Source organism: Blautia sp. XA-2221, assembly GCF_028767025.1.
In the GTDB taxonomy this organism is placed as follows: Bacteria; Bacillota; Clostridia; order Lachnospirales; family Lachnospiraceae; genus Blautia_A.
In genome coordinates, this window is sequence record NZ_JAJQXX010000012.1 from 1 (window position 1) to 99,744 (window position 99,744).

90 protein-coding genes, 3 tRNA genes and 2 pseudogenes are annotated in these 99,744 nt (G+C 41.7%); 19 read left to right on the forward strand and 76 right to left on the reverse strand.

Features of this window, described 5'->3' with window-relative positions:
- Positions 1-593: 593 nt before the first annotated feature.
- Positions 594-2,447, forward strand: a complete 1,854-nt coding sequence (locus tag LU279_RS10245; protein WP_442870157.1) for an amylosucrase — start codon at positions 594-596, stop codon at positions 2,445-2,447.
- Between the two features lie 97 nt (positions 2,448-2,544).
- Here the strand turns inward: LU279_RS10245 and LU279_RS10250 are convergent, their stop codons facing one another.
- From LU279_RS10250 to LU279_RS10270, 5 genes are all read right to left on the reverse strand, one after another.
- Positions 2,545-4,329 carry a glycoside hydrolase family 2 protein gene (locus tag LU279_RS10250; protein ID WP_274422416.1) on the reverse strand — a complete coding sequence of 595 codons (1,785 nt, stop codon included), beginning with the start codon at positions 4,327-4,329 and terminating at the stop codon, positions 2,545-2,547.
- Complete coding sequence (locus LU279_RS10255; protein WP_274422417.1) at positions 4,326-5,333, reverse strand: ABC transporter permease; 1,008 nt, start codon at positions 5,331-5,333, stop codon at positions 4,326-4,328. The genes LU279_RS10250 and LU279_RS10255 overlap by 4 nt, the downstream gene beginning before the upstream one ends.
- Before the next feature lie 11 nt (positions 5,334-5,344).
- Positions 5,345-6,304: an ABC transporter permease gene (locus LU279_RS10260; RefSeq protein WP_274422418.1), complete on the reverse strand. Its 960-nt coding sequence runs from the start codon at positions 6,302-6,304 to the stop codon at positions 5,345-5,347.
- The gene (locus LU279_RS10265; RefSeq protein WP_274422419.1) at positions 6,297-7,814 is read right to left on the reverse strand and encodes a sugar ABC transporter ATP-binding protein; all 1,518 of its coding nucleotides are present in this window, start codon (positions 7,812-7,814) and stop codon (positions 6,297-6,299) included. Before LU279_RS10265 ends, LU279_RS10260 begins: the two co-directional genes overlap by 8 nt.
- Positions 7,815-7,894: 80 nt before the next feature.
- Entirely contained in the window at positions 7,895-8,860 is a 966-nt protein-coding gene (locus tag LU279_RS10270) for an ABC transporter substrate-binding protein (RefSeq protein WP_274422420.1), read from the reverse strand.
- Positions 8,861-9,115: 255 nt separating this feature from the next.
- Here LU279_RS10270 and LU279_RS10275 point away from each other — a divergent pair, with 255 nt between their 5' ends.
- Complete coding sequence (locus LU279_RS10275; protein ID WP_274422421.1) at positions 9,116-10,090, forward strand: ArsR/SmtB family transcription factor; 975 nt, start codon at positions 9,116-9,118, stop codon at positions 10,088-10,090.
- Between the two features lie 105 nt (positions 10,091-10,195).
- On the opposite strand, the gene LU279_RS10280 is transcribed toward LU279_RS10275, so the two are convergent.
- The 10 genes from LU279_RS10280 to LU279_RS10325 all read right to left on the reverse strand — a co-directional run bounded on the left by LU279_RS10280 (position 10,196) and on the right by LU279_RS10325 (position 20,290).
- Positions 10,196-11,329 carry an aminotransferase class V-fold PLP-dependent enzyme gene (locus tag LU279_RS10280; protein ID WP_274422422.1) on the reverse strand — a complete coding sequence of 378 codons (1,134 nt, stop codon included), beginning with the start codon at positions 11,327-11,329 and terminating at the stop codon, positions 10,196-10,198.
- Positions 11,330-11,346: 17 nt separating this feature from the next.
- Positions 11,347-12,111: an acyl-CoA dehydratase activase gene (locus LU279_RS10285; RefSeq protein ID WP_274422423.1), complete on the reverse strand. Its 765-nt coding sequence runs from the start codon at positions 12,109-12,111 to the stop codon at positions 11,347-11,349.
- A gap of 20 nt (positions 12,112-12,131) precedes the next feature.
- Positions 12,132-12,371 (reverse strand): DUF3343 domain-containing protein, encoded by a 240-nt coding sequence (locus LU279_RS10290; protein ID WP_274422424.1) that lies wholly within the window; start codon positions 12,369-12,371, stop codon positions 12,132-12,134.
- Positions 12,368-12,985, reverse strand: a complete 618-nt coding sequence (gene yedF, locus LU279_RS10295) for a sulfurtransferase-like selenium metabolism protein YedF (protein WP_274422425.1) — start codon at positions 12,983-12,985, stop codon at positions 12,368-12,370. Before yedF ends, LU279_RS10290 begins: the two co-directional genes overlap by 4 nt.
- A gap of 30 nt (positions 12,986-13,015) precedes the next feature.
- Positions 13,016-14,170 carry a double-cubane-cluster-containing anaerobic reductase gene (locus LU279_RS10300; protein ID WP_274422426.1) on the reverse strand — a complete coding sequence of 385 codons (1,155 nt, stop codon included), beginning with the start codon at positions 14,168-14,170 and terminating at the stop codon, positions 13,016-13,018.
- Positions 14,171-14,270: 100 nt separating this feature from the next.
- The gene (locus tag LU279_RS10305; RefSeq protein WP_274422427.1) at positions 14,271-15,164 is read right to left on the reverse strand and encodes a selenium metabolism-associated LysR family transcriptional regulator; all 894 of its coding nucleotides are present in this window, start codon (positions 15,162-15,164) and stop codon (positions 14,271-14,273) included.
- 208 nt (positions 15,165-15,372) lie between these two features.
- Positions 15,373-17,994, reverse strand: a complete 2,622-nt coding sequence (locus LU279_RS10310; protein ID WP_274422428.1) for an HAD-IC family P-type ATPase — start codon at positions 17,992-17,994, stop codon at positions 15,373-15,375.
- 113 nt (positions 17,995-18,107) lie between these two features.
- The gene (gene nifU, locus LU279_RS10315; RefSeq protein WP_022068740.1) at positions 18,108-18,554 is read right to left on the reverse strand and encodes a Fe-S cluster assembly scaffold protein NifU; all 447 of its coding nucleotides are present in this window, start codon (positions 18,552-18,554) and stop codon (positions 18,108-18,110) included.
- Positions 18,555-18,642: 88 nt separating this feature from the next.
- Positions 18,643-19,824, reverse strand: coding sequence for a cysteine desulfurase NifS (nifS, locus tag LU279_RS10320; RefSeq protein WP_274422429.1), 1,182 nt, complete (start codon positions 19,822-19,824; stop codon positions 18,643-18,645).
- A gap of 31 nt (positions 19,825-19,855) precedes the next feature.
- The gene (locus LU279_RS10325; RefSeq protein WP_274422430.1) at positions 19,856-20,290 is read right to left on the reverse strand and encodes an RrF2 family transcriptional regulator; all 435 of its coding nucleotides are present in this window, start codon (positions 20,288-20,290) and stop codon (positions 19,856-19,858) included.
- A 123-nt stretch (positions 20,291-20,413) separates the two neighbouring features.
- Here LU279_RS10325 and LU279_RS10330 point away from each other — a divergent pair, with 123 nt between their 5' ends.
- The gene (locus LU279_RS10330; RefSeq protein ID WP_274422431.1) at positions 20,414-21,724 is read left to right on the forward strand and encodes a polysaccharide biosynthesis protein; all 1,311 of its coding nucleotides are present in this window, start codon (positions 20,414-20,416) and stop codon (positions 21,722-21,724) included.
- A 60-nt stretch (positions 21,725-21,784) separates the two neighbouring features.
- Complete coding sequence (locus tag LU279_RS10335; RefSeq protein ID WP_274422432.1) at positions 21,785-22,816, forward strand: 3-deoxy-7-phosphoheptulonate synthase; 1,032 nt, start codon at positions 21,785-21,787, stop codon at positions 22,814-22,816.
- Between the two features lie 143 nt (positions 22,817-22,959).
- Here the strand turns inward: LU279_RS10335 and xerD are convergent, their stop codons facing one another.
- The 12 genes from xerD to LU279_RS10395 all read right to left on the reverse strand — a co-directional run bounded on the left by xerD (position 22,960) and on the right by LU279_RS10395 (position 37,606).
- On the reverse strand, positions 22,960-23,844 hold the full coding sequence (gene xerD / locus LU279_RS10340; protein WP_274422433.1) for a site-specific tyrosine recombinase XerD: 885 nt from the start codon (positions 23,842-23,844) through the stop codon (positions 22,960-22,962).
- A 126-nt stretch (positions 23,845-23,970) separates the two neighbouring features.
- On the reverse strand, positions 23,971-24,570 hold the full coding sequence (locus tag LU279_RS10345; RefSeq protein WP_274422434.1) for a stage II sporulation protein M: 600 nt from the start codon (positions 24,568-24,570) through the stop codon (positions 23,971-23,973).
- A 151-nt stretch (positions 24,571-24,721) separates the two neighbouring features.
- On the reverse strand, positions 24,722-26,245 hold the full coding sequence (gene rny, locus LU279_RS10350) for a ribonuclease Y (RefSeq protein ID WP_390427213.1): 1,524 nt from the start codon (positions 26,243-26,245) through the stop codon (positions 24,722-24,724).
- Positions 26,246-26,367: 122 nt separating this feature from the next.
- Positions 26,368-26,868, reverse strand: a complete 501-nt coding sequence (locus LU279_RS10355) for a regulatory protein RecX (RefSeq protein ID WP_330684647.1) — start codon at positions 26,866-26,868, stop codon at positions 26,368-26,370.
- Positions 26,869-26,877: 9 nt separating this feature from the next.
- Entirely contained in the window at positions 26,878-27,948 is a 1,071-nt protein-coding gene (gene recA / locus LU279_RS10360; RefSeq protein ID WP_274422435.1) for a recombinase RecA, read from the reverse strand.
- 155 nt (positions 27,949-28,103) lie between these two features.
- Positions 28,104-28,865 carry a prolipoprotein diacylglyceryl transferase gene (locus LU279_RS10365; RefSeq protein WP_274422436.1) on the reverse strand — a complete coding sequence of 254 codons (762 nt, stop codon included), beginning with the start codon at positions 28,863-28,865 and terminating at the stop codon, positions 28,104-28,106.
- Entirely contained in the window at positions 28,855-29,616 is a 762-nt protein-coding gene (locus LU279_RS10370; RefSeq protein ID WP_274422437.1) for an arginase family protein, read from the reverse strand. The genes LU279_RS10365 and LU279_RS10370 overlap by 11 nt, the downstream gene beginning before the upstream one ends.
- Positions 29,617-29,742: 126 nt before the next feature.
- Positions 29,743-30,606 (reverse strand): class II fructose-1,6-bisphosphate aldolase, encoded by an 864-nt coding sequence (fba, locus tag LU279_RS10375; RefSeq protein ID WP_274422438.1) that lies wholly within the window; start codon positions 30,604-30,606, stop codon positions 29,743-29,745.
- 152 nt (positions 30,607-30,758) lie between these two features.
- Positions 30,759-31,541: a hypothetical protein gene (locus tag LU279_RS10380; protein WP_274422439.1), complete on the reverse strand. Its 783-nt coding sequence runs from the start codon at positions 31,539-31,541 to the stop codon at positions 30,759-30,761.
- Between the two features lie 13 nt (positions 31,542-31,554).
- On the reverse strand, positions 31,555-32,808 hold the full coding sequence (locus LU279_RS10385; protein WP_274422440.1) for a DUF5716 family protein: 1,254 nt from the start codon (positions 32,806-32,808) through the stop codon (positions 31,555-31,557).
- Complete coding sequence (locus tag LU279_RS10390) at positions 32,805-36,350, reverse strand: DUF5717 family protein (RefSeq protein ID WP_274422441.1); 3,546 nt, start codon at positions 36,348-36,350, stop codon at positions 32,805-32,807. Before LU279_RS10390 ends, LU279_RS10385 begins: the two co-directional genes overlap by 4 nt.
- Before the next feature lie 371 nt (positions 36,351-36,721).
- Positions 36,722-37,606, reverse strand: coding sequence for a ribokinase (locus LU279_RS10395; RefSeq protein WP_274422442.1), 885 nt, complete (start codon positions 37,604-37,606; stop codon positions 36,722-36,724).
- Positions 37,607-37,901: 295 nt separating this feature from the next.
- Here LU279_RS10395 and sigK point away from each other — a divergent pair, with 295 nt between their 5' ends.
- A complete protein-coding gene (gene sigK, locus LU279_RS10400) occupies positions 37,902-38,543 on the forward strand; it encodes an RNA polymerase sporulation sigma factor SigK (protein ID WP_274422443.1) in 642 nt (213 codons plus the stop codon).
- A 196-nt stretch (positions 38,544-38,739) separates the two neighbouring features.
- Here sigK and LU279_RS10405 read toward each other — a convergent pair whose 3' ends face one another.
- The 8 genes from LU279_RS10405 to mtaB all read right to left on the reverse strand — a co-directional run bounded on the left by LU279_RS10405 (position 38,740) and on the right by mtaB (position 45,598).
- Positions 38,740-39,966: a peptidase U32 family protein gene (locus tag LU279_RS10405; RefSeq protein WP_274422444.1), complete on the reverse strand. Its 1,227-nt coding sequence runs from the start codon at positions 39,964-39,966 to the stop codon at positions 38,740-38,742.
- Positions 39,963-40,643, reverse strand: a complete 681-nt coding sequence (locus LU279_RS10410; protein WP_274422445.1) for an O-methyltransferase — start codon at positions 40,641-40,643, stop codon at positions 39,963-39,965. Before LU279_RS10410 ends, LU279_RS10405 begins: the two co-directional genes overlap by 4 nt.
- The gene (locus LU279_RS10415) at positions 40,640-41,041 is read right to left on the reverse strand and encodes an endolytic transglycosylase MltG (RefSeq protein WP_274422446.1); all 402 of its coding nucleotides are present in this window, start codon (positions 41,039-41,041) and stop codon (positions 40,640-40,642) included. The genes LU279_RS10410 and LU279_RS10415 overlap by 4 nt, the downstream gene beginning before the upstream one ends.
- Before the next feature lie 72 nt (positions 41,042-41,113).
- On the reverse strand, positions 41,114-42,820 hold the full coding sequence (locus LU279_RS10420; RefSeq protein WP_274422494.1) for a ribonuclease J: 1,707 nt from the start codon (positions 42,818-42,820) through the stop codon (positions 41,114-41,116).
- A 398-nt stretch (positions 42,821-43,218) separates the two neighbouring features.
- On the reverse strand, positions 43,219-43,476 hold the full coding sequence (locus tag LU279_RS10425) for a DUF1292 domain-containing protein (RefSeq protein ID WP_274422447.1): 258 nt from the start codon (positions 43,474-43,476) through the stop codon (positions 43,219-43,221).
- Positions 43,477-43,486: 10 nt separating this feature from the next.
- Positions 43,487-43,912, reverse strand: a complete 426-nt coding sequence (gene ruvX / locus LU279_RS10430) for a Holliday junction resolvase RuvX (RefSeq protein WP_274422448.1) — start codon at positions 43,910-43,912, stop codon at positions 43,487-43,489.
- Between the two features lies 1 nt (position 43,913).
- Entirely contained in the window at positions 43,914-44,186 is a 273-nt protein-coding gene (locus tag LU279_RS10435; RefSeq protein WP_274422449.1) for an IreB family regulatory phosphoprotein, read from the reverse strand.
- An 80-nt stretch (positions 44,187-44,266) separates the two neighbouring features.
- A complete protein-coding gene (mtaB, locus tag LU279_RS10440; protein WP_274422450.1) occupies positions 44,267-45,598 on the reverse strand; it encodes a tRNA (N(6)-L-threonylcarbamoyladenosine(37)-C(2))-methylthiotransferase MtaB in 1,332 nt (443 codons plus the stop codon).
- 287 nt (positions 45,599-45,885) lie between these two features.
- On the opposite strand from mtaB, the gene LU279_RS10445 reads away from it, so the two are divergent.
- Positions 45,886-46,122 (forward strand): HPr family phosphocarrier protein, encoded by a 237-nt coding sequence (locus LU279_RS10445; RefSeq protein WP_274422451.1) that lies wholly within the window; start codon positions 45,886-45,888, stop codon positions 46,120-46,122.
- A gap of 131 nt (positions 46,123-46,253) precedes the next feature.
- Here the strand turns inward: LU279_RS10445 and thiI are convergent, their stop codons facing one another.
- The 12 genes and pseudogenes from thiI to LU279_RS10505 form a co-directional block, all read right to left on the reverse strand.
- The gene (gene thiI, locus LU279_RS10450) at positions 46,254-47,435 is read right to left on the reverse strand and encodes a tRNA uracil 4-sulfurtransferase ThiI (protein WP_022068692.1); all 1,182 of its coding nucleotides are present in this window, start codon (positions 47,433-47,435) and stop codon (positions 46,254-46,256) included.
- A 22-nt stretch (positions 47,436-47,457) separates the two neighbouring features.
- Positions 47,458-48,612 carry a cysteine desulfurase family protein gene (locus LU279_RS10455; protein WP_274422452.1) on the reverse strand — a complete coding sequence of 385 codons (1,155 nt, stop codon included), beginning with the start codon at positions 48,610-48,612 and terminating at the stop codon, positions 47,458-47,460.
- A 51-nt stretch (positions 48,613-48,663) separates the two neighbouring features.
- Positions 48,664-49,407, reverse strand: coding sequence for a 16S rRNA (uracil(1498)-N(3))-methyltransferase (locus LU279_RS10460; protein WP_274422453.1), 744 nt, complete (start codon positions 49,405-49,407; stop codon positions 48,664-48,666).
- A 3-nt stretch (positions 49,408-49,410) separates the two neighbouring features.
- On the reverse strand, positions 49,411-50,397 hold the full coding sequence (prmA, locus tag LU279_RS10465; protein WP_274422454.1) for a 50S ribosomal protein L11 methyltransferase: 987 nt from the start codon (positions 50,395-50,397) through the stop codon (positions 49,411-49,413).
- 184 nt (positions 50,398-50,581) lie between these two features.
- Positions 50,582-51,763: a molecular chaperone DnaJ gene (gene dnaJ / locus LU279_RS10470; protein WP_274422455.1), complete on the reverse strand. Its 1,182-nt coding sequence runs from the start codon at positions 51,761-51,763 to the stop codon at positions 50,582-50,584.
- 24 nt (positions 51,764-51,787) lie between these two features.
- On the reverse strand, positions 51,788-53,668 hold the full coding sequence (gene dnaK / locus LU279_RS10475; protein ID WP_274422456.1) for a molecular chaperone DnaK: 1,881 nt from the start codon (positions 53,666-53,668) through the stop codon (positions 51,788-51,790).
- Between the two features lie 128 nt (positions 53,669-53,796).
- Complete coding sequence (gene grpE / locus LU279_RS10480) at positions 53,797-54,426, reverse strand: nucleotide exchange factor GrpE (protein WP_274422457.1); 630 nt, start codon at positions 54,424-54,426, stop codon at positions 53,797-53,799.
- Positions 54,427-54,444: 18 nt separating this feature from the next.
- Positions 54,445-55,515 carry a heat-inducible transcriptional repressor HrcA gene (hrcA, locus tag LU279_RS10485; RefSeq protein ID WP_274422458.1) on the reverse strand — a complete coding sequence of 357 codons (1,071 nt, stop codon included), beginning with the start codon at positions 55,513-55,515 and terminating at the stop codon, positions 54,445-54,447.
- A 194-nt stretch (positions 55,516-55,709) separates the two neighbouring features.
- Positions 55,710-57,701 carry an excinuclease ABC subunit UvrB gene (gene uvrB / locus LU279_RS10490; protein WP_274422459.1) on the reverse strand — a complete coding sequence of 664 codons (1,992 nt, stop codon included), beginning with the start codon at positions 57,699-57,701 and terminating at the stop codon, positions 55,710-55,712.
- 860 nt (positions 57,702-58,561) lie between these two features.
- Positions 58,562-59,430: pseudogene (locus LU279_RS10495) on the reverse strand (EamA family transporter).
- Positions 59,431-59,494: 64 nt separating this feature from the next.
- On the reverse strand, positions 59,495-59,977 hold the full coding sequence (locus tag LU279_RS10500; RefSeq protein ID WP_274422460.1) for a hypothetical protein: 483 nt from the start codon (positions 59,975-59,977) through the stop codon (positions 59,495-59,497).
- A 67-nt stretch (positions 59,978-60,044) separates the two neighbouring features.
- Positions 60,045-61,019 carry a hypothetical protein gene (locus LU279_RS10505; RefSeq protein WP_274422461.1) on the reverse strand — a complete coding sequence of 325 codons (975 nt, stop codon included), beginning with the start codon at positions 61,017-61,019 and terminating at the stop codon, positions 60,045-60,047.
- A 157-nt stretch (positions 61,020-61,176) separates the two neighbouring features.
- Here LU279_RS10505 and LU279_RS10510 point away from each other — a divergent pair, with 157 nt between their 5' ends.
- Genes LU279_RS10510 through LU279_RS10520 form a run of 3 tightly spaced genes read left to right on the forward strand, consistent with a single transcriptional unit; the run spans position 61,177 to position 62,390 of the window.
- Complete coding sequence (locus LU279_RS10510) at positions 61,177-61,500, forward strand: spore coat associated protein CotJA (protein ID WP_274422462.1); 324 nt, start codon at positions 61,177-61,179, stop codon at positions 61,498-61,500.
- Positions 61,497-61,781, forward strand: coding sequence for a spore coat protein CotJB (locus tag LU279_RS10515; protein WP_274422463.1), 285 nt, complete (start codon positions 61,497-61,499; stop codon positions 61,779-61,781). Before LU279_RS10510 ends, LU279_RS10515 begins: the two co-directional genes overlap by 4 nt.
- Before the next feature lie 3 nt (positions 61,782-61,784).
- Entirely contained in the window at positions 61,785-62,390 is a 606-nt protein-coding gene (locus LU279_RS10520; RefSeq protein WP_274422464.1) for a manganese catalase family protein, read from the forward strand.
- An 11-nt stretch (positions 62,391-62,401) separates the two neighbouring features.
- On the opposite strand, the gene LU279_RS10525 is transcribed toward LU279_RS10520, so the two are convergent.
- Together LU279_RS10525 and LU279_RS10530 are read right to left on the reverse strand one after the other, a co-directional pair.
- A complete protein-coding gene (locus LU279_RS10525; protein ID WP_274422465.1) occupies positions 62,402-63,919 on the reverse strand; it encodes a recombinase family protein in 1,518 nt (505 codons plus the stop codon).
- 82 nt (positions 63,920-64,001) lie between these two features.
- Positions 64,002-64,166 (reverse strand): transcriptional regulator, encoded by a 165-nt coding sequence (locus LU279_RS10530; RefSeq protein WP_177296244.1) that lies wholly within the window; start codon positions 64,164-64,166, stop codon positions 64,002-64,004.
- Between the two features lie 404 nt (positions 64,167-64,570).
- Here LU279_RS10530 and LU279_RS10535 point away from each other — a divergent pair, with 404 nt between their 5' ends.
- The 4 genes from LU279_RS10535 to LU279_RS10550 all read left to right on the forward strand — a co-directional run bounded on the left by LU279_RS10535 (position 64,571) and on the right by LU279_RS10550 (position 66,645).
- Positions 64,571-65,386: a helix-turn-helix domain-containing protein gene (locus LU279_RS10535; protein WP_274422466.1), complete on the forward strand. Its 816-nt coding sequence runs from the start codon at positions 64,571-64,573 to the stop codon at positions 65,384-65,386.
- Positions 65,387-65,391: 5 nt separating this feature from the next.
- Entirely contained in the window at positions 65,392-65,706 is a 315-nt protein-coding gene (locus LU279_RS10540; protein ID WP_274422467.1) for a DUF4258 domain-containing protein, read from the forward strand.
- Between the two features lie 2 nt (positions 65,707-65,708).
- Complete coding sequence (locus LU279_RS10545) at positions 65,709-65,936, forward strand: type II toxin-antitoxin system MqsA family antitoxin (protein ID WP_274422468.1); 228 nt, start codon at positions 65,709-65,711, stop codon at positions 65,934-65,936.
- Between the two features lie 79 nt (positions 65,937-66,015).
- A complete protein-coding gene (locus tag LU279_RS10550; RefSeq protein WP_274422469.1) occupies positions 66,016-66,645 on the forward strand; it encodes a DUF4230 domain-containing protein in 630 nt (209 codons plus the stop codon).
- 370 nt (positions 66,646-67,015) lie between these two features.
- Here LU279_RS10550 and LU279_RS10555 read toward each other — a convergent pair whose 3' ends face one another.
- The 4 genes from LU279_RS10555 to LU279_RS10570 form a co-directional block, all read right to left on the reverse strand.
- Positions 67,016-67,441 (reverse strand): hypothetical protein, encoded by a 426-nt coding sequence (locus tag LU279_RS10555; RefSeq protein WP_274422470.1) that lies wholly within the window; start codon positions 67,439-67,441, stop codon positions 67,016-67,018.
- A 128-nt stretch (positions 67,442-67,569) separates the two neighbouring features.
- Entirely contained in the window at positions 67,570-68,790 is a 1,221-nt protein-coding gene (locus LU279_RS10560) for a serine/arginine repetitive matrix protein 2 (RefSeq protein WP_274422471.1), read from the reverse strand.
- 117 nt (positions 68,791-68,907) lie between these two features.
- Entirely contained in the window at positions 68,908-69,093 is a 186-nt protein-coding gene (locus tag LU279_RS10565; protein ID WP_274422472.1) for a hypothetical protein, read from the reverse strand.
- Positions 69,083-70,936 (reverse strand): DNA primase family protein, encoded by a 1,854-nt coding sequence (locus LU279_RS10570; protein WP_330684654.1) that lies wholly within the window; start codon positions 70,934-70,936, stop codon positions 69,083-69,085. The genes LU279_RS10565 and LU279_RS10570 overlap by 11 nt, the downstream gene beginning before the upstream one ends.
- A 121-nt stretch (positions 70,937-71,057) precedes the next feature.
- On the opposite strand from LU279_RS10570, the pseudogene LU279_RS13555 reads away from it, so the two are divergent.
- A pseudogene (locus tag LU279_RS13555) lies at positions 71,058-71,165 on the forward strand (manganese catalase family protein); the annotation flags it as partial.
- Positions 71,166-71,207: 42 nt separating this feature from the next.
- Here the strand turns inward: LU279_RS13555 and LU279_RS10580 are convergent.
- The 11 genes from LU279_RS10580 to LU279_RS10630 form a co-directional block, all read right to left on the reverse strand.
- Positions 71,208-71,744: a flavin reductase family protein gene (locus LU279_RS10580; RefSeq protein WP_274422473.1), complete on the reverse strand. Its 537-nt coding sequence runs from the start codon at positions 71,742-71,744 to the stop codon at positions 71,208-71,210.
- A gap of 650 nt (positions 71,745-72,394) precedes the next feature.
- The gene (locus LU279_RS10585; RefSeq protein WP_274422474.1) at positions 72,395-73,882 is read right to left on the reverse strand and encodes a response regulator transcription factor; all 1,488 of its coding nucleotides are present in this window, start codon (positions 73,880-73,882) and stop codon (positions 72,395-72,397) included.
- Entirely contained in the window at positions 73,851-75,644 is a 1,794-nt protein-coding gene (locus LU279_RS10590; protein ID WP_274422475.1) for a sensor histidine kinase, read from the reverse strand. Before LU279_RS10590 ends, LU279_RS10585 begins: the two co-directional genes overlap by 32 nt.
- 187 nt (positions 75,645-75,831) lie before the next feature.
- A complete protein-coding gene (locus tag LU279_RS10595) occupies positions 75,832-76,662 on the reverse strand; it encodes a carbohydrate ABC transporter permease (RefSeq protein ID WP_274422476.1) in 831 nt (276 codons plus the stop codon).
- A gap of 1 nt (position 76,663) precedes the next feature.
- Entirely contained in the window at positions 76,664-77,524 is an 861-nt protein-coding gene (locus tag LU279_RS10600; protein ID WP_274422477.1) for a carbohydrate ABC transporter permease, read from the reverse strand.
- A 67-nt stretch (positions 77,525-77,591) separates the two neighbouring features.
- Complete coding sequence (locus LU279_RS10605; protein ID WP_274422478.1) at positions 77,592-78,911, reverse strand: ABC transporter substrate-binding protein; 1,320 nt, start codon at positions 78,909-78,911, stop codon at positions 77,592-77,594.
- A 131-nt stretch (positions 78,912-79,042) separates the two neighbouring features.
- The gene (locus LU279_RS10610; protein ID WP_274422479.1) at positions 79,043-81,691 is read right to left on the reverse strand and encodes an alpha-L-rhamnosidase; all 2,649 of its coding nucleotides are present in this window, start codon (positions 81,689-81,691) and stop codon (positions 79,043-79,045) included.
- 114 nt (positions 81,692-81,805) lie between these two features.
- Positions 81,806-82,816: an AraC family transcriptional regulator gene (locus LU279_RS10615; protein WP_274422480.1), complete on the reverse strand. Its 1,011-nt coding sequence runs from the start codon at positions 82,814-82,816 to the stop codon at positions 81,806-81,808.
- Complete coding sequence (locus tag LU279_RS10620) at positions 82,813-83,220, reverse strand: DUF1284 domain-containing protein (RefSeq protein ID WP_274422481.1); 408 nt, start codon at positions 83,218-83,220, stop codon at positions 82,813-82,815. The genes LU279_RS10615 and LU279_RS10620 overlap by 4 nt, the downstream gene beginning before the upstream one ends.
- 47 nt (positions 83,221-83,267) lie before the next feature.
- Positions 83,268-83,819, reverse strand: a complete 552-nt coding sequence (locus tag LU279_RS10625; protein WP_274422482.1) for a biotin transporter BioY — start codon at positions 83,817-83,819, stop codon at positions 83,268-83,270.
- 89 nt (positions 83,820-83,908) lie between these two features.
- Positions 83,909-84,832, reverse strand: a complete 924-nt coding sequence (locus LU279_RS10630) for a mechanosensitive ion channel family protein (RefSeq protein WP_330684656.1) — start codon at positions 84,830-84,832, stop codon at positions 83,909-83,911.
- 397 nt (positions 84,833-85,229) lie between these two features.
- Between LU279_RS10630 and LU279_RS10635 the strand changes: the two genes are divergently transcribed.
- Together LU279_RS10635 and LU279_RS10640 are read left to right on the forward strand one after the other, a co-directional pair.
- The gene (locus LU279_RS10635) at positions 85,230-85,601 is read left to right on the forward strand and encodes an NAD-binding protein (RefSeq protein ID WP_274422483.1); all 372 of its coding nucleotides are present in this window, start codon (positions 85,230-85,232) and stop codon (positions 85,599-85,601) included.
- Between the two features lie 11 nt (positions 85,602-85,612).
- The gene (locus LU279_RS10640; protein WP_274422484.1) at positions 85,613-87,052 is read left to right on the forward strand and encodes a TrkH family potassium uptake protein; all 1,440 of its coding nucleotides are present in this window, start codon (positions 85,613-85,615) and stop codon (positions 87,050-87,052) included.
- A gap of 321 nt (positions 87,053-87,373) precedes the next feature.
- On the opposite strand, the gene LU279_RS10645 is transcribed toward LU279_RS10640, so the two are convergent.
- Positions 87,374-89,047 carry a glycosyl hydrolase family 18 protein gene (locus tag LU279_RS10645; RefSeq protein WP_274422485.1) on the reverse strand — a complete coding sequence of 558 codons (1,674 nt, stop codon included), beginning with the start codon at positions 89,045-89,047 and terminating at the stop codon, positions 87,374-87,376.
- A gap of 771 nt (positions 89,048-89,818) precedes the next feature.
- Between LU279_RS10645 and LU279_RS10650 the strand changes: the two genes are divergently transcribed.
- Positions 89,819-90,562, forward strand: a complete 744-nt coding sequence (locus LU279_RS10650; protein ID WP_274422486.1) for an adaptor protein MecA — start codon at positions 89,819-89,821, stop codon at positions 90,560-90,562.
- 65 nt (positions 90,563-90,627) lie between these two features.
- Here LU279_RS10650 and LU279_RS10655 read toward each other — a convergent pair whose 3' ends face one another.
- Complete coding sequence (locus LU279_RS10655; protein ID WP_274422487.1) at positions 90,628-90,828, reverse strand: DUF1858 domain-containing protein; 201 nt, start codon at positions 90,826-90,828, stop codon at positions 90,628-90,630.
- A gap of 221 nt (positions 90,829-91,049) precedes the next feature.
- Here LU279_RS10655 and LU279_RS10660 point away from each other — a divergent pair, with 221 nt between their 5' ends.
- A complete protein-coding gene (locus LU279_RS10660; protein ID WP_274422488.1) occupies positions 91,050-91,223 on the forward strand; it encodes a DUF362 domain-containing protein in 174 nt (57 codons plus the stop codon).
- 61 nt (positions 91,224-91,284) lie between these two features.
- Here LU279_RS10660 and LU279_RS10665 read toward each other — a convergent pair whose 3' ends face one another.
- From LU279_RS10665 to rpsF, 7 genes are all read right to left on the reverse strand, one after another.
- Positions 91,285-91,827, reverse strand: coding sequence for a MerR family transcriptional regulator (locus LU279_RS10665; protein WP_274422489.1), 543 nt, complete (start codon positions 91,825-91,827; stop codon positions 91,285-91,287).
- A 338-nt stretch (positions 91,828-92,165) separates the two neighbouring features.
- Complete coding sequence (gene dnaB, locus LU279_RS10670; RefSeq protein ID WP_274422490.1) at positions 92,166-93,494, reverse strand: replicative DNA helicase; 1,329 nt, start codon at positions 93,492-93,494, stop codon at positions 92,166-92,168.
- Positions 93,495-93,512: 18 nt separating this feature from the next.
- Positions 93,513-93,959 carry a 50S ribosomal protein L9 gene (gene rplI / locus LU279_RS10675; protein WP_274422491.1) on the reverse strand — a complete coding sequence of 149 codons (447 nt, stop codon included), beginning with the start codon at positions 93,957-93,959 and terminating at the stop codon, positions 93,513-93,515.
- The gene (locus tag LU279_RS10680; protein WP_334305588.1) at positions 93,956-96,025 is read right to left on the reverse strand and encodes a DHH family phosphoesterase; all 2,070 of its coding nucleotides are present in this window, start codon (positions 96,023-96,025) and stop codon (positions 93,956-93,958) included. The genes rplI and LU279_RS10680 overlap by 4 nt, the downstream gene beginning before the upstream one ends.
- Positions 96,026-96,156: 131 nt before the next feature.
- Entirely contained in the window at positions 96,157-96,420 is a 264-nt protein-coding gene (gene rpsR / locus LU279_RS10685) for a 30S ribosomal protein S18 (RefSeq protein ID WP_022066584.1), read from the reverse strand.
- A gap of 110 nt (positions 96,421-96,530) precedes the next feature.
- Positions 96,531-96,992, reverse strand: a complete 462-nt coding sequence (locus LU279_RS10690) for a single-stranded DNA-binding protein (RefSeq protein WP_022066583.1) — start codon at positions 96,990-96,992, stop codon at positions 96,531-96,533.
- Positions 96,993-97,062: 70 nt separating this feature from the next.
- Entirely contained in the window at positions 97,063-97,350 is a 288-nt protein-coding gene (rpsF, locus tag LU279_RS10695) for a 30S ribosomal protein S6 (RefSeq protein ID WP_138270781.1), read from the reverse strand.
- A gap of 642 nt (positions 97,351-97,992) precedes the next feature.
- On the opposite strand from rpsF, the gene LU279_RS10700 reads away from it, so the two are divergent.
- A complete protein-coding gene (locus LU279_RS10700) occupies positions 97,993-99,255 on the forward strand; it encodes a dihydroorotase (protein ID WP_274422492.1) in 1,263 nt (420 codons plus the stop codon).
- 203 nt (positions 99,256-99,458) lie between these two features.
- Here the strand turns inward: LU279_RS10700 and LU279_RS10705 are convergent.
- The 3 genes from LU279_RS10705 to LU279_RS10715 all read right to left on the reverse strand — a co-directional run bounded on the left by LU279_RS10705 (position 99,459) and on the right by LU279_RS10715 (position 99,740).
- Positions 99,459-99,529: transfer RNA gene (locus tag LU279_RS10705), tRNA-Cys, on the reverse strand.
- 35 nt (positions 99,530-99,564) lie between these two features.
- Positions 99,565-99,636: transfer RNA gene (locus tag LU279_RS10710), tRNA-Glu, on the reverse strand.
- Between the two features lie 31 nt (positions 99,637-99,667).
- A tRNA-Asn gene (locus LU279_RS10715) sits at positions 99,668-99,740 on the reverse strand.
- Positions 99,741-99,744 lie beyond the last annotated feature (4 nt).

Consider the following 99,744-nt stretch of genomic DNA (forward strand, 5'->3'; position numbering starts at 1 on the left):
TTAGAAGAAGTATTAAATTCTTAAAAAAGATACTGAAAGCAGATTAGGAAAGGAAAATCATTCATGCGTTTGTCGTGAACCTTCTCTGAGTATACTTGACATTTCTCTTATACACTTGTAAGATTACCATAAAACCTGTCAGACAATACTCCGAAGCAGGCGACAAATTACATTTTATAACCATCAACTGCACTAAAAAATCAGCAAATCCATTTTTTCATCTATGGAACATAAGGCTGGTTCTGCATAATAAGCAAAGGAGAATGAATATGGCAAAAAAAAGACTCCAGAAAAAGAAAGCTGCTGCAAGGGCTGAGGCAGAACGTATAAAGACCGTTTCCACCGCTCCACAGGTCAGCGCCCCCCAAATTAAAATCGAAACAAAAAAGACGGAACCTATTAAAGTTTCTACCTCAAAAACCGAGCCCGTTAAGGTCGAAACCAAAAAAACAGAACCCATTAAGGTTTCTACCTCCAAAACCGAGCCTGTTAAGGTCGAAACAAAAAAGACAGAACCCATTAAAGTTTCTACCTCCAAAACTGAACCCGTTAAGGTCGAAACAAAAAAGACGGAACCTGCAAAAATCTCTGCCATGGAAAGGGATGATGCTGTGTATCAGGCCCGTCTGATGCATCATATGGATGAAGTGAAATGGCTGTACTGCGAACTTTATCAGGATGATCCTCTTGTTATGGAGCATCTTTCCCAGCTTTTGAAGGGGCTGAAAACTTTTTATGACACAAGAACTGCAGAATTAAAAGCTTCTGACCTTTCCCGCGAAAAAGATCCTCACTGGTATAAGCGTAATGATCTTACAGGAATGATGATGTATGTCAATTCTTTTGCCAAAACTCTGAAGGGCCTGGAAAGCAGACTTGATTATGTACAGGAATGTAATATCAATTATCTTCATCTGATGCCTCTTCTTGCGTCCCCTGAAGGCCGCAGTGATGGTGGATATGCCGTATCTGATTTCCGTACTGTTCAGAAAAAGCTTGGGACCATGGAAGAATTTTCTCATTTGACTTCTGAATGTCATAAGCGGGGAATCAATATATGTCTTGACTTTGTTATGAATCATACTTCAGAAGAGCATGAATGGGCAAAGCGCGCCCGTGCCGGAGAAAAAGAATACCAGGATCGTTATTTCTTCTTCGATTCCTATGATATTCCTTCCTTATATGAAAAAACCTGTCCTCAGGTATTCCCTGCCACGGCGCCTGGAAACTTTACCTGGCTGGATGATATCCGGAAACATGTTATGACTACCTTTTATCCCTATCAATGGGATCTGAATTACAGAAATCCAGTAGTTCTTAACGAAATGATCTTTAATATGCTTTATCTTGCCAACCAGGGGGTTGATATTATACGTCTTGACGCAGTTCCCTATATCTGGAAGCAGCTGGGAACAAACTGCAGAAATCTTCCTCAGGTACACACCATTGTCCGTATTATGCGTATGATCTGCGAAATCGTATGCCCGGGTGTGCTTCTTCTTGGAGAAGTTGTCATGTCTCCGGAAAAGGTGGTTCCTTATTTTGGAACTGTTGAAAAGCCAGAATGTCATCTTCTTTATAATGTAACAACCATGGCAACAACCTGGCATACCGTTGCCACACGAGATGTTTCTCTTCTGCGCCGTCAGCTTGATCTTGTTGCCGAGTTGCCACGGGATTATGTATTTCAGAATTATCTCCGCTGTCATGATGACATTGGCTGGGGGCTGGATTATGATTTTCTGAGTAACTTTGGTATCCAGGAAATCCCTCATAAAAAATACCTGAATGCTTTCCTGACAGGAAGCTATCCTGATTCTTTTGCAAGGGGAGAGCTGTACAATGATGATCCGCGCCTGGGAGATGCCCGTCTGTGTGGAACAACAGCCTCTCTGTGCGGTATTGAACGCTTTGGATTCGAGGGGAATGAAGAAGGGGTAAACAGAGGAATCCGCTATGACATCACTCTCCACGCTTTTATGCTTTCTCAATCAGGCATCCCTGTTATTTACAGCGGCGACGAAATTGGTCAGTTAAATGACTATTCCTACAAAGAAAATCCTGAAAAAGCATCTGATTCCCGCTATCTCCACAGAGGTGATTTCCGCTGGGATCTTGCTGAAAACCGTCACAGACCAGAAACCGTACAGGGAAAACTGTTTCCTGCGCTTGATCATCTGGAAAAGCTCAGAAAAGCTCACTCTGTCTTTAGCAGCAAGGCTTCTCTTCGTACAATCGACACCTGGGATTCTTCCATTCTGGCACTTGTACGTGAAAACGAAGAAGAAAAATTCATTGGACTTTATAACTTCAGTGAATACGATAAAGTTGCATGGATCAATGAAGAAGACGGAATATATACAGACCTGATCTCCGGACGAGAAATGGAAGCCAAGGGCGTTCAGATTCCTGCTTTCAGCTGTTTCTGGCTTTGCAGGAAAAAATAATCAGCTCTGCTGCCAGTTGTTTATCAACTCTGTAATCGGAAAATGGGCGGTGAAAAAACTCAAACGAGTTTTTTTCACCGCCCATTTCTGTCTGCTTTTAACTTGTCAGGTCCTCAAAAATCCGATATAGTTTCTGATTCAGTTTATAAACCTCTTCCGGAATCAGCTTATCCACCTTTCGGTCATAAGTCATCACGCCATTTATCTCTTCCTCTATATCACTGGTCTGAGTATAAATAGCACTGGACAGTCCATTTTTCAGATTAGGATAAATTTCTTCTTCCCACAGTCTCCTGTAATTATCTGTCAGTTCTTTTCTGGAATGATAATGTTGATATCCAAATTCTTTTTGGCATGCCATATGATCTTTTACAGGATAAGCATATCCCCCATATTCTGTCAATGCCACTGCGCGATTCTGAGGTTTCACCTTCAGTTTTCTCACATAATTGTGAATGCTGTACATATCCCCGCCCTTCTGGTCAAACCACCCACAAGCTTCATTCACCAGACGACCAGGATCCTTCTTTCGGATCAGAGCAGTTGCTTTATTTGCATCAAACTGTCCCCATCCCTCATTAAACGGAACCCATACTGCAATGCAGGGATAATTATAAAGAAGACGAATCATTCCTGTAAGATCCTTATAATACTGTTTTCTTCCCTCGGCATCCTTTCTTTTGAACCATGAATAATGATTGTCTTTAATCCCTCTGGCAAACCAGTCAAAGGCATTGGTAAGATATGTTACAAATATCATATTATAATCTCCGCCTCCATTGGGCATATCCTGCCATACAATCATTCCCAGTCTGTCACAATGGTAATAAAATCGTTCCGGTTCAATTTTAATATGTTTTCGTATCGTATTATATCCCATCTCTTTAAGCTTAACGATGTCATAGATAAGCGCTTCATCACATGGTGCTGTCAGAAGTCCCTCTGGCCAGTATCCCTGATCCAGAACTCCATTAAAAAAGAACGGCTTGTTATTAAGATAAAATCTGAGAATTCCTTTTTTATCTCTTCCAGTAGAAAATTTACGCATACCAAAGTAGGATTTTACAAAATCATCTCCCATTCGGATTTCCACATCATAAAGAACCGGACTGTCCGGAGACCATGGACGAAAATCTCCAAGAGGGATACTGATCGATTTTCCTTCCGTTCCTTTCGCCTCTGCGATCAGATTCTTACCATCATAAATCCGTATACTTACCGTCTCTGGATCCATGTTCTTTTTTTCTTTCGGCAGCACACGAATTTTCACTTTTCCTTCATCAAACATCGGGGTGATTTTAACTGATTCTATATAATGTTTACAAACACTTTCCATCCACACAGTTTTCCAGATTCCACTTTGAGGCGTATAAAAAAGTGAGCCATATTTTCCTTTTTTTACAAGTTTCTGCTTTCCTCTTGCATGGGGAGCTTTTTCCGTCATATCCTTTACGCAAAGAGTAAGAACATTTTCTCCATCGGTCAGAAACTCTGTAATATCAAAAGAAAATGGCAGATATCCCCCCTTATGTGTTCCAAGCGGCCTGCCATTCAGATATACATGGCACTCCTGATCCACTGCTCCAAAATGCAGCAGTACCTTTTCCTTTATAAAACTATCCGGCAATGTAAAACATTTTCTGTAATGAAGAAATTCCTCCGGTTGGACAATTTTCTGTATACCTGATAATTTAGTTTCCGGTGAAAATGGAACCAGGATCTTTTTATCATAAAAGTCCGTTGTATTTTCACGATTAATACAACAGTCCCATTCCCCGTTTAAATTCAGATAACTGTCTCTTACCATATTTGGCCGGGGATACTCTTCCCATACATGTTCTTTATTAACAGTATTACTCCATTGTGTTTCCAGCTGTATCATATTTCATCCACCTGTTTTTTTCTTAATTTAAACTTCTGAAGCTTTTCCGATTGTACCCCTACAGAAATCAGTACCAGCGCTCCCATAATAATAGACTGCCAATGTACTGTGAATATATCTGTAGGCAGATATGTAAAAATAGTATTGATGATAAAATAAATCATAATTCCAAAAAAAGCTCCTGAGAATCTTCCTTCTCCACCTGTAAGTTTTACTCCGCCAATGGCACACATGGCAATCGCATAAGTTTCATACATGTTTCCCGCACTCAGCGTAGCGCTTCCGCTGCTTGACGCAAGAAGGACTCCGGAAAAAGCAGCAATCGCTCCACAGCAGATAAAGGCTTTCATTTTTATTCTGTCTACATCGATTCCCATCATTCTGGCAGCTTCACCGTTTCCTCCTACCGCATACATCCCTATTCCGAATTTAGTATTTTTTGCCAGATACATGCAAAGAAAGGTCACCAGAAACAGAAGGGGGATCAAAATAGAAATTCCGCTTTTCGCTCCCGGAATTACCCCTTTTATAAATTTCAGGTCAGCAAATCTCATGATCCCCTTTTCTATAGGAACAGATCTTTTTGCAATGATCAGGATCACACCTCTCAGGGCAAACAGCATAGCCAATGATGCAATCCAGGAAGAAATCCTCATCTTTGTTACCATGAATCCAATCAACCAGCCTGAAACAACGCCTGTAAGAATTCCACACACAATTCCGAGAACAGGATTCACCTGTCCAACCAATCCCATTACTACTCCACTAAGAGCGAAAACCGCTCCCACAGAAAGATCAATTTCTCCGCACAGAATTACAAATGTCATTCCCAGTGCCAGAAAACCTCCGTTTTTTGCCGCTTTCATCAAAATATTAATAATATTCGCCGGAGAAAGAAATCCTCTGTCAAAAAAGATAATGCTGGAAATCACCACCAGAAGCACAAATGCCAGAATGGTGCTTTTTGAATAAAAAGAATTATAAATTTTTCTGACTGTTTTCATTTTGCACCTCCCTATTTTGTCTGTTCCCTCTGAATAAACACTGCGAATACAATAATTGCCGCCTTAAATACCTGTGCATACTGATCTGGAATGTTATTCATAACACAGGTGAGTGTAATCATCTGCATGATCAGAGCGCCTATCAGTGTTCCTATTACATGAGCTTTTCCCCCACTCATAGGCGTTCCTCCGATAACAACAGCCGCAATAGCGTCCAGTTCTGCCAGTTGACCAAGTGAACTTCCGGCCGCTACTGAAACCTTTGCCGCCTGAAATATTCCTGCAAATGCAGCACAGAAGCCACTGAATCCATATACTGCCATCATAACAGCCGATGTATTGATACCGGCAAGAGCGCTGGATTTGATATTATCTCCCACAGCCTGAATCTGTCTTCCTAAGACTGTCTTTTCGACTATGATCCATACAACTATAACAAAAATAAGAATCGGAATGATCTGTATCGGAATAATTCCGCCAATCTTATAAGTTCCCATCAGACTAAGCTGCTTTCCTACATCTCCCAGTTTATTAAAGTAGATATCTCTGCCATCGCACAATACCTGAGCTGCTCCGCGAACTCCCAGCATAAGACCCAGAGTAATTACCATTGCCTGAAGATCCAGAACTCCCACAAAAAATCCTGCAATGCATCCAACCAGAACAGATGCTGCCACTGCCAGTAAAACCGCTGGAATAATGCCAGTTTCCGGCATAAACTTTGCCGTCATAACGCCTGCAAGAGCCATTACAGAGCCCACAGAAATATCAATTCCTCCAGTGGAAATGACCAGTGTCATTCCCATACCGCACAGAACAGTAGGACATATCTGGGTAATGATGTTGTTTAAAGTACCCATTCTGAAAAAATTAGGTGTAAACACTGAATTTAATATGATAAAAAATAAAAGCATCGCAACCGCACTGTACTGTTTTATCATCTGCTGATAATCCTCTTTTGTTTTAGCCATGGCAGCTCACCTCACTTCCACTTGCAATGATTTCCATAATCCTGTCCTGTCTGATTTCTTGACCTGTCACTTCTCCGGCCACTTTGCCGTCACGCATAACAATAACCCTGTCACAGTTACGTTCCAGTTCTGCAATTTCCGAAGAAATCATTAAAACCGAAACACCCTCCGCTGACAATTCCTGAATCAGTTCTTCGATTTCTGCCTTTGCGCCTACATCAATTCCACGAGTCGGTTCGTCCAGAATCATCAGCCTTGGATTCATACACATCCATCTGGCAAGTAATACCTTTTGTTGATTTCCACCACTGAGATTGCAGATTGCCTGTTCCGGAGACGGAGTTTTTATTTTCAGACGTTCTATATATTTATGTACAATCTTATCCTGCTCTTTCTTTTTTATAAATCCTGCCGTACTCAGTTTTGGCAGCAGCGCCACTGTCATATTTTCCCTGACAGACAGATGCGGAATAATCCCTTCTACCTTACGGTCTTCCGTACAGAATCCCATTCCTTTTTTTATAGCGTCTGACGGAGAATGAATTTCTGCTTTCTCTCCCCACCAGAAGATTTCTCCGGCATCCGGAGGATTCATTCCAAACAATACCTGCGCCAGCTCTGTCCGTCCTGAACCAAGCAGCCCCGCCAGACCAACAACCTCTCCCTGTCGGATTTCAATGTCTACTCCACTTAGTCGCATTCCCTGATGTATGTTTTTCATTTGTACTGCTGTATCAGCATCCTTAAACGTATAGTCCTGTTTTTTGCGCTCCAGAACTTTTGTTTCTCTTCCCACCATCAGTGAAATCAGTCTGAACTGATCAAGTTCTTCTATATCATAATCTCCAACATATTCCCCATCTTTAAATACAGTCAGACGATCACAGATTTCAAAGATCTCATCCAGCTTATGACTGATAAAAATAACGCTGATTCCCTGTTTTTTTAATTTACGGATAATATCAAATAAAACCTGAACTTCATTTTTATCCAGAGAGGATGTCGGCTCATCCATAATAACCAATTTTGCCTGAATACTGATAGCCCTGGCAATAGCCACCATCTGCTGAACAGCAGTTGAAAACTCTTTCAGCGGTTTCGTAACATCAATCTCTATACCCAGTTCGTTCAAAATACGCGCAGCTTCTGAAATCATTTTTTTCCTGTCCACTGCTTTAAACCTGTTTCTGGGTTCTCTGCCAACAAACAGATTTTCATAAACCGTCTGGAACGGAATAAGGTTTAATTCCTGATAGATTGTAGAAATTCCTTTTTCATTGGCCTCCATTGGTGTTGCCGCATTGATTTCCTCTCCATCAAATCGAATACTTCCTCCATTTTTCTGATAAATGCCTGTAATAACCTTGATCAATGTAGATTTGCCTGCTCCATTTTCTCCCATAAGTCCATGCACTTCCCCCTTATTTACAGTGAGCTGTACACCTTTCAAAGCCCGGACACCGGGAAACGTTTTCTCCAGTCCTTTTATTTCAAGTAAAGCTTCACTCATAAAACGCTCCTTTTCTCAGAGAAAGCTGCGGCAAAGCCTGTATACTCCACCGCAGCTCCATCCGTTTTTACTGATAAACCTTAGAATCCAAGTTCTACATCCACGTTTTCTTTTGTATAAAGTGTATCTTCATTTGTAATTGCTTCCGGAATTTCTTCTCCATTGCTTATTTTGGTTATGGTATCCAGTACAATTTCTCCAAAATATGGGGTACATGTACAGGAAGCAAGCTGCTTTCCTTCTTCTACTGCCTCGAATGCTGCCCTGGTTCCGTCGATTCCCAGAGTGAGAATGTCTTCTCCCGGCTTCAGTCCTGCTGCCTCAATAGCATTCATAGCTCCCTGCACCATATCGTCTGTCACACAGAATACTGCATCAATATTTTCTTCTCCCTGAGCCTGAAGGATATTTTCCATTACAGCCTGGGCTTTGTCCATCAGCCATTCTCCATCCTGCTCCGCTACAATCTCATACTTATCCGCATCAAGGGCATTTACAAATCCTTCCTGTCGATCTGTAGAAGTAGATGAATCGTAACCTCCGTTGATAATTACAACTTTTCCTCCATCAGGAAGCGCTTCCATAAGCGCTTTTGCACACTGCTCTCCTTCCCATACAAAGTCTGACATAATCGCAGTTGTATAATGAGTGCCAGCCTCTCCTTCAATAGTACGGTCTACCAGGATCACAGGAATCTCGTTTGCCATTGCCTCTTCCAGAGCTCCCTGAAGTCCATTATCCTCTAACGGCGCCACAACCAGATAATCTACTCCTGCAGCAACCAGATCACGAATATCGGATTCCTGCGTTGCGATATCTCCTCCTGCGTCCTTAACAATCAGCTCACCGCCGGCTTTTTCAACGTACTCTTTAATGCTGTCTGTTTCTGTGGTTCGCCATGCAGACATACTGTCTGTCTGAGCAAATCCCACAGTTTTTCCATCAAGTACCTGTTCTGTTTCTTCTTTTGCATAAACTGTTGTTCCTATCCCCATTGTAGAAATTGCTGTAACCGCTGCCATAAATAAAGCCATCCGTTTTTTCATTTTAATACCTCCCAAATGTTTTTATTTTTATTACAATAATTATGTTATACTATTTTGTCATTTTTTACAATATAGTTTTTGTATATCCATTTATTTTCAGCTATTTACTCAATTTTATTCTGTTTTATTTGTAAAATCTGCATATTTACTTTATTTTTTATGTAATAAATGTTATAATAAAAATATGGAGTAATTAAGAAAAATGTAAGAAAGATACTTTATTTTAACCAAATATGTATTTATCAGGAGGAGCATATGGCAGGAAAAGAAAAAAGAACAGTCAGAATCATTGGAGAAAGAAATATCTATCTTCATCTCAGCAATCCCGAACATCAGAAACGTATCATCAAGATAGGTAAAGCGCTCTCTTCACCGGTACGACTGAAAATTCTGGATATGCTAAAAAATACTTCCAGGTCTCTTCAGGAAATTTCTACTCTTTTAAACATTCCTTTGTCCTCTGCCGCTTTACATATCAAAACATTGGAAGAAGCAAAACTTATTGTTACAGAAAGCCAACCTGGAATACACGGTTCTATGCGTGTCTGTATCTGCAGCGTACAGTCTCTTCATCTTGAAACTTTTGATGCTGACGCCGACTCTGAAAATAAAACAATTTCTGTGAATATGCCTATCGGAAATTTTACCGACTGCAATGTAAATCCCACCTGCGGACTGGCCGATGAACATGGTATGATCGACGCCTGTGACACCTCCGTAACTTTTTATTCACCAAAACGAGTCAATGCTCAGCTTATCTGGTTCTGTTCCGGGTACATTGAATACCGATTTCCAAATATTTATAATCCCCTGATCCCTTTGAAGGAGATTTCCTTCTGCATGGAATTATGCTCAGAAGCTCCTGGTTTTCTCGAAAACTGGCCCTCTGATATTACTGTTTCCGTAAATGATCTGGAAGTCGGTGTCTATCACTGTCCCGGTGACTTCGGCGCCAGACGAGGAAAACTCACTCCTCCTGCATGGCCCAATGGAAATACTCAGTATGGAATATTAAAAACTTTTTCTGTCAGAAATAACGGCGTATATCTTGACGGTAACCTTATTCGCCAGAATATTTCTCTTGAAGATCTGTCAATAGCAGAAAGACCTTATATTTCTCTGAGAATCGAAGTCAAAGAGGACGCAGTCCATATGGGCGGCGTAAACATTTTTGGAGAAAAATACGGAGATTATCCACAGGGAATTATTATGAGCCTCACTTACCAGTAAAAAATTCTGATTCATTAACAATAAAAAGTCCGGTTTTCCCAAAACGAGCTCCGGACTTTTTATTATATGCTCACAGTCTTTGTAACAGACACTACTCTCACCTTGTCACTCCGCCAGTTCCCTGACTGCTTCTATCCCTCTCTGTATCTCTTCTTCTGTGTTGAAATGGCTGAAACTAAATCGTACTGCTCCCTGCTCTGTGGTCCCAAGCGCCTGGTGCATCAGCGGGGCGCAGTGAGCCCCTGCTCTTGTGGCAATTCCATAATCCATATACAGGGCATCGCCTACTTCCCCGGAATCATAATCCCTGATATTCAAAGTTACTATGGCACAGCGATCCATATTCCGGAAATCTCCATAAACCTTCACTCCCGGAATATCCCTGACTCCCAGATAGAACTTCTTCATCAGCGCCTGTTCTTTTTCCCGGATAAAGGAAAGTCCCTGCTGGTTCAGATAATCCACGGCTGCTCCAAGTCCTGCCAGACCATGCCCGTTCAGGGTTCCTGCTTCCAGAGCAGTTGGCATTTGGGAAGGATGCTTTTTTTCAAAGGTCTTTACTCCGCTTCCGCCAGATTTCAGCGGACGGACATTCACTCCGGTTCTCACATACATACCGCCCGTTCCCTGAGGGCCCAGAAGACCTTTGTGTCCGGTGAAACAGAGAATATCAATATTCATCTTCTGAACGTCAATATCAAATACTCCGGCAGTCTGGGAAGCATCCACCACAAAAAGAATTCCTCTATCTCTGGCTGCTGCACCGATTTTTTGAATATCCGGCACATTTCCTGTCAGGTTTGATCCATGAGTACAGATAAATGCCTTTGTATTTGGACGGACTGCTCGGATAAAATCCTCCTGATAGACCATTCCGTACTCATCACAGGGAAGGATTGTCACTTCCACGCCTTTTTCCTGCATCTCGTAAAGAGGACGAAGCACAGAATTATGTTCCAGGACCGTAGTAACTACATGGTCTCCTGATTTCAGGATTCCTTTGATGGCAATATTCAGGCTCTCTGTAGAATTTGACGTAAAAGCAATCCTGGAAGGATCCTCTCCGTGAAAAAATTCTGCAATTCTTTCTCTGACTCCATAAATATTCCGGGATGCATCAAGGGACGCCTCATGGACGCCCCTTCCTGCATTTCCCAGAGAATTTAAAGCCTGCGCCACTGCATAGATCACCGTTTCCGGTTTGTGCATGGTAGTAGCTGCATTATCAAAATATATCATAACGCTTCTCCTCTGTTCTATATATTTCTGCTGCAAAGCGCAGCCCCTATGGCTCCTGCATATCGACATTCCGGTCCCGTAAGCACGGGGGAACCAAGCTTCTGTTCCAGAATTTCCCGCAGATAACTACATTCACACAGACCTCCGGTAAGAAATACTTCTCCGGTTCCTACATTCATCTTACTGCACTGAGCCGCCACTTTATCTGCAATCGAATTTACCACCGCAAAAGCAATATTTTCCTTTTTTTCTCCCTGTCCGATCAGACCGATCACCTCAGATTCTGCAAAAACCGTACACATGGAGCTGATTTTTACGTCTTTCCCCTTTCGCGCCAGTTCACAGAGATCGTCCGGTTTCAGAGCCATGGTATTTGCCATAACCTCCAGAAAACGTCCGGTTCCGGCAGAGCATTTATCATTCATGGCAAAATCTTTCACCATGCCGTTTTCCAGAATAATAATCTTGGTATCCTGTCCTCCGATGTCAATGACTGTCATATCTTTTTTCTTATGAAGCCATATTGCTCCTCTGGCATGGCAGGTAATCTCCGTTACAGTTTTGTCTGCATAAGGCACAGATACCCTTCCATAGCCGGTAGCCACAACTTTTCCGGATTCAGGACAAATCCCTTTTTCCAGAAGCATATTTTTAATGAGATCTGCCGTATCCACGCTGCTCCATCCGGTAGGTTGCACAGATTGATGAAGGATATTCTCATCTTCATCCAAAACAGCAACCTTGGCGCAGGTAGAGCCAATGTCTATTCCAATATATTCCATGACCGCCTATTTCCTTATTTTTATAATTTCAGCCTGACTTTCTGCTCCACTGTAATGTCCAGCCCTTCCACCTGTTCCTTATAGTTTTCATAATCCTCTTCCAGCATTTTCCAGGCAAGTCCGCAGCCTGCTGTGATTTCTCTCGGAACCGGGATCAGCCGTCCGGGTATCTTATGCTGACCGCACTTTTTTTCCATGGACATGGCTGCTGTAGTAGTGGAAAAAGTCAGTACCACACATGGCTTTTTTTCTCTTATCATGGCTTAATGATCAGGGATGCCTGACTCATTTTTTCTGCGATCACATACATATTTGTCACGTTTCCTACCTTAAGCTTTTCTGACAATCCATAAAAATTCAGGCAGGTTCCGCAGGCAAGGATCTCCACTCCCTGAGCCTCCAAGCTCTTCAGATCTTCCAGTGTGGGCGCTTCCTCGCAGGCCAGCTTCACCCCGCTGTTATAAAACAGTATGGTAGCCGGAAGCTGATCCTGCTGAGAAAGCGTATAAATATAGCTTTTCATCAGTGCCGTTCCAAGCTCCGGATCGCCCTCTCCCATACACTGGGAAGATATTACCACTACCGTGTTCTTGCGTCTCATATCCGGAATACAGGAATTATCCTGTTCCTGCATCTGATCTGACTCTCCTGCTGTTACCTGGATTTCAACACGGAACTTCTTTTCTTCCAGCTTTTCAGAAAGAACAGAATAACCGCAGTTCTTTCCAAGCTTTGTCAGATTCTGTACTGCAATCTCATTATCTACAAAAGTTTCTACTGTGCCTCCCTGCACTTTCAGCTCTTCTATTGCTTTTTTTGTTTTTACTACAGGGATTGGACAGGCATCTCCCATTGCATCTACTGTTTTTTTCATAATCATATCCACCTTTCTCTTATTCCTTTTTTATTTAAACTGACTGATCGTCTCCAGGAACGCCTCCAGTCGGGTATTGATCTGCCCGCTGTCTGCTTTGGAGTAATCTGTTTCAATCATCAGATAAGGCACATTTTTTGCCATTGCTGTTTTCTTTACATTATAAGCCTCAATGGAATAGGTATGACAGGCACAGAGGATCAGTTCCAGAACACCGTCTACCTGGTACTCGTCGATCATATTGCTGATATAATCCATACGGGTTTCATTTGGGCTCATAACTGAACAGTTGATATTCAGGTATTTTTTTGCAAGAGCTCTTGCAGCAGGAAGAGCTTCGTCTACCTTTTCCACTTTTTCACGGGTACCGTTACAGCAGTCAAACGCCACTACATCCGCTCCAAGTTCCTCTATCACTTTAATGGTCTTTTCACGGATTCCGCTGTTAGGACAGCCGGTGATCAGGATTCTCGGACGTTTTGATGATTTACCCCTGTAATTTTCTTCCCAGTCTTTTATCACTTCTTCTGTTCTTGCCTCAATGATCCTGCAGCGTTCCTCAATATCCGGATTAAAACCAAGACCGTCCAGTCTTGTTCCCATTTCATAGCCGGAAATCGGCGCCGGATTTAACTTGCCCAGTTCCAGAAAACGAAGCATTACCTCACGCTCCCGGTTTTTCAGACGAATGGCTTTTTTTACATCCTCCTCTGTAATGGTGATTCCGTAAAAATCCTCCAGTTTTTTCCAGAAGCGCACCACCTCTTTTTCCCATGCGTCAAGGGCAGCCTCATCTCTTCTTGCCGGAAGCTGCATCACGTAAGTTTCCTTGATATTGTTCATCAGCTCAAACATTTTTTTCTTTCCGTCGCAGGTTGTCTCTCCTACAATAAAATCCGAAAAATAAAAATAAGGACAGGTGTCTGTCAGAGCAAAACCATAGCTTGCCTTAATAAGAGGGCAGAGATTTTTAGGCAGATCCGCCTCTGCTGCCGGTATTGGTTCCTCGCTTGTAGCACACAGAGGAGCAGCTGTTCCTCCTGCAGCCTCAATCAACTCGGTAGGTACAAAGGAGCAAAAAATACCAACCACTTTTTTTCCTGACTCCTTTAATTGTTTCATACGAAGAAATCCTGCCTTTCTGGCCTCCGCATAAGTTTCAAAATTTTTCGGTAACTGGATCATTTCATATCTCCTTCCTTTTTTCGTGCCTGGATATCTCTTCTGTTTCTCCACCCCGCCACCTGTTTTAAGCTGTTTTCCCTTTATGGCGATGCCACCCAGCTCACTTCTGATATGACTTCAGAAACTTTATAAATTCCTCTGCACATTCTTTTAAAATATAGTTTTTCTGGTACACAATATAAAACTCTCTTCCTGAAAACTCCTCCGGCAGACTAAACTGAAGAAGCCGTCTGGATTCTACATAATCCTTCACAGCCTTTTCGGATACAATGGAAATCCCCAGGCCTCCTGCCACCAGATTTTTTATTGATTCCTGGTCATTGATCCTGGCTGCAACATGAAGTTTTTCTTCTTTTATCCCCATTTTTTCCAGATATCTTCCTGCACTTTTTCCGCTTCCGCTGCCCTCCTCACGAAGAATCATCGGTTCCTGAAACAGAATTTCCACAGACATTTCTGTCTGCTCCTTCATTCTGAGAAATTTCTCTTTTACAGGTGTGATCACCACAAGCCTGTCCCGGTAAAACTGCTCAAATGCCAGAAGCTCGTCCTCGGTTTTCATTCCCACCAGTCCAAGGTCATAAGTTCCTTTATGTACCTCGTCAATCACCTTCTGGCTGTCCATCTGGTCAATAGAAAAGTATACATTTTCATGTTCTTTTCCAAAAGCAGGCAGTACCTCCGGCAAAATATATGCAGAAGGTATCGTGGAAACTCCCATGCGGATGATCTCTGCCTCCCTGCCGTTCCAGCTGTTCACCAGATCATCCCGAAGCTTCAGAATATTCTGGGCGCATACAAAAAACTCCTGTCCTCTCTGGGTCACCTCAAAGTTTTTGGCAGTGCGGATGATCAGCCTGGTATGCAGTTCTTCCTCCAGATTTTTCAGATGAATGCTGATCGTTGGCTGAGAAATTCCAAGTGACTCTGCAGCTGTTGTAAGATTTTTATATTTTACAATGGCAATATATGACTCTAACTGTTTAAATTCCATAAATTTCAACCTTTCTTCTTGGATTTTATCATATATTATTAATATATTCAATGATTATATTGTGTTTTTTAATTATTTGTATAAAAATAAGCAAACGCCTAATTTACATAATAAAATCCGTAAGTATCCATACGCAAAAACTGTCCGTGCCTGTATATTTTCGCTCAAAAAAAGGATCCCCCGCAACTCTGAAGAGGATCCTGTTGATTTATGAATTTTTTCCGTTTTGAAGTTTTGTAAGAAAAGCGGCAACTGGACCTGGATTTTCTTTGTCCAGTGACCGGGCGTAAATATTCCGTATCCATCCGGTGATCACATCAATCAGAACCGGAGCAAAGGTCATAAGGATAAACACCAGAATGATCATGCCAAAGTCCAGAGAGCCAAGAGAAAGCAGCTTCTGGAAAATAACTGCTGCAGCAAAGAAAATAAACTGCATTCCATAAATAATCACTTTCCTGTAACGGTTCAGAGGCGCATACACAGTTTTCAGCGCTGCCATATAGTTCCATCCAGTTACCAGAACACAAGCTGTATTCAGCATGGCATTGGAATGGTATACATTCTGGCATACCAGCATAATGGTAAACACACAGGAGCTTATAGTGATCGCTGCCGGAAATGCATTCAGAAATACATGTCTCAGGAACGTATGATCGATCTTATCGTAATTGTTTTCCTGAGCAAGAAGGAATGTTGGAATACCTACTGCACAGGCGCTGATAAGAGACATCTGTATTGGTTCAAACGGATATGCATTTCCAAAAAAGATGGTCAGAATGGACAGCATAACAGAAAACATGGTTTTGATCAGGAACATGGATGCTGCGGTACGGATATTATTTACTACCCGGCGGCCCTGATTTACAATATGGGGCATGGATACAAAATTAGAATCCAGCAGCACCACATTTGCAATATTCTTTGCAGCATCACTTCCTTGAGCCATGGCAATACTGCAGTCAGCTTCTTTCAGCGCAAGAACATCATTCACACCGTCACCGGTCATGGCAACTGTATGCCCCTGGCTTTTGAGTGCCTGAACCATCTGTTTTTTCTGCTGAGGTGTTACACGACCAAACACACTGTACTCTGAAACTGCACGCTGTACGTCCTGTTCTGTGAGAAGTGTAGTGGCGTCCACATACTGATCTGCATTTTTCAGTCCGGCGCGTCTTGCAATAGCTGCTACAGTTACAGGATCGTCTCCTGAAATCACTTTCAGATCAACTTCCTGGCTGTCAAAAAACTTCAGCGTATCCGGTGCTTCCTCACGGATCACATCTGTCAGAAGCAGAAACGCTACCGGCTCCAGGTCTTTTGGAAGCTCCGTACCTTCGGACTTTTCCGGACTGTGAGCAAGAACAAGAACTCTCAGACCCTCTTCGGCATATTTCTGAGCCTGACGGATCATGTCCTGATTATTTTCCGGAAAAAGGAACTGCACTGCTCCCATAAGATAAGTGCCCTTTTCCGCAAACACTGCTCCGCTGTATTTACGGTCAGAAGAAAACGGTATCACATGCTCACAGGCCATAACTGGTCTTGCAGGAAAACGCTTCCTGAGAGCATTTGCCGTAGCGTTCTCATCACGAAGTACATGCATAAGACTGCACATAATCTCTTCGATTTCCTTCAGGTCAACGGCTTTCGGTTCTTCTGAAACCAGTTCTTCCCGTCTCTCATTTTCTGTATTTTCAGCATTAGGGGATTCTGTTATTTTTTCTGTATTTCCTGTTTCTGCTACAGATTCCGGCTGGTCTGTTTTTTTCGTTCCAGATGCTTCTTCCTGTCCGGTTTTTTCTGTCACAGGCGCATCCTGCTGTGATGACGCTTCCGCAGAAGTTCCTTCTTCCATCCGGTTTTTCCCGAATGACTGGCATTTCCTGCTCCGGATAAACGGCTCTATACGCTCCACGCACATACTGCCTTCTGTGATGGTTCCGGTTTTGTCCAGACAGAGCGTATCTACTCTTGCCAGAGTTTCAATACAGTACAGCTCCTGTACCAGTGTTTTTTTGTTTGCAAGTACAAGGGCTCCAAGTGTCAGGGCAACGCTTGTAAGAAGCACAAGGCCTTCAGGGATCATTCCCAGAACACCTGCGACCATACTTACAATGGAATCCCTGAAGCTGTCGCCCACCATATAATACTGTTTATAAAACAGCAAAGCGCCAATAGGTACAATAATAATACTGATGACTTTAAGGATAATATTCAGAGAGTTTCTCAATTCTGAATTATGACGTTTAAATTCCTTTGCCTCACTGGTGATCTGAGAAGCATAATTGTCTTTTCCTACATGGATGATCTGACATGAAGCCTCACCGGAGGTTACAAAGCTTCCCGAAAACAGCTCGTCTCCGGGATTCTTCGGAAGATTGTCCGCCTCTCCTGTTAAAAGAGATTCATTTACCTCCAGACTTCCTTCCAGTATCCTGGCGTCTGCCGGAACCTGATCTCCTGTTTTCAGGCACACAATATCATCCAGAACAAGTTCTTCTGTAGGAACGGTCCATTTCTTTCCCTCTCTCAGAACAATGGACTTTTTGGCTGTGAGAATCGCCAGCTTGTCAATTGTTTTTTTTGCCCGGATCTCCTGCGCGATTCCAATCAGCGTATTGATAATGATAATACATACAAAAAATGCATTTTTAAACGAGCCTACCATAAGAACCAGAACAAGCAGTACAAGGTTCAGAAAGTTAAAAAATGTCAGAGTATTTTCTTTTACAATCTGCTTGTAGGTTCTGGTATTGGGATTTTCATCAGCATTGGTCTGCCCTGCTTCAATCCTCTCTTTTACCTGTTTCTCTGTAAGTCCAGTCAAACTTCCACCTCGCAATATCACTTTATAATATAAGCAGAGCAAGGCTGCAACAGCAGCCTTCGGTCCTATTCCTTATGGAATATTTCCAAACTCTGTCTGTCACAGCCTTTTTCTTAATACTCTTCCTCTGCTTCCTCTTCACCCTCATGAATGTCAGATTTTGGTTTGGAAAGCCCCTCGATCACAATATGGTTCTTCTGAGCATAGTCCCAGAGTGCTGCATGGATTGCTTCCTCTGCAAGAAGTGAACAGTGAACCTTTACCGGCGGAAGTCCGTCAAGAGCTTCCATAACCGCCTTATTTGTCACCTTCATCGCCTCTTCAATAGTCTTTCCGATCACAAGCTCTGTTGCCATACTGCTGGTTGCCACTGCAGCGCCGCAGCCAAAGGTCTTAAACTTGCAATCTTTAATAATATGAGTTTCGTCATCAATGTCAAGAAAGATTCTCATAATATCTCCGCATTTTGCATTTCCGACTGTTCCAACTCCGCTGGCGTCCTCAATTTCTCCTACATTTCTCGGATTCTGAAAATGATCCATAACTTTTTCGCTGTACATAATTTATTTCCTCCTGTTATGTGGTAATATCCTGTTTTATCTCTGTCCCTGTGTTCTTTCAGGATCCAGATATCCTGAATACAGTTTTTTATTTCTGTTTCTTTATAAAATCCTCATAAAGAGGTGACATATTTCTCAGATTCTGAACAATTTCTTTCAGTTTTTCAACTGTGTAATCCAGATCTTCTTTTGTTGTCTCTTCGCTGAGTGTCAGGCGAAGGGAACCATGAGCGATCTCATGAGGAAGTCCGATAGCCAGAAGCACATGGGACGGATCAAGAGATCCTGACGTACAGGCAGAGCCGCTGGAACCGCAGATGCCATAGCCGTCAAGCATCAGAAGCAGGGATTCGCCTTCAATAAACTGAAAGCTTACATTCACATTGTTCGGAAGTCTCTTCACCGGATCTCCGTTCAGCTTCACGTAAGGAATCTCTGATGTCAGCCTGCTGATCAGATAATCTCTCAGCTCAATTTCCTTTGAGGTACGCTCTTCCATTGTATTAAGTGCCCGCTCTGCCGCAACGCCATATCCTACAATTCCCGGAACATTTTCTGTTCCTGCACGACGCTTGCGCTCCTGGGCTCCGCCGTGTACAAAGGAGCGGATCTTTACGCCTTTGCGGATGTACAGAAATCCGATGCCCTTAGGTCCGTTGATCTTATGAGCGCTGGAACTAAGCATATCAATATTACATTCATCTACATCAATAGGAAGCTGTCCAAAGGCCTGAACCGCGTCTGTATGGAAGAGAATTCCATGCTCTCTTGCGATCATTCCGATTTCTTTGATAGGCTGAATGGAACCAATCTCATTATTTGCAAACATAATGGAAATCAGGATTGTTTCCGGAGTAATGGCTTTTTCCAGCTCTTCCGGACAGACGATTCCGTTTTCATCTACATCAAGGTAGGTGATCTTTGCGCCTCTTTTTTCCAGATATTCACATGTATGAAGAATAGCATGATGCTCTATCTTTGTTGTAATTATGTGATTACCTTTTGCTTTGTATGCTTCAAAAGCAGCCTTTAATGCCCAGTTGTCAGATTCGGAGCCGCCGGCAGTAAAATAGATTTCTTCCGGTTTCGCCTTCAGAACACCTGCGATCTGCTCTCTGGCTTTTGTCACTGCCTCCTTGCTGTGAGCCGCAAAATCATATACACTTGATGGATTTCCATAATATTCTGTAAAATATGGCAGCATTGCCTCAACAACCTCAGGAGCCGTCTTTGTGGTAGCTGCATTGTCAAGATAAATCAATTTATTCATAATCTCTGTCCTCCTGCACTAATAAACAATGTTACATTTTTTCTTCCTGTTTTTTTCTGCTTTCTTCTATTAACTGACCAAGCATCAGAGTATCTACTGCCTGGGTAATACTGTCATTGATCCGCTTCCATACAAGCTTTGCCACACAGATATCCTTTGTCTCACAATTTTCCTCAGGGGACGTACCCGGACACTGTGCCGCTTCCAGACCGCCTTCCAGAATCCTCAGAATATCGCCAACAGAAATCTCATCTGCCGGTCTTCCCAGGCGGTAACCTCCACATGCGCCTCTGGTACTTTCCACCAGCCCTGCACGTTTAAGCTTTGCCATTAACTGTTCCAGATAGCTGACTGAAATATTCTGTCTTCCGGCAATACTCTGAATGGAAACAGCTTCCTGTTCACTGTATACTCCCAGGTCAATCATAGCTCGAAGCCCGTATATTGCCCTTGTTGACAGCTTCATCTGCTCACCTCTTTTAATTCCCAGTATTTTTGTCGGATTTACTGTAATTACAGTAACAGATACTCACCGTTCTGTCAAGGTTATTTTTTGCATATATTTACAAAAAGTTATCAGGATATTGTTATGTCAAAACAGAATTTTTTTAAGGGAACTTTTATCCTGACCTGCACAGGACTTGCCAGCAGGATCATCGGCTTCTTCTATAGAATATTCCTGTCACATTCTATTGGTGCTCAGGGACTGGGACTGTATCAGCTTATGGTTCCTCTGCAGAATCTTGTACTTGCCCTTACCACCTCCGGCATACAGACTGCCCTGAATCGTCTGATTGCTTCTCAGACTGCCCTGAGACACCACAGAGAAGCAAAAAATATCTTCTGTACAGGAATTCTTACCGCATTTTCACTTTCTGTGGGAACTGCATGGATCCTGTATACAAATTCCGGCTTTTTTTCCGGTCAGATTCTGAAGCAGCCTCTTACAGAGCCGCTGTTGCGTATTATTTCTTTCAGTTTTCCTTTAAGCGCTGTTCATTCATGTATCAACAGCTATTATTTCGCCAGAAAAAAAACCGGAATTCCTTCCGGACTGCAGCTGCTGGAACAGCTTGTACGGACAGGTTCCTCCTTTCTGATCTGCCATATCCTGATTTCTCAAAACAGACCTCTTACTGCTTCCATTGCCGCAGGTGGCGCTCTTATTTCAGAGCTTTTCGCCGCATCTGCCGGTCTTCTGATGATCGCAGTGGAGTTTTCACGTGAACAGTATTCCTTTTTTCATGCAACCCGTTTCACAGCAAGACTCAGGGATATTTTCCATACTTCTTTTCCTCTTACTTTGAACCGTGTGCTTCTGACACTGCTTGGGAGTATCGAGGTAGTCCTGATCCCACAGAGGCTGCAGCTTTATGGCATGTCCCCTTCCGATTCTCTGGGCGTTTACGGAATATTTACAGGAATGGCTCTTCCTCTGATCCTTTTTCCCTCCACGATTACAAATTCCGCCTCTGTCATGCTCATGCCATCAGTGGCAGAAATGCAGGCTCTTGGCTTTCGCAGGAGAATCCGCCATATCACAGGAAAGGCCTGTACCGGCTGTATGACTCTCGGACTGATCTGTGCGGCAGGATTTTTTCTTTTTGGTCCTTTTCTTGGCAAGTTTCTCTTTCACAGCCCCACTGCAGGGGTTTATATCCGTACCATGTCCTTTATCTGCCCTTTTTTGTATATGAATACAGCCCTGGTCAGTATCCTTCACGGTCTTGGAAAAAATATCCGAAGTCTGATCCACAATGCTGCAGGGATTCTGGTAAGAATTTCTTTTGTACTTTTTGCAGTTCCTGTAATGGGAATCCGCGGCTACCTCTACGGGATCCTCATAAGCGAAATCCTTTTAAGCGGTCTTCATATCGCTGCGCTGTACCGCTTTGAATAGCTTCTGTATCGACAACAGATAAAGAATCGTATATAATATTGTCGAGGAGGAACTATTATTATGAGCTTTTCATTTATCAAAAAATTACCGACACCAGAGGATATCCGGAACGAATATCCGGTAAACTCTGCCATTCAGACATTAAAAGAAAAAAGGGATCAGGAGATACGTGACGTATTTACCGGAAAATCAGACAAATTTCTTGCCATTATCGGTCCCTGTTCCGCAGATAATGAGGATGCTGTGTGCGACTATCTTCTTCGCCTGCGTAAAGTTCAGGACAAAATTTCAGATAAAGTCCTGATCATCCCCAGAGTGTACACCAACAAGCCGCGTACTACAGGGGAAGGATATAAGGGAATGGTCCATCAGCCTGATCCGGAAAAGAAGCCCAATATGCTTGCCGGACTGGTCGCCATCCGAAAAATGCATATCCGAGCCATTCAGGAAAGCGGTTTTACCTGCGCAGATGAAATGCTTTATCCTGAAAATTACCGTTATCTTTCCGATCTGCTTTCCTACGTTGCAGTAGGCGCACGTTCTGTTGAGGATCAGCAGCACCGCCTGACAGTCAGCGGTATGGAGGTTCCTGCAGGTATGAAAAATCCTACCAGCGGTGATTTCAGCGTAATGCTTAATTCTGTTACTGCCGCTCAGGGCTCACACCGTTTCATTTACAGAGGCTGGGAAGTAGAAACCACAGGAAATCCTCTCGCACACACTATTTTGAGAGGCGCAGTAAACAAACACGGAGAGGCGATTCCCAACTATCATTATGAGGATCTTCGTCTTCTCTGGGAAAGATATCAGGAAAAGAATCTGCACAACCCGGCTGTGATCATTGATACCAATCACTCCAACTCCAATAAACAGTACGAACAGCAGATTCGTATTGCCAAAGAAGTTCTTCACAGCCGCCTTGTAGATCCTGAGTTAAAAACTCTGGTAAAAGGGCTGATGATCGAAAGCTATATTGAATCCGGAAATCAAAAAATCGGAGGAAATCATATTTACGGAAAATCCATTACAGATCCCTGTCTTGGATGGGAAGATACAGAGCAACTTCTGTATACGATTGCAGAAATGTGCTGATATTTTTAAACTACTGTCCGGATACTATAAACAACACCCACTGCCTGTCCGCTATACCCGTAGTGCAGACAGTGGCAGTCTGTATGTAAGAATTCTTTGATTTTATTAATACTTACAGTCTATAAAATAGCACACCCCGGCTTTCAGCTTCTGGGGTGTGCTTTCATATAAACATCTCTCATTTTTATGGTATCCAGTCCCAGATACATCTGGGTGGAAGAAATATCAGAATGGCCAAGCATTTCCTGTACACTTTTTATGTCTGCCCCATTCTGCAGCATATGGACTGCAAATGAATGTCGAAGTGTATGGGGCGTAATATCTCTGTGGATTCCCGCATTCTCTGCATATCCTTTCAGGATCTTCCAGAATCCCTGCCTGCTCATTGGCTTTCCGGAACAATTTGTAAAAAGAGCGTTTTCTCCTTGATTCTTTACAAAAAAATCTCTTGCCTCATCCATATATTTCTGTAGCATATCACGGCTGACATTTCCAATGGGAATCACACGTTCCTTTCCATTGTCATGGCAGATCACATATCCAAAACTTAAATTCACATCCTCTGTTTTAAGGGTCAGCAGTTCACTGACACGCATCCCGGTAGCATAAAGAAGCTCCATCATCGCTTTATCTCTGATGCCCTTGCCGGTTCGGAGATCAGGCTGGCGCAGAAGCCTGTCTACTTCCTGTACAGTCAGAATTTCCGGCATTTTCTTTTCTATTCTGGGTGCTCTTAAATTTTCAGAAGGATCCCCGGAAACCACACCTTTTTTAAACAGATAATGAAACAGGGCTCTGATGGATGCAATATTTCTGGATATGGTAGAAGCAGCAAAATCCGCTTTTCTCATTTCACCGATATACCCCTTCAGGTCCGATTCTGTTACTTCATCTGCATAGAGGATTCCCTTTTTTTCAAAATATGCAGCCATTTTTTTCAGATCACGCTGATAGGAAACCTCAGTATTTCCAGATGTATTTTTTTCATTGTGAAGATATTCAATAAAATCATTGATAAACTTTTCCATTTTTATTTCCGCCGTCCATTCCGATTTTGAATTACCGTTCATCAAGCCTCGATCATAAGTCGTGTATCATACATTATACACTGGTTTTTCTTAAAATCAAAGCACTTTTCATACTTCTCTTCCGTTTCAGAAAAGGTCCAGACTCTTCATCAGAACCTCCATCACCGGAGGATTGCACCATGTTTCCAGCAAAACACCACCCAGGAATACCACTGTGCATAAAAAAACACGAAGTGCATAGACAGATACTTCTCCGGATATCAGCCCACGACTCTTCCAGATTTCCAGCGACTGCCGGTATACCAGCCACATCAGCCAGAAAAAACAGGGAAAATATAAAAGATACTGAGGAAACATAGCTCCCAATCCTACAATCCCACCCTGAAGTCCAAACTGAAGAATTGACATGGTAAGAAGAAGCCCGGTACGGACACCCATATACAAAATCCCCATCACAGCCAAAGGCGCTCCAAATACAGACACTCCACAAAGGGCTGAAATCAGAAATACATTTCCCCTCATTTTAAGTACCTGCCAAAAATATTCGCTCTTATCAAGACTGCTATCAGCAAAAGCTGCCAGCAGATACAGAGAAGCCGCTGTTTTCTGATGCCATTCATATTTCCACATTACATTTGGAATGATCACTCCCATAAAAAAGCCAAAAAAGAAAAGCCAGTATACAGGAAGTCTTCCCCTTCTGTACAATTCCAGTCTTTTTTTCATATCCTCACCCTGTACCAGTTTACGGGACTGGTGTCCAAAATATGTCTGTTCCTTTCACGCGCCTCTCTTCCCACGCAAAAAGCCGTGTGAAATTTCTTTCACACGGCTTATATACTTCATTTAATGAACAATGGTGCATGACCTGTCAGAATTATTTCGCGTAGTCTACTGCTCTGCTCTCACGAATCACATTGACTTTAATCTGTCCCGGATATTCCAGTTCAGCTTCAATCTGTTTCGCAATATCTCTTGCCAGCAGAACCATATCTGCATCTGTTACATGCTCTGGCACTACCATTACGCGAATCTCTCTGCCCGCCTGAATAGCAAAGGACTTGTCTACTCCCTTGAATTCATTGGTGATATCCTCCAGCTGTTTCAGTCTGTTGGTATAGGTTTCCAGTGTTTCTCTTCTTGCGCCCGGCCTTGCCGCAGAAATTGCGTCAGCAGCCTGTACAATACATGCAACAAGAGATTCCGGCTCTACATCACCATGATGGGATGCAACTGTATTGATCACGACAGCAGATTCTTTATACTTCTTACAAAGATCCACTCCAATCTGAATATGAGATCCTTCCACCTCATGATCAATGGATTTTCCAATATCATGAAGAAGTCCGGCTCTCTTGGCCATACGGACATCCACGCCGATTTCACCTGCCAGGATTCCGGAAAGCTGTGCAACCTCAATGGAATGTTTCAATGCATTCTGTCCATAACTGGAACGGAATTTCATTCGTCCAAGAAGCTTCAGAAGCTCTGGATGGATTCCATGTACTCCTACGTCCATGGCTGCATTTTCGCCGTCTTCGCGAATCTGCACTTCCACTTCTTTCTGAGCCTTTTCCACCATCTCTTCGATTCTTGCCGGATGAATACGACCGTCAACAATCAGCTTTTCAAGAGCAACTCTTGCCACTTCTCTTCGGATCGGATCAAATGCAGAAAGAACAACAGCCTCAGGAGTATCATCGATAATCAGATCAACACCTGTCAGTGTTTCCAAAGTACGGATATTTCGTCCTTCACGTCCGATAATCCTGCCCTTCATTTCATCGCTTGGAAGCTGTACTACAGAGATTGTTGTCTCTGATACATGATCCACAGCACATTTCTGAATGGCATTTACCACATATTCCTTGGCTTTCTTGCCTGCTTCTTCCTTGGCGCGGTTTTCAAGCTCCTTATAGAGTCTTGCCACATCCACTTTTACATCGTCTTCTACAGTTTTCAGTAACTCGTCTTTTGCCTGTTCGGAGGTCAGACCGGAAATTCTTTCCAGTTCCTGTACTCCCTTCTGTTCAAGCTCTTCTACTTTCTTTTCTCTTTTTTGCAGTTCAGCAGCTTTTGCTGTGCATTCAGTCTCACGCTTTTCTACGATATCCGCTTTTTTATCTACGGATTCTTCCTTGGATAAAACACGTCTCTCGTATTTTTGCAGCTCATTTCTGCGTTCCTTGGTTTCTTTCTCCAGTTCATTTTTTGTACGGAGAGATTCTTCCTTCACTTCCAATAAAGCTTCTCTTTTTTTTGTTTCAGCAGTTTTTAAAGCTTCATCTATGATGCTTCTTGCTCTGTCTTCTGCTGTGCCGACAACCTCGGCGTCCTTTTTTGCCTTATTTTCGACAGCAAGCTTGCAAGTAAGAGGAACCGCAATAAGCAGTGCGACCACTACAGCGACAATTACACTTATGATGATAGTTGTCACAGGAGCACCTCCTTATTTAGTTTTCATTGTACAAATACAACAATACAAGTTTATCTGTTTTTGAGAAATCTGTCAAGTTTTTCTACCTATTTGTTGCCATAATTTTTATGAAAACTGATTTCCATTTCCTCCAAAACAGAGGAAATTTCTCCTGACCGGAACCCCCGCCTTGCCAGATACCCGTACAGACGGCGCATCTCCTTCTCGTCCAACTCTGTACCCGGACTATATCTTTTCTCTATGGTTCGCCTCAGTATCATCCTTTCGTCAGGTTCTTCAAGGTGACACGCCTGCTCCCACGCTTCGGAAGCCGTTTCTCTGTCAATTCCTTTTGCATAAAGCTCCTGAAAGATCTTCTGCCTGCTTTTTTCATGGATACGGTATGTAATATAATTTAATGCATATCTGCTGTCATTAATATATCCATAGCTTTTTACATAAGCCACTGCATCCAGGACCGCCTGCTCGGAAAACCCTGCCTGCAAAAGTCGGTCGCTGAGTCCCTTTTCTGTCCGGTCCATGCGTTCCAGAAGCTTCATGGCTTTTTTTCGCGCCTGTCTCTGCTCTTCCTGAATTTCCATCATCATTCTGTCTTATCAGATCTCATCAGATTCCGCCGGGGAAGCACTTTCTTTGTCTGCTCCTGCAGTTTCCGCCTCTCCTTCTTCTCCCGGAAGAAGATGGTAATGGATCCTTACCTTTTTTTCTATTTCTTCACATATTTCCGGATGTTCTTTAAGAAATACCTTCACATTCTCACGTCCCTGACCGATCTTTTCTCCCTGATAGGAATACCATGCGCCGCTTTTATTTACCACAGAACACTCTGCCGCCAGGTCAAGAATCTCTCCCTCTCTGGAAATTCCGGTTCCGAACATAATATCAAACTCTGCCTGTTTAAACGGCGGAGCAACCTTATTTTTAACTACTTTTACCTTAGTATGGTTTCCCACCATCTCACCGCTCTGTTTCAGAGTTTCTCCTCTTCTGACATCAAGACGCACAGATGCATAGAATTTCAGCGCCCGGCCACCTGTTGTTGTTTCAGGATTTCCAAACATTACTCCTACTTTCTCACGGAGCTGGTTGATAAAGATAACCACACAGTTGGATCTGCTGATCACAGCAGTCAGCTTACGGAGAGCCTGTGACATCAGACGTGCATGAAGACCCACATGGCTGTCCCCCATCTCTCCCTCGATCTCCGCCTTCGGAACAAGGGCTGCTACAGAGTCCACGATCACAATATCCAGAGCGCCGGAACGCACCATAGTTTCCGTGATCTCCAGAGCCTGTTCTCCATTATCCGGCTGAGAAATATAAAGATTGTCAATATCTACGCCGATATTTTTGGCATAGACAGGGTCGAGAGCATGCTCCGCATCAATAAATCCTGCAATTCCGCCACGCTTCTGAACCTCTGCTACCATGTGCAGGGCAACAGTTGTTTTACCACTGGATTCCGGTCCGTAGATCTCCACAATACGTCCCTTGGGCACACCGCCCACTCCAAGAGCAATATCAAGCCCCAGAGAGCCGGTAGGAATCGTCTCCACCTGCATATGGGCACCGGATTCTCCCAGTTTCATAACAGAGCCTTTTCCGTACTGTTTTTCAATATGTGTAAGCGCTGATTCCAGCGCCTTCTGCTTCTCTTCATTTACCATGATCCCACTTCTCCTTATCATTGTTCTTCATTAATTCAGCAAACTTATGTTCGTTTTTATATGTATATGCTATTATAATTTCTTCTTATTGTCAAGTAAAAGTTTTCGACAAAAAAAGCACAGATCCTTCTGTTTAAAGAACCTGTACTCCTTTTTTATTTTCTTCCGGCTCTTACAGTTGTCATCCCAAGCATGACAAGCCCTGCCGCCATCACAAAGAGACTGATAAACTGGGATGTGGACAGAACTCCCACACTTCCTCTGATCAGATCTCCTCTGAAAAATTCCAGCACAAACCGCCCTGCACTGTAAAAAATCATATAGCAGGCAGCTACCTGTCCGTCTGCTTTTTTGTTCCGGGCAATCCATAACAGAATCCCAAAATGTACAAAGTCAAGTACGCTGGAATAAATCTGGGTGGGAACCAAAGCCACTCCGTTAGGGGCAAAATCAGAATCATGAAAAGTAATGGACGGCCATCCGGAAGTCTCTTTTCCGTAACAGCAGCCTGCCAGAAGGCAGCCGATCCTTCCAAATCCCTGAGCCAGAGCCACAGAGGGGATCAGAAGATCAAAATATTTCAGGAAATTCAGTTTTGTTATCCTGCTGTACAGCCAGCCTGCGATAATTCCTCCTATAATTCCTCCATAAACAACAAATCCGTCTGTCATTGTTCTTAAAATGAATCCCGGATCCTCTGCAATTTCCTTCCATTCTGTGATCCAGAACAGAATCTTGGCCCCCAGAAGTCCTCCCAGCAGACACCATGCTACCAGAAAAAATATCTGATCTGTATCTGCACGGTATTTTTTTGCCCGGTACTCTGCCGTCAACCATGCCGCCAGCACGCCCACTGCAATCATAAAACCATAGCCATATACCGTTAAAGGTCCAATGGTAAAAAGTTCATTTTTCATGGGAATCCCTCCAGTCTCTCCATACGTTCAGCAGCATCCCGTTTACCCTGTCATTACAGGTTCCGTTTTCTCCGGCATCACATTCTCCGCATACATCCATTCCTGCCGGCTCCTGTCGGCTGCACACAGCCCTGAGAATATTTTCCAGCTCCTCTGCCGTCATATCTCCCTGACTCCATGCAGTCACAGCATCTCCGGGACGAAGCACATCCTTATCCACAGAAATATAAAGGGGAAACTCACCGGAAATCTCTTCAAAAAAATTTTTCTTTTCCGGTTCCGTCATCTCTCGCAGATCTTCCCTGGAAAGAAAACGGACCTTTTTTCTGCTCTCTTTCTCCGTCTGTTCATAGGCCTCTCTGTCCGGCCCTACAAGGATCAATTCCTGCAGAAACGGAAGAAGCTTTAAAGCCTCTGCCGCCCATCCTCCACAGGACAGAAGCCCTCCAAACGCAGGTGGCTGCATATCCGTATGATTGTCAAATACCAGCAGACGAAACGGCGCCTGTACTTTTTTCAGCCAGAGCAGGCTCATATAATGATAGTTCCCGGAATCCACAAAATGAATGCCTTTTACCGACAGATCTTCAATTTTCTTTTCCAGTATTTCCTGAGCTTCCCCGTCACAGTAGCAGCTGCATCCGGAAAGTCCCTGCACATCCACCCAGGAAATGTTTTCTCCCCTGTAAAATTCCTGCTCTTTGTAAACTCCGGTAAAATCCATTAAAACTATTTCATTCTTTTCTGTCATAGAATCTTTCCTGTTGTACAACATATCTGAAACAATGAAAAAAGCTGCCGTACCTGACAGGAACAGCACTTCTCTGAACCAGTTCAATACCGCAGCTCTTTTATAATTATTTTATTGCGTTTTTATTCAGGCTTTGTCAATAGAACCAAAAAGTTCCATTTTTTCTTTTACAGTTGCCTTGATTGCTTCGAATCCCGGAGCAAGAAGTTTACGCGGGTCAAATCCTTTGCCCTGCTGATCTTTGCCCTCTTCGATGTATTTACGTGTAGCCTCTGCGAAAGCAATCTGACACTCTGTATTTACGTTAATCTTGGATACGCCAAGGTCAATAGCTTTTTTGATCATGTCAGCCGGGATTCCTGTGCCGCCGTGAAGTACCAGTGGCATATCTCCTGTAAGCTGCTGAATTGCATCCAGAGTTTCAAAGCTTAATCCAGCCCAGTTTTCCGGATATTTTCCGTGAATGTTTCCGATACCTGCTGCCAGGAAATCGATTCCCAGGTCTGCAACCATCTTACATTCCTTCGGATCTGCGCACTCGCCCATACCTACAACGCCGTCTTCCTCACCGCCGATGGAACCAACTTCTGCCTCAAGAGACATTCCGTGTTCAGCAACGATCTTAACAAGTTCTTTTGTTTTTTCAACGTTCTCTTCGATCGGATAGTGGGAACCATCAAACATAATGGAAGTAAATCCTGCCTCTACACATTTCAGGCATCCTTCGTAGCTACCATGATCCAGGTGAAGAGCAACCGGAACAGTAATGTTCAGTTCTTCGATCATTCCTTTTACCATACCAACAACAGTTTTATAGCCTGCCATATATTTTCCGGCACCTTCGGAAACACCAAGAATAACCGGAGAGTTATTCTCCTGAGCTGTTAAAAGGATTGCCTTTGTCCACTCAAGGTTATTGATATTGAACTGTCCTACTGCATAATGGCCTTCTTTAGCTTTTTTCAGCATTTCTGACGCGTTTACTAACATGATAATTCCTCCTAATCTTTTGCGGGAACAGACATACATCTCTCCCGAAATATAATCTTAGTTTACCAGATTCATTTCATTTCGTCTACTGTTTTGTTCAAAATTCACGGCCCGGCGTTACTGCCCGCTCCGTTCCCGGTGCATAGAAGCAATTAGGATCCGGTACATCTGTGGTATTCACCTGTGAACTTTTCCAGAAGAGCATCCGTTTTTTCTTTTTCAACGGTAATTCCCGGTTTTGCCGCAAAAATCCTAAGGGTTTCTGCCACCTCACTCATAAGCTCATCATCCGCCCCCAGTTCTCTGGCCTGATTTTTATACTCTTCCTCTGTCCGCACACTGTGCAGCGCCAGCAGACAGGTTTTCAGGGCTTCTCTCTCTCCGCCTGACTCCCATTCTTTTCTGAAATACTCCAGCGCTTTTTCCATCTGAAAAAGATAGCTGAAGGCACAGCCCAGATTGTGGCATACTTTTGCAGTAAGCCCCTGTCCGTATTCTTCAAGATCATTTTCCTCAAGAAGTTTCTGATAAACCTGAATAGCGTGAACATACATGCCATTCTCCATCAGAACATCGCCTTTTTGTTTTTCTCTTACCTGGCGGGATTCTCTGTCCAGCTTCTGTATCCTGGAATTCAGAACCTTCAGTTCCTCATAGGTAAGATAATTGATCTCCTTAAAAACAGGATAAAGAACATCTTCCAGACTGGAAAATTTTCCAAGACCGGCTTTCAGCCTGGCAGCAAGTCTCGGAAGGTTCAGTTCATCCTGAATCCAGACACACAGCCTTTCATTCATCACAGTTTCATCAACCAGATAAAGATTGTGAAAAAGATAATAGCACAGCTCTTCCAGCGTGTAGATATTTGTGCTGATATTCTCAATAAAATACGGAGAATCCGCAGTTTTTGTCTGACATAAAATATATCCGCTCAATGACTCTCCTCCTTTACCACTGTACGATTTCTTCCCATTCCTTTCCACTGGAAGGGAACATTTCTCCGAAGCCAAGATCCTTTACCGTAATCCTGCATTCTTTTCTGGATATATACTGAAGCTTTAATAAAAGTCTGGTCGTTTTGTTCGGACGCTTCGGAAGTCCTGTCAAAAGCATTCCCATTCTCTTTTTTTCTGTTTCTCCCATGGTTCCCACCACAAAAACAAGCTCCTCGGTATTGTCCAGGATCAGTTCACAGCATGCCCTGCTTTCATACCAGTTATTTCCAGCCTCCAGAAGAGGATAATAGGCAGGCGCCCCCATGACCCGCATCTCCATTCCCACGTCTTTGAGAACAAGGGAGCTTCCCAGATAACGGTAACCTTTCAATCTTTTATTGATCAGTTTTTCCGCTCCTGAGCCGCAGGCTCCTGCTGCAAAGAGATTATTTCCAAAAAATACCTTTCGTTTCTGATAGCAGAGCAGCTTAACAGATTTTACAGCCCACTCCTGGTCAAAGCCTTCACCATTGATCTGGATACTGGAATAAAGATCTGTACCAAGAGTTTCTTTTACGAATTTGTAAAAATCCTCATCTCTTTCCTGAGCAGGCTCTCTGAGTTTTGCTTCTACAGGATTTTCCAGCCGTACAAATACAGGTCTGGTTCCCGAACTCATAACAAGCTTACGAAAAACAACTTTGTCCTTGCTGAAGCTGTACCATCCCACACTTCTGTTCCAGGTTTCCACCTTCTGAGTCAGCACATAATAATAAAAGCTCTCCTCATAGTCCAGAAGACTGAACTGTTCCTCCGAAAGTCCCAGAAATTCTGCTGCCTTCTGAAGATTTTCCACCTGAATGGAATCCATGGTTTCCATAGTTACTGTCAGAGACTTTATATTTTTCTCCACTTCCGCAACTCCCGGAAATTTCAACATTCCACTGAGAAAAAGTCCCAGAACCTCCCAGGGCTCTCTGTCCTCACCGGCCACGTGGACTTTTTCCCGGCTCATGGATACTGCATAAAGATCATCCAGCAAAAATCCACCCTTTTCTCTGGCAAAATATTCTGCTTCCAGACCGATACAGTATTCTTCCTGATCAGTGTCCGTCCGTCTGCACAGACAGGTAGGGGTTTCATAAAGACTGCTTCCCACCTTTACAGGAAGGGAACGCGCCTCCTCCGCTTTCCGGTCGTAGTAACAGATCTGTGAGTATTTTTTCCCAAAATCAATCCCAATGATCAAATCACGTGTTTCATTCATTTTTCCTGTTCCTTTTCTATGGCAAACATTTCCTTCACATACTGTTCCTGACGCAGATAACGCTTCAGTCCTTTTTCAACTTCCCGGACTTTTCCAAGTCTTCTGGCAGAAAGAAGCTGGTTCAGAAGCTGATATTTGCTGCCCGGAATCCCCTCTATCTTTTTCATGGTAACAGTCCGCTCTACAGTTTCCTTTACCTCTCCGTTTCTTTCAATGCGAAAATAATAATGCAGTGTTTCTCCGTAAAACAGCGTAAATGTTTTTGTAAAAATACCCTCATACACTTCTTTTAGCGGCTCGCTTTTATATTCCCGTTCTCCTCCAAGTCCTGCGTCAAGCGCATACTGAAGAGTTACTTTTGCCTCCGGATGGGCATGACATTCCACAAAAGTTTTATCATCCAGCTGCCACAGACTGAGAAGTTCCGCAGGCAGCCTCCTGAAAAATCCAAATACCAGATGATCTCTGGCACATTCTTCCAGAATTTCTTCCGCCATCCTGCGATGTTTTGTTTTCATATGTTTTTCTTTTGAAAGATCCATCAGAAGCGCAAGTCTGCACACCCGGTTCACCGGCCAGTGATTTTCCCATGCATATTCCAGGCGCTGTCTGATAAATCGTGTCATGGGGTATTCTTTTACAAAGATCCCATAAGCCACCTGGGTAAGATAAGCCCCTGTGATCTGCTCCTTGCCTGACTGTTTGACATAGGATTCCAGAACACTCTCTCCCTCTTTGCGGTAGTCTGATGTGAACATAAGAAGAGAAAGAATTCTTTCTTCCAGATCATAGGTGTCCATCTCAAAGCCTTTTGCACTTTTCCAGATAGAAAGAAGCTCGTCAACCGGACCAAAACGATAAAGCATCAGATAGTGAAGGATCACTTCATCATATTTTCCCTGTCGGTATACTTCTGATGCCAGAGAAAGCAGTTCGTCATCCTCTGCCATATCCGCTTTTAATATCATCCTGCTTGTAAGTTTGAGAAGGCTGCCAAGCTCCAGACCTTCATAGCCAAACTCCTCTACAAGTCCCATGGCCTGGCGAAACATCCTTCTGGAAATCAGTATTTCCAGAAGCTTTGCACAGTCTACCTCTGCATATTCCCGGTAATCCATTTCATGCAGATACCGGTCAAGCTCCTCTCCCTGAATATGTTCTGCATAATAATCAAGAAGCTGTTTTCTGATACTTTTTCTGTACTCATCTGTACATGCAGGAGAATCTGACAATTTCTGGAAATATTCCAGATTCTCTGAGCACATTTCTTCCTTTTCACAATAGTAAAGAAGAACTCCCGGATCCGATGCCCCCAGCTTCAGGAAACTGGGAACAGCCGCACTGTCGTCTGTGAGTTTTTTCAGATTATAATGCACCGTTGACATATACCGCCTCTGGTTTTCATCCTCAAACAAGATCACAGCATCATCTGTGTAAATCCTCGGGTATGCCACGCCCTGTATACATGGGTAAACCTCTTCATTTTTCATCTGACTGTGGCAGACGATCACTCTGCGGATCTTTTTATCATCACAGTAAAGACGGTAGGTAAACAACTTTCCGGCTGTCAGTTCCGCCTCTTCTTTTGTCCGTGGATCCAGCAGAAATTCCTGATAAACAACCGCATAGTTTTCATCCATCTGCCCTTCTGCGATTTTCACCCGGGCAAACTTTTCCATGGTATCCCGGTAACTTTCATAAACCTGCGGTTCCTTCTCTTTGCAGGTGATTACGCTTGCATAAACAAAAGCCTTCCGGCTGTCGCCAAGGGTATTGTCATTATAATTAAAATACATCAGAAGAGGCTTTGGCAGCTCTCTCTGATAAGAAATATCCATAGTTTCCACATAATATTCATACAGCCTTGTAAGCCGCAGCCCCTGCTGGACTGCCAGCGAAAACCAACGGAAATATTCCTGCTTACGAGGGTTTCCCTTCATAACATATTTGCAGACTGCCTCCAGAACATCCCCGGAAGGAAATTTTTCATAGCCCGCCACAAGAGCCTGATACAGACTTCCGGAAAAATTCTTCTCATATCCGGACAAATAAGCCATTCGCATAACCAGCTCTTCTGTAAGCAATCCTCTTTTGCCTGCAAAACAGAACACCTGGATCCAGAATGGACTAAGCCTGTGAAAAAGTGTAATGTCTTCACTGATCCACTTCCAGGCCTCCATATACAGAAGAGGACTTGTACAGCCTCTTTCAAACTGCTCTTCCATCATGAAGATTCCTTCCGATGGAAGATTTTTATAGCCGCCGTCCATCTGAAGAAGAATCCATAGTAGCTGGAAACTGTCTGATTTCTGCATATGAAGATTCTGGATCCGCCACACTGCCTGAGCCTTATCTTTATAAAGCCCTGTAAGAGTACAAAGATAAAGATAAACGCCGGCAAGCTCCAGTTCATCTCCTGAAAATTCCTTATTCTGATACTTTTTAAGAATTTCTGTCGCCTCTTCATCCCGACCTTCCAGATGACAGATATATGCCTCATACATCTGATATTCCGGATAATCACAGCCGGAAGCACGAAGCTGGTTCAGAATAAAACGGGTACTTCCGATCCAGGTTTTAAAATCCATTCTGCCTTCCCGGTACTCCAAATAGTCTTTTACCATGGAAGCTCTGTGTTTTTTTTCTTCAGCCCTTACATCTGCCCGGATCCTTGGTCCTCTGGATGCCATAATCTCATAAACCAGCTTCTGATACGGACTTCTCACAATGATCCTGCCAGTCTGATTTCCGTCTTTCAGCCTGTCCGCATGGATTACATATTCAATACGGCACGTGCTTCCGATAAATTCTTCCTGAGTGATCACCCTGCGCTCCACTTCCAGAAAATCGCCATGAGGTTCTATGTCCAGACGCAGATGTCCCCAGCCGCTTTTTTGTATATCAAAGGATTCCTGAACTGATTCCTTTATCTCATAAAATTCATTTCTGACTGTTTTCATGGAAACGGATACCGGCTCCTTTTCCTTTAAGCCCACAAAAAATTCTTCCAGATTCTGATAGGTGACAGGCTGATGAGAAAGCCCTGCATACAGAGCTTTTTGTCTGTTATCTGCCTTTTCCATCATTTCCGGAAAACATTTATCATTAAAAAGGCGATATGCTTCCCGGAAATCTTTTTTTGCAATTTCCCGGAAGGCTTCCATATTTTTTATTTCTCTCTGTGTATTGCTGAGGCTGTCCTTTTCTGCATGGATTTCAAAAGGAATTTTGTATTCTCCTACACTGGAGGCTATACACAGCCATCCGCTGCACTGTTCTCCCGGCTTCATTCCGGTTCCGTCCACTCCATAGGGTATGCAGATGGTCGTACCGGAAAATCTGCTGCTTCCGGGAACAAACCTGCGGCTGGACGACGTAACATAGCCCTGGATCTTCTCATTTTCCTCTGTACCAAGATAAAGTTCTCCCCTGACAGTCTTTCCTGCCTCCAGGGAAATCTCCAACCGTTCCTGAGAAAAAAGAAGAGGCGGCTGCCCGTATCTGAATTTTCCACTCAGTAATTGTTCAATCTTTCTCTTCAATATGGTTCACCTTTTTTTCCTTTTATCTATAATGCGTTTATATATATCGCTCAAAAATGAATGCTCGCTTCGCGTTTTCAACTCGATAAAATACTTTGTATTTTCTCTCCGGAATCTATCTGCTTCGATTCACGATTCCGTCGATGACATATCGGTAAAAATGAATACTCGCTCCGCTCGTGCTCATTTTTCTTCCGATATGTCACATTATACACTACTATGGGAACAGGCGCAAGAAAGTATCAAACTCTCCTGCGCCTGGCATTTTCCTTTGTGTGTAATTATGAAACTCCTATACTATATTAAAAATGATACTTCTGAATTCAGCTGAAGTTATAGTAATCTTGATTTTCCTAATCATCGACATTGATTTACATCCCACTGTTCACTACCTCTTCTCTCAGGGGGATAGAGTCAGTTGCACCCGGTCTGGAAACAGCAATAGCGGAAGCCTTAGCCGCAAGCTGAAGTCCCTCCTGAACCGGCATTCCATTGATAATAGAAGAAATGAAATATCCTGTAAACGTATCTCCTGCCGCAGTGGTATCCACAGCTTTTACCTTATAAATACCCTGGCGATAAATCCCTGTTTCATCCTGATAAACAGATCCATCTCCCCCAAGAGTAAGCACGATTGCCGCTTTTGGGTACAGTTCTCTGATTTTTGCCAGAATCTTCTCAGTCTCTTTTTCTCCTGTAATCTGAAATCCCTCAATTTCATTTACCAGAAACAGACCTACTTTTGTAAGATCACACACTTCCAGCGCTTTATCATAGGGAGATGGATTCAAGATAATCATCATCCCTTTTTCATAAGCCTGATCAATAATATAATCCAACTCATTGATCTCATTCTGTAAAAGAAGAATATCTCCTTTTTCAAAAGCTGAAAGAACTTCATCCACAAACTCTCTGGTAATTCTGCGGTTGGATCCGCCAAAAAGAAGAATACAATTCTGCCCGTCTTTATCTACCTGAATCACAGTATGTCCGCTGGGTTCCTGGATTTTCCTGATAAAATCTGTATTTACCCCATTTTTCCTGCAGGTTTCCAAAAGAATATCCCCTTCTTCTCCAATCATTCCAGCATGGAATACAGAAATTCCGGCTTTTGCCAAAGCAATAGACTGGTTCAGGCCTTTACCGCCACAAAATATCTTCCTGTCCTTTGACGCCTGGGTTTCCCCTGGTATCAAAATAGACTCTACCTGATAAACATAATCAAGATTTAAAGAACCAAAGTTTAGAACTTTCATGATATGCCCTCCTTTTATACAGAAAATGCAGCACCCACTCTTAGTATAAGATTGAAATATAATGTCAATCTCCCCAGACTCCTTTTCTTATAGTATAACTTTGGTTTTTTGCGCAGTCAAGAACCGTATATCGTATTAATTCTTCAATTTATCACAACATTTGTAAACCTTATGCAAAGCAGTCCCACCGTATCTTCATATCCATTTCGTCTATCCCCTGTTTCTTTTCGTTGGAAAAGCACGAAAAGCCTGTCCTGCGCATAAGCTGTAAATAAATCCCCTTTGAGGTGAAGACTTGAAGACCTTTTTAAAACCTTTGACATCTGCCGAGGAAAAGTTATATCTTCAGCGTTACCGGGAGGGTGATTTGGAAGCAAAAAATATCCTGATCGAGCATAATCTCCGCCTTGTAGCCCACGTAGTAAAAAAATATCAGGGTTCCGGTGAAGATCCTGAAGACCTTATCTCCATCGGAACCATTGGTCTGATAAAGGCGATCAGCACCTTTGATGCGGAAAAATCCACGCGTCTTTCCACCTATGCGGCGCGCTGCATTGATAATGAGCTTCTGATGATGCTCCGTTCCAGAAAAAAACGTTCCCGGGAAATTTTTCTGTACGACCCCATTGGAACAGACAGAGAAGGAAATGAGATCAGTCTTCTGGATATCATTGAGAGTCCTCCTATAGACATTGTGGAGCAATATGCCACACGACAGGATATCCATCATCTTATCACTTCCCTAAAAACTGCTCTAACTCCCAGAGAATACCAGGTCATCTGCCTTCGCTACGGTTTGTTCGGAGCTTCTGAGGAAACTCAGAAAACGATTGCACAGAAGCTTTCTATCAGCCGTTCCTATGTTTCCCGCATTGAAAAAAACGCCCTCAAAAAACTCCGCTGTCTTTTTGACGAGAAACCGGAAAATCGCAGTTGAATCTCTGTACAACGCCCGACATTTCCCGGCTTTCTCCGGTGAAGGTATCAATCGTTATCCTATCGCACCATAAAAAATACAGGAACCGCCTGATTTTGGCTGTTCCTGTATTTTTTGTTGGTATTTTATCTGTCTTTTCTTATGGAATTTCAGGGCTTCTTCAACCCTGGATTTTCTTTTATTCCAGCGTAAAGTTTTATGCCTCTGCCCTTCTGAGCAGATCATATTTTTCCACTTCTGCCCCCAGATCTACTGCAAGCTTCTGCTGTGGATGAGGAGCGCTTTCTACCGCAGCTCCTGTCTCGTCATAAATAGCCTGAACTGTAACCGTCAGATTTCTTCCGTCCGGCTTCATGACCTCAATGGTTTCTCCAACACTGAACTTATTTCTCTGAGTAATGTGAACCAGACCTTTTTCGTCAACCTCCTCAGCATATCCCAGATAGGTATATTCTTTTACATAAGTGTTGTTATCATAAATCTGTGTATTCTCATCCGGTTTTCCATAGAAAAATCCCGTAGTAAACTGGCGGTATGTGCAGTTTGAAATCTGCTCTTTATACCATTCCATATTCTCCTGGTATTTTTCCGGAGATTCCATATAATCGTCAATGGCCTTTCTGTAAGTTCTGGCAACAGTTGCCACATACAAAGCAGTTTTCATACGGCCTTCAATTTTCAGGCTGTCAATTCCGCTTGTAAGAACATCATCCATATGCTCGATCATGCACAGATCTTTGGAGTTAAAAATGTATGTGCCTCTCTCATTTTCAAAAACCGGCATATACTCCCCTGGCCTTTTTTCTTCCACAATGGAATATTTCCATCTGCACGGATGAGTACATGCGCCCCGATTGGCATCTCTTCCCACCAGATAATTACTAAGAAGGCAACGGCCTGAATAGGAAATACACATAGCCCCGTGAATGAATGTTTCTATTTCCATATCCTCAGGGATATGCGCTCTGATCTCTCTGATCTCTTCCAGGGACAGCTCTCTGGCAGTTACCACACGTTTTGCCCCCAGCTGATACCAGAATCGATAGGTTTCATAATTGGTGTTATTTGCCTGGGTACTGATATGACATTCGATCTCCGGGCAGATTTCCTTTGCATAAGTAAAAATTCCCGGATCTGCAATGATCAGTGCATCCGGTTTCAGCTCCTTCAACTCCTGAAGGTACTCCCGGACACCTGAAAGATCATCATTATGAGCAAGAATATTTACTGTCACGTAAACCTTTACGCCATGCTCATGGGCAAAAGCAATTCCTTCTGCCATATCTTCTCTGGAAAAGTTTTTTGCTTTCGCGCGAAGGCCAAATGCCTCTCCGCCAATATAAACAGCATCTGCCCCAAATACTACGGCAATCTTCAGAACTTCCAGACTGCTGGCAGGTACCAGTAATTCTATTTTTCTCATATCTTCTCCTTATTATGGGATGTTTCCCGTCCAAACGGCTGTTTAATGCTGAGGGCAGCTCCGTCTCCCAGAGGAAGAATACTGGTCAGAAGCCGTTCATCATGTTTCAGAGCATAAAGATAATCCCTCATTCTTTTGTAAATGGTTCTGTTTCTCCGCTCTACCAGATAATGAGATTCAATTAGCTCGCCCTCCTGCAGTACATTATCTGAAAGAAGGATCCCATCAGGATTCAAAAGGCGTACTGCATCCTCCAGCCAGTGAATATACTGTCCCTTTGCTGCATCCATAAAAATCAGATCAAAGCCAGGTTCCAGTTCCCGGAGAATCTGTCCTGCATCTCCCTCCAGAAGAGTGATCTGCCCGCTCCGTCCTGCCTTTGCAAAATTTTCTCTGGCAATGGGAATTCTTTTTTCATAATTTTCAATTGTTGTAACCTGAAGCTTCTCAGGTCCATATTCACACATAAGAAGTGTGGAGAAGCCTACGGCTGTCCCCACTTCCAGAATGCGCTCCGGCTTTTTTACAGCCAGAAGCACCTTTATAAAACTCTGCATTTCTCTCCGGATAATGGGAACTCCGGATGACAGAGCATCCTTTTCCAGATTTTCCAGAAAATCTGTGTTTCCCATATCCAGAGAATTAATGTAGGTTCTCATTCTCTCTTCTACGATCACGAGTCCGCGCCCTCCTGCTCGGCATCTCCTGCCATGATTGCAAGAAGTCTTGAAGGTTCATAAGCAGTACTCAGAAGATAAGTTCCCGGCTTCATCTGTCCTTTATAATTGGACAGTTTTTCCTGAATCCAGAACACCTTTGCATCCTCCACAAGCCCCTTGTTCTCCAACGTCTTTGCAATGTCATACACAGAATCATCCTCTTTGACTACAACAGTAATCTCCTGTCCTTCTCCAGGGCTCATGGGCTGTTGGTCAAAAATATCATGTCCAAATTGATAAGACAGTCTTCCCAGCCAGATGATCAGAACAACAATACAGACATAAAGTGCAATTTTAAAAGCACCGCCTGCAACGATCACTCCCGCATTTCCTACCCGGTCTCTTGTGTCTCCCATGTTATCCTCCTTACTGTCCGCCCGTTTCAGAGCAGCGGAATATCATCCATTCCATTCTGTTATCCAGTCCAGTTATGCTTCCATGATGATCGGAAGGATCATCGGTCTTCTCTTTGTGCGTTTCCACAGATAGTCGCCTACCGCATCCTTGACAACAAGCTTGATCTTGCCCCAGTCTGTAATATTCCTGTCCATACAGGAATCCAGAGCCTGCTCTACTACTTCTCTGGCATGTCCCATCAAATCTTCTGATTCACGAACATACACAAAACCTCTGGAAACAATATCCGGTCCTGCAAGAACTACATTGCTGTGACGTTCCAGTGTCATGACCACGATCATAATTCCGTCCTCAGCCAGATGCTGCCGGTCTCTGAGCACAATATTTCCCACATCGCCAACTCCAAGTCCATCTACCAGGATTGCTCCTGTCTGGACATTTCCTGTTATCTGGGCGCTGTTCTCATCCACTTCCAGAACATTTCCCGATGCAAGAATAAAGATGTTTTCTTTTGGGATTCCAAGCTCTTCGGCAATGTGCTTCTGAGCAGTCAGATGACGGTATTCTCCATGAACCGGAATCGCATATTTTGGGCGGACCAGAGAATAGATCAGCTTGATTTCTTCCTGGCATGCATGTCCTGATACATGGGCATCCTGGAAAATAACCTTGGCGCCTTTCATATACAGCTCGTTAATCACCTTGGATACTGCTTTTTCATTTCCCGGGATCGGGTTTGAACTGAAGATGATAGTGTCGTTTGGCTTAATGGTTATTTTTTTGTGGATATTAGCAGCCATTCTTGACAGAGCAGCCATAGATTCTCCCTGACTTCCTGTTGTGATCAGAACTACCTTGTCATCCGGATAGTCTTTTACCTGGTCGATCTCGATCAGAGTATTTTCCGGAATCCGCAGATATCCCAGCTCTGAAGCTGTTGAAATTACATTAACCATACTGCGGCCTTCTACGGCTACCTTTCTGCCAAAGCGGTATGCAGTATTGATGATCTGCTGAACACGGTCTACATTTGAGGCAAAGGTTGCAATAATGATCCTGCTGGAATGGAATTCATTAAACAGATTGTCAAAAACTTTACCTACGGTACGTTCAGACATGGTAAAGCCCGGACGTTCTGCATTTGTACTGTCGCACATCAGAGCAAGCACGCCTTTTCTTCCAATCTCTGCAAAACGCTGAAGGTCAATTGCATCACCAAATACCGGTGTGTAATCCACCTTAAAGTCGCCTGTATGGACAACAATTCCCGCAGGTGAATAGATTGCCAGCGCGGAAGCATCCTGAATACTGTGGTTTGTCTTAATAAACTCAATCGAAAAATCTCCCAGGTTGATCACCTGTCCATGCTTCACTTCTTTCAGCTTTGTGGAACGGACAAGATTATGCTCTTTCAGCTTATTGTTGATCAGTCCCAGCGTCAGTTTTGTAGAATAGATAGGAACGTTTACGTCTTTTAAAACATAAGGAAGGGCTCCGATATGATCCTCATGTCCGTGAGTGATCACAAATCCCTTGACCTTTGTGATATTGTCTCTCAGATAGGTTACATCCGGAATCACAAGGTCAATACCAAGCATATCATCTTCCGGGAAAGACAGACCACAGTCCACTACTACTATACTGTCTCCGTACTCAAAAGCTGTAATATTCATTCCAATCTGTTCCAGACCGCCAAGAGGAATGATTTTCAGGCGTTCACTGCTTCTCCGTCCTCTGCGTCCCTGTTTCTGAAAATTTCTTCCGGTATTTTTATTCATGGAATTTCTGGAAGAGTTTTTTATTACAGGCTTCTGCTGTCTGGCCTGATTCTTTTCGGGACTTCTCTCCGCAGATTTTTCCTGATATCTGCTGTTCTGCTTTGCCTGAGGTCTGTATTTATTATTTTTTGATCTGTTTACCTGTTTTCTTGTATTGTAACCGGCATTTTTTCCATAGCTGCCGTTTCTTCTCTGTCTTTCATCTGTTTCTTTTTTTGTATTGTTATTATCACTGTTCAAATAATGCACCTCCATTTTCATGTGCAAATTTCCGCACGACAACTCAGGAATGCCGGTGGCATTCCTTCATCATCCGTCAAATTTCGCTTATTCTGATTTCATTTTCGTAATTTAAAAATACAGTGCCTGAGTTTATAGTCCGTTCCAGTCCGAAAATCCTATATTTCCAGATCCACATCATCCAGCATCTGTTCAAAAACCTTATAAACAGCCTGCAGTTCTTCTTCGTTTTCCACCATTTCGTAGCAGGCTTCCGGGCTGTCCTGAGAAGAACAGTCTTTCAGAATATACGCAGATGCCTCATCATCCAGAGAATCTGATACCAGAAGATAGGATCTGCCTCCTATCATTGTCTGTTCCTCTACATAAAACTCTTCTGTTGTCCCTTCCGGGGTCTGAAATTTTATTTTTTTCATACTGCTGTCCTTATCTGTTTGCTGAACAATCCAGATATCCCTGCAGGATCAACACTGCTGCCAGGGAATCCAGATGTTCCTTTCTGTCTTCACGGCGTACTCCGCCCTCCATGAGAACACGGTTCGCCTCCATTGTCGTCAGACGTTCGTCCCACATCTCCACAGGCAGTCCCGTTCTTTTCTCCAGCATTTCTTTAAATTCCAGAGATTTTTCTGCCCGCTCTCCAAGTGTATTGTTCATATTCTTCGGAAGTCCCACAACAATTTTTTCCACACCATACTCAGCTATCAGCTCTTCAATACGCGCAAGTGTCCTGCGAAGCTTGTTTTCCTGCTTTCTCCATATGGTTTCTACTTTCTGGGCAGTCAGCCCCAGAGGATCACTGACTGCCACTCCTACGGTCTTTGATCCGTAATCCAATCCAAGTATACGCATATCAACGTTCCCAGGAGCGATTCTTAATATACTCGTTCAGAAGCTCCTCTACCAGTTCATCTCTCTCAACCTTCATGATCATGCTTCTTGCACCTTTATGGCTGGTGATATAGGTGGGGTCACCGGACATGATATAACCAACGATCTGATTCACCGGATTATATCCTTTTTCGTCCATTGCGTTATACACCAGATCCAGAACCTCTTTTACTTCCAGTTCCTGATCCGGCTTTGTCCTGAAATACTGTGTATTTCCCAAATTGTTTTCTGTCATTTTCTCTCACGTCCTTACTATTATTTCTTTTCTATTTTAATATAATTCACTCCAAAATACAAGGAGAGTTTTGTACCGGGTTACTGTTCACTCCGTTCACCGCTCAAAATATGCCCGTCTGTAAATCCGGTAGTTTTCACTGTCAGAAGATCATTAACTTTAAGGCCTTCTGTTTTTTCCACAGCTACCTTCACATATTCCCGGCTGTGCCCCAGATAATATGCTTTCCCCTGGATTTCTACTTCCTCTTCCAGAAGAATCTCCAGATTTTTTCCTATCATAGACTCTTCGTATTCATGGGCGCGTTTCCTGTGAAGTTCCAGCATTTTTTCACTCCGCACGGATTTAACAGCCTCTGTAATCTGCCCGTCCATTGCTGCCGCTTTTGTCCCCTGACGTCTGGAATATTTAAAAATATGTGTCTCATAAAAATGAATATTTTTTACAAATTCAAAAGATTCCTCAAAATCTTCTTCGCTCTCCATGGGAAATCCCACGATCACATCTGTTGTCAGGGCAGGAGCCGGATAATACTCACGGATCAGACTGCATTTCTGCGCATATTCCTCAGCGGTATATCTGCGGTTCATATTTTTCAGAGTTTTCTGGCAGCCGCTCTGCAGAGAAAGATGGAAGTGAGGGCATACCTTGGAAAGTCCTGAAATACCCTCCATAAATTCCCGGGTAATGATCCGGGGTTCCAGAGATCCCAGACGGATTCTTTCAATACCTTCCACACTGTGCACAGCCTGAATCAATGAAAGAAGCGTCTGCTTTTCTTCCTCTTCTTTAAAATCAATACCGTAAGAACTCAGATGAATTCCTGTAAGGACCACTTCCTTATAGCCCTTTGCCGCAAGCGCCTTTACTTCTTCCAAAATTTCCTGTATCTTCCTGCTTCGCACTCTTCCTCTTGCATAGGGAATAATACAGTAGGTACAAAACTGGTTGCAGCCATCCTGGACTTTAATATAAGCCCTTACGTGCTCTGCCGTATGGTCAATGGAAAGCTCCTCATATTCTTTTGTTTTATTTATCTCAATCACGCAGGCTTTTTTTGCGTGTTCTTTTTCATATTCAGCAAGGGCCTCAACAATCCTGTTTTTCTGATTATTTCCAAGAATCAGATCTACAGATGAGTCCTCCTTTAATTTTTCTGTATCCGTCTGGGCATAACAGCCGGTAGCAACAACAATGGCTTCCGGGTTCATTTTTTTTGCCTTATGGAGCATCTGTCGTGATTTCCGGTCCGCAATATTAGTTACCGTGCAGGTATTGATCAGATACACATCCGCCCCCTCCTGGAAAGGGACAATTTCATACCCGGCCTGTTCCAGAAGCTGCTGCATTGCCTCTACCTCATAGGCATTTACCTTACATCCCAGATTATGAAGCGCAACTTTTTTACTCATATATATTCATTCCTTTTCTGATATAAATTGATTCTGTTACTGTACACAGGTTATTTTCCCGTAAGGTGCTTTGGCATATATGCAAAAATCCCGGGATATACATGGCAAAATGCCATCACCAAAGGTGCTTTGGAGTGCATTTTGACCAGGCTACTGTGAAGATTGCGAACAGTAACTCGGTTCCTGTTATTTCATGGAAATTTAATAGCTTTTCCCTTGACTTTTTATCAGGGGACGTATAAGATAAAAGTTGTAAATACAATAATTTTTAGGGAGGTTATATCGTAATGAAAACATTAAAAATCTCACTGAACTCCATTGATAAAGTGAAAGCATTTGTAAATGAAATCAGTAAATTTGACTGTGATTTTGATCTTGTATCCGGAAGATATGTTATTGACGCAAAATCTATCATGGGAATCTTCAGCCTGGATCTTTCCAAGCCGATCAACCTGAATATCCATGCTGAAGGAGCAACTCTGGATGCTATCCTTGCAGTTGTTCAGGCATATGTGATCGAGTAATATCAGCAATCCTGTGTAATAGGCTAAATTTAGTCATCTATTATATTGTATGTATTCCGGCGGTACACTTTGGAAATTTTCCATATGTCCGCCGGATATTTTTTGCCTGTTTCCTATTTCTGATAACTCTGTCAGTTGATCTCAATCACTTCTACTGTAGAAAGAGCCTCTTCCATCAGCTGGTCGATTTTTTCTTCCAGTTTTGTCTCAGATCTGTGGATCACGTTCAGATTCGGTTTCGTTACCGGATGTTTTGCCACAAAAATCGTGCAGCAGTCCTCAAAGGGCTGGATAGAAGTCTCAAAAGTATCAATCTTTCTGGAAATTTCCACAATCTCCTGCTTGTCAAAGCCGATTACCGGACGATAAACAGGAAGGGTACACACCTCATTGGTAGCCGCAAGGCTCTGTAAAGTCTGGCTTGCAACCTGTCCGATGCTCTCTCCTGTGATCAGTCCAAGGCAGCCGCATTTCTTTGCAAAATGCTCTGCAATACGCATCATATAACGGCGCATAATAATGGTCAGTTCTTCATGAGGACACTGGTCATAAATATAAAGCTGGATATCGGTAAAGTTTACCACATGAAGACGGATCGGGCCACTGTAGCGAGCCACAAGCTTTGCCAGATCTACAACCTTCTGTTTTGCTCGCTCACTGGTATAAGGCGGCGCATGGAAATAAACCGCGTCAATCTTCACACCTCTTTTGGCGATCATGTAGCCGGCAACCGGACTGTCAATTCCACCGGAAAGAAGCAGCATTGCCTTTCCGTTTGTTCCAACCGGCATTCCTCCCGGCCCCGGAATAGTCTCTGAATAAACGTAAATCTTTTCCCTGATCTCTACAGAAAGAGTAAGCTGAGGATTATGAACATCTACAGACGCTTCCGGAAAAGCATCCAGGATCAGACCGCCAAGGCTTGCACTGACTTCCATGGAATTAATAGGATAGGATTTTCTGGCTCTTCTTGTGTAAACCTTGAAGGTTCCGGAAAATTCCGGGTATCTTGCCTTCATATAGCTTACAACATCTTTTCCCATCTGTTCAAAGCCCTGATCCTCATAGATCACAACCGGGCTGATTCCTACAATACCAAAAACTCTCTGCAGGGCTTCTACTGCCTCATCAAAATCATATTCCTCCGGGCAGAGTACATAAACGCGTCCCTGCTCCTTGATCACGCGGAAATCTCCTTCTACAGGTTCCAGAGCAAGGCGCATCTGTTTTACCAGCGCATCCTCAAAAAGATACCTGTTTTTGCCCTTAATAGCAATTTCCGCATACTTAATCAGAAATGCATGAAATATCATAAATATTCTCCTTTTGTATCTTTTACCTTCTTGAATATCTTCTCAGCATGGGTACCAGTTCTCCCATAACCTGAAGAAAATAATCTGCCTCTTCTATGGTGTTTTCCTCGCAAAAGCTTAAGCGCACAGTGCTTTCAATCTGATCTCTTGACATTCCCATTGCTGACAGTGTGGCACTTGGCTTGCGTTTATGGCTGGAGCAGGCACTTCCTGCAGAAACGTAAATACCTCTTTCCTCCAGAGAATGAAGAAGCACTTCGCTTCGCACACCCATAACACTGATGCTTAAAATCTGAGGCGCACCTTCTCGCAGCTCCATTCCGTTAATACGGATATCCCCGATCTTTTCAAGTCCCTGCACAATGTGTTCCTTGAGCCGATACATGTTTTCCACATTTTCTTCCAGGTTTTGATAAATTTCCACGGCAGCAGTACCAAGTCCTGCAATTCCCGGCACATTGTCTGTTCCGGAACGCATCCCTCCCTGCTGTCCGCCTCCCAGGATCTGAGGCTGGATCTTTGCTTTTTCATTAATGTAAAGAAATCCCACGCCCTTTGGTCCGTGAATCTTATGACCACTGACAGAAAGAAGATCGATCCCCATTTTTTTCGGGTGGATCCTGTATTTTCCAAAAGCCTGTATGGCATCCACATGAAACAGAGCCTTCGGGCTTTTTTCGTGGACAAGGGCTGCAATCTCCTCCACCGGCATCACTGCGCCCACTTCATTGTTTACATACATCACAGATACCAGAATCGTATCTTCCCTGAGTACCGCTTTCAGAGCATCTACTTTTACCACGCCCCGGCTGTCCACCGGAAGGTATGTTACCTCAAAGCCCTGCTCCTGAAGAAACAGTGCAGGCTGACTTACTGCCGGATGCTCCACTGAGGTGGTGATAATATGATTTCCGCTTCGTTTATTTGCCATAGCCGCCCCGATCAGAGCCAGATTATCCGACTCTGTTCCACCTGAAGTAAACAGGATTTCCTTTTCCTGGACCTTCAGAAGCCGGGCAAGACTTTCTGCGGAATTCTTAATATATTTTTCTGCTTCCACACCCTTCAGATGCATGGCGGATGGATTTCCAAAATCCTCTGTCATTGCTTTTACCACAATATCTTTTACCGAATCATAACATCTGGTAGTTGCAGAATTATCAAAATAAACTTCCATGATAAACTCCCTTTATTTTACTGCTGTTTCCTCCCGGACGCTGTATTCTGTTTACTGTTCCAGCTGAAACATCAGAACAGACAGGATCGCAAGTCCGGCTGTCTCTGTTCTCAAAATCCTTTTTCCCAGAGTAATGGGGGAAACACCTGCGCCAATGGCAGCTTCAATTTCTTTTTCCTCAAATCCGCCCTCCGGACCGATAAAAATACCAATGGATTGTCCGGGACGGATTTCACCCAGAAGAGCTTTTGTCTCAGTCATTCCCTTCGCAAGCTCATAGGGGATCAGCCGGATATCCAGCTCCTTTGCATAGGCAAGAGCATCTGAAAAAGTCATTACCGGATGAACTGAAGGAATCAGCATACGCTTGGACTGCTTTGCCGCACTCTCTGCAATCTGCTGCCACCGTTCCACCTTTTTTGCAGCCTTTTTTCCGTCAAGGCGAACAACGCTGCGTTTGGTTTCCACCGGAATCACCTGACAGGCTCCCAGTTCCACAGCTTTCTGGATGATCAGCTCCATTTTATCTGCCTTTGGAAGTCCCTGAAACAGATAAATTTTACTGGAAAGCTCATAATCCGGTTCCTGAGAATAAAGAATGTGAAGGCAGACCTCATCTGTATCAATGGCTTCAATGGTACAGTGGTATTCTTTTTTGTCTCCGTCACTAATCCAGAGCTCTTCCCCGGTCTTCATCCGCAGCACGTTTACAATGTGCTTCACATCACTTCCTGTAATATGGATCTGATGCATTCTTTCATCAATCTGGGACGGCTCCACAAAAAATCTCTGCATGGATCAGTCCTTTCTGGCTGTCACAGACACCCACTCGCCCTGCTTTGTAACCTCCACAAGAGTCAGTCCTGCTTTTTTCACAGCTTCTGTCACAACCGTTTCCTTCACATCCAGAATACCGGAGGTGATGTAGTAAGCGCCTTTTTTCATCTGATGAACGATCACAGGAGTAAGAGGCACAAGAACGTCTGCAAGAATATTTGCAGCTACAATATCATATTTCTCATAGCCCACCTGATCCTGAACCTCTTCATCATCAATGATATTTCCGATCATCATATCAAAGGATTCATCCGGGATCTGATTTGCTTCTTTGTTTTCCTGAACTGCGGGAACTGCGCAGAGATCAAGATCTGTTCCCACCACATGACCTGCGCCAAGTTTCAGAGCTGTAATTCCAAGAATACCGCTTCCTGTTCCCACATCAAGAAGTTCACATCCCTCTTTCACGTACTTTTTCAGCTGGCGGATCACAAGCTGAGTAGTTTCATGCATACCGGTTCCAAAGGCTGTTCCCGGGTCAATATGAAGGATCATCTTGTCCTGATCCTCTGCTTTTACTTCCTCCCAGGAGGGAACGATCAGAATATCATCTACATAAAACTGTTTGAAATACTGTTTCCAGTTATTGATCCAGTCAATATCCTCTGTTTCATCTACCTCAATGCTGCCCTCTCCGATATCCAGAAAAGATCTTAAAGCTTCCAGTTCTTCTTTTACTTCTTTCAGAATGGATTCTACATCGGTTTCCTGACCGTTTTTCAGAAGCTTTCCGTCCTCGGTTTCCTCCACAAAAAAGCTCAGATATGCGGTTCCATCATCCTCCTGCATCTGAGGAAGGATATCCACAAACATCTGCTCCTTTTCCAGTGCAGTAAGAGGCACATTATCCTCAATCTGCGCTCCTTCCAGACCAATATCATATAAAGTACTGATAATGATATCCTCTGCTTCAGTTCTGGTTTTTATTTTAAACTTTTTCCACTTCATAACAAATCTCCTGTTTTATCATAAAATATATGTTTCTATGATCTGCCAGTCTTCCGGCTGATACTTTGTTATACTTATACTACCTCGCACTTTATCATACACGAAAGAACAAAAAAAGAAAAGAGGTTTCCCTCTTTTCTTTAAAAGATTTATCAATCTACTGTGCGCTTCCTTCACAGCAAGCTTAATCCTCAAAAGTCTCTTTCAGCTTATCCATAAAGCTTTTTTTCTTTTTTTCATGCTTCTCTGTACCATCGCTGTTTGTTTCTGCCGGTCTGTTTCCACAGGCCTCATCAAACTTGCGGAGAGCTTCCTTCGCCTCTTCATTAAGATTTGTCGGAACCTGAACAACCAGAGTCACATAATGATCTCCACGGACATTCTTATTTCTCAGAGAAGGAACACCCTTGCCTTTCAGACGGATACGGGTATCAGTCTGAGTTCCCGGCTTCACATCATAGACAACATCTCCGTCTACTGTGTTGATATGAACTTCTCCGCCGAGAGCTGCCTGTGCATAGGTAATAGGCGCAGAGGAGAAGATATTCATATCCTGTCTCTGGAAAATAGGATGGCGGGCAATATTTACTTCCACAAGAAGGTCGCCTCTTGGGCCGCCGTTTGTACCCGGTTCTCCTTTTTCACGGATACGAATACTCTGTCCATTATCAATACCGGCAGGAATGGATACCTGGATCTTCTTTCTGGAAGATGTATATCCGGTTCCACGGCAGGAAGTACATTTCTCTTTGATCACTTTTCCTGTACCGCCACATTCCGGACAGGTCTGGACATTACGCACCATGCCGAACATAGACTGCTGAGTATATACAATCTGTCCCTCTCCGTTACATTTCGGACAGGTTACAGGCTGAGTTCCGGGTTTTGCACCTGTTCCGTGACAGTCAGCACATTCATCCTTCAGAACGATTTCCAGTTCTTTTTCACAGCCAAACACTGCCTCCTCAAAAGTAATATTCACTCTTGCGCGAAGGTTTGCGCCTCTCATCGGCCCATTGTTTGCACGTCTTCTGCTTCCGCCGCCAAACAGATCACCGAAAATATCACCGAAAATATCGCCCATATCAGCGCCGTTAAAATCAAAGCCGCCGAATCCTCCGGCACCGCCGCCGCCATTTTCAAAAGCCGCATGACCGAACTGGTCGTACTGTTTTCTTTTATCCGGATCACTTAAAATACCGTATGCTTCTGTAGCCTCTTTAAATTTTGCCTCTGCTTCTTTATCACCCGGATTTACATCCGGGTGATACTTTTTGGCTAACTTTCGATATGCTTTTTTCAGTTCCGCGTCACTGGCATTTTTTGCAACGCCCAGGACTTCATAGTAATCTCTTTTATCAGCCATCGTTTCTCTTTCCTGTGCTTTCTATCAGACTTCTTTATAGTCTGCGTCTACTACATCATCGCCATATCCGGCTTCGTTTCCACCCTGGGAAGCTCCGCCGCCCATGTTGCCCATATCCGGTCCGGCCTGGCCGCCGCCCTGCTGTGTCTGCTCATACATTTTAGCAAACAGCTTCTGAGCGCTTTCCATCATTTTTTCCTGTGCAGCTTTGATATCAGCTACCTGTGCATCTGTCATCTCAGCATTTGCAGTCTGTGCAAGAAGATCTTTCAGTGCATTAAGGTCTGTCTCAACTGCTGCTTTGTCATTTGCATCAATTTTATCGCCTGCTTCTTTCAGAGCATTCTCAACCTGGAATACCATGGAATCCGCATTATTTCTTGTATCAATTGCCTCTTTACGTTTCTTGTCCTGAGCCTCAAATTCTGCTGCTTCTTTTACAGCTTTGTCGATTTCGGAGTCAGACATATTGGAGCCTGCAGTAATCGTAATGTGCTGCTCTTTTCCTGTTCCAAGATCTTTTGCAGATACATTTACAATACCGTTGGCATCAATATCAAAAGTAACCTCAATCTGCGGAACGCCACGACGTGCTGGCGGAATTCCATCCAGACGGAACTGGCCAAGGGATTTGTTATCTCTTGCAAACTGACGCTCACCCTGTACAACATTGATATCTACAGCTGTCTGGTTGTCTGCTGCTGTGGAGAAGATCTGGCTCTTCTTTGTAGGAATTGTTGTATTTCTCTCGATCAGACGTGTTGCAACTCCGCCCATTGTTTCAATGGAAAGGGACAGAGGAGTAACATCCAGAAGAAGGATATCTCCTGCGCCTGCATCTCCGGCAAGTTTACCACCCTGTACAGAAGCTCCAAGTGCAACGCACTCGTCCGGGTTCAGAGATTTGCTTGGCTCTTTGCCTGTGATCTGTTTTACTTTATCCTGTACTGCCGGAATACGTGTAGATCCACCTACCAGAAGTACCTGACCAAGCTCGGAAGCTGTAATGCCTGCATCAGACAGTGCGCGGCGTACCGGCTCTGCTGTTTTTTCAACAAGGTCATGTGTGAGCTCATCAAATTTTGCTCTTGTCAGGTTCATATCAAAATGCTTCGGTCCTTCTGCTGTTGCAGTGATGAACGGAAGGTTAATGTTTGTAGTTGTTGCGGAAGAAAGTTCTTTTTTAGCTTTCTCAGCAGCTTCTTTCAGTCTCTGAAGAGCCATCTTATCACTGGAAAGATCTACGCCCTCAGTTCTCTTGAACTCAGCAAGCATGTAATCTGTGATTTTCTGATCAAAGTCATCACCACCAAGACGGTTGTTTCCTGCTGTGGAAAGAACCTCAATAACTCCGTCACCGATTTCAATAACAGAAACGTCAAATGTACCGCCGCCAAGGTCGTATACCATGATCTTCTGCTCATTTTCGTTGTCAAGTCCATATGCAAGAGCTGCTGCTGTAGGCTCGTTGATGATACGTTTTACATCAAGGCCGGCAATTTTACCTGCATCCTTGGTTGCCTGACGCTGTGCGTCATTGAAATAAGCAGGAACTGTGATAACTGCTTCTGTTACAGTCTCGCCAAGATATCCCTCTGCATCTTTTTTCAGCTTCTGAAGAATCATTGCAGAAATTTCCTGTGGAGAGTATTTTTTGTCATCAATATTTACACGGTAATCAGAACCCATTTCTCTCTTAATAGAAGAAATTGTCTTTTCCGCATTTGTAACTGCCTGACGTTTTGCAGGTTCACCTACCAAACGCTCTCCTGTTTTTGTAAAAGCAACTACAGACGGTGTTGTTCTTGCGCCTTCTGTATTTGCGATAACGGTGGGCTGGCCACCTTCCATAACTGCTACACAACTGTTTGTTGTACCTAAGTCAATACCAATAATTTTTCCCATGATAATTTTCCTCCTGATTTATTTTCATGCGTTATCTATATATCCATTGTCGTCTGATGATGCCGATCCGGTGACCCTAACCGGTATCATACCAGAAAAGCAAGTGTCTGCTTTCTTTTTTAGCCTAACTAATTTGCGACTTTTACCATACTGTGGCGAACTACAAATCCTTTATAAGTGTAGCCTTTCTGAAGTTCTTCCACAACCATATTCTCTCCTGCTTCTTCGTCTTCCACATGCATTACTGCATTATGGAAATCAGGATCAAATTCTTTGCCGACAGCCTCGATCACTTCTACACCAAGTCCCTCAAGTGTTGTCATAAGCTGTTTGTAGATCATCTTCATACCGTCTGCAAAAGCATCTCCCTCAGGTGCCTGTGCAAGGCCTCTCTCAAAGTTATCCACTACCGGAAGCATATTTTCGATAATTTCTTTTGCACCGATCACATACATACCGGATTTTTCCTTTTCTGTACGTTTACGGAAATTATCAAACTCTGCCATGCTGCGTTTCAGCCGGTCAGTCAGCTCCTCGATCTGCTGATCTTTTTTATCCTTTTTCTTTTTTCCAAAGAAAGAAGTTTTTGTTTTTCCTTCTGTTTTTTCATCCGCGGAAGTTTCTTTTTCCTCTGCGGTATCTTCTCCGGCTGTGGCTTCCGGTGAATCTTCCTGAGCCTCTGTTACAGTCTCATTTTCAGAAATTTCTTTTTCTGTATCTTCCTGTACTTCAGCTGCGTTCTTCTTTTCTTCTGCCACGCGTTCTCTACCACCTTTCTATTCTTCCTGATGGCTGCCGCCATTTTCTTTTTTATTTTTTCCAAATACCTGATCTAATTCAACTTTCAGGGTCTTCAGATTATTAACAACATTTTCATAATCCATTCGTTTCGGTCCTACAATACCGATGGTTCCATGCATTCCCTTGCCCAGCTCATAAGTAGCTGTTACAACGCTGCAGTCTTTCATGGTAGGAATCGGAAGTTCATCTCCGATATATACCTGAACTCCTGTATTATCTGCATCTGCCATGCTTTCTTTTACAAGATCTGCAAGCTGCTGTTTTTCTTCAAATGCGGAAATCAGTCCCGTTGCTTTTTCCTTATCTGACAATTCCGGATACTTGAAAAAGTTCGTAGCGCCTGACGTATAGATTTCCAGATCCTCTTCATCCACATGTATCGTAGCTGCAACTGCGTCCAGTACACTGGCAACCAGTCCGCTGTGAATCCCTGCCTGTTCCTTCAGTCTTGCAATCATTCCCAGATTAATATCCTGAATCGGAAGTCCGTTGAGATTTGTATTAAGAAGAAGATTCAGTTTCAGAATCGTCTCATCATCCATTTCCTCGTCAAGATCTATGATCTGGTTCCGGATGACGTTTCCCTCACAGACAACTACAGCTACAAGCTGACGTTCATTGACTCTGGAAAGCTGAATAAATTTCAGTTTATTTCCGCTGTACTGGGGAACTGAGATCATTGTTGCATAATTGGTATTGCAGGCGAGAACCCTGGCTACCTTTTTCAGCACCTTTTCCATCTTATCTGTTTTTTCAATCATCAGATTTCGGATCTCTTCAATCTCATCTTCCTTTTCCTGCATCAGCTCATCTACATACAACCGATACCCTTTATCTGAAGGAATTCTTCCGGCAGAGGTATGAGGCTGCACAATATAGCCTAAATCTGTCAGGTCAGACATTTCATTACGGATTGTTGCTGAGCTGACATTAAGATCTGTATACTTGGAAATTGTCCGGGATCCAACCGGCTCTCCTGTTTCCATATAAGTTTTGATGATCGCTTTCAGAATCTTTTTCTTACGATCAGTCAAAATATCTTCCACGCCCTCAGCTCCTTTCCTTTTTATTAGCACTCAATATCAAAGAGTGCTAACATTTACATTGTTAAGATAGCACCGTTAAAATAGTTTGTCAAGAGATAAGAAGTATTTTTATGAAAATCTTTTATTATATAAAGAATGCAGACACTCCAGAAACTACTTACCTGAAATATCTGCATTGTTATTAATAAAAAATTTTATATCTGTTCCAACTCCTGAAGATTCCTCTTAAGTTCCAGCATCTTATCTCTCAGCTCTGCTGCCTGCTCAAAGTTCAGATCTGCTGCTGCCGCGCGCATCTGCTTTTCTACCTGAGCGATCAGCTTCGTCAGTTCCTTACGACTCATGGACTCCGGATCTTTTTTCAGCTTCACTTCTGTTTCTGCAACTGCTTTAGAAACTGTAATCAGGTCACGAACTGCCTTTTTAATAGTCGTTGGCGTAATTCCATGTTCCTTATTATAATCTTCCTGAATGCTGCGGCGGCGCTCAGTTTCCTGAATAGCTTTTTTCATGGAATCTGTCATAACATCCGCATACATGATCACATGGCCTTCGCTGTTTCGTGCCGCACGGCCTATCGTCTGGATCAAAGAAACCTCTGAACGGAGAAATCCCTCTTTGTCTGCATCCAGAATTGCCACCAATGTAATCTCCGGAATATCCAGGCCCTCCCTGAGAAGGTTGATTCCTACCAGAACGTCAAATACGTCCAGACGCATATCACGGATAATTTCTGCCCGCTGCAAGGTATCTATATCTGAATGAAGATATCGGACACGTATTCCCACATCTTTCATATAATCTGTAAGGTCCTCTGCCATACGTTTGGTCAAAGTCGTAATCAGGATTTTGTGCCCCTTTTCAACCTCTTTATTTACCTCGCTGATCAGATCATCGATCTGTCCCTCTACAGGGCGTACTTCCACCTTAGGATCGAGAAGCCCTGTAGGACGTATGATCTGTTCTGCCCGCAGCAGCTCATGATCAGCCTCGTACTGTCCCGGGGTTGCTGACACAAACATTACCTGATCCAGTTTGCCTTCAAACTCATCAAAACTTAACGGACGATTGTCTTTGGCTGACGGCAGACGGAATCCATAGTCAACCAGCGTCTGCTTGCGGCTCTGATCTCCTGCATACATTCCCCCTACCTGAGAAACCGTTTTATGTGATTCATCAATAATAAGAAGAAAATCATCCTTAAAATAATCCATCAGCGTATAGGGCGGCTGTCCCGGAGCCAGTCCTGTTAAGTGCCTGGAATAATTCTCAATTCCGGAACAGAATCCCGTTTCTTTCATCATTTCCACGTCAAAGTTGGTACGCTCCGCTATTCTCTGAGCCTCGATCAACTTGTCCTCACTTTTAAAATAATCTACCTGTTCTTTCATTTCTGCAAGGATAGCATCTGCTGCTCTTTTAATCTGCTCCTGAGGCACAACATAATGAGATGCGGGAAAAATCCCCACATGGCTCTCTTCATTTTTAATCTCGCCGGTCAGTACATCAATTTCTGTGATCCGCTCAATCTCATCTCCGAAAAACTCCACACGAACAGCCCGGTCTGTGGCATTAGCCGGAAAAATTTCCAGCACATCACCTTTCACCCGGAAAGTCCCCCGGTGAAAATCCATCTCATTCCTTGTATACTGAATGTCGATCAGCTGCCGTATGACCTCATCCCTGTCTTTTTCCATACCCGGACGCAGAGAAATCATCATGTCAAAAAATTCCTGGGGCGCACCCAGACCGTAAATGCAGGACACTGAAGACACCACAATCACATCTCTTCGCTCACAGAGAGCCGCAGTTGCAGAAAGCCGCAATTTGTCTATCTCATCGTTGGTGGATGCATCCTTGGCAATGTAGGTATCTGTGGAAGGAACATAAGCCTCAGGCTGGTAGTAATCGTAATAGGAAACAAAGTATTCCACCGCGTTATTTGGAAAAAATTCTTTAAACTCGCCGTAAAGCTGTGCAGCCAGAGTTTTATTATGTGCAAGCACAAGCGTCGGTTTATTCAGTTCCTTAATTACATTTGCCATGGTAAATGTTTTACCTGAACCGGTAACTCCTAACAGAGTTTCAAACTGATTGCCTTCCTTAAATCCTTTTACCAGTTTGGCAATGGCCTGGGGCTGATCGCCGGTGGGAGCGTATTCTGATACTAACTCAAAATGATCCATATTCTCTCCTTAAATCACAATGTATTTTTCAGATATCAAATATAAAACATTATCTAACTGTAATTTTATAAGTACAAAGTCACTACAGGTATATTTTACCCACACTGACTTCTTTCCATTATTTATTATATCAGGATACAAAAGAAAAGTACAGAATAATCCGAATGTTTGTTCTGTGATTTTCTTTTAATCTGTTCAGCATTCCAAACGTTCCATTATGTTTATCCACGCTTTGTTTTACAAAAAATTTCCGCTTCCATAAGCTCTCTGATACATCTTATTCAGAAAGAAATCGTCCGTTTTTCTCCGTATTTTCATTGATTTCACCGTTTATAGAATCAAAACTGAATTGTCCGTTTTCTATTATAATGGCATATGAACTCCAGTTGTCTTTTTGCAGCATGAATTTTTCGACAGGATTCAATGGTCTTGTCCATTACCAGTATATTGACAAAAATCGTATAACGGCTAAACTCATTGATAAACATCACTTTTTGCTTTACGAAAATCGTCGATAACAGCTCCTGTCGTCTTCTGATACTTCAAAATAATTGGAAATGGAAATTGCCCGGTATACTTGTTTATTATTCTCTGTATAAAGCGAACAAGATAATAAAACAGATTTTCTGCAATTCCGGTAACTGCACAAAGCAGGAGACAAATGCATTTCAGATAAGCTGAAAATATGCCCCTGTCTCCTCACTCATTTCCCATAACTGAACTTAATTGCTTCCATTCACTGCAGCAACTGCGTACAGCCATATTCCTTCCCAAATATCTATATCAGACATCTGATTTTTGGTATTAAATTTCCCCTCTTTAGTATTTTCCTAAATGATATTACATCACTCTGTGATCTCTCACATAACTGCCAGAAGCAAAGTTCCCACAGTCATACACGCCACACCCAGCGCTGCTTTTTTGTCAGTTTCTCATGAAATACAATCCATGAAAATGCAATGGTAACAAGGATACTTAATTTATCCACAGCAACAACCACGCTTGCCGGTCCCTGCTGTAAAGCATGATAGTAACAAAGCCAGGAGGCTCCTGTTGCAAAACCGGACAGGATAATAAAGGCAAGCTCTCTTTTTTCAGTTTTTCTTATCTGGCGCTGCTTTCCGGTTATAAAGACCATAAGCCAAGCCATAAGCAATACAACGGTAGTGCGAATGGCTGTTCCCAGATTTGAGTCAATATCCTGGATTCCAATTTTACCAAGAATCGAGGTAAGACTTGCAAACACAGCTGATAAAACGGCGTAGATCAGCCATGTTCCATTCCTCTTTTTTTCCTGTTTCGACTCTATTTCTTTACGGCAAATCATCAGCATAATCCCTATTGCGATCAGTACCACTGCTGCTGTTTTTCCCCAGGTAAGCCCCTCATTCAAAAAGATCAGCGCCAGCAAAATCGTAAGTATTGTACTGGATTTATCCACAGGCACAACCTTGTTAATATCACCTTTCTGTAGTGCATGAAAATAACAAAGCCAGGAAGCCCCTGTTGAAAGTCCGGATAATATCAAAAATACCATTGTCCTTGCGCTTATTCTTCCAACTCCGCTTCCTGCACCTGTGATCAAAACCATTAACCACGAAAATATCAGCACAACAACTGTACGAATGGCTGTTGCCACATCAGAATCCGTCTTCTGTATTCCACACTTGGCCAGAATCGCTGTAATTCCTGCAAAAAACGAGGAACCTATTGCATAAAAAATCCACATAACAGCCTCCTTTATCCTGAGTTCTGTCATAGCCACTGTTTAATCCGAGGTGTTTTTCCATAATTTACTGTGTCGGACACATCACGATAATTCTTTGGGGCGCAGTCTGCGGAGGAATACTTTTTGTCACAGAACCATAGTAAACCAGAAGATCCTGTCCCTCCGGACTGCACATAAAACGCTGTCCATTTAAAGTGCGTATATTTGTGACCGGGGAAAGATTTAATTTCAGAGATCCATCTTCCGCAGTCAGCGTATCATCAAAAAATTTCAGAACAACGTCCTGCCCGGACCTTAATGCTGTCACCAGCTCCGCCTGGTACTGAGGAGGAAAAATAGCCAGTGCAGGAAGGCTGGTATCATAAAAAGCAGCTACCTTCATTCCCCGCCTGAGTCTGACGTTATCTACAACAATGGTATCCCCTGATACCACAAAATTCACAATTTCTCCATCTGTATCAACAGAAATCAGAAGCGAGCAGCAAGAACCACCGCTCCTGATATCCCGGATCACTCCAGTTACTTTTTCATAAGATGAAAATGTCATGCCAAAACCTTTTTTATTTATTTTATGAAAGAACCGCTTACCCTGTTACTTCTTTGCCAGAATTTTTCTATCTGATATAAATCCCGTCTGCGCCCACAAAAGAATCTTGCGGATATTCTGAATCCAGAAGTTCACTTCTCTTTTGTAAGAAATCTTCATACTCGTTTTCCATCAGACAGTACAGAAGCTTTCTGGGCATACCCACACGGACTTTTCGTTCTTCTTCCCTGTATTCTGTCTCAGAAAAATAAGGCACTGCCAGAGAAATCTCTACATTTTTCCCACAAATCCTGAGTCCTTCTCCCTGCTCCATAAACAGCTCGCAAAGGGGCTGGTAATATGCTCTGAAAAAATCTTCCTCACGAAATCTGATGCACTCTTTATTTTCCTTCTGAGTGCTTTCCGGCTGACGTACCACACCACAAAGATAACTGTGGTCATAGTAGGTCATACACACTGCTGCCGGATCCGGCACATGTCCATTTACAGATTCAATATCCGAAATCTGCTGACTTCCCTTTTTCAGCGCCTGCTCTCTTCTGTTGCTTCCTCCCTTTGCTTCCCAGACACTCCACTGATTTTCGGGTATGCTCAATCCAATCATATCCTGACGCCATTCACTGTTAAAAAAATCAATAAATTCTTTATGGTCGATACTGCTGATCAAATTCAGATGCGTCAGATAATCAGCTCCGTAAAGCCGTCCACTGACCAGTTTCGTAAGAAACATACCCATATAATAGGACATCACACTCTTCTCTGACGAATCCAGATAAGCAATCCGTTTTGCTTTTTTCAGTCGGTCGCCTTCTGTATCAAGGGCAGTTTCCACAAGAAACATTTTATAGGTAAGCTCCAGTTTCTTTTTTGATAAAAAGGAGGCTGTCATCCTCTGAACAGGCATCCCACAGGTAATTACTGCATGCAGCAGCTCCCTGTTAGAAAATACCAGTTCTGTGTTTTTATTTACCAATCCCGTATTACTCCCGCAGTCCTCCTGCTCCAGAGACATAGTATATGTTTTATCTTCTGTTAAAATCATGATTCTTCTCCTTGAAAAATGATAAAATATCTGTTTTTATTGTATCATTTTCAGGACGGTTTAGGCAATGGATTTTAAGCAAATCTTCCTATTCGCACACTTCTGTTTTTATGACATAAAATATATGGTATCTTAATTCATCAGAAAGGATTTGTTCATGGAAAATTATCATATGAACCGTTCCTGCGGACGTCCATATCATGCAACCTGCGGCATGGCAAAAGCGCAGATGCCCGACAGGTATTCTTCCTGTCCGTGTACAGAACAGCACAAAAAATCGTCCTGTGCCTGCCGTATGCCCAATACAACTACAATAAACCCGGAGATGTATACTCATGCAGATCATCTGGAACCTGCTATGGCATATGTGCCCTGTCAGCAGCTTACCACTACCTATGACCTCTGTTATGCGCTAAATGTCGGAACCATTTTCCCGCAGCTTTGCAAACCATTTTGCGGAAAGAGAGGGGGACGACGATGATGTATCAGAATTCTTCAGGATCCAAAGCGCAGCTTCTTCAGAAAATCAATGAAGTAAGCTTTGCAGTCAATGATCTTCTCCTTTACCTGGACACACATCCCTGCTGCGAAAAAGGAATGGCTCTTTACCGTGAATATGCAGCAGAACGTAAAAAACTGATGAAAGAATATGCCAGATGCTATGGTCCTCTTACCGTAGATGACGCCCTGGAAGCAGACGGAAACACCTGGAAATGGATGGAACAGCCATTCCCATGGGAAATGGAAGGAGGATGCAGATAGCTTATGTGGAATTATGAAAAAAGATTACAGTATCCAATTAATATTAAAACACCCAATGCAAAAATTGCTCAGTTTATCATGAGTCAATATGGTGGCCCGGATGGAGAAATCGGAGCTTCTCTCCGCTATCTTTCTCAGCGTTTTACCATGCCAAACCGTATGGCTTCTGCAGTATTAAACGATATCGGTACAGAGGAACTGGCCCATCTGGAAATGGTGTCTACAATCGTTCACCAGCTTACCCGAGATCTTTCTATGGAAGAAATCGAAAAAAGCGGCTTTGGTCCTTATTATATTGATCATACAGTAGGCGTATGGCCTCAGGCTGCCGGGGGTGTTCCCTTTAATGCCTGTGAATTTCAGAGCAAAGGAGATCCTGTCACTGATCTTTTCGAGAACCTTGCTGCCGAACAGAAAGCCCGATCTACTTACGATAATATCCTGCGCGTGGTACGGAACATTCCGGAAATTGCAGATCCCATCAGATTTCTCCGCGCAAGAGAAGTGGTGCATTTCCAAAGATTCGGTGAAGCAAAGAGTACTTATACAAGCAAAAATAAAAGATTTGTTTTTAGAAATTTCTGTTGTTTTGTTCTCCATCAGATTTAGCTTTTGTTTCATCAGATATTCCATGTAATCTCGATGACATCCTCGTCAATATCAATCCGGTCAATCAGAATATCCGCAACCCGCTGTTTGTCGTCATTGTCAAGTTCATCCCATTTTGCAACATAATTAGTGATTTTGTCCATCTTTCCAGAAGTTTGATTAGTACTTTGCTCAACCAGTTTTTGCTGTAAGGACTGTTTTTCTTTATCCAGTTCCTCAATCCTGCGATTGATATATTCCATCACTGTTTTATTCGCTTCCGGCACTTTTGCAAGCAAGTTTCCTATTTCCTGTTCAATCTCTGCAATCCGAATTTTCTCTACTTGACTGGCAGGCTGCGTTACCTCTTCCAGTTCATCCGACAGATATTGGAACTTGGCAAGCTGCTTTTTCATTTCCTCTAAAACATAATCCTCAAATACATCTGCATAGATGGTATGCCCTGCACCTTTACATTTAATGGAATATCGAGAACCTGAACATTGAAAATATCGCCCAGCTTTCGTGTTTGACCTTGTAACCGTATAGGCATAACCACATTTCTTACACTTCACTTTTCCGGCAAGCCAGGTTCGCTTTCCTTTATTCGTTCTTGCTGACTGACGGTTTTTCATAATTTTTAATCGACATTTCAGCCAGACATCAGACTCAATCACACCCAAATGAGGAGCGATTACCACATCCCGATCTACAAGATCGTACTGCTTTTTCTTTGTCTTATCTCCGTTGATTCCTTTATATAGAAAGATACCGTTAGTTCCCACATAATCAGAAGCCGGGTTAATCATATTTGCGCCCTGGCTTTCAAAGAAATTGTAGATATCAATATCTGCCTTTGCATATACTGGATTTCGGAGAATCTCGCTGATTCTTGCAGTAGACCAGGGCGCACCTCGTTTTTCTGTAAAACCTTGACGAAGCAATTCTCTCATAACTGCTCCCAAGGTCATATCTGGTTCCGAATAAAGCTGATAAATCAATCGAATCTGCTTCATTTCATTCGGTTCCGGCACAAAAACAGATGTATGAATTCCGTTGATAATTGTTTTTTCCAACTGAAATCCATACGGTACACGACCACCCATGTAATATCCTTTCTGACTTTTCGTTGCATAAGCGTCTGCAATACGTTTCTGGATTGTTTCACGCTCCAACTGTGCAAATACGATAGAAATATTCAGCATGGCATTGCCGATTGGTGTAGAAGTATCAAACTTCTCTGTGGAAGAAACAAATTCTACATGATATTGCTGAAATATTTCCATCATATTGGAAAAATCGAGAATAGAACGGCTGATACGGTCAAGCTTATAAACGATAACCCGTTTAATCTTTCCTGCCCGAATGTCTTCCATCATTCTTGCAAATGCCGGTCTGTTGGTATTTTTTCCGCTAAATCCCTTGTCAATGTACGTTTCATACTCAGCTCCGCGAGTTTCATATTTACAAAACTCAAGCTGATTTTCGATGGAGATACTGTCTTTTTTATCCAGTGACTGTCTTGCGTATAAAGCATCGATTGGACACATAGCACATACCTCCTTACTATGTGTAAACAGTCACTCTCCATTACATTGATTATACCATGAATACCGCTTTCCGGTTTAAAAATCATGCATATTTTTTAAAGATATTGTACAAATCTTTTCTTTGTTCTTCAAATATGCGGTTTGCGGTGTCTATGGAATACTGCGGATGTCTGCTGATTACACGAAAATGCATTTTTTCAACATGAATCTCTTTTAATTCTTCTATTTTTTCTGTTATCTGTTTCATAATCTTCCCCCATATATCTTATTTTTGTTATAATTTGTCCTATTCCAAAACAGTCTGATTTCAAAACAAGATTCCGGTTTCTTTGGCGAATGATTTTTCACATTCCTCTTATGAATCGTTTCATAACCCGCCGTTGATTGCCGAGCCACCCCAAGGAGTTTCACCTATCAGATGTGAGTGTCATTATCTGCTTACCGCCGATTCCGGTCTCTCTGATTGTCAAGGTACACAAGCGTTATCCGCTTTTGTAGAGCCATCGTAGCATAAAAAAATCAGAAAACAGCGTTTCTTGCAGGCATAGCAATTCCCTGGAAATCGAGGTTATGAAAATTGCAGATTTGCAATAATATGGATTGACCTATTCTTGGGAAACGACTAAAATAAGTCTAAGGGAGTTGATAGAGATGGCTGAATTACCCGGAAATATCCATGAGAAAATCGGAGATTTAAGAATCGAACGGGGATTAACAAAAAAACTGGTGAGCGAAGATTTGGGAATCCCTGCTTCCCAGCTTACAAGAATTGAAAATGAAGATATCAAAAGTATCGGACACGAACTCATCATAAAATTTGCCGATTATTTTGGTGTGTCCACAGATTATCTGTTGGGACGAACTAGTATCCGTTCTCAGAAGAATATAGAACTGAATGAACTGGGACTATCAAACAAGGCATTGATTACGCTGCTGTCCGGCAAGGTAAATACAGAACTTCTCAGCCGAATCATGGAACATAGTAACTTTATTCCTCTCATGGGATATGCAGAAGCCTATTTTGAAAGCGCCCACGAGGAAGGATTTCTCTCCCGGAATAATGTGATCGACCTTGCAACCGGAGGTTTAACCGAACTTTTAAAAGAAAATCCTTCTCAGAAAACAGAAATAACCAATGAACTCCGCCATCTGAACGCTCAGAAAATCAGCGGAACAGAAGCTGATTTGGAGAAATTGAAGGCTACCTTTTTGAAAATCATGCGGGATGTGAAGAACGAATATGGAGAAACAAAAGAAGATGTTACTGCCGAAGAAATGCGAAATCAGGTGAAACAACTCCATCAGGAAGCAATGAAGCATAAAGGTCATATGACCGAAGCTAAAATGGCAGAACTTACAGCAAAAATGCTTGCTCCGACAGGTATAGATGGCGATAATCTCAAATTATTTGAAAAACTTATGGAAAATATATTGAAGGATTCAAATAAAAAACGGAAAAAGAGGTGATGAAAGTGGATTTGAAAACATATCAGACCTTATGTGCAGATTCAAAAATAATCTGGACAAAACATTGTTTAGAACGTATGCAAGAACGCGATATCAGCCGTGCCGATGTTAAAAATGGAATTGCAACCGGAGAAATCATCGAAGACTATCCTGATGATTATCCGAATCCAAGTTGTCTGATTTTTGGGCATACTGTTAATGATAGGATTTTGCATATCGTTGCCGGATGTGATAGTATAAATATATACATCATAACTGCGTATTACCCGGACACAATAAAATTTGAAAATGATTTAAAAACAAGAAGAAAGGGGAAATAACTATGTGTATGTTCTGTAAAAATACTACAACTGTAGAAAGCACTACCACCCATGTGGTAAATTATAAAGATTGCGTTATCGTAATTAAAAATGTACCTTGCCTTGAATGCGATCAATGCGGAGAAAAATATTATACAGATGAAGTTGCGGAAAAACTGGAAGTTATTATAAATCTGGCCAAGAAACTGATGCAGGAGATTGCTGTGATTGATTATCAGCATGCAGCGTAAATTTCACAAAATTAAACACTTTATAATATTACTCATTGTACGCGAAATTTACATTTTACTTTAAGAGGAGGGCGTCAGAATGGAAAGTACCAAAAAGGATAAAAATGGGCTGTTACCATTTTTGAAGAAATTTATTACTAAAAAAATAGTTGTGTTTTTAGTATCTTTAATCATTATAGTCATAGTTATCTTTGGGGTTAACTCTGCTTTTCAATCCGATTCTAAGACAGTAGATATCGGACTCAGAAATATAGGAGAACTGGCTACTCAAGTTGCTTACGTGACAGAAGTAGATGTTATAGATGATCCTAGAACTTTCTTTGGGGCAAAGATACCATTTACACAATCACATTATGTTTATAGTTATGATTTCGTGATAAAGGCGGGGTTCAAAGTAGAAGACATTATTCCTGATGTAAATGAAGGGACTAAAACGGTAACTATTTTGATGCCTAAAGCAGAAATTCTCAGCAACGAACCAAAGTTAGATTCATTAAAAATCTATTTAGAAGATGAAAGTATTTTTAATCAAGTGACAATGGATGAGAGTAACAAAGCCTTTATTGAAATGCAGAAAAATGCAGAAAAAAATGCTATTTCCAACGGATTATTAGAGGGTGCAAAAGAAAATGCGAAAACGGTTATTACTGGATTATTTGCAGACCAATTTGATCCAGAAGAATATAAATATGAATTCAAATTTCAATAAAGGAGAAACTTACAAATGAAAAGAAAACTACTTTATATCGTAGGTGGGATAGTTGCAATAATACTTATATTTTATATCTATTTATTCTTTACTGCTTAATGAAAGCAATAAGATTGGTTATATATAAACACAACCTAGTTCTGAATCGAATATTCAGAGTTATGAAATGGCGGTGATATAATACCAAACTGGTTTCTCCCCGCCATTTTATAGTATTGTAATATTTAAAGAAAAGGAAAGCTAGACTTTCTAACAATATTGCTTTAAGCTTTTACAGTATTTATTATATACTCGCTCCATGTTTTTTTATATAACTGTTCACAACAAACATTTCTTAATAATATCCTAAAATCTTTCAGAAAATTAATATTTATACACCCTTCGTCTGTTTCATATATATATAGCGCCAATGTTCAAACGCATCAGAAATCATTTCTAATTGTTCATCAAAAAAATTTTCATTTTTAGGATTGAAATGTCTTTTCAGCTCTATTTCAGCCTTTTCAGCCTTTTTACTATCACTTTTACGAAATAATCCCCATAGTCTTTTTAAATCGTGACCATCACAAGATTTTTTCCCTCTTATTTCTTTAATAGACACGCCATAAGAAATCAACAGTGTTTTTATAAATACTTCACAGGAAAAAGCAGAATTAACAATTCCTGAAACAGTATGAGCATCAAATCTATATTCGATAATATTATTCGGCTCTATTTCACAACATTTTGCACAATCAGAAAAAGCACATGCTTGTTTAAACATCCGATGTGTATTCCATACAATCTTTTTCCCCATAAAAATCATACCTCCATTTTAAACAGTTCCAGCTACTCTATTTTATCTATTCGTGTCTATATTATAGCAATATAGATAGAGTTTCTGCAATGTAATCATTTCAATATTTCTTGAAGGAAAATCAGGGTCTAAAAATTAATATCACATTTTCGCTCTATTTTCCGACTATCCTTTTCAGCAATATTTTTCTTCGAAACTTTCAGCTTATGCCATTCCAGTTTCTCCAACACTGAATCCCTGGATTCTTTCTCTATCATCTCCGTCATTTCTTTCTTTGCATTCGATTTTTTAAACATTTCTTCCAACCGAGTGGATAATTTCTTTATCGCACTCCGAATATTCTTTCCAAGGCTTTCCATCTGAGAAATCGCATAGTTCCGCATTTTCTCCGAAGCCTTTCTGTCTGGACTGGACAGCCATTTTTTATAAATCTCAATCTGTTCCTCTGCTGTATTCAACGCCTCCTCCCTTGCTTTGTCTGAAACAATCTCCACTGCTTTTTCATAAGCGACCGCAGATACTTCTTGAATCAATGTTTCTGAATCTAAAATCTTTTCTTCCAGCTCCTTGATTTTCTGTTCTTTTTCTGCGATTTTCTCTTGTTGTTTCTGAATGATATAATCCTGTTTTTCTAGATATTGCCTGCCACCATAGATGGCTTCCGATTCTACTTCAATTCCGAATTTATGGCATTTTATAATAAAATGGTGTCTCATATAATCATCAAAAACCATCTTACGATTATTATTCTTTCCCTGCTTTTTTGATGGATCAGGCAGTTCAAATCCGATTTCTTCCAATGCCTTTTCCTGTTTTGGACACAGTTCGCCATATTGATTTTCCCAAACAAATACATGACGTTCATGGATATGAGGAGTTCCCTCGTCCACATGTAACGCCCAATCTATGATTTTTACATTTTCCCCAAACACTCTTTCCATAAAATCAAAGAATTCCTGACAGATGCAATATAAATCAAAATAGTCAATCGAGGAATCAATATTTCCAATCTGATAAATTGTCTCTTCCGGACAGGTTCTTTTATCATTCAACAAATCCTTGACTGTCCGATTTCGTTCTGGATGACGATTCTTTATATTGCGGGCATTCTGTCCTTGGATAAAATCTGCAAAGATTTCCTCATAGAATTTTTCTTCCACCTGTTCAAAGGTCATTTCTGCCGGTTTCCCATCCTTAGAAATTCCATGATAACAATCCCAATAGAGATTTTCCTTTTTGCGTTCCGGGTCAATGTGTTCACTATGCTGCACATCAAATCTTCTGTCATTATGCTTCGGGTTATAGACTCCATGCTTCCCGGAGCGTCCATTGTGTCTTGATACTCTCATAAGTTTCTTCCTCCCTTCCGTTTCCTCAAATCATCTGCTTCGGTGTGTGAAATGTTTTTCCATCTGCATTCAAAGAATAGAGATCTTCAAAAACGCTTCGTCAGATAATACCCAGTATTAAGTGGCGAAACGCCGCTTAACTGGGCAATGGCGGCTGCCCTTGACCTGCAAAAAAGCCGATATATTCTTGCCTTCGTTCAAATACATCGACTTCTTCATCTGACCTCTGCGGTCATATTCAGTTATGACAAAATGATAGAAATGACAGGCTGATGGTTCCATCCGTTTTTCATCAAGCTCCATTTTCAAGAAGTTCCTCTTTCATTTTGTCATTTTTATCATTTTTGTCATTTTCCGGAAACGAGGATAGATGGAGTTGTTCAAACGGATTCTCCATCGTATCGTCTATTTCCGTAAATTCTGTTTCTTTCAGTGCAGTATCTTTGAAGTAATATGCACCGTCAGAATAGCGTTTCACGCTATATCCCTTATCACCCATATATTTCCAAAATTGGGATTTTCCATGAGGGGTGCGGCCATTCTCTTCGCAATAGTCTTCATACATTTTATAGACATCGCTCCGTTTCATTTTCTCGTTTTTCTTATGACAGAGAATATCATCAGTAAATGCTTTCACACTATCCGCAGAACGATACAAATTTTCTATAGACTCTTTGCTATGATCACTCTCAACAAAATGCTGCTCCTCATACAATTTCTTCAATGCCTTCATTGCCATATGGATTCCATAATCTGATTCCTGATACATCTTTTCTTTCAAGTGAGAATCCTTTTCCGTATCAGAGATCACGTGATTCATATCCAAAACAAGAAGGCGACGATAGTAGGCGTTTGTCTTATCATCCAAATTCAACGGAAGTTCATTTGTAGAAAACAATAATTTCGCATAACTGTTGAACTGGGTAGGGTCTTGTCCTTTCTTCTCATAGAGAAGCGTATCTTCCCCAACCGCTTTTTTAATTACATCCACCCGTTCCATCGCAGTGCTTGGAATATCTGCACAGGCATTCAGCAGCTTTCCAAATAATCCGGTTGGATAGAAGCGTTCGTTTAAATTCTGCAAAGACATACTGACGCAATTTTCCATACCAATCAGATGTTGTGCAAAAGAAATCACAACAGATTTTCCTGTGCCGCCTTTTCCTTTTATCATTAAAAATTTTTGGAATCGAGTATCTGTAGTCATGCAATAACCAAGATATTGCCAAAACATCTCCTGATCAGTTTTATCTGGGATAGAAGAATCCAGATATTTTCGGATGGTTGCCCCTCCGGTCAGAATTGTTTCAGTCTGTTCCGGATGAAAGGAAAATGGAATCTGATTAATTATCAGATGCTTTGCGTCATGCTCAAGTATTTTCCATTCCATCACATCAAAATATCCATTCTGAAAGTTAATCCAATGGGATGGCTGATTATTCAAATCCGAAAATCTTTTTTGAACCTGCGGCTGTGACACCAGAAGATTATAAATACTCTGAATAGTCGTCGCCTTAATACAATCCCGGAAAATCAATTTCTGAATCTTTGACTTCAGTTGAATCCCATTGCCATCCTCGTGATAACAACCATTTTCATAAAGATATGGAGTATTTCCGAGCATAAAAAAATGGACCGTCTGTATCAGATAGTCCACAATCTCCATGTCAAATACGCCAATGCGTTTTCCCTGTTCATTAAATTTATGAAATCGATTTAAATCCGGCGGTTCATTTTGCCTTCCTTCAAATCGTTTGATGAAATCAGAAAGAATTGATTTTAATTCCTGCTGATATTCTGTTTTCCCCAAATATTCCCTGTTTTTAAATAGCCTCCATCCAGAATGATACTTCATCAGATTCTGTTTGAAATGTTGTTCCAATGTATCATTGATCCTTTTTTCGAAACAAGCCGGAATATAACAATATTCGGTTTGATAAGTTCCTGTCAGCATAATTTCATCCATATATGAAATAAAACTATCTACATTATAATAACCGTCTTCCTGTTCCAGAATCAAAATTGCCTTATAACCGGAAGCAATGATATTAAATCCAATCTCCCTGTCGTCTGTCAGAAAAATATATTTCTGCTCCGTCCCCTCTGGAGCTGTGTGCATATAGTGTTCTAAGAATAGTTTGTTCATACGTCTCCTTTCCCAATTACGCTCCAAAGAAAAAAGCGCCCTGAATGAGCGCTGATAATCTGGAGAGTAGCTGTTTACCTGTTTGTTTTGTCGTTCGTTTCGTATGCTTACATAACTACTCTTCGGTGAAGCGCTCAGAAGCGTCCAGGAACAGCTGGATTCCAAAAACTTCTATGCCTTTAACCCGTCTTTTGACTGTCCATGCGAAGCTTCATGCAAAAAATGCTGACAAAAACTCCCCGGTTGTAATGGCCGGGGAGCTGCTAAAAACTTACTCAATGATATATGCGTTGACAATTTCTCCATAATATGCAATATGAACATCTCTATTAGAACCTGTAAAGGAGCTGTCCACATTCTGAGGATAAAACTTCTCAACTGTTTCTTCATCCATTGCATCAATATCCTGCTTCTGTTTATAGACAATTCTGCACTCCAACGTAAGGGGAAGCTCTTTAATCCCGGGAACAGAGATGCTTTCCGGCTCTTCCAGAGTCAGGTTCAATTCCTTGATCTTATCTGTGTCACGTCCGGATTTTGAACCGCAGAATCCAAGGGCTTTTTTCTGGCTGTCATCAAGCGGTATATTTACTGTAAATTCTCCGTTCTTTTCCAGAAGTTCTCTTGTAAAACGACCTTCTCTGATCACTGTAATAAACACAGGCTTACCCCATTCAATTCCCAGCATCCCCCAGGAAATAGTCATAGAATTTACTTTTTCATCTGACTTTGACGTGATCAGAACACCTTTTCTGAGTCCTTTCAGAATTTCTCCTGTATGTTCAAATACATCAATTTGTTTCTTCATATTCGATATCCTCCTTGTCTGCATCTTAAACTGACTTTATCATATGACAAAAAGCTTTTGATTGCAAGAAGAACCCCTTTCCATTCCGAATATATCATTACTGTTCACAGCAACAATATCTTTTTATTTTTCTCATTTTTATGGATGAACACTTTGCACTCTGATATCATAATACAATTATAAAAAAGGAAAACGGAAGTACCGCAGTGGGAATCTCTATGATCATTTCTGTTCTTATAGAACTTCCTTCCCTACTTCTTTTTAATTTTATGCCAAAAAACACCTGTTATTTCTGGTTCCGTATCTGCTGCATTTTCTTTGCTGTTGAACCTCTTGTAACTCTTCTCGTTCCAAATATCTCTGTTTTTATAGTGTACATTTTTTACAGGTGCTGGACTAGAATCTGATTACAATATATTCCATTTATTGCATAAATCCTGTTATAAAAAAACAGAATGCTATCAAGGAACTGGCATATATCACCAGGACTGATCCTCTTGGAAGCCTACTTGTAGTGCTGCTGAGTGGCGCCATAATTGATGCCTCCAAAATGAATGCCCTGCTTATGTTCGCCACTATGCCAGCAGCTCTGAAAATGACAATTCCTCTTCTGAGACTGAACAAATCCGCGAACAAGAAAAGAGTTAACATCAAGTTCCCCTTTTTTCAATATATTCTGAAGGACTCATTCCTGTCCATGTATGAAAAATACGACTGAAATAAAACTGATCTTTATAACCTACCTGTGTTGCTATATCCTTAACATATACCTTATCCTGGCTGCCTAAAAGTTCCTTTGCTTTTTCCATTCTCAGTTCTGTCAGATAATTATTGAAGGACTGTCCCTCATACTTCCGAAATAATCGACTCAGATATGTCTGAGAAACTCCCATTTCATGACTGACCTTCTGAAGATTCAACGGTTTTTCCATGTTTCTCTGTATATAATTCTTTATTTTATTAAAGTAATCCTCTGCTGACACTTTTTGTACATCCAATGTTTCTTCTTTCATATTTCTGAAAAAAATATCTGATATTTGTTCTTCAAGCTGCCGCATATCGCCAGCATTGCTGAACGCTTCATCCATCAGATATTCATAATCTCTGTATTCACCATTCCCTGCTCCATATCGCTGCAGCATATAGCAAATCTGGCGTACTCTACACTCAACCCAAAGCTGTGTTCTCTGTTCCTCACCCCAGGTGTAAAGCAATTCTTTCACAGTTTTTTTCAGACTATCATACTGTCTGGATTTTACCATACTCTCTAATTTCTGAAGGTAACTGTAATCATTATCCCATAAGGAAACAAACTCTTCTCCGGTATTCATAATAAGAATCTGTTTTTTTCCTATAATTATACTCTCATCCAAAACACGATACAGTTTTTTAATCATATCCCCAATTTTTTCCCGGTGAAAGGCATCCCGTAAAATAACCGTTGTTACATACTCTGCCTCAGGCTGTTCCTTTTTTATCTGGTGGCTGATAATATCAACGTAATCTCCACATACAATTTCTTCCGGACAAAGATACAATGTTTCCTGATCATCTCGCCCATATGAAATCATCCATTCATTAATATCAGAAAACACCTCGCTACTGCATCTATCGGAAAACCTTGATAAAATTCCATTTCTTCTGACAATCGCTCCATAATAACAATTTGACTGAAAATATTTCTCGATTTCATTTTCATCTACCGGAAGCTGATTAACCATTCTGTGAATCAGGAGATTTCTCTGATGATAATACTTCTGTTTCAACTTTTTTCCCAGTTTCACAAACAGTTTTTTTATGTCTGAGGGAACAATTGGTTTAAGGATATAATCCGATACTCTGTACTGAATTGCCTGTTTCGCATAGTCAAATTCCTGATATCCACTTACAAGCACACAAAACATTTCCGGATATTTTTCACGGATTCTCTTTACAAGCTCCAATCCGCTCATTACCTGCATCTGTATATCTGTGATCACAATATCTGGTTGAAATCCTTTTAATTTTTCCATGGCTTCTGTTCCGTCATAAGCAATTTCTGCTACCTGAAATCCATCATACTTTTTTTCAATTACCATTTTTAACAGATTTACTGATGTTGGTTCATCATCCACGATCATTACCTGATACACTGACATTCTCCTTTCTGTTTCTGACTCCTACTGTAATACTGAATCCATCCTGACAGTTTTTCATGTCAAAAACAACTCTGTCTGTATACATAAGAAACATTCTTGCATAAGTATTGGCAAGCCCCATACCTCCAATTTCCAACTCAATATTGCTCTGACTTCTTATAATCTTCCGCCGTATATTTTCCATTTTTTTCTCTAATCCCTGTAAAATCTGTTCCGTGATCCCCTCTCCATTATCATGTACACGAATATACCAACCCTGTTCATCTCTCCAGCCCTGTACGTGTATTTTCATAATGTTTCTACCGTTTTTATAGCCATGCTGAATACTGTTTTCTACCAGCTGTTGAATCACAATTTTAGGAAGAACTTCAGCTTCTATGGATAACGCACAGTTCACTGTTACCTCCAGTCTGTGCTCATATCGGGATTTTAAAAGATAAATATATTTATCTAAATAAGTAAATTCCTCTTTTACTGTTGCATATCTCTCCTTATTATTTGCTGAATAGCGCAGCATTGCTGCCAGACTCCCACATATTTCGCAAATTTCTTCATCCTCATCTACAATTCCTCTGTTAGAAATTACATTTAACACATTATATATAAAGTGAGGATTCACCTGGGCCTGCAGCGTGTCAAACTGAGCCTGTAACTGAAGAAGCGAACTTCTTTTTTCTTTTACCATGGCTTCATTTAAACGTTTGATCAATTTTTGGTAAGCAATACTCAAAGCCTCCATTTCATCATCTGTATTAAAAATCACAGGCTCCATATCCAGGTTTTCAATTCCAGTATTTTCCATCTGATCTCTTAGCTGCATAATCGGACGCGAAAGCTTATTGGCTATGACCACCACCACTACTTCAGAGATCATAAAGCATCCTAGGGCTAACAGTGCTGATAAAAGTACTACCTGTTTCATATCGGAAAACATTCCCTGACTGTCTTGTACTACCGCTGCACGGATTCCTGACTTTTCTGATGTATGCACAGCTGCAATCCTGTAGTTTCCTTTATCCGTTCCTGTTTCCAAAAACTTTTCCTGCATCTTAAAAACACGATTTGTAAATTTCTCCGAAAATTTCTCTGACTCGAAAAAAATTTTTCCATCCGGAAGATACACAATTACTTTTACATTGGCATCCGGTACATAAAGAACAGATTTCAATTTTTCCGCTTCGTTCTGGACTTCTATATATCCAAAATTTCCTCCCTGAATTTTTCTTACAAGAGAAAACACTTCTTCAGATCCGCGAAGTCCCCATCTATCTTCATGGGGCGAAACCAAAACAACTTTGCCCTTAGCTGCTGCTGCATCTGAAAGCCAGGAAATCTCTGATATATTTCGGTTTCTGTTGATAATTCCCAATCCGTTATTTGTACTACTGAATACATCTCCCATTTCATTAAATACCAGTACTCTGTAAAAGTCTCTGTTCAGATAATAAAGAGAAAGTCCAGATATAATTACTTCTCCCTGCTTTTTTCTTTCCTCTTCTTTTCCTGTTTCATGGTATCTGGGCATTGCCTGAATTGCATAAAGCATGTCTGGATCTGATACAATATAATCTGTGACCTGTTTCATGGATTCCACCATATTATCCATATTCACAGTTAATTGTTCTGCATAAAACTGCAAATTTTGTCTTGTCATCTCTGTAATATGTTTTGAGTTAAACCGGTAATAAACAATTCCCAGAATAGCCGATATAAAAAATATAATTACAGAAAATCCAATAATCAGCTTTGTTCGAAATTTCATCGCTCATCTCCTATAATTTACCGACAATACAAACATTATAAATACCTTTCCCATATTTTTTCAATATAATTAAATGAGTTTGTCTTCAGCGCCTTCAAAATTGAAAATACGTCTTCTGTATACTAAAAAAGAAAAAGTATTACAAAACTGAATAACCAGTTCTGCAACACCCTTTCTAAAAAATTCATTAGCCTTTTACTGCTCCTGCCACCATACCAGCAACAATTTTCTTATTAAAAATCAAAAACAGAATCAGCATGGGAACTGTAATAATCAGTACATCTGCAAAAAGCAGATTATATGAACTTGAATATCTTCCCATAAAATTATACAAAGTAAGCTGAACTGTTACATTCTCATTTCCAGGAAGAAAATACAGCGGATTCGTAAAATCATTAAAAATCGTAACTGCATTTAAAATAATAATTGTAGATGTAACCGGCTTTAACAGTGGAAAAATAACCTTTACAAACATTCTTCCCCGTGTGCATCCGTCAATATACCCGGACTCCTCTAATTCTACCGGAATTGTATTCATAAACCCCTTATACAACATGATCGTAAATGGAATCTGAAGCGCTGTTTCTACCAGGATCATTCCAAACATGGTTTTATAAATATGAAGTCCCTGCATCACCCATATTGTAGGAAGAATTGCCGGAGGTATCATAAGCCCTGTCATAACAATCGTATCTACTGTTTTAGTGGTTCTGTCCGATCTCCTCTGAAGTACATAACCGGCCATAGATCCTGCAAGAATCAACATAAGAAGAGAGCCTGCCGTCAGAATAATACTGTTTTTAAAAGCTGTAAGAATCTGATAGTTATTTGCAGAAATTACCTCCTTAAAGTTTTCCCACATCCATTCTGTAGGCAGTGAAAGATTAAGCAGATTAGCCTCTCTTCTGTCTTTCAGCGCATTGACAAACATAAATACAAACGGCACTGCAAAAATAAAAATTCCAAATGTGCAGCCCAAAATATCGCCCAGAAGTGTCAGTCTTTTTTTGTTTTTCATTTTAGTTATACACCTCTCTTCTGTTGAGAAATCTCTGAAGAGGAAATGCAATTATTGCAATCAATATGAACATAATTACATTGCCTGCTGTCGACAGTCCGTAAAAGCCAGAAGCATACTGTTTATAAACAACAGAAGATAAAACGTCTGTTGCAAATCCCGGACCGCCTTTTGTCATTGCCCAGATCAAATCGAAGCAACGAAGTCCTCCGATTAAAGACAGCGTAATAATTGTATTCGTTGATGTACGCACAAGAGGCATCACAATATGACGTATCGTCTGCCAGCGGGTTGCTCCGTCAATGGACGCTGCTTCATAATAACTGGAATCAATAGAAGTAATTCCTGCTATAAAAATAACTGTAGAAATACTTACGCCTTTCCACACATCTACTGCAATAACTGAAAACAATGCCAGATTTGTATCTCCCAACCAGTTTGGTCCGGCAATGCCAACCACATCCAATGTAGCGTTAATAAGTCCCTTACTTGGATGCATAAGCGCTTTAAACACAATACCAATAGCAACTGCACTTACGAGGTTCGGGAAAAATACCAGTGCCCTGAGAAAATTCTTTGTTTTAATCTTACTGGTAAGAAACAGGGCAATAAAAAACGCAATTACAACTTTCAGGCCACTTGTAAGAAACGCATAGATCAATGTATTTCTTACTGATATACTTAATGAACGCTCTCCGAAAAATGTTTTAAAATTATCAAGTCCGCAAAATGTAAATGATTTCAGATCCCACACTGTTAAACTAAAAAATAATGATGTTACCATGGGAATGATAAAAAAAATCAGAAAAATAGTTAATGCCGGAACAAGAAACCATGTACTGTATATTTTCTTTTTATTCATTCTTTACTTTCCTCTCCTGACGGAAAACAGCCGTCTGTATTAACTGCAGACGGCTGTTTTTATCATTTTATTCCCAGTCCAAACCAAGCTGCGTAGCCTGTTTTTTACAGTCATCATCATATGCCCGTGCAGCTTCCTCTGCGGTTGTCTGGCCTGTTGCCAGCTCAGAACAGATATACTCACAGTTTGTTCCTTTTACAGCAGTTTGAAATTCCAGTGCAACATTCACCTTACCTGCATCAAAATACTCCTGTGCCTGTTTTACTGCATCATAGGAATCCTCTGGAAGCTCATATCCTTTAATACAATATGGTCCGTCCGGTTTCTGAGCTTCTGTGAATGCATCCAAAGCTTCGTCAGATGTATAAAATTCCATAAATCTAAGAATATCTTCTTTTTTATCACTGTTTGCATTTCCATAAATAGATGTGGGCTCCCATACTGTCAGTCCGTGATTCTCCGGATCGTCTCCCGGAATCCCCATAAGTCCAATTTTATTGACCTCATCTCCATACAGTTCATAAATACTGGAAAGTGCTTGTGTAAGGATAAAGTAATGTCCGGCTTCTCCATTTACCAGTTTGTCACAGGCATCTGCATATGTAGTTGCAGTATAATCTTCATTAAAATACTGCTGAAGATCTGCCAGTTTTTGAAAACTCTTTAATCCTGCCTCTGAGCTTGCATATTTCGTTTCACCTAATTCAAATTTTTCGGCAAAATCTGGTTCTCCTGCCAGCACATTATAATGGTCTCCTAAATATGGTACCTGAATAGTCCAGGAATCACCAAGAGATCCTACAACAGCATCAATTCCTGCTTCTTTCAATGTATCACAGTTTCTCAGAAAATCATCCCACGTATGAGGGATTTCCAGGTTATTTTCTTCATACACTTCTTTATTATAAAGAATCGCACCTGACATCGTAGCCGTCAATGGAATACCATAGACCGCTGTATCTGATCCTGCACTTACTGCTGTTTTATAAGTATCATCCAAACGCTGTGCAAATTCTTCCCCTGAAATATCAATAAAATTTTCTTCCGGATTCAGTTCACTAAGCTTGGAACCAGAATTATATCCACAGAGATCTGTCATTTCACCGGATGCCAGTCTTGTTTTTACCTGATTATCTCCATCTCCTCCTGAAGCGCGGATTTCTGTTTCAATATGAATTCCCGTTTTTTCTTCGCAAAGATCAAAAACAGCCTGATATCCAGCTGACGCAGTATCCGGATCGATCAAAAATGTAAGTTCGGCTTCCTTGTATTCCCATTCCTTCTCTTCTACATTCTGTTTTTCTTCTGCTAATACGGTTGTTGCCCCTGTAACAGTTGTTACCGCCATCGCTGTACAAAGCAGAATACTAAGCATTTTTCGTTTCATGTTTTGTTCCTCCTTTTTAACGTTTTCTGTTCGCTTATGATGATTTTATTTTATCCGCAGCCTGAAAAAAAGTACATGGAGAATCAAGCTTCCTCCATGTACTTTCCAACACAATTCTTTTAATTGTATTTTTATTTTTCGAATACAAATTTGTAATCTCCGGATCCTGTTTCTGCCTTCATGCAGCCTTCACACTGAATAAATTCAAGACCATCTGCTTCTGTTACTTTTTTTGCTTTATCAAGACAAATTGTAGCTGTTGTATTTGCAGGTACAGATACATGCAGAACTGCTTTTTCTCCCTGATCTTCCCAGAACGTTTTTACCGTACCATAAACCGACTGATATTCTGCTTTCAGCCAGTCCAGATTACCACCAAATCTCGGATAAATCACTGTATGTTTATATCCCGGCTTTTTCTCATCAATCTCAATGCCTGCCGCAATACGGAACATCCACTCTCCGATTGCACCGTATGCATAATGATTAAAGGAATTCATATCCGGACTCCACATAGTTCCGTCCGGTTTTATACCATCCCAATGCTCCCATACGGTAGTAGCTCCCATTTTTACCTGATACAGCCAGGACGGAAAATCATCTTTCAGAAGAAGATCATAGGCCTCTTTTACATGACCATTCTGACTGAGAGCATGACAGAAATATGGTGTTCCCACAAATCCTGTTACAAGATGCCCCTCTTCCTTATCCAGTAGTTTCAGAAGTCCTTTTACTGTTTTCTCTTTATATTCCTCTGGAACCAGCCCAAAATAAAGCGCTACTATATGGGCAGTCTGAGTCTGAGCAGTCATCACTCCATTTCTATCAAAAAACGTTTTCTGAAATTTTTCCACAATCTTTCTATACAATTTACTATAAACTTTTATCTCCTCTGTTTTACCCAGAACTTCTGCAATTTTTACAAATAATCCTGTTGAATAAGCAAAATATGCTGTACAAGTAAGATCATTCGGAGTCGCTCCAAAATAGCTTCCTTCTTCTGCATCCAGAGCCACCCAGTCACCAAACTGAAGCTTATAATTCCAGATATAATCAACGGAATGATTTTTCATAAAATCAATCCACCCCTTCATACTCTGGTATTGAAGCTTCAAAATTTCTTTATCTCCAAACGTCAGATACATAGTCCAGGGATTGATCACTGCCACGTCCGCCCAAGCTGCCGCAGAATGACTTCCCTGCTGTAACAGCCAGTCTGCCCCTGCATTTCCTGTAATAATATCCGGAACCACATGAGCCACTCCACCCTCAGAGGTCTGATCTGCTTCCACATCTCTTAACCATTTTCTGTAAAATGAATAGGTGTTCATCAAAAAACAGGCAGTTCTACAAAAAATCTGGGCATCTCCCGTCCATCCCAGACGTTCATTTCTCTGTGGACAATCGGTGGGCACATCTACAAAATTCCCCTTTAATCCCCAAAGGATGTTGTGTGCAAGCTGATTCAGGTCCTGATTAGAACATTCAAAACTTCCTGTTTTTTCCATATCTGTATGCAGAGTATATGCCGTAAAATTTTCCACTTCAGGTTTCCCCGGGAAAGAAACTATCTTTGCATACTGAAATCCCATAAAGGTAAACGATGACGCATAGGTGATTTCTTCCTCCCGGGCAAAAGTATATTTCATGGCTTCTTTTGCGCCTCTTAAATTATCCAGATATACATTTCCCTTTGAATCCAGGACCTCAAAACAGTGAAGTTCTATCACATCCCCTGCTTTTCCCCATGCATTAACCCGAATATGTCCTGTCATATTCTGCCCGAAATCAATTACCGTGTCTCCTTCAGGAGTTGTAAAGATTCTTTTTGCAGGAACCTTATCCATTTCTCTTACTTTACCACTTCCCTGAGCAGTAAGAACAGTCATGTCATAATCAACTGCTGAAACTGCTCTCCAGTTTCCTCTTGGATTTCCAGGCTCTGCCCATCCCGGAATCTCTTTTCGGGCATCATAAATTTCTCCGTCATAAATTTCCGCAAAAACAACAGGAGCATCCTCACCAGTCCATGAAGTATCTGTCAGAAGACATTCTTCCCGCCCATCTTCATACCTTACTGTCATCTGAGCCAGAAATGCAGTTCTGTCTCCATAATGATTTCTTGTTTTTTCCAGGCCGTCAAATCCCATTTTTCCTTTATACCAACCGGCTGCCAGAATAGCACCCATAGCATTTTCTCCCTGTTTCAAATCTTCTGTTACTTCATAAGTCTGATAACAAAGATGCTTTCTGTAAGAAGTCCAGCCTGGCGTAAGCTCATCATGTCCTACTTTCTTACCATTAATATAAAAATTATACAAACCAAGAGCTGTAGTACAGACAAACGCCTCTTTTACTTTCCCGTTTATAAAAAAGTCTTTTCTTACATAAGTTCCTTTGGAATTTGCAGCATCCTCCTTATTTTCTGCAGTAATAAATAAAGCTTTCCATTCCTGAACATTCAGAATTCCTGTAATAAAACAGGTCTCTGCCCAACTGCTTTCTTCTTTGCCATCCCATACTTTTACACGGACAAAATATTTTGTCATGGACCTCAGACGAATATCCTTTACAATAATCTGAGCAGAAGAATCTTCCATAACCTTTCCGCTTCTGTATACGCAATCACAGAACTCCTGATCCAGAGCAATATCTAACTCGTATGCTTCCTGTACAATATTCCGTCCATCACTTTCCAGTTTCCATCCAAACTGAGGTATATGATCCATTCCAGTCTGTTCTTTTTCATAATCCATTAAAATCTCTGTAATCTTTAGCATTATCCTCGCCTCCATAAAAATTATATTTTAAATCCATGCGTTTCTGATTTTCTTTACAATACAAAAAAAAGCGCTATTTCTCAATAACGCTTTCCAATAAAAAATTGACCTTTTTTAAGGTATCTGATTTTCTCTTTTCATTTTTCTGTAATAAGCAGGTGTACATCCTGTGGACTCTTTAAATTTTTTATAAAAGAAATTCATATTGTTATATCCGCACAGAGGAATCAATTCTGACATAGAAATATCTGTATTCTCCAGAAGCATCCTGGCCTTTTTCAGCCTCTGTTCCTGCACATGTTCTACAAAGCTTCTTCCGGTTTTTTCTTTTAGAAAAGCTGTCAGATAATTCCCATGTTTTCCGAATACTTTTCCCATTTCCGTCAGTGTACATGTTTCATAATTTTCTTCAATATAGGACAGAAGTTCTATGATTCGAACCTCTCTTGACAGATCATCCCTTTGTCTGGATTCATCTCTTAACGTTCTTAAAAGCTCGGTAAACAGTATATTTATATAACTTTCCAGCACTTCATCTGTTCCGATATCCTGAGAAAAATATTCCACCATAATGTTTTTTATCAACTCATGCACCTGTGGATTTTTATGCGATGGAAAATAAAGATAATGTTCCCTCTTGCGACTTTCTGTAACCGCATCCACAAGAAATTCTGAAACAATTCCCTGGGCTGTCATTCTGCTTAAAAAAGCAGTGTCAAAAAATTCTTTGCGCATAAGAATATTTACAAGAATATCATTTTCTCCTGCCGCTTCAACAGAATGAACTGCGTGGGTATCAAAAATACACACATCTCCCTTTTTTGTAGTAACAGCCTTTCCTTCTATAGTCTGGTAGCATATTCCGGACCACACATAACAAAGTTCAATGTAATCATGTTTATGGGGTCTCACCTTATTAAACCGATCCTGTCTGGTGACAACAATCTTATCTTCCGGCTTCATAAACTGTCGGCTTTCCAAAATATATCCATCTTTTTCCCGGCTTCTCTGATTCCAGAACTCTTCATTTCTGAATTTTTCCGGATACTGATTTTTCATACATTCTTTTTCCAGTTCCGTATACTGACGGATATAACTTTCCAATTCCTGCTCTGTCATTCTCATTCTTTTGTCCACCTGCTTTTTCTGCTGCTGCAGATTTCATTCCACTGACAGTTTCCACATATTTCCTTTCTTTTTTCAGGATGAAGAATAAATTTTTCCACTTTTTCTGTAAGCTCTGTAAATGGAATGATTTCATTTTCCTGCAGTCCGCACAGCAAAAGCACTTTTCTGTCATACTCTTCTACCAGATTTTCTGTAATGCATGTCTGTTCTTTCAGATTTGGACAGGCTGAACAGATTGTATCTCCCCCAACTGTCAGTTTTACATAAACATCCTTTTTTAGAAGTTCAAGTATTTTTCCCATATGAGCTGTAAACCCCTGGGTGTAACCCTTTCCCTCAAAATACGCCAGACACATACCGTGATGAGGCCGCAGACAGATACTGTTTTGTTTTTCTTTCATATTCTCTCCTGATTATAACAAAACCGGGGAAACTCCCCGATTCTGTTTTACATAATATACTTTTTTAATTTTCTGGACAATCCATATGCCAGGGCGATTTTAATAATATCCGGAATAATAAAGGGTATCACGCACCATCCAAGAACAGCCATCAGGCCTACCGGACCGCTTGTTTTCATATAAACAGCCATAAACCATACAGTACCAAAAGCATAGCAGACAATCAGTCCTGCTGCCATGGACAAAATCTGTATTACAGATTTTTTTCCGGGAATTCTTTCCATTGCCCACATAACAAGGGCAGAAAACAAAAATCCTACAATATATCCTCCGGTTGTTCCTGTCAGAATTCCGATTCCTCCGGTCATTCCCGCAAATACAGGAACTCCCACTGCTCCAAGAATAATATAAAGAGCAACGGCTATTGTCCCTCTTCGTCCTCCCAGAACACCTACTGCCATAAATACTGCAAAAGTCTGCAGAGTAAAAGGAACTGCTGTAGGAACTGAAATCCAGGAACAGACTGCCATCAGCACTGCAAATACTGCAATATAAACAAGATCATAGGTTTTACTTTTTGCTGCTGTCGTTGTATTCATCTCTTTCCTCCTGCTGTGACACATTTTGACTGCCTTACTTTAACACAGGAGAAACAGATTGTCAACTTTATTATTATTTTAGTTTACATTTAATCTTTATGATGTACGTGAACATCCATCTGATTATAAGGGATCACAATTCCCTGGGCGTCAAATTCCTCTTTGATCTTCTGATTCAGCCTCCATTTTACAGGCCAGTAAGAATCTGTAGGAACCCATACACGCAATCCCATGATCACTGCACTGTCTGCAAGCTGATCCACAAACACTACCATTTCACTTCTGTCTCCCTGGGTATCCGGATCCTCCAGAAGAATTTTTTCCAGGATTTCTTTTGCCTTCTGAATATTCGAATTATAGGAAATCCCTACTTTTATTTCCAGTTTTCTCGTTTCTTTTGCTGTGACATTAATGATTGTACTGTTGGAAAGTGTTCCGTTTGGCACCACAATTTTTTTGTTATCAATACTAAGGAGTGTGGTATAACACATTTCAATCCTTGCCACAGTTCCCTCACAGCCGTTCTGCTGGTTTTGAATAATATAATCCCCCACCACAAATGGTTTAAAAACCAGAAGAAGAACCCCTCCTGCCAGATTGGCAAGTCCTCCCTGAAGGGCAAGACCTATCGCTACACCAGCTGTGCCCAGAAGAGCTGCCACTGAGGATTCTGTTACGCCCAGGCTGACTGCTATATTAAAAATCAACATCGTGTACAGAACTGCTTTGCCTGCGGAACAGGCAAACTGCACCACTCCTTCGTCCAGACGCGCCCGTTCCATAGAACGTTTCATCAGCTTTACCGCCCAGCGGATCAGCTTTCTTCCTACAAAAAAGACGATTATTGCAAGTATCACTTTCAGACCAAATCCCACAATTGCAGGAATCTGATCAGCCATATATTGTTTCAAATTCAAAATCTCCTTTATATTATCTGATACTCCGCCAAGTCCTATTTCCTCCAGACTCTGGTCTACCTTTTCTACAGTTTCATTTACGGTTTCCATATCCATAATTATCACCCCATTTACTGTGTTTTATCTTATGCTCTTTTATCATACCATAAATTGTTCCTATAAAACACACAGGAATCCTTGTATTTTCCAATCTGTCTTTTTATTATTGTTCACTCCGTTTACAGTCACTTGCTCAAAATACATTCCACATCGCCTCCGGTGATGTCATTTTGTTGTGTATATCTCAAGATTTTGTCATATATATGCCAAAACACCTCGTAGACCCCTTAGAGCAGTACCCTTTTCTACTTTTAACCTCATACTGCCTTTCCTGAAAAAAGCATAAAAAAATCTCCTAAAAACTCCTGAAGTCAAAAGATTTTTCCTATTTAAAAACTATTTCTACAATGCTATAATAAGGACGCTTAGATAATATTTTATAATGGAGGAAACCATGCATATCAAAATTGTCGGGTACGGAAAAGTAGAACGTACCCTTGCCGAGCAGCTTCAGGAGAAAGATATTAACCTGACGCTTATCGACACTGTTGAAAAAAATGTCAACAATATTACTGAGAATATTGATGCTATAGGAATCGTGGGAAACGGAACCAGCACCAATACATTAATGGAGACAGGCACTAGCACTGCCGATATTCTTACTACTGTTACTGCATCCGATGAGCTGAATCTTCCCTGCTTCCTTATCCCAAATGGAGCTGTACGGATTCCACGCAGTCATGATACCGTGAAGGCAGGAGATCATGTAATTATTTCTACTACACACAAGGGACTTCGCAATATCTGCGATATCCTTGAAAAATAAGGGGTGCAGACATGAATTACCGTATTATTTTTTATATTGTTGGATGGGTATTTAATCTTCAGGCAATATTTATGGTTCTTCCATGCCTGGCTGCTGTTATTTATGGCGAAAATGATCTTGGTGCTTTTCTTATCTCCATTGTCATCTGCCTTGCCATCGGTCTTCCTCTGACAAGAAAAAAATCGTGTAACAAAATATTCCACATAAAAGACGGCTGTATTGCAGTTGCCCTGAGCTGGATTGTTCTCAGCATCACCGGGGCGATCCCCTTTATGCTTTCCGGTTCCATCCCGCATCCCATTGATGCGATTTTTGAATCTGTGTCCGGATTTACCACTACCGGTTCCAGTATCCTGACTGATGTGGAGATTCTCCCGAAATCAGTTCTTTTCTGGCGAAGTTTTACCCACTGGATCGGCGGAATGAGTGTGATGGTCTTTCTACTTTCTCTTCTGCCTCTCGCAGGCGGATATCATAGGAATCTGATGAAAGCCGAAAGTCCCGGATCTTCTGTCAGTAAACTTGTGCCAAAAGTACAGTCTACAGCAAAGATCCTTTACACAATTTATCTTGTCATGACAGTCCTGCAGATTATTCTTCTGCTGCTTGGCGGCGTACCGGTGTTTGATTCACTCTGCATCACTTTTGGCTCTGCCGGAACCGGCGGTTTTGGGATTAAAAACGACAGCATGGCAAGCTACAGCACTTATTGTCAGGTAATAACAACTGTTTTTATTATTTTATTTGGCGTAAATTTTTCCGCCTACTATCTGATATTGACAAAGAAATTTAAACAGGCCTTTAAACTTGAAGAATTACGGTATTATTTTGGAATCATTCTTGCTTCCGTGATCCTGATCGCAGTGAATACCCGTCATATGTTCAGCGGATTCGCAGAAGCTTTCCAGCAGTCAGCCTTTCAGGTTGGTTCCATTATTACAACCACCGGTTATTCCAGTACAGATTTCAACCAGTGGCCGGCGCTGTCCAAAACACTCCTGGTCCTTCTCATGTTTATTGGCGCCTGCGCAGGAAGTACAGGCGGAGGTATCAAGGTTTCCCGTATTGTTCTTCTTTGTAAGGCAGCCCGAAAAGAGTTTCAGTTATACCTTCATCCAAATGCGGTAAAAAAACTAAAACTGGATAATAAGGCGGTTTCCCATAATACACTGCGCTCTGTCAGTATCTTTCTCAGTGTTTATCTGCTGATTTTCTGCGGTTCCATCCTGATCATCTCACTGGATAATTTCGACCTGATCACAAATTTTACCGCAGTTGCCGCAACTCTGAATAATATCGGACCAGGCCTTGAAATTGTAGGACCAATGGGAAATTTCAGTTCGTTTTCCTGTCTGTCCAAAAGTGTTATGATTTTCGACATGCTTGCCGGACGACTGGAAATCTTTCCTCTTCTCCTTTTATTTTTGAGGGATACATGGAAAAAATCTTAGCTTTACTATAAAGACATATGTGGTTAGTCTACATTGAAATGCTCTGAACTTGTGATAAAACCTGCCCGAAACACCAACGAAAAGTATTATTTCAGTAATAATATCGCTTTTCATAATTTTTTCAAATTAACATCACAATTTCTTCATATTTATGTTTTATAGTGGTATATGTAGAAAGTTTAGTGCTTTCTATACAAATATTTTTCTTTTTCATACGCGCCGGTACGAAAGTACCGGCCTCCTTCCAATTATGACTTTTTTATAATCCATCTCTATAAAAAAAGCGCCGGGATATTCCCGACGCTTTTTTACATATCTCTGTTATTTCAGATTTTCACTAATCACTTTCCAGATACTGCTGTTCTCAAATCCAAGTTTCCACTGCGCTACGCCTGCAAGCTTATATTTCGGAATGAGTTTTACCTTTTCTGCAATAGATTTTGCATCCTCAAGCCATATTTCATAGCTGGAACCGTCTTTTTCATAAGAAGCTGTATTCTGTCCTACACTACCGTCCCATATAGGCTCCGCCTTATTTTCTTTTATTGCCTTCTGTGCCTGATCCATTCCAATGGCCTCACTGGTCAGAGCGCCTCCGGTTATTTTCCAGAGTCTTGTATAAAATGGAATTGCCAGAATGGTCCGTTCTGCCGGTACTTCTGTCAGAGTATCCACAACCCCTTTTTCTACCCATGGAAGAGAAGCCACTGATCCCGGTTCTTCTGAACCTACATAATGCTCATCATATCCCATGATGATAACGTAATCCACAACCTCTCCCTGTTCACCTCTGTCATAATGGCTGGTAAAATCTTCAGGTACCGGATTATCCACTGACAGAACAAGATTTCTCTTATGACACTCAATCGACAATTCTCTCAAAAACTGCAGGAAATGCGGTCCCGCATCTTCACTGAGCGTTTCAAAATCCACATTGATTCCGTCAAGTCCTGTTTTTTCTGCAGAACTCATCAGCTGACTGATAATATTCTGGCGTGAGGAAAGCTGAGACAGGGTATCTGTTGTACTTACATCTGCAGTAAAGTTATCGATCAATCCCCACACCTTCATTCCTCTGTCATGCGCCTGACGGACATAATCAGCAGAGGATATATCCGCAATGTTCCCCTGTGTATCCTGCAAATAGAACCAGGTAGGAGAAATAACATTCACTCCGCTTACATTTGCTACTGCATCAGCAAAATAGGCATTTGCTTCTGCTGACGTCACCTGATGCCAGGACAGGTTCACCGGCTCTTCCATAGTCAGATGCTGATATTCTTCTCTCTGAAACTCTCTCTCAAAATCTCTGGTTTCCGGAGCAGACACATCCTTCTTTTTCACAAATCCGATGTATCCGTCCATTGTAGCAGCCTTCACCCATTCTTCATATTCCTCCATAAAGAACAGAGTATCGCCCTTTTTGGCTTCTGTAAGAACCGGTGACTTGATACCACCTCGATAACGGACATATGTATCCTTTTTTACAGTTGCCGTATTTACGCCGGTAAACTGATTCTGGATAATGATCCTGGACGGATTTTCGCCCATATATACATCCATATCTGTATATTTCTGAACAAACGGCAAGCTTAAAAATACTCTTCCATCTCTCAGCCATACATCTCCATCTCCGTTCTGAGATGCCGAATATGTCTGAAGTTCAGAGGGAGTTGCATAAAGAACCTGCTGATTTGCGCTGTCCCAGTAATATCTCTGATTCAGATGAGCCGATACAAACTCCAGCGGAAGATAAATCTGATCATTGGATGTTGCTGCACGCTCCTCCATAATTTCTGTTCCAAGGACAATCACCGACTCTCCCTCTGCAGTGCTTCCATAATATTCATTCAGATCCATGAGTTCTTTTGTTGGAATGTATTTTTTCACCACATGAATTCCAAGCCCTGCTACGGCAAACAGAAGAATCAGAACACAGACAATCACTGCCGGCATATACTGTTTCTTCATTTGCTTTTTTACCTGCTTTTTCATTCGCTTTTTCCTTTCAGTTAAGAACTATATGTTTCACTAGCTTCCTCTTATGTTAAAAAGGCTGTTCCATTATATCATACTTTCGTGTAATTGCATTATAAAATCATACTTTTTATATTTTTTTCATATTTCAGGGATACTCCGCATGGTCAGGCATGAGAGGGGAATTCCTGCCTTTTACGGAATATCCCTGTTCTCCATTGTATATCATCCATGCTTTTGCACAAAATTCTTTTGTATTGTGTGATATATTTTCTCCTCTTCCCTCCTTTCACAGATTTTTGAAAGCACCCGTAGGTTTCTGAAAAATCTCTGTATGCAAAAGAAACCTTATCTGAAAAAATCCGTGGGACTTATACCGTTGCCGCAACGAGAATGTTGCATGACTGTAAACTGGCAATCATATATTTTGAGAAAAGAAATCAGTCAGTATGTAAGCGTGATCTGTGTGATACTCTGCTGTTTCCATTACATTCAGAATGATTTTTCTGTTTTCATTATACCCTGTTCTTATTCTTATGCAATAGGTTTCAGCAAATTATAAGATTTTTTTGATTTTGTTTTTAAATATTTTATATTTAGGTAAATTGAATTTCTTTACATTATCCATATTTGTGGTATATAATATATGCTAAGTTGATATGTATTTTTTTGCTGTAAACCAATAAAGTATTGACACTATCCTGTAAAAATGGCATCACCTGCATGTATGAGTATAATAATATATGTACATGGTAAAAAGACAGGATAAAAAGAATAGGATGTGATTATATGAAAATAGAAAAAATTAACGAAAATCAGATTCGTTGTACCCTGACTCGTGAGGATTTGGAGCTTCATCAGATCCGTCTCAGCGAACTTGCCTACGGTTCCGAAAAGGCAAAAAAACTTTTTCGTGATATGATGGAGCAGGCACAGATGGAGTTCGGATTTGAAGCAGATAATATCCCTCTGATGATTGAAGCAATCCCAGTTACAACAGACAGCATCATTCTTATTATCACCAAAGTAGAAGATCCTGAGGAACTGGACACCCGTTTTTCCAAATTTACCCCCTTCAAAAATCAGGGACAGGGAGATCCGATCCAGCTTGACGGAGCAGACAATATCATAGATCTTTTTCAGAAGCTCTGTGAGTCCAAACTGAAATCCGTTTCCAAAAAAGACACTTCTGAGAATAAAAAGACAACTGAAGAAAAAACCGAACAGGAAACTCCAGCTGTTAATATGATCCGTCTGTTTGTTTTTTCCCGCCTGGATGATGTGATTGCAGCTTCTCACGGACTGAACGGATTTTTTACAGGTCAGAATACCCTGTACCGTAACACGGAAAATGACCAGTATCTTCTTGTTCTTCATCAGTCTGAATCTTCTCCAGAAGACTTTAACAAAGTATGTAATATCCTCTCAGAGTACGGAAGCAGCAAGGCTTTCTCTGCCTCAGGAGAAGCATATCTCAGAGAGCATGGAAAACTGGTTTCCCAAAATGCACTTCAACAGCTCGTACAGCTTTAACAGATACAAAAAGGACATCCTGTGGGATGTCCTTTTTGTATCTGTGTGTTCTCTCTGCGTATTTATTATTTTGCAAGAAAATCATTGAGCTGCTGAACAAGAATATCTGCATCAAATCCATGAACCATAGCAGCCTCTTCCAGAGACTCCATCTGTGAAGACGGGCAGCCGATGCAATGCATTCCCATTCTCATAAGAATTGCAGCGCAGTTCGGATCTATTCTGAGAAGTTCACCAATTGTTGTTTCTTTGGAAACCTGTGCCATTTCTGCTACCTCCTTTTATAATATGCAGAAAATCCATACATCATTTCCTGCGTGTTATGCTGTTTATAGCACATTTATTATAATATAAAAATCAGCGGGAATCAACGGGCTAATTATAAAAATATGTTTATAATTTTATACTTGTAATCCTTTGTAAGATATATTAGAATAGCACTATAGAACCTTTCGGGGGACTAATGAGAAAAAAGGAGGATACTATAATGGCATACGTAATTTCAGACGAATGTGTAAGCTGCGGTTCCTGTGCTGCTGAGTGCCCATCTGAGGCAATCTCTGAAGGTGCAGATCATTTCGAGATCGATGCAGACGCTTGCGTTGACTGTGGAACATGTGCAGATGTCTGTCCTACAGAGGCTATCCAGCCAGGAGAATAATCCAACGGACTACATACAGAAAAAGAAGAGCTGCAGCAAGGCTGTGGCTCTTCTTTCATTTTTATATATTCTTATGTATTTTCAGGGTTCTCCCTGATTTTTTATCCGCGGATGCGGCAGCGGCCTCACGTCTTGCAAGCTGCTGTCTTCGGATTGCAAGATCAAGCGATCGATATCTCTCCTCATCTTCATTTTGGGATTGTATTTCCTGTGTGATCAGCCTTTCCAGGATTGTCTGAAATTCCAGGATCTTAGGGTTTACGGATTCTTCTGCCGCACTGTCCTCTACAGAATATACAGCTTCCTCTGAAAAATCTTCATTTGCAGATACCTCTCCTTCCAAAAGACGTATCTTGCTGTCAGAAGAACCCGGAGCCGTACGGGCGATCTGAGGAATCAGTTCTTTGATTGCCCGAAGCTGCAGACCTCTCTTCTTCAGTTCTCTGATATTCAGAAAAAGCTGAATATCATATCTGGTGTAGTAGCGGTGACCAAGCTCATTTCTCTGGATGTGAAGGTCAAGCTCATCCTCCCAGTAGCGCATGACATATGGCTTCACCCCCGTCATTTCTGATGCCTGTCTGACTGTATATCTTGTCTCCATACCGCACCTCCTACATCTCAAATTATAACAGAGTACATGAGTATTTCAACAAAAACCGTTCGACAGATTTCCCCTGAAGCAATCCATTTTTGCTGTTCCCGATAAACTTCATCAAAATACATTACAAATGACTTCCAACGCTGACATTTTTCCCTGTATATATCGTATTTTTTACAAAATATGTCAAAACGCACCGCAAAGCAGGATTAAAAATAAATGTTGGGATATGATAATGTTAAATTAATCATCTATCCTAACATCTTTCATTTAAAAACGAAAAAGAATCTTCCATATTTCACCTGACTGGTTTCAAATACAGAAGATCCTCTTATAGAATCCTATTTCTTCATATTTACAAACTGTGTATACCTTGGCAGCCATACCAGCTCAATGGTTCCAATGGGGCCGTTACGTTGTTTGGCAATAATGACCTCGGCAATGTCTTTTTTTTCTGTATCCTTATGATAATAGTCATCTCTGTACAAAAACATTACCACATCCGCATCCTGCTCAATCGCTCCGGATTCTCGAAGGTCAGAAAGCATTGGCCTGTGATCCGGTCTTTGCTCTACTGCACGGCTTAACTGAGACAGTGCAATCACCGGAACTCCCAACTCACGGGCAAGCGCTTTCAACGAACGGGAAATATCTGAAATTTCCTGCTGTCTGGAATCACTTTTTCCACTTCCGCTCATCAGCTGCAGATAGTCGATCATGATAATACCAAGATTATGTTCCAACTTGTACTTTCTGCATTTAGAACGCATTTCTGCAATGCTGATACCCGGCGTATCATCAATGATCAGATTAGAGCGTCCAATAATATCCGCCCCTTCTACCAGTTTTGTCCAATCCTCATCTTTCAGATTACCGGTTCTCATGTTCTGGGAATCCACATGAGATTCCATTGCCAACAGTCGGTTTACAAGCTGTTCCTTTGACATCTCAAGACTGAAGATCGCTACTGTAACATTTTTGCGGAATGCCATATACTGTGCGATATTCAGTACAAAAGCGGTCTTTCCCATAGAGGGGCGGGCCGCGATCAGAACAAGATCTGAGGGATGCATACCTGAAGTTTTGTAATCCAGATCAACAAAACCTGTAGGAATTCCAGTAACGCTTCCCTTCAACTTGGAGGCTTTTTCAATATTGTTGATGGCATTCAGAACCACCTGCTGAATCGGAACATAATCGCCCCCAATACTTCTCTGAAGAATACTAAAAAGTTTTTTTTCTGCCTCTTCCAAAAGAGTTTCGGTATTTTCTTTTTCCAGGTAACAGCTGTTTGCCACCTCCTCCGTAGTCCTTATAAGACGCCGAAGAAGAGCTTTTTCACTTACAATATTCGCATAATATTTTATGTTTGCAGAAGTAGGAACTGCCTCCAGAAGTTCTCTGACATATTCCATACTGCTGATATCCGGAGGAAGATCTTTTTCCTTCAGTCTGTTCTGAAGAGTAATCAGATCAACCGGCTGTCCTTCATTGCACAGCTCCACCATAGCGTCAAAAATAATGCCGTACTGGTTCTGATAAAAATCATCACTTGTAAGGATTTCAGACGCAACGAGAATCGCATCCCTGTCCATAAGCATGGAGCCGATCACCGACTGTTCTGCTTCAATACTGTGAGGAAGTATTCTCCTGACCAGTGCTTCTTCCATACTGTGGGTGCCTCCATTTTATGCTTCTTTGATCCAGACCTTAAGACTTCCGGTCACCTTTGGATGCAGTTTCACGCCAACCTGAGTTACACCCAGATTACGGATCGGACCGTCAAGCTGAAGCTTCTTTTTATCAATATCCAGATTCAGCTGAGATTTTACAGCCTCGGAAATTTCTTTTGCCGAAACAGAACCAAAAGTTCTTCCGCCTTCTCCTACCTTCAGAGTAAGAATAACTTCCTTTGTTTCCAAATCCTTTGCGAATGCCTGGGCAGCCTCCAGATTTTCCTGTGCTACTTTTTCTTCATTTGCCTTCTGAAGCTTCAGGTCATTAAGATTTTTCGGTGTTGCCTCAACGCCCAGTTTCTTTGGCAGGATCATATTTCTGGCATAGCCATCACTGACATTTACAATCTGACCTTTTTTTCCAAGAGATTTGACATCCTCTAATAAAATTACTTTCATTTTGTTTCCTTTTCCTCCTGATACATTTCATCAATAATGTTCTTCAGCATCTCTTCAACTTCAGGCATTGGTTTCTTCACCTGCGCTCCTGCAATGTTCAGATGACCTCCACCACCCATTTTTTCCATTAATACCTGGACATTTACCTCATCAATGGCTCTAGCGCTGATATACACCTCATTATTATAAGGCGTCAGCACAAAAGATGCTTTCACACCTGCAATATTTAAAAGCTCGTTTGCCGCCTGTGCTCCCACTACAGTTGGACTTTCCAGTCCCTCGCTTGGACATTTTGCAATGGCAAAACATTCTTTATAGATGCTGGCTGTACGAACAGCCTCCGCACGTGCCTTATATGAATCAATATTATCTCTGAGAAGCTTGCGCACCCTTGTCATATCCGCACCGCTGCGTCTTAAAAATGCAGCTGCCTCAAAGGTACGTACACCGGCTCTGGTAATAAAATTGTTGGTATCGATCATAATACCTGCATAAATACAGTCTGCCTCTATATTTCTCAGTCTCAGATCATCTGAGAAATACTGAAGGATCTCTGCTACCATTTCACAGGTAGAAGATGCATACGGCTCCACATAAGAAAGTACTGCATTCTGAATAATCTCATTTCCTCTGCGGTGATGATCAAGAACAACAATTGTTTTTGTCATATACAAAAGTTCCTGACATTCAGTATAGCTGGGCTTGTTCGTATCCACTACCACCACTACTGTATTATTATCCACAAGCTCCATCGCCTGATTCCTGTCTATAAACATAGACGGTTCGTAATCTGGATTGTTCAGGTATCCAGCCATCAATGGTCTAATGGAGGTAGACGGATCGTTTACTACAATATGCACCGGTTTACCCAGAGTTTTTCCTGCACGGTAAATACCAATCGCTGCTCCCAGCGCATCCACATCTGTGATCTTATGCCCCATAACAACCACACGTTCCTTGGTGCTCATAAACTCCTTCAGCGCCTGTGCCTTTACACGGGCTTTTACCCGGGTTGTCTTTTCCATCTGCTGGGCCTTGCCGCCATAATAAGTGATGCTGTCTCCATTTTTGATCACCACCTGATCGCCTCCACGGCCCAGAGCCATTTCAATGGCAATTCGGCAATACTCATAATTCTGAAGATACGTAGCCGCATTAAGTCCGATTCCTATACTGAGGGTGACAGTCATTTCATTTCCGATATTGACAGTCTTGACCTCCTCCAGAATATGGAATTTCTGTTCTTTCAGCGCTTCCAAAGAGCTCTGGCGCATGATCAGGAAATATTTATCCTTTTCAAGTTTACGCACCAGACCATCATAATTAGAAAAATATTTTGTGATCTTTCTGTCTATTAAAGCAATCAGAAGAGAACGCCTTACATCTTCCACACTCTCAAGAGCCTCTTCATAGTTATCCAGATATGCCAGCGCCACTACAAGCTTGTTGTCCTCATTTGCCTTAATATAATCTTTCAGTTCTGTTTCATCATACAGATACATCGCAATCAGGCTTGTATTTTCAGAAAGTCCCTCCAGAACTTCCGAATGAACCATTGCTTCTCCCAAAAGAACACGCTGCATGGAAATACGGTATATACAGTCTCCGACCTGCGTACTGATCTCGGATATCTCTTTTTCTTCCGGAACAGGAAGCTTGTCCGGTGTAATATCCGGGAAAATCGTGTTGATATTTTTTCTGTAAAACTGATCTTTTCCTGTAAGCTGTGCAAATACCTTATTGCACCATATCATTCTCCCCTGCATATCCATGATCGCATAGGGCAGTGCCAGCTCCTCCAGAACTCTTTTTTCGAGAAATTCATACTGGCTCGCAAATGCCACCAGATCATTAAACATCTGAGGCCTGTGGTAACAGAAAATGCCCACAGCGCAGGCCAGATAAATCAGTGCTCCCAGCGTAACAACCGCTCCCGCTTTCACATCTATCGCATAAACCACTATGTTCAGGATGATCAGAAGAGCTGTCAGATACAGGGGCCATCTCGTCAGATGCTTCAGATGACCTTTTAATTTGAATTTACCATCCATAATCTTCATTACCATTCTTTTTATAAATTTTACATGTTCCTTTTTGTTTGACAAAACATATTATAACAGATTTCAGTGCTTTTTTCCATATAAATAATGAGATAAAAAAACCGCTGCCATTAATCGGCAGCGGCATCAGGGTCAAATTAGTCCTGAACGTATGGCATCAGGGAAAGATGACGTGCTCTCTTAATAGCAACTGTCAGAGCTCTCTGATGTTTTGCACAGTTTCCTGTAATTCTTCTCGGAAGGATTTTACCTCTCTCAGAAACATATTTTCTGAGTTTTGCTACATCCTTGTAATCGATTTCATTGTTTTCTTTACCGCAGAATACACAAACTTTTTTTCTTCTGCGTCCGCCTCTTCTTTTCATAGGAGAGTCCGGTCTTTCGCCTCTATTGTAAGCCATGATGGTTTCCTCCTGTTTTTCTTTCAATTTGATTGACTAAGAAATCCTGACCTTTCACCTGGAAAATCAGTTTTCCCTCTTTTGTTCGTCGTTCATTTCATACTCCGGCTTTAGTTGAACGGCAATTCCTCATCAATTCCATCCGGGATATTCATGAAGCCGTCTGCGCTTGCAGCGCTTGGACTTGGCATGGACGGTGCGGAAGGAGCCACGCTCTGCTGCGGATGAGATGCTGCATAGTTATCACTTGCGGCCTTGCTCTCAGCAAATTCCTGTTCCTCAACAACCACTTCTGTAGTATACACCTTCTGTCCTTCTCTGTTTGTATAGCTTCCTGTCTGGATGCGTCCACTAACTACGATACGGATTCCCTGATGAAAATATTTTTCTGCAAACTCTGCTCCACGTCCGAATACTACACAGCTGATAAAATCAGCAGATGCCTCTCCGTCTCTGCGGAACCGTCTGTCTACTGCCAGTGTATATCTGGCTATTGCCAGAGCATTTTCTCCTGCGGAATATCTAACCTCAGGATCTCTTGTTAAGCGACCCATTAAAATTACTTTGTTCATTTTTCTACCTCTTTCTTTCAGTAAGTGAACGGGTTCTAATGGTGCTTTCTAAAATCCATGTGTAAAAAGATTATGCGTCTTTACGAACGACTAAGTATCTTAATACGTTGTCCATGATGCGTACATGTCTTTCTACTTCCGCCGGACACTCTGCATCTGCTTCAAACTGAATGAAATAGTAGAAGCCTTCATGCATTTTCTGAATTTCGTAAGCTAATTTCTTCTTACCCCATTCTTCTACTTCTGTGATCACGCCGTTGTAACGTGTAATGTAGCCTTTTGCTTTCTCTACTACTGCATCACGTACTTCGTCTTCAACTTTTGCGCTCACAACTAATGCTAACTCGTACTTGTTCATGCTTTTTACCTCCTTGTGGTCTTTATGGCCCTCTGTACTGTCAGAGAGCAAGGATATGAAAATATATCACAGTTGTTTATTCTATCATAGGGTTTCCCGGTTGTAAAGAACTTTTTGTCGAATCTCTCATTTATTTTTTTAACTCAGTTTAAATAAGCCGATACAAAATTTCACACGATAAAATCCATAATATAGCATCCCCGTAAATCTGGGTATATTCCTTTTCCACTGCCCGGTCACCTTCCGGCAAAATACTTCTTCACAGACGCAAGGAATTCTTACCCTGTTTTTCTTGTTATGGCAAAAACTATATTCTGGGCATTGTAATTTGTTTCTTTATTTTATAAGCTGCCATCCTTCTAAAATATCACTTCTTAATTACTATTCACTCAGTACCCGAAATGCAGGTGAAATATTGTTCAAATTACTTTCATTGAAATTATTTCACTCTGTTTTTCTTAGTATCCCAGCAAAAATCCCCCAATCCCCCAGCGAATTTTTCATGTAAACAATAACTGCCTGTAAACAGATGTCTTTCCCTTGCGCTCTTAGCTTGACAAGCTTCCTTCCTTTCTTCTATACTGATTCTAAATAACAAGGGCAGTTTACTGATAATACGCCCATTAAAAGGAGGCTTTTTATATGCTTTTAAAAAATGGTTTTCTTATAAATCCTAAAACCCATGCGCAGGAATTTACAGATATCCGTATTCAGAATGGCAGAATTACGCAGATTTCATCTGATCTTGTTCCTGAAAATAATGAAGAAATTCTTGATCTTACCGGTCTGACTGTTGCACCGGGCCTTGTTGACACTCATATTCATTTCCGTGATCCCGGCCTTACCTATAAGGAAGATCTCCATACCGGCGCTCTTGCCGCTGCCAAAGGCGGCGTAACCTCTGTAATCTGTATGGCAAATACAAAACCGGTTGTAGATTCTGTTGAAACTCTTACCGATATCCTGACACGGGCAAAAAAAGAAAAAATCAATATTTACCAGACCGCTGCCGTATCCCAGGGACTTAAAGGAGAGATCATGAATGATTTTAAATCCCTAAAGAATGCTGGCGCCTGCGGTTTTACAGATGACGGCATTCCCCTTCTTAATGCAGAATTCTGCAGCCGTGCCATGGAAAAAGCAGCAGAATTAAATATGCCCATCAGCCTTCATGAAGAGGATAAAAGTTTTATTTCAAATAACGGAATCAATGCAGGCGCTGTATCGGATAAGCTTGGAATTGCAGGTTCTCCCGCAGTTGCCGAAGACGTCATGGTTGCCCGTGACTGTATGCTTGCTCTTCACACTAAGGCTCCTGTTGTGATCCAGCATATCAGTTCCGGTACTTCCGTTGCTCTTGTACGTCTTGCAAAAGAACTAGGTGCGGATATCCATGCCGAAGCCACCCCTCATCATTTTACTCTTACTGATGAGGCTGTTCTCACTTATGGTACTCTTGCTAAAATGAACCCTCCTCTGCGTACAGAAAAAGATCGGCAGGCAATTATTTCAGGTCTGAAAGACGGAACTATTGATCTGATTGCCACCGATCATGCTCCTCACAGCGCTGAGGAAAAATCCAAACCTATCACAGAAGCTCCAAGTGGTATTACAGGACTGGAAACCTCTCTTGGTCTTGGTATCACTAATCTGGTAAAGAAAGGGTTCCTGACTCTTGAAGAGCTTCTGGAAAAAATGACCTGCAATCCTGCCGATCTTTATCATCTTCCCGGCGGTTCTGTTGAGGAGGGCCTTCCTGCCGATCTGGTAATCTTTAATCCAGATGAAACATGGACTGTAGATTCTTTCCTGTCCAAATCTTCCAATACACCATTCAAAGGGATGGAACTGTATGGAAAAATCCATTACACTATCTGCAGAGGAGAGATTGTCTATAAAAACTGATATCTGATCTGCACTTATTTAAACTAATCCATATTTTCTCGGAGGACGTATCCCAACCCATTCATCGGTACCGGATTGTCCTCCGTATTTTACTCTTACTAATGAGGCTGTTCTTACTTAAAAAGCTTGATACAGAGCCTAAAAAATAATTACAAAATAGCCATATATACAAAAAAGAGCCTTATTTCTAAGACTCTTTAGAGAGGTGCCACCCGGATTTGAACCGGGGATAGAGGTGTTGCAGACCTTTGCCTTACCACTTGGCTATGGCACCAGATATTATATTGTATGCATTTCCTTAAAGGAAAATGACTCCAAGGGGATTTGAACCCCTGTTACCGCCGTGAAAGGGCGGTGTCTTAACCGCTTGACCATGGAGCCAATTATTATTTTGTTAGGCTTCATGCCCAAACTCCCCCTGTTGGACTCGAACCAACGACACTGCGGTTAACAGCCGCATGCTCTACCGACTGAGCTAAGGAGGAATAG

What these genes read in the sequence shown, in the direction of transcription:
- LU279_RS10325 (WP_274422430.1), bottom strand. Translation starts at nt 20,290, where the DNA reads ATGAAGCTGTCAACAAGGGCAATATACGGGCTTCGAGCTATGATTGAC.
- LU279_RS10655 (WP_274422487.1), bottom strand. Translation starts at nt 90,828, where the DNA reads ATGGCACAGGTTTCCAAAGAAACAACAATTGGTGAACTTCTCAGAATA.
- LU279_RS10635 (WP_274422483.1), top strand. Translation starts at nt 85,230, where the DNA reads ATGCATATCAAAATTGTCGGGTACGGAAAAGTAGAACGTACCCTTGCC.
- LU279_RS10580 (WP_274422473.1), bottom strand. Translation starts at nt 71,744, where the DNA reads ATGAAGAAACAAATTGATGTATTTGAACATACAGGAGAAATTCTGAAA.
- LU279_RS10515 (WP_274422463.1), top strand. Translation starts at nt 61,497, where the DNA reads ATGATGTATCAGAATTCTTCAGGATCCAAAGCGCAGCTTCTTCAGAAA.
- LU279_RS10640 (WP_274422484.1), top strand. Translation starts at nt 85,613, where the DNA reads ATGAATTACCGTATTATTTTTTATATTGTTGGATGGGTATTTAATCTT.
- rpsR (WP_022066584.1), bottom strand. Translation starts at nt 96,420, where the DNA reads ATGGCTTACAATAGAGGCGAAAGACCGGACTCTCCTATGAAAAGAAGA.
- LU279_RS10605 (WP_274422478.1), bottom strand. Translation starts at nt 78,911, where the DNA reads ATGAAACGAAAAATGCTTAGTATTCTGCTTTGTACAGCGATGGCGGTA.
- LU279_RS10595 (WP_274422476.1), bottom strand. Translation starts at nt 76,662, where the DNA reads ATGAAAAACAAAAAAAGACTGACACTTCTGGGCGATATTTTGGGCTGC.
- LU279_RS10250 (WP_274422416.1), bottom strand. Translation starts at nt 4,329, where the DNA reads ATGATACAGCTGGAAACACAATGGAGTAATACTGTTAATAAAGAACAT.
- LU279_RS10300 (WP_274422426.1), bottom strand. Translation starts at nt 14,170, where the DNA reads ATGATCCAGTTACCGAAAAATTTTGAAACTTATGCGGAGGCCAGAAAG.
- LU279_RS10520 (WP_274422464.1), top strand. Translation starts at nt 61,785, where the DNA reads ATGTGGAATTATGAAAAAAGATTACAGTATCCAATTAATATTAAAACA.
- LU279_RS10275 (WP_274422421.1), top strand. Translation starts at nt 9,116, where the DNA reads ATGGCAGGAAAAGAAAAAAGAACAGTCAGAATCATTGGAGAAAGAAAT.
- xerD (WP_274422433.1), bottom strand. Translation starts at nt 23,844, where the DNA reads ATGGAAAAGTTTATCAATGATTTTATTGAATATCTTCACAATGAAAAA.
- LU279_RS10330 (WP_274422431.1), top strand. Translation starts at nt 20,414, where the DNA reads ATGTCAAAACAGAATTTTTTTAAGGGAACTTTTATCCTGACCTGCACA.
- LU279_RS10265 (WP_274422419.1), bottom strand. Translation starts at nt 7,814, where the DNA reads ATGAGTGAAGCTTTACTTGAAATAAAAGGACTGGAGAAAACGTTTCCC.
- LU279_RS10260 (WP_274422418.1), bottom strand. Translation starts at nt 6,304, where the DNA reads ATGGCTAAAACAAAAGAGGATTATCAGCAGATGATAAAACAGTACAGT.
- LU279_RS10660 (WP_274422488.1), top strand. Translation starts at nt 91,050, where the DNA reads ATGGCATACGTAATTTCAGACGAATGTGTAAGCTGCGGTTCCTGTGCT.
- LU279_RS10525 (WP_274422465.1), bottom strand. Translation starts at nt 63,919, where the DNA reads ATGTGTCCAATCGATGCTTTATACGCAAGACAGTCACTGGATAAAAAA.
- LU279_RS10565 (WP_274422472.1), bottom strand. Translation starts at nt 69,093, where the DNA reads ATGGAGCTTGATGAAAAACGGATGGAACCATCAGCCTGTCATTTCTAT.
- ruvX (WP_274422448.1), bottom strand. Translation starts at nt 43,912, where the DNA reads ATGCGTATACTTGGATTGGATTACGGATCAAAGACCGTAGGAGTGGCA.
- LU279_RS10630 (WP_330684656.1), bottom strand. Translation starts at nt 84,832, where the DNA reads ATGGATATGGAAACCGTAAATGAAACTGTAGAAAAGGTAGACCAGAGT.
- LU279_RS10625 (WP_274422482.1), bottom strand. Translation starts at nt 83,819, where the DNA reads ATGAATACAACGACAGCAGCAAAAAGTAAAACCTATGATCTTGTTTAT.
- LU279_RS10280 (WP_274422422.1), bottom strand. Translation starts at nt 11,329, where the DNA reads ATGATATATTTTGATAATGCAGCTACTACCATGCACAAACCGGAAACG.
- nifU (WP_022068740.1), bottom strand. Translation starts at nt 18,554, where the DNA reads ATGTACAGCGAAAAAGTTATGGATCATTTTCAGAATCCGAGAAATGTA.
- LU279_RS10530 (WP_177296244.1), bottom strand. Translation starts at nt 64,166, where the DNA reads ATGAAACAGATAACAGAAAAAATAGAAGAATTAAAAGAGATTCATGTT.
- LU279_RS10355 (WP_330684647.1), bottom strand. Translation starts at nt 26,868, where the DNA reads ATGATGATGGAAATTCAGGAAGAGCAGAGACAGGCGCGAAAAAAAGCC.
- uvrB (WP_274422459.1), bottom strand. Translation starts at nt 57,701, where the DNA reads ATGGATCATTTTGAGTTAGTATCAGAATACGCTCCCACCGGCGATCAG.
- thiI (WP_022068692.1), bottom strand. Translation starts at nt 47,435, where the DNA reads ATGATATTTCATGCATTTCTGATTAAGTATGCGGAAATTGCTATTAAG.
- LU279_RS10610 (WP_274422479.1), bottom strand. Translation starts at nt 81,691, where the DNA reads ATGCTAAAGATTACAGAGATTTTAATGGATTATGAAAAAGAACAGACT.
- LU279_RS10600 (WP_274422477.1), bottom strand. Translation starts at nt 77,524, where the DNA reads ATGAATAAAAAGAAAATATACAGTACATGGTTTCTTGTTCCGGCATTA.
- LU279_RS10500 (WP_274422460.1), bottom strand. Translation starts at nt 59,977, where the DNA reads ATGACATTTTCATCTTATGAAAAAGTAACTGGAGTGATCCGGGATATC.
- LU279_RS10285 (WP_274422423.1), bottom strand. Translation starts at nt 12,111, where the DNA reads ATGGAATATATTGGAATAGACATTGGCTCTACCTGCGCCAAGGTTGCT.
- LU279_RS10620 (WP_274422481.1), bottom strand. Translation starts at nt 83,220, where the DNA reads ATGAAAGAAAAACAAAACAGTATCTGTCTGCGGCCTCATCACGGTATG.
- yedF (WP_274422425.1), bottom strand. Translation starts at nt 12,985, where the DNA reads ATGAAAAAAACAGTAGATGCAATGGGAGATGCCTGTCCAATCCCTGTA.
- LU279_RS10290 (WP_274422424.1), bottom strand. Translation starts at nt 12,371, where the DNA reads ATGATAAGAGAAAAAAAGCCATGTGTGGTACTGACTTTTTCCACTACT.
- LU279_RS10510 (WP_274422462.1), top strand. Translation starts at nt 61,177, where the DNA reads ATGGAAAATTATCATATGAACCGTTCCTGCGGACGTCCATATCATGCA.
- LU279_RS10435 (WP_274422449.1), bottom strand. Translation starts at nt 44,186, where the DNA reads ATGACAGAAAACAATTTGGGAAATACACAGTATTTCAGGACAAAGCCG.
- LU279_RS10385 (WP_274422440.1), bottom strand. Translation starts at nt 32,808, where the DNA reads ATGAATGAAACACGTGATTTGATCATTGGGATTGATTTTGGGAAAAAA.
- LU279_RS10255 (WP_274422417.1), bottom strand. Translation starts at nt 5,333, where the DNA reads ATGAAAACAGTCAGAAAAATTTATAATTCTTTTTATTCAAAAAGCACC.
- LU279_RS10550 (WP_274422469.1), top strand. Translation starts at nt 66,016, where the DNA reads ATGGAAAGTACCAAAAAGGATAAAAATGGGCTGTTACCATTTTTGAAG.
- dnaJ (WP_274422455.1), bottom strand. Translation starts at nt 51,763, where the DNA reads ATGGCTGATAAAAGAGATTACTATGAAGTCCTGGGCGTTGCAAAAAAT.
- recA (WP_274422435.1), bottom strand. Translation starts at nt 27,948, where the DNA reads ATGGTAAATGAAGAGAAGCAGAAGGCGCTGGAATCAGCGCTTACACAT.
- LU279_RS10555 (WP_274422470.1), bottom strand. Translation starts at nt 67,441, where the DNA reads ATGGGGAAAAAGATTGTATGGAATACACATCGGATGTTTAAACAAGCA.
- LU279_RS10305 (WP_274422427.1), bottom strand. Translation starts at nt 15,164, where the DNA reads ATGGAATTTAAACAGTTAGAGTCATATATTGCCATTGTAAAATATAAA.
- LU279_RS10460 (WP_274422453.1), bottom strand. Translation starts at nt 49,407, where the DNA reads ATGCAGAGATTTTTTGTGGAGCCGTCCCAGATTGATGAAAGAATGCAT.
- LU279_RS10690 (WP_022066583.1), bottom strand. Translation starts at nt 96,992, where the DNA reads ATGAACAAAGTAATTTTAATGGGTCGCTTAACAAGAGATCCTGAGGTT.
- LU279_RS10700 (WP_274422492.1), top strand. Translation starts at nt 97,993, where the DNA reads ATGCTTTTAAAAAATGGTTTTCTTATAAATCCTAAAACCCATGCGCAG.
- LU279_RS10445 (WP_274422451.1), top strand. Translation starts at nt 45,886, where the DNA reads ATGAAAACATTAAAAATCTCACTGAACTCCATTGATAAAGTGAAAGCA.
- LU279_RS10335 (WP_274422432.1), top strand. Translation starts at nt 21,785, where the DNA reads ATGAGCTTTTCATTTATCAAAAAATTACCGACACCAGAGGATATCCGG.
- LU279_RS10650 (WP_274422486.1), top strand. Translation starts at nt 89,819, where the DNA reads ATGAAAATAGAAAAAATTAACGAAAATCAGATTCGTTGTACCCTGACT.
- LU279_RS10535 (WP_274422466.1), top strand. Translation starts at nt 64,571, where the DNA reads ATGGCTGAATTACCCGGAAATATCCATGAGAAAATCGGAGATTTAAGA.
- LU279_RS10585 (WP_274422474.1), bottom strand. Translation starts at nt 73,882, where the DNA reads ATGTCAGTGTATCAGGTAATGATCGTGGATGATGAACCAACATCAGTA.
- rplI (WP_274422491.1), bottom strand. Translation starts at nt 93,959, where the DNA reads ATGAAAGTAATTTTATTAGAGGATGTCAAATCTCTTGGAAAAAAAGGT.
- LU279_RS10615 (WP_274422480.1), bottom strand. Translation starts at nt 82,816, where the DNA reads ATGAGAATGACAGAGCAGGAATTGGAAAGTTATATCCGTCAGTATACG.
- LU279_RS10505 (WP_274422461.1), bottom strand. Translation starts at nt 61,019, where the DNA reads ATGATTTTAACAGAAGATAAAACATATACTATGTCTCTGGAGCAGGAG.
- LU279_RS10270 (WP_274422420.1), bottom strand. Translation starts at nt 8,860, where the DNA reads ATGAAAAAACGGATGGCTTTATTTATGGCAGCGGTTACAGCAATTTCT.
- LU279_RS10365 (WP_274422436.1), bottom strand. Translation starts at nt 28,865, where the DNA reads ATGAAAAATGAACTTTTTACCATTGGACCTTTAACGGTATATGGCTAT.
- prmA (WP_274422454.1), bottom strand. Translation starts at nt 50,397, where the DNA reads ATGAAGTGGAAAAAGTTTAAAATAAAAACCAGAACTGAAGCAGAGGAT.
- LU279_RS10405 (WP_274422444.1), bottom strand. Translation starts at nt 39,966, where the DNA reads ATGAGAAAAATAGAATTACTGGTACCTGCCAGCAGTCTGGAAGTTCTG.
- LU279_RS10370 (WP_274422437.1), bottom strand. Translation starts at nt 29,616, where the DNA reads ATGACAGAAAAGAATGAAATAGTTTTAATGGATTTTACCGGAGTTTAC.
- LU279_RS10545 (WP_274422468.1), top strand. Translation starts at nt 65,709, where the DNA reads ATGTGTATGTTCTGTAAAAATACTACAACTGTAGAAAGCACTACCACC.
- LU279_RS10590 (WP_274422475.1), bottom strand. Translation starts at nt 75,644, where the DNA reads ATGAAATTTCGAACAAAGCTGATTATTGGATTTTCTGTAATTATATTT.
- LU279_RS10680 (WP_334305588.1), bottom strand. Translation starts at nt 96,025, where the DNA reads ATGGTAATGAAGATTATGGATGGTAAATTCAAATTAAAAGGTCATCTG.
- LU279_RS10560 (WP_274422471.1), bottom strand. Translation starts at nt 68,790, where the DNA reads ATGAGAGTATCAAGACACAATGGACGCTCCGGGAAGCATGGAGTCTAT.
- nifS (WP_274422429.1), bottom strand. Translation starts at nt 19,824, where the DNA reads ATGAATAAATTGATTTATCTTGACAATGCAGCTACCACAAAGACGGCT.
- LU279_RS10665 (WP_274422489.1), bottom strand. Translation starts at nt 91,827, where the DNA reads ATGGAGACAAGATATACAGTCAGACAGGCATCAGAAATGACGGGGGTG.
- LU279_RS10415 (WP_274422446.1), bottom strand. Translation starts at nt 41,041, where the DNA reads ATGGGAGACACAAGAGACCGGGTAGGAAATGCGGGAGTGATCGTTGCA.
- mtaB (WP_274422450.1), bottom strand. Translation starts at nt 45,598, where the DNA reads ATGAGTAAAAAAGTTGCGCTTCATAATCTGGGATGTAAGGTAAATGCC.
- rpsF (WP_138270781.1), bottom strand. Translation starts at nt 97,350, where the DNA reads ATGAACAAGTACGAGTTAGCATTAGTTGTGAGCGCAAAAGTTGAAGAC.
- dnaB (WP_274422490.1), bottom strand. Translation starts at nt 93,494, where the DNA reads ATGGAAGAAGCACTGGTCAGGAGAATACTTCCTCACAGTATTGAAGCA.
- dnaK (WP_274422456.1), bottom strand. Translation starts at nt 53,668, where the DNA reads ATGGGAAAAATTATTGGTATTGACTTAGGTACAACAAACAGTTGTGTA.
- LU279_RS10245 (WP_442870157.1), top strand. Translation starts at nt 594, where the DNA reads ATGGAAAGGGATGATGCTGTGTATCAGGCCCGTCTGATGCATCATATG.
- LU279_RS10420 (WP_274422494.1), bottom strand. Translation starts at nt 42,820, where the DNA reads ATGAATAAAAATACCGGAAGAAATTTTCAGAAACAGGGACGCAGAGGA.
- LU279_RS10455 (WP_274422452.1), bottom strand. Translation starts at nt 48,612, where the DNA reads ATGGAAGTTTATTTTGATAATTCTGCAACTACCAGATGTTATGATTCG.
- LU279_RS10425 (WP_274422447.1), bottom strand. Translation starts at nt 43,476, where the DNA reads ATGAAAAAAATAAAATTTCAGACCCCGGAAGGGACAACAGAAGAGTTT.
- LU279_RS10645 (WP_274422485.1), bottom strand. Translation starts at nt 89,047, where the DNA reads ATGAAAAAGCAGGTAAAAAAGCAAATGAAGAAACAGTATATGCCGGCA.
- LU279_RS10395 (WP_274422442.1), bottom strand. Translation starts at nt 37,606, where the DNA reads ATGAAAGTTCTAAACTTTGGTTCTTTAAATCTTGATTATGTTTATCAG.
- LU279_RS10345 (WP_274422434.1), bottom strand. Translation starts at nt 24,570, where the DNA reads ATGAAAAAAAGACTGGAATTGTACAGAAGGGGAAGACTTCCTGTATAC.
- LU279_RS10570 (WP_330684654.1), bottom strand. Translation starts at nt 70,936, where the DNA reads ATGAACAAACTATTCTTAGAACACTATATGCACACAGCTCCAGAGGGG.
- fba (WP_274422438.1), bottom strand. Translation starts at nt 30,606, where the DNA reads ATGTTAGTAAACGCGTCAGAAATGCTGAAAAAAGCTAAAGAAGGCCAT.